This window comes from Streptomyces sp. NPDC030165, assembly GCF_055573595.1.
Genome location: NZ_JBVIBD010000011.1, coordinates 175,073 through 286,363, shown reverse-complemented (window position 1 = coordinate 286,363; position 111,291 = coordinate 175,073). Strand labels below are relative to the sequence as shown.

Below are 111,291 nucleotides of genomic sequence, written 5' to 3'. Positions count from 1 at the left end.
CGCCCTGCTTCACCGTCCACTCGCAGTCGAAGCCGGGCACCGCGGCGCGGAACCGGGAGAAGTCCACCCGGTACGACCGCGGATCGGCCCCCGTCTCCCCGGTGATCACCACTTTGGAGCCGGACACCGCCTCGGCGACCTGCCCGGCGATCTCGGCGACCGTGACGTTGTTGATCTCGCTGCCGATGTTGAACGCCCGGTCGTGCACCGCTTCCCGCGGCGCGGTCAGCGCGGCTGTGAAGGCCCGTGCGATGTCGGCGGCGTGCACCAGCGGCCGCCAGGGGGTGCCGTCGGAGAGCACCAGCACCTCACCGGACAGCAGCGCGTGGCCCACCAGGTTGTTCAGCACGATGTCGGCGCGCAGCCGGGGTGAGAAGCCGAAGGCGGTGGCGTTGCGCATGTACACCGGGCTGAAGTCGCCGTCGGCCAGCGCGTGCAGGTCGTCCTCCACCCGCACTTTGGACTCCGCGTACGGCGTCACCGGGCGCAGCGGGGCGTCCTCGCCCACCAGGTCACCACCGCCGGCGGCGCCGTAGACCGAGCAGGTCGACGCGTACAGGAAGCGCCGCACTCCGGCGTCGCGGGCCAGCCGGGCCAGCCGTACGGAGGCGTGGTGGTTGATGTCGTAGGTGAGTTCCGGCGCCAGCGATCCCAGCGGGTCGTTGGACAGCGCGGCCAAGTGGATCACGGCGTCCACCCCGGCCACGTGTTCCGGTGTGACGTCACGCAGGTCCACCCGGTGCCCCGTGGGGGCACCGCCCACCGGCGCGCCGGCGCCGACTGGGGGAGGGTCCACGGGCGGAGGGCCCAGCACGCAGTCGGCGAACAGGCCGGAGTCGAGCCCGACGACCTCGTGCCCGGCGGCCGTGAGGACCGGGGCCATCACGGTGCCCAGGTAGCCCTGGTGTCCGGTGAGCAGTACGCGCAAGGTTCAATCCCCCAGCTCGAGAGTGAGTTTGGTGACGGCGAACGCCTCCGCGTAACGCGAGTGGCATTCGATGCCGCGGATCCGGGCGAGGCCGAGGAAGGCCTCCCGGTCGTACCAGGGCCGGTGCCGCTGTGAGGGGTAGTGCTCCTGGAGGAGCCGCACCTTCTGTTCGGCGGTCTCCGGGGACAGCGGCTGGTACGCCGCCATACGGCCGAGGTCGCCGTCCCACTTGACGATCTCGTAGCCGAGCACGAGGTGATCGCGGAACGCGGTGGGTATCAGCCGCGCCAGGCCGCGGTGATCCTGGTGCGCGTCATCGGTGCGCGGGGCCAGCACGAGATCCGGCTCGGTCTGCCCGCGCAGCTCCTCGATGGCGGCCTTGGCCTCGTCCCACTGCGCCGGCAGCCGGCCGTCCGCCAGCTTCAGCACGGTCAGCCGCAGATCGGCGCCAGGGCAGAAGGCGGCCAGCGCGGCCTGCTCCTCCTGCTCCCGCTCGCTGCCACCACCGGAGAGCACCAGCGCGTCGACGCGGATGCCCGGGTGTGCGAGGCACAGCGTCAGCAGCGTGCCGCCGGCGCCGATGGCGATGTCGTCACAGTGCGCGCCCACCGCGACGATCCTCTCCAGGCGCCCGGCCCCGAGCCGGATCACGCCCTCGCTCCGGCGCTCGCCCCCGCGCCGTCCCGTTCCCATACGGCCCACGGGCGGTCCCCCCGGGCGTAGGCGTCGTCCAACGCGGCCCGCTCCTTGACGGTGTCGGTCGGCTTCCAGAAGCCGCGGTGCCGGTGCGCCACCAGCCGGCCGCGCTTGGCCAGTTGTGCGCATCCGTCGGCGACCAGGTCCCCGTTCTCCGGGATGTGGTCGAAGACCTCCTGGCGGAGCACGAAGTAGCCGCCGTTCTCCCACAGCGGCAGTTCGCTCACCGCGGTGATGCCCCCCACCAGACCGTCCTCGCCCAGGTCCACGCAGTGGAACGAGGACTGCGGCGGCACCACCATCATCGACGCACCGGCGTCGCGCCGGGCGAACTTCTCGATCATCTCCGGCAGCGGGGCGTCGGTGAGCACGTCGGCGTAGTTGGCGAGGAACATCTCGTCGCCGTCCAGGTGGTGCCGCACCCGGCGCAGCCGTTCCCCGATCGGTGACTCGATGCCGGTCTGCACGAACGTGATCGTCCAGTCGGCGATGTCGGTGGTCAGCAGCTCGGTCCGCCCGCCCCGCAGCACGAAGTCGTTGGACGCCGTCTCCTCGTAGGTGAGAAAGAAGTTCTTGATGTGGTGAGCCCCGTAGCCGAGGCACAGGATGAACTCCGTGTGCCCGAAGTACGCGTAATAGCGCATGACGTGCCAGATCAGCGGCCGCGGACCGACCATCGCCATCGGCTTGGGTATGTCGTCCGCCGCTCCGCTGCGCATACGCAGCCCGTAACCGCCGCAGAACAGTACGACCTTCATGGCTTGACCTCGACAATGCTCAGTTCCGGGATGGGGAAGACCAGCCGGCCGCCCCAGGCGTGCACGAAGGACAGCTGCTCCGTCAGCTCGGCCCGCAGGTTCCACGGGAGGACGAGGACGTAGTCCGGCCGGTCGGCGGCCATCTGCTCGGGCGGCAGGACCGGGATGCGGGTGCCCGGGGTGAACCTGCCGTGTTTGTAGGGGTTGCGGTCGACGGTGTACGGGAGCAGGTCGGGCCGGATGCCGCAGTGGTTGAGCAGGGTGTTGCCCTTGCCCGGGGCGCCGTAGCCGACGACCGTCGCGCCGCGCTCGGCCGCCTCGATGAGGAACCGCAGGAGATCCCGGCGCACCTTGGCCACCCGGGCGGAGAACTCGGTGTAGCCGGACAGTTCCTGGAGCCCGATGGCCTTCTCCTTCTCCAGGACGTCGGCCACCGCCCGGGACGGCTCGCCGGCCACCTCGGCCGGCCGGGCCCACAGCCGGACGGAGCCGCCGTGCGTGGGCAGCAGCTCGACGTCCACGAGCGCGAGTCCGCCGCTCGCCAAAGCCCGGATCGCGGACGCGACCGTGTAGTACTGGAAGTGCTCGTGGTAGATCGTGTCGTACTGGTTCTCCTCGATCAGGGTCAGCAGGTGCTGCACCTCGATGGAGACCCAGCCGTCGTCGGCGACCAGGGCGCGCAGCCCCCGGGTGAACCCGACCACGTCGGGGATGTGCGCGTACACGTTGTTGGCCACGACCAGGTCCGCCGGACCGTGCTCGGCGCGGACGGCCGAGCCGGTGGCCGGGTCCAGGAACTCCGTGAGCGTAGGAACACCCGCGTCCCGCGCCGCGGCGCCGACGTTCACCGACGGCTCGATGCCGAGGCAGCGGATCCCGCGGTCCACCATGTGCTTGAGCAGGTAGCCGTCGTTGCTCGCGGCCTCCACCACGAAGGCATCGGGGCCGAGACCGAGGCGCTCCACGGCGTCGGCGACGAACGTGCGCGCGTGCTTCACCCAGGAGGTCGAGTACGAGGAGAAGTACGCGTACTCCTTGAACGTCTCCTCCGGGGTGATCAGCGGCGGGAGCTGCGCGAGCCAGCAGCCGGTGCAGACCCGCAGGTGCAGCGGGTACGTCGGTTCCGGCTGGTCCAGTTGGTCAGCGGCGAGGAAGCTCTCACATGGTGGCGTCGCCCCGAGGTCGACGACGCTCGCCATCGCTTCCGAGCCGCAGAGTCGGCATCGTGTCATCTGCTGTCCCCATCCCCCCTGCTCGCGCGGGTGTCCCCGCTGCGATCCGGTGCTGACCGACCCGCGATCGCGGTGCGGTACCCCTCCACCAGGCGCTCCAGGCCGACCGCCGGGCTGAACCCCTGTTCGTAACGGCGCCGGGCCGCCTGGCCCATCTCCCGGTTGCGGGCCGGACCGGCCGTGATCCGGCGCAGGCAGGACGCGAGCGAGGCGGGCTCGCCCGGCTGGTGCAGCAGCCCCGTCACCCCGTCCTCGACGAGTTCCACGAAGGCGCCGTGACCGGCGGCGACGGCCGGGACCCCGGCCGCCATCGCCTCCACGACCACCAGGCCGAACGCCTCCAGCCACGTCGAGGGAGCCACCACGGCGACCGACCGCGCGACGGCCTGCCGGCACTGCGCCGGGTCGTACAGGCCGACGTAGTGCACGTCGTCCCGGCCCGCGGCCCAGGCCGTCACCTCGCGCTCCAGCGGCCCGGTGCCGGCGATCACGAGCGGCACGCCCACACCGCCGGTCGCGGCGATCTCGTCCCACGCGGCCATGAGCAGCCGCACGCCCTTGGCCTCCGCGAGCCGGCCGAGGTAGAGCAGATGCTCGCCGGCACCCGATCGGCGGGCGTCCGGGTCGGGCACGAAGTTGTGCTTCACCGTCAGCCGCTCGGCCGGCATGCCGGCCCGCACCAGGACGTCGCGCTGCGCCGCGGAGATGCAGAAGAACCGCGTGACGCCCGACCACCACCGCCGCCGGTTGACCGAGAGGCTGACCGCGAGCGGCACCGTCGCCAGCCGGGAACTGCGGTAGCAGCCGTGCCGGACGGCGGGCAGCGGCGCCTTCCCGACGCACTCGGTGCACGGCCGGCCGTCCCGCCGGAGCGTGCCGGGCGGGCAGACCTGGGTGTAGTTGTGCAGCGTGGCGACGGCGGGCACGGCCGCGTCGGCGCAGGCGGCGAGGACCGCGGGCGACAGGAGCGGGAAGACGTTGTGGACGTGGACCACGTCCGGCCGTCCGGCGCGGAGCCGGGTGGCGAGCTCCGAGCGGACCGCAGGGTTCCACGGCACCAGCAGTGGCACCGCGGCCTTTCCCGGCAGGGACCGGGTGGCGATGTCGTCGCTGCGCCGCTCGAACACCTCGACCCGGTGGCCGGCCCCGCGCAGCAGCGCCACCTCCTGGTCGACGACCTTGTTCTCCCCGCTCGGCTGCGCCGAGGAGTAGCGGTTGTGCACCACGAGGACGTGCATGCTCAGGTCACCTCCCGGTCCCGGGCCCAGCGCGGGACGTGTCGTCGGGGAATCGCGGGCGCCGGGAGGGACGCGGCCGCGGTCGGCGCCGCCAGCAGTGCGGCGGCCACGGCCAGGTGCAGCAGATACGGCGAGGCGTCGCCCAGCCCGGACTCGGTGTACGACGCGATCGCGCAGTAGCTGATCAGGAAGATCGCGCAGGCCCTCGGCAGCGACGGTGGTCGCAGCAACGCGACGCCGCCCAGCACGACGATGACCGCCGCCACCAGGGCGACACCGGTCAGTCCCTGCTCGTGGTAGACGGCCAGCCAGCTGTTGTCGATCGGCAGCCCGCCGAACGACTTGTCGCCCAGGCCCACGCCGAACCACTCCTTCGCGGCCGTCCGGGGCGCTGCCAGCAGGGCGTCCCAGACCTTGGCCCGGCCGGTGAGGCTGGACAGGTACTCCTGGCTCTGTCCGCGCAGGAACCACGCCCGTAGCGCGGAGGCGAACCCCACCGCGGCCACCGCGGCGCACAGCACCGCCCAGGCGAAGAACCGGCGGGCGGCCGCGCTGGTCAGGACGAGCGAGCCGATCGCCAGCGCCAGCCCGAGGAGCAGGCCGAGCGTGGCCGTACGGGTATGGGTCAACGCGAGCAGGACGAGTGAGGGCACGATGACGACCGCCGCGCTCGCCCTGTCGGTCCGGCAGCCCAGTACGAGCAGCACGGTGAGCCCGGTGATCACCGCGGCGTACTGTCCGATCTGCGGCGGGGTGAGCGGCCACAACGCGCCGACCAGCCGCCCCCCGTAGAGCTCGGGCATGGCCGCGCCCGGTGAGACGACCGCGCCGGCGGCGACCGACCCGAGCACCGCGAAGTACATCCGGATGTGATGCCGCACGAACGTCAGGCTGCCGTCCCACCAGCGGCTGAGCAGCCACAGCGTGCTGACGAAGAGAGCCAGCCGGGCGCAGCGGAACAGCGCGCCGACCCCGGACTCCAGTTGCACGCTGGCGATCACGCTCGGCACCAGCAGCAGGGTGAGCAGGAGCAGGAAGGCGCCGGCCCGGATCCGCAGCCGGGAATTGAGCGCGAGCGCCAGCGTGAACGCGGCGACCAGCGCGCCCATGGTGACCAGCTGGATGAGGGAGCGGGGCAGCGGGATGACGGTCTTCGCCCCGGCGGAGCCGAGCGTGTTGAGGATCAGCAGCCCCCAGACGGTCCCGACGAGCTTCGGTGTGCCGGCGGGGCGCGGTCCGGCGCCGGGCCGCGTGTCCGCCGTGTCGGGTCCGCGCGGCAGTCCACCGCGCCACAGGTCCTGGCTCATTTCAACCACCGGCCCGTGGGTCGAGGGTGCTGCCCGTGTCCTGCTGGTACGGCGTGCTCTGCCACTGTCCGAAGTCGAGCACCCGGCTCGGGTCGTGGGCGACGAATTTCCACGGCCCGATATAGACGTTGTCGTGCCAGCGGTTGTGCTGCTTGTGGGTGATCGCCTCGGCCACCCGCTCGCCCTGGTACGGCGACCAGTCCGGATAGGTGCCGTAATTGGCCAGCACCGCCATCCGGTCGCACTTCACCGTGCACTCGACGACGGACGGGTCCAGCACGAAGCGGTTGCCGTGGATGTCCACCCGCTGGGTCTTCCACCGGCAGTCGCCGTAGAGCGGTGCGGTGGCGATCGCCGGCCGCGCGCAGCGGTCGGCGTCCCGCACCAGCAACGTGCAGTCACCGGAGGAGGTGTTGGCCGGGCTGTTGCAGAACCGGTCGGCGTTTTCCCACAAGGTGATCCCGGACCAGTTGTTCTCCAGCACGTTCCGATCTATCTCGATCTCGTCCGTGCGGGCTTTGACCCGTGGTTCGCCGCCGGACTCGGACAGGTAGACGGTCGCGAACGGGAAGTTGTCTCCGCGGTCGGCGTACCTGCGGCCCTCGACCCAGTTGTTCCGCCGGATCGTGTTCTTCCGGATGACCGCGTTGTAACTGGTCTCGTAGATCAGCGCGGCACCGTCGTTGGCCTCCAGCACGTTGTCCTCGATGCGGAAGTCGTTGTTGTTGGTGTCCGCCCACAACCCGGCCCCACGGTTGTCGTGCACCCAGTTGCCGCGTACGTCGGCCCCGTCGACGGCCCAGAACTTGACGCCTCCGGTGCAGCCGCAGCCCTTCCGCCGCCGCTCCCAGTCGCCGGTGTTGTTGCCCACGATCTCGTTGCCCTCGACCACCAGGCCGCGGATACGGCCCTTGGCCTTGTAGGCGTTCATGCCGTACTGACCGTTGCCGTGCAGGCAACTGGCGCGGACCTGCTGGCGGGCCCCGGCCATCAGCCCGGCCGCGGAGTTGTACTGGATCGTCGCGTGCTCGATCACCCACCCGTCGGCCGAGTCGTGGTTGACCACGCCCTCGTCGTGCGGCGCGACGAAACCCTGCACGGTCAGGTGGCGGATGGAGACGTCGCGGGCACTGCCGCCGAACGCGTACTGGTTGGTCTTCCGGCCGTCGAGCACCGCGCCCGGCGCGCCGAGATAGCGGTTCCCCTCCTTGGGGATGACCTGGGAGTAGCGGTCCGGGGCGAGCCGGTGCCGGCCCGGTCGAAGCCAGAACGTGGTGCCCGGGGGACTGCTCCGGGTCTTCGCGGCCAGGTCACCGACGGCCGCGGGGTCGACCGTCACCGCGCCCGCCGGCGCCTTCACCGGCCCGGCCGCCGGCTCGGCGCACACCCGGGCCGCGGACCGGGCCCCGGACGCGGACGGCGCAGCGGTCGGCTCCGCCGGGGCGTCCGGCGTGCTCACACAGCCGGTCGCCAGCAGGGCCGGCACCGCCACCGGCAACGCCCAGTTCCGCCACTTGATCCCCACGCGTCCTCCTAGCCACGGAACCTGAGTACGGTGGTGAACCCCTGCGCGCCGTCGGCGAACCCGGTGCCGAGCAGCGTGGTGGCGGGTTCCTTGCGTCCGAAGCCGGGGGAGTACCAGCCCAGCACGGGGTGTCCCGTGCTCGAAGAGCTCGGGGAAGGGCCGGTCTCGCCGCGATGCGCCCGCCAGCTCAGCTGTCCGGGCAGGTCGAGCACCGCGGAGCGGTCCTCGCCGTCCCGGGTCCAGGTGAGCACTGCCCGGCTGCCCACCAGGTCCGCGGTGATCGCCGGGCCGAGGTGGAACGCCAGGTGCACAGCCCGGCGCGGGCTGTGCCGGCCCCGGACCTCGTCAACCACCTTCAGCTCCTGGCTCGCGGCCGTCAGCTCCACCCGGCGGCGGTGCACGGAGGGCCGGTAACCGTCGTGCTCGGCACACCAGCGGACCGTCCCCGTGCCGGAAGCGCCGGACGTGTCCGCGATCAGGACGCGGCTGCGGGCATGCCGGGTCCACAGGAACGGGCCGCCGGAGACGGACTGGTCACCGCCGTCCATTCGCAGGGTGTTGTGGCCGAGGGTCGACCGGAAGTACTGCCGCCACTCGGACTGCCCGTGATAGCAGAACGTTCCCGGGTCGGCGAGCACGTCGACCCCGTCGTGCCGGACCTCCACGGACAGCGCGTCCGCGTGGGCGTGCGCGGCGATGGACAGGAAGCCGTGCGGACCACCGTCGCAGCGGCACCAGATCTCCGCCGGACCGCGCAGGATGGTCATGCCCGCGTCGGCGAAGTGGCCTGGTCGGCTTGCCGGACGGGTCACGGCCGGTGCCGTTCCACGGTCCGGATACGGCCGGATGAGCGCGGCCAGCAGCGGGGTGCGCACATCGGTGCCGGTCACCGCCGGCCACCAGGCGAGCCGGCCGAACACCGCGTCACCGGTGGCCAGCAGGGAGGCCCAGCGGTCGGTGCCCGCGCCGTCCAGGACCAGACCGTGCCCGTCGTCCGCGTCCCCCTGGCGGGGCGGCCGTAACCGGTTGTCCACGATGGCCGCGAGCGCGTCGGTCATCCGCAGCAGTACCAGCCGGATCGACGCGGGGACCGGCACGCCGGCGGCATCCGCCTCGGCCACCGCGGCCAGGCCCAGTTCCAGCACCAGTCCGTGATATTCGGTGGCCAGCTCGCGGTTGAGGCCGGAGGGAAAGGTGTTGCTGCGCAGGTGCCGCTCCAGCGACCGCAGCGCACCGGCTCGCCACCGCGCCGAGGAGGGGAACCACCCGAACGCGCAGGCCGCCGCGAACTGCCCGGCGGCCTCGGCGATGACGTGGTTGTTCGCCGAAGACCCCCGGCTGGGGAAGGCGGCCAGCCAGCGCTGGTGGTGCCAGATCTGGTTCAGCGCCACCGGGTTGTTCTCGAACAGTCCGGCCGCACCGGGCCAGCCGTCGAGCAGTCGGCGGATCCACACCCAGGACAGCAGCCGGATGCCCAGCTCGATGCCGCTGATCCAGTGCACGCCGCGCAGCGGTGGGTCGGCCGCCCACCACGACCGCAGGTGTTCGGCCACGCGCTCGGCGTACCGCTCGTGCCCGGTGACCGCGTAGGCGGCGGCGAGCACGGTGAGGTACTGGTGCCGGGACGGCTCCCAGATCTGCTTGATGTCCCCGACCGCGTCCTCGTCGCGGTACGGCACGTCGAAGGCGTAACCCGACGGGGCCCGGCGCCCGGTCTTCGGGTCGTACCACCAGTCCGGGTCGGCCAGGTCGTCGCGGGCCACCCCGAAGTACTCGGCATGCCCGTCCATCAGCCGGTCCGCCTCGGCGATGAAACGTTTCGCGGCGTCCGGAGGCAGCGCGGCGACCGTCCCGGCGGGCAGTACCGCGGTGAACCGGGCGCCGGGCACGCTGGGGCAGTCCGGCCGCGCCGACCGCCACAGCCGCCTGCGCACCGCGTCGCCCACCCGGCCGCCGACCTCCCGCGGCCCCATCCGGGACAGCCGCCGCAGGTACCAGCCCGCACTCCCCGAACTCACGGTCATCGCGCCCTCGCCAGCGTCACCGGCGCGCCGCCCGCCAGGCCGGCCTGTACGGCGAGGGTGGCCGCCGTGGTGGCGACCAGCGACTCCAGCGGCACCGGCATCGGCCCGCCGGTCCGCACGGCCTTGACGAACGCGGCCAGTTCGGCGTTCTGGCCCTTGTCCCTGGCCTTGGGCAGCCGCGAACTGACCCACCGCTTGCGGCTGTACACCGAGGCACGGACGAAGTCGTCGAGCCGCAGCGCCTTGCCGTCCGCGACCAGGTCCAGCGTCTCCTTGGGGAAGCCGGCCGGGCCGGTGGTGACGTAGCTGATGGTGGCGGTGGATCCGTCCGGGTAACGCAGTACGGCCTGCAGGTCCTCGTTGCCGGGCGTGGCGGCCGCGTACACCGAGACCGGGTCGGCTCCGAGCAGCCAGCTCGCCGTGTCGATGAAGTGCCCGCCCTCGCCCGCGAACCGCGAACCTTCGGTGCTCTGCCGGAGATACCAGCTGCCGTGCTGCAACCGGCCCGCGTTGACCAGGTAGCGCAGGCTCGCCGGGCCGCTCCGGGCGCCGAACCGCTGCCGGGCCTCCCGCAGCAGCGGCGCGAACCGGCGGTTGAAGCCCACCTGGAGCCGGTCGTTGCCGGACTCCTCCACCGCGGCGAGCACGGAGGCCAGCTCGTCCTCGGTGAGGGCCAGCGGCTTCTCCACGAACACCGTCTTGCCGGCCAGCAGCGCCCTTCGGGTCAGCTCGGCGTGCGAGCTGTGCCGGGTGACCACGAACACCGCGTCGATGGACGGGTCACCGAGCACGGCGTCGAGGTCGGTGGTCGCCTCGGCGAAGCCGAACGTCCGCTGCGCGTTGGCCGCGGACAGCGCCGTCGTGGTGACGACCGCCGACAACTGGACGCCGTCGCGCCGGGCCAGGTGCGGCAGCAGCATCGACGTCGCGTAGTTCCCCGCGCCGACGAACGCGAGGCGCACCGGCGTCGTGGCGGCCCGGGCCGGACCCCGCTGCACGGTCACCGCGGGCACGGCCACCGCCGGAGCCTCGGCTTCCACCGCCTGGTCCGGGTACCGGAACAGCACCGCCACGGCCTTCAGAGCGCCGTCCTTCAGGCGCTGGTACGTCTCGACGGCGTCGTCGAAGTCGGCGATGCGGGAGACCAGGGGCTCCACGTCGACGCGGCCGCGGGCCAGGAGATCGAGGAAGCACGCCAGGTTGCGGCGCTCGGTCCAGCGTACGTAGCCGATCGGGTAATCGCGCCCCTGGAGCTCGTACTCCGGGTCGTAGCGCCCGGGTCCGTACGAGCGGGAGAACCGGACGTCGAGCTCCTTCTCGTAGTACGCGTTCCACGGCAGGTCCAGGCGGCACTTGCCGATGTCGACGACCCGGCCGCGGTCCCGGCTCAACCGGGCGGCCAGCTCGACGGGCTGGTTGCTGCCGCCGCCGGCGGCCAGGTACACCTGGTCGGCCCCGTGGCCGCCGGTGAGTTCGGCGACGGCCGCTTCCACGGCAGCGGACGCGGGATCGCCGCAGGCCGCGGCGCCCAGGCGCTCGGCGAGCCGGCAGCGCACCGGGTCGGGGTCCGCCCCGACGACGCGGGCTCCCGAGGCGGCCAGCAGCTGCACGACCAGCTGCCCGATCAGCCCGAGGCCGATGACCAGCGCCACGTCGCCGAGCTGCGGCTCGCCTTGGCGGACGCCCTGCATCGCGATCGACCCGACGGTGCCGAAGGCCGCGTGCCGCGGCGCGAGGCCGTCCGGCACCGGGGCGTAGAGGTTCTTCGGCACCCAGTTCAGCTCGGCGTGCAACGCGTGCTCATTGCCGGCGCAGGCCACGAGGTCACCGACCGCCACGTCCTCGATCCCGGCGCCGACCTGCTCGACCACCCCGCACAGCGAGTAGCCCAGCGGCGTGTAGGAGTCCAGCTTGCCCATCACCTTGCGATAGGTGGCGGGCAGCCCGTTGGTGGCCACACTCTGCATGACCTTGGCCACCTGATCCGGCCGGGAGCGGGCCTTGCCCACCATCGACATAGCGGCCTCGGACACCTTCATGAGCTCGGTCCCCGTGGAGATCAGCGAGTAGGCGCTCCTGACCAGCACACCGCCCGGCTTGCACCCCGGCACCGGCACGTCGAGCAACGCCAGCTCGCCACTCTTGTAGTTCTGCACAACCTGTTTCAACCCGAGCTCCTCTTGTTTCCACTCCGTCAAGCCGCCTGGCTCTGGCCGGAGCCAGAGGTCGCGCCGCGGTACCAGTACTCCAGGGTCAGCACGTGCCACAGATGTTTGGAGAAGTCCCGCTGCCCGGCGGCGTCCTCGGCGACCAGCCGCGCCAGCGCGTCGCGGCGCAGGATCCCGGAATTGACGAGCACGCCGTCATGAATCACCTCGCGCACCAGCGGCGCCAGATCCCGGCTCATCCAGGCCCGCAGCGGGGCGCTGAACAGGCCCTTGGGCCGGTACACGATCTCCCGGGGCAGGACCGAGCCGGCCGCCTCCTTCAGGACGGCCTTGCCCTGCCGCCCGACGATCTTGCGATCGCCGGGCACCGCGAACGCCGCCTTGACCACCTCGATGTCCACGTACGGCACCCGCACCTCGGTCGACGCGGCCATGCTGGAGCGGTCCGTGTAGGCGAGGTTCAGGCCCGGGAGGAACATCCGGGCGTCGCCCAGGCACATGCGGTTGACGAAGTCGTCGAGGCTGTTGTCCTGGTAGATGTCCGCATGCTCGGTCAGCACGTCCTCGACCGTCCCGCCCAGGTCCGGGTCGATCAGGGCGAGCAGTTCGTCCCGGTCGTACATGGTGTAGCTGCGCCGGAACGCGGTCTCCTCCGGCAGCTCGGCGAAAGAGAGGAACCGCTTGGCGAAGCGCACCGACCGGTACCCCCGGCGGGACGTGGCGACCGGCAGCCGGTCCACGGCCCTGGACAGGCCGCGCCGCAGGGGCCGCGGGACGCGCTGATAGCGCAGCGCGAGCAGGTTGGCCAGATGCTTGCGGTACCCGGCGAACAGCTCGTCGGCACCCATCCCCGAGAGCATCACCTTGACCCCGGCCTCCCGCGCGGCCGAGCAGATCAGGAAGGTGTTGATCGCGGCGGGGTCGCCGATCGGCTCGTCCAGGTGGTACGTCATCCGCGGCAGCAGGTCGAGCACGTCCGGAGCGATCTCGATCTCCCGCAGGTCGACGCCGAACCGCTCGGCCACCTGCCGGGCATGGCGCAGGTCGTCCGGCATCGCCTCGAACTTGGCGTCCTCGGCGCGGAATCCGATCGTGTACGCGGAGATCCCGGGCTGGTGGCGGGCCGCCAGCGCGGTCAGGTAGCTGGAGTCGAGTCCGCCGGAGAGGAAGGTCGCCACCGGTACGTCGGAGAGCATGTGTTGCCGGGTCGACTCCTCGACGATGGCGGCCAGGTCCGGCTGCTCGCCGCTGAGGGCCCGCTCCGCGGCCTCGGCGGCGACGTCCCTGAGGTTCCAGTACCGGCCGCGCTCCACCCGGCCGTCAGGCCGGCACCGCAGCCAGCTGCCCGGCGGCAGCTTCTCCGCTTCGCGGAACGCACAGCGCGAATCCGGTACCCAGTAGTACAGCAGCGAGGCCACCAGCGCCGCGTGATCCACCTCCAGCGACCCGCCGGTCACGGCGGCGAGCGCCTTGAGCTCGGAGGCGAACAGCAGGCCCCCGCCGCGCCGGAGCAGGAACAGCGGCTTGATGCCGAGCTGGTCGCGGGCGAGCACCAGGTCACCGGTCCGCTCGTCGAAGACCGCGAACGCGAACATGCCGCGCAGCCGGGGCAGGCAGTCCGTGCCCCAGCGCCGCCAGGCCTCCAGCAGCACCTCGGTGTCGGAGGTACCGCGGAAGCGCACTCCGGCGGCTGCCAGCTCGGTGCGCAGTGCGGGCGCGTTGTACAGCTCGCCGTTGTACGTGAGGGCGAGGCCGCCCGAGACCATCGGCTGGGCGCCGGTCCCGGACAGGTCGATGACGGCGAGGCGGCGGTGCCCGAGCTGCACTTCGCCGTCGCCGACGGAGTGGCCGTACCGGCCCGCCCCGTCCGGACCGCGGTGGGCGAGGACGTCGGTGAGCCGGTCGGTCACGGCCTTCCCGTCCGGCCACCGGTAACTGCCTGCGATGCCACACATGTTCTACCGCGCCTCCTGGTCGCTGTACGGGGCCCGTGCGGTCGGCATCGACGGCCGCTCCGTCCGCGGCCGGCCCTCCCCCACTGGCTCAACGGCGGGGGAGGTACCCCCACCGTTCTGCCGGGCCGGCCGCTCAAAAGGGCCGCGCAGCGCGGTGTGCGGCCCGTCCCACAGCGTGCCGTCGGTCCGGTCCCGCGGATCGGGGTCGATCAGCACCACACCGATCACCGGAACGCGCTGGTCCGCGAGCTGCCGCGCCACGGTGTGCAGCCATGCGGCGCTGCCGTGCCCGGCCCGCACGACGAGCACGGTCCGGCGCCCGAGGTACTGGAGGTCGGTCCACGCCGTGCCGGGCGCGACCGAGCCGACGCCGAGCCGGCGCGCCTGATGCGGTACGGACGCGGCACGCTCGCCGCCGACCACGCTCGGGTCTCCGGGCTTGCGGGGGCTGTCGGCGAGCTGCGGGCCGGGCAGGCCGTCGATGACGACCACGGGGCCTTCCGCCGCCAGTGCCCTGGCCACGTTCAGGGCGATCACGCTCGTGCTGCGCGCACAGCCCAGTTCCAGCAGCGACACCGGTTCCGCGGAGCGGCGCACGGTGCGGGCCAGGGTCTCGGTGAGCCGGTCGTGAGCCGCCCGGGTCCGTCGGCGCCGCCACAGCCAGGACGGCCGGCGGGGCAGCTCCGCGACGACCGAGGCGCCCAGGTTCGCCGCGATCTCCCGGCGCAGCACGGGGCGGTCCGCCACCACCGCGCCGACCGCGGCCAGCGCGAGTCCGAGGGCGAGTCCGAGGGCGAGTCCGATTCCTGCGTTGGTGGCTGTGGCCCTGGGCAGGGAGTGCCGCACCGCGCGCGGGGCGTCCACGATCTGCGTGCCGGCGATGAGCCGGGGCGTGCCGATGCGCGCCTCCTCGGCGCGCTGGTCGAAATCGGCGATCCGCGAGTTGAGCTCGGCCCGGCGGGCGAAGAGCGACTCGATGCTCGCCGAGGCTCTCGGGTCGCTGTCCGCCGGCCGGTCTCCGATTGCCTTGTTGACCTGGGCGAGTTCCTTCCGCATGCGGTCACGCTGGTCGAGCAGGGCCTTGGTCTCGGCCTTCGCGGTTTCCCGCATCCGCCGCACGTGGTCCGCGACGAACGCGTCGGCCAGCGCCTCGGCCCGGGCCACCGCTTCGGCGTCACTGTCACCTGTGACGTCGATCTGCAGCAGGTTGTTGGTCAAGCCGGTGCCCCGGTAGTCCCGCAGGAAGTCTTCCGGTTTCTCCGCAGAGTTGAGGGCTTGCAGGGCCTGGCCGGCGATCCGCGTGGTCCCCAGCAGCTCGACGTCGGTGCGGATCAGTGTTCCGGTGTCGTTGGGCTGGTCCTCCTTGTGCGCGACCAGCACCTTGGTCACCGCGGCCGGCGGGGGCGGCATCAGGACCGCCACCGCCGCGCCGACCAGCAGCCCCAGCAGCGCCAGGGAGCTCCAGAGGCGACGGCGCCTGCGCACCGCCACCACCAGCCCCTGCAGGTCCAGCAGGGGGGCGGCTGCCGACGGCTCCGGAGCCGTACTCGTCGTCACCTTGCACCTCCCGTCGCATGGCCGCGGACCGCGAGCGCCGGGGCGGCGTTCTCCGGAGAACGGCCGGCGGACCGCGTAGGACGGGACCGGACGGTGCCGGCGACGACGATGCCGACGACCTCGTGCCCGGCGTCCGCACACGCCTGGGCGATGCCGGCGAGCTCCTCCGCGGTCCGGCTGGCCGCGCTGAGCACGACCAGGGCACCGGACTCGGTGTCGCGGTCCGGCACCATCGGCCGGGACACCGAGACTTCCAGCACCCGCGGCATGGGGCTCCCCCTGCTCGAAGAGCCTGGGGACGGACCGCTCTCCAGCTCGGCGACGAGCTGTCCGGCGGCCCGGCGGGCGATCTCGTCGCCGTCCGGTACGACGACCAGCAGCCGCCGGGGGGACGGCAGCCGGTTCCGCAGACGGGCGCACACCCGCCGGTAGCGGATCAGCCTGCCGGCCTCGTCGCCGGACCGCTGCGGTGCCGGTAGGTCCCACGGGGTGTCCACACCCAGCAGCCAGCGGGCCCAGGCCCACGGGCCCTGGCCTGCCGGCCGGTGCGCGCGCCGTTCACCAGGCACGTCGACGGAGCCCAGCAGCGCCGCGCCCAGCGCCGCGGCGATCTCCGGTTCGGAGCGCAGCCGGCGATTCATCCGCGCGGCGGCGAGCTGGCCGATGACCGCGAGCAGGAAGAACAGCAGCGCTCCGGCGACGATGAGCTGCATTCTCGTCGGCGCTGCCTCGCCGGCCGGCCGGGCCGCCGGCCCCATGACGACCATGTTGGCCTTGTCGGTCACGGGGTCGGCTTCGTCCAGCTTCTTCATGGCCTCCTGCAGTGCGGTACGCAGCTTCTCCAGCGAGGTGCGGGCCTGCACGCTCTCCACGGTCCGCCCCGGATCGGCGGACTCGGCCAGCTCGGTGATGCGGCGGTTGGTCTCCGCCACCTTCTTCCGCAGTTCCTCGGGCCCCGTGACCGCTTCGGCGTCCGTGCTGCCGCCGGCGATCCGCGCGGCGAAGGCGACGAATTGCTGGGCCACCCGGTCGGCGAGCTGCTGCGCGTGCTCCGGGGTGCCGGCCGTACCCGAAATCTTGATGATGTTCCCGTCGGTTGCCTTGGCGCTCACCCGGTCCCGCAGTTCGCCGCCGCTGACGCCCGGCCGGCCGAGCGCGGCGGCCGCGCGGTCGACCACCGCCGAACTGGCCGCGATCTCCGCCTGGGTCAGCAGCTCGCGCTCCTCCCACTGCCCCGGCAGCAGTACCGATGCCGACGCCGTGTACCGCGGCGGAAACAGCACCGAGGTGCCGTAGCCGACGAGCGCGCCCACCACGACGAGGACGGCGAGCAGCCGCCGGCGTCGGCGGAGCATCCGTCCGATCGTGGCCAGACGAATCGTGTCATCGCTCAACGGCGCGGCCTCCTCCCCCGCCGGGCCGGGGCGCCCGCCGGCACCGGAGTGTGGTCACGGCAGGCAGCGGCGTAGGCGGCGAGCAGCGACGCTTGCGAGTTCCGCCAGGAGAGCTGCCCGCCGACCCGCTCCTGGCCGGTCCTGCCCATCCGGGCCCGCTTCTCCGGGTCGTCCAGCAGCAACGCGATGAGTCCGGCGAATGCGGCCTCGTCGTTGGCGGGCGCGTAGACGGCGGCGTCGCCGGCGGAGACCCGCGCCTCCCGGAGGTCGAACGAGACGATCGGCCGGCCCATCGCCATGTACTCCAGGACCTTGTTCATGGTCGACACGTCGTTGAGCGGATTGCGGGGGTCGGGGGAGAGGCACACGTCCGCGGTGGACAGGTAGCGCACCAGGTCGGCGTCCGGAACGCGCCCGGTGAACTGCACCTGTTCGGTGAGTCCGAGCCGCCGGGACAGCTCCACCATCGCGTCGAAGGCGTCGCCGGCGCCGACGAACACCGCGTGCCAGTCGGTACGCCCGAGCTCGTCGCGCATCTTCGCCAGGGCCCGCAAGGCGTAGTCGACGCCGTCCTGAGGGCCCATGACGCCGAGGTAACACAGCAGATGCGGCTTGCCGCGCTTCAACTCCGGCTCAGGCGGCACCGGTTGGAACCGGTCGATCGCGGGCGCGCTGCGCACCACGAAGACGTCCTCAGGACGCTGACCGCCACGGCGCACCGCGACGTCCCGGTAGCTCTCGTTCGTGGCGAGTACGACGTCCGCGGCCCGGTAGGTCAGCCGTTCCAGCGCGCACACACCGCGGTAGAGCAGGTCCTCGCCGCGGTCGAACCGGGAGAGATACAACTCGGGGACCAGGTCGTGCTGGTCGAAGACGAACCGCGCACCGCGCCGCTTCAGCCACAGTGCGGGCAGGAACAGCAGGTCGGGCGGGTTGCAGGCGTGGACCACGTCGATCGGGCCGACCTTGCGGGCCAGCCGCGCCGTATGCCACAACGCCGTTCCGTATTCCCGCAGGTAGCCGGCCGGCCCTCCGGTGGCCGCGCGCAACGGGTAGCGGTGGATCCGCACCCCGTCGATCTCCGCCTCCGGCTCCGTGTCCCGCGTACTGCCCCGGGGACAGATGACGTGCACCTCCCAGCCCGCGTCGCGCAGCGTCGTGCACTCCTGCCACACCCGCCGGTCGAACGGGACCGAGAGGTTCTCCACGAGGATCAGCGCGCTCCCGCCCGGCCGGTCGCCGCCGGCTGTGTCATCGAAGGACGTGTCACCGAACGTTGTGTCACCAAGCAAGGCCTATGTACCCCGGTTCGGTCCGGCGCGCAGCGGCGTCGGGAAGGTGGATGAGGTCGATGAGCACCGGGCCGTCGTCGCCATGGGGCAGCGCCGAGAGCACGGCCGGATCGCTGGTACCGACCAGGCACACCTCGGCGTGCTCCAGCACCTCGCCGACGGAGCCCGCGAGCAGCTGCGCGAGGTGCGGCAGCCGGGTCTCGATGTACTCGCGGTTCGCGCCGAGCAGCCGGGACAGGCTCACGTTGGCGTCGTAGATCTTCAGGTCGTAACCCTTGCCGAAGAGCCGCTCCGCCAGCTCGACGAGCGGGCTCTCGCGGAGGTCGTCGGTGCCGGGTTTGAAGGACAGCCCCAGCAGGCCGGCCCGGCGCTTGCCGGTGCGCTCGACCAGCTCCACCGCGCGCTCCAGATGTGCGGCGTTGGAGGGCAGCACGTGGGAGAGGATGGGCACCGACACGTCGGCCCGCTGCGCCGCGTGGACCAGGCTGCGCAGATCCTTGGGCAGGCAGGATCCGCCGAAGGCGAAGCCGGGCCGCAGGTAGGCGGGGCTGATGTTCAGCTTGCGGTCGGCCAGGAACACGTCCATCACCTGGTGCGAGTCCACCCCGAGTGCCTGGCACACAGCGCCCAGCTCGTTCGCGAAGCCGATCTTGAGGCCGTGGAACGCGTTGTCCGCGTACTTGATCGCTTCGGCCGTCGGGACCGGTACCCGGAACACCTCGCCGGGCAAGCCGTCGTACAGCGCCGTCACCGCGTCGCCGCTTGCCGGGTCGAGTTCGCCGACGACGGTCTTGGGCGGGTCGAAGAAGTCCCGCACACTCGTGCCCTCGCGCAGGAACTCCGGGTTGACCGCGACCCCGAAGTCCACCCCGGCCGTGCCGCCGACGTTCTTCTCCAGGATCGGTACCAGCAGGTTCAGGCAGGTGCCCGGGAGCATGGTGCTGCGGAAGACGACGGTCTGCCGCCCGCCGTGCCCCCCGCGATCCGCCAGTACGGCGCCGATCTGCTCGGTGACCCGCTCCAGGTACGTGGTGCACAGGCTGCCGTTGGGCTCCGACGGCGTGCCCACGCAGACCAGCGACACCTCGCTGCCCATAATCGCCTCGTGGACGTCACGGGTGGCGCGTAACGCTCCGCTCCGCACGACCTCGGTGATCAGCTCGCCGATCCGCTCCTCGACCACCGGGGCCTTGCCCTCGTTGACCAGGTCGACCTTCACCTGGTTCACGTCCACCCCGATGACCTCGTGGCCCATACGCGCCAGGCACGCGGCCGACACGCAGCCCACGTAGCCGAGTCCGAAAACGCTGACCTTCATGATCCGTTCCTCCCCCCAGGCAGGCCCTCTCGGCCTGCGGTCCGCGCCCCGGCCGGACGACGACTGCCGCGCATCAGTAGGCCCCCTGCCCGTAGAGCACCGCACGCAGCGTCTTCCACAAGATCACTGCGTCCAGGGCGAGCGACCAGTCCTCCACGTACCGCAGGTCGAGGCGGACCGCCTCCTCCCACGGCAGGTCACTGCGTCCGCTGATCTGCCACAGGCCGGTGAGCCCGGGCTTGACCAGCAGCCGCCGCCGGATGTCCGGGCCGTACGCGGCGGACTCCTCGGGCAGCGGAGGCCGCGGGCCGACCAGTGACATCGATCCGGTGAGCACGTTGAAGAGCTGCGGGAGCTCGTCGATCGAGTACCGGCGCAGCACTGCTCCCACTCGTGTCACCCGCGGGTCCCGGCGGAGCTTGAACAGCAGCCCCGCACCCTCGTTGCGGTGGGCCAGCCCGGCACGTGCCGCGTCCGCCCCGGCGATCATGGTGCGGAACTTGAAGATGGTGAACTCACGGCCGTCCTTGCCGACCCTGCGCTGACGGTAGAACGCCCCACCCCGGCTGTCGGCAAGGACGAGCAGCCCGACGAGCACCATCAGCGGCGCGAACAGCATCAGCAGGACCGCCGCGCCCAACCGGTCGACGACCTCTTTGACCGCCCGGCGGGCCCCGGTGAAGGCCGGCATGCTGACCCGCAGCAGCGGGATCCCGAGCACCGCGTCGACGTGCAGCCGCGGGCCGGCCACCTCCATCAGCACGGGGGCCACGACCATCTCGGTATCGCTGCCTTCGAGGTTCCAGGCCAGCCGCTGCAACCGGTCCGGCGACCAGTGCGGGTCCGGCGTGACCGCGACGACACGGTAGCCGTCACGGTGGATGTGGCCCGCGACGTCCGCCAGCCGGCCGACGACCGGCACTCCGTCCAGGTGGTCACCGTCGAGCCCGAGACCGTCCGTCGTGCACACCGCGTCCACCCGCCAGCCGAGGTGCGGGAGCTTGCGGGTCCGGGCGATCAGGTCGCGCACGGTGGCCGGGCTCCCGGCAGCGAGCACCGGTCTCAGGCACCGCCCTTCCTTGCGCTGTCTGTGCAGCCACAGGCGCAGCAGGTACCGGGCGGTCATGGTGATGAGCGCGATCGCGGGGACCGCGACGAAGATCCAGAGCTTGATGTTGCGCGAGGTGAGGGCGATCCCGCCGAGTGCCAGTACGACGGCCGCCGTGAAGAGTGAGCGTCCGAGCCGGCGGAATTCCTCGGCACCCTGGCCGAGCACGGCCGGAGCCCATGCCCGGCTCACCGCAAGGGCTCCCAGCACCAGCAGCTCGGTGCCGAATGCGAGAATTCCCCATTTCTCGTGCCAGTTGGCCGCGTCCCGGGCCCCGAAGAAAATGCCGATCGCCGCCACCACGAAGGCGGTGGCCACGGTATCGGTGGTGATCACGGTACGCCGGTACCGCTGCTCCCAGTCGGTCGCGGGCCGGCTGATTGCCCCGTTCGCCAGACGCCCCCGCGCCGACGGAAACGGGTTGACCAATTCCCCCTGCTGCACAGAATCCCCCAGGTCGCCAGTGGTTCGACGTGGTTCGCCCAACACTGTTCCTCGGAAAGGCCCCCGCCCCCTGCGCCGTGCTGTTCCTCCCCTCGGGAGGCCCCCGCCTCCCGCGCATGGAATTCCGCCTGTCGCGGCGCTACGTGAACAGCCCGCCCTGGCGGCAGCAGACTCGCATGTCCTGTCAGACGCCCGACGTGCTCGGAAACCCGTCGAAACCCCGGGTGCTCCCCGCACCCGAGACCGCTTTCGGGCCCCGAAAATTGATCATCCCCACGTCTGGCGCCGGGGACGCGACCGCTGGCTGTTTTGCAGCGCCGGACCTAAAGATCATTATCGGTCGCTTCGTGTTCGAACAGCTGAAGCACCGTCAATCTAGACCATCGGGGCCGGTATGAAGAGGGGGATGTGTGCAATTAGTGCCCAAGCTGCGAAACCGCATCACCGACCGGTGACCGCCCACGGGCGCCTCGACGGCGAAGACGTGCCGCGTGACCTGTGACAACGGGAGTTCTCCGGGGCGCCGGCACCGGCAGTCCGAGGCGTCCCTGGGCCGACGGCTGGGCCGCGGGGTCGGCAGCTGTAGGGCGGCTCAATCGCTGAGGAGGGCTGGCAGGCCGGCGTGGCGCGCCGCGCATGGTGCACACGCCTCCGGTACGACGCCCGTACCCGGCCCTACTGCGAACGGCGCACCGCGCAGGGCGGGACCCGCCGCACGCGGAAGCCCCGCCGGAGCACTCGGTGGCCGTGAGGATGCCGCGGGCCCGGCCGATGGTCGGGCCGCCCGGCTGAACCAACCTCTCTGCGGGTGCCCTCAGGAAGGGCGCGTAGCCTGCGCCGCCTGCTTGAAGATCTCGAACACGGCCAGGTAGTTCTTGCCGCCGTACCCTGCGCCGATCGCCTGCTCGACGATCGTCTTCATGAGCTGCGGCTGGTCGGAGCGGATGCCCTGCTCCACGCAGGTGCGGGTGATGTGCTCGATCGCGTTCAGGTTCATCTCCATGGTGCCCATGTCGCCCGGGTAGCTGCCCTGGTCGAGGGCGGGTGCCTGCTCGGCGAGGGTTGAGCCCACCACCGAGGGCAGGAACCAGTTGAGCGCGAGGTCGGCGAACGTGACCGCCGAGACGTCCGCCGAGCCCACCAGGGCGGCGGCGTGCAGGAAGCCGTTCATGGTCGCGTACATCATGTCGAGCAGCGCCGTGTTGTACAGCACCGCCAGGCCGGGGTCGCGACCGAGGTAACGGGGGTCACCCATGCTCGTCAGCGTGGCCCGGTGCTCGTCGAAGACGTCTTGCGAGCCGCTGTAGAGGAAGACGGAATCGGGCTGTCCGACGAGCGGTGGCGGCACCATGATCACGCCGTCGAGGTAGGTGAGACCGCGACCGGCCGCCCAGCCGGCCGCCGCGTGAGCCTCACGCGGCGTACCGGAGCTGAGGTTCACCACGACCCGCCCCTCCAAGGCGTCCCTGGCGGATTCGAGGACCGCACGCATGGTCTCGTAGTCCTTGAGGCACAGGATCGTGACGGGGCTCGCGGACACCGCCTCGGCGACGTCGCCCGCGCGGTGGGCGCCTTTGGCGACGAGGCTGTCGGCCCTTTCCGGGGAGCGGTTCCAGACGGTCGTGGGGTGGTCGTGGTCGTGGAGCGTTTCGGCCAGGGCGAGGCCCATGGGGCCGAGGCCGATGACCGTGGCGGGTGCCTGCCGCGGAGTTGCCGGCTGATGGTTCGTCATGCGGAATAGACTGCTGTCTCACATCGATGTGAGAGTCAACGGAACGTGGTGGTCGTCACATGCGTATGGGGGAGTTCTCCCGACGGACCGGGGTCAGTCAACGGCTGCTGCGTTATTACGAGGAGCAAGGGCTGCTCAAGCCGTCGCGGCGGCCGAGCGGATACCGCGAGTTCACGGAAGAGGACATATCCACTGTCCGAGGTATCCGCATGCTGCTGGGTGCCGGTCTCAACACCGCCACCATCGCCGAACTGCTGCCTTGCATGATCGACGACGGGCAGAATCTGGCGCCCGCCTGTTCCGGCATGCTGCCCGGCCTGAACCGGGAACGCGAACGCATCGGCGAGGCAGTGGCGGGCCTGCTGGCCGCCCGTGACGCGCTGGATGCCCTCATCGCCGCCACGGTGCCGGCCGGTGGCGACGATCCGGAAGCGTGCTGGGCGGCCGGTGTCGCGAAGAGCCCGACCGGCGAAGCCGCGCCGCTGAACGGGGCGTCGGCCTGACGCGACGTCAGTCATGGTTCCGAAGCCGTCACCGCAGCCTCGCCCGCTACGCAGCCCAACTCATGAGAGAGGGGCGCGGGTTCGCGGTGCGGCGCCCTATCTGAGGTCAAAGGGGGTCGGGGCCTGATCCTTCCAGATGTCGCGGGACACCTGTCCGGGGTAGGGGGTGGTCTTCGATTCGGTGTCCAGGACGCGAGTGAGCTGCTGGTCGGCGCGGTACGCGGCCCACCCAGGCGCGCCGGTGAGAGCGAAGCGGACCCACGCTTGCCGGAGCTCTCCCGACACCGCGATGGCCTCGGGGGTGGGGCTGTCGCCCAGGAGACCCCTGCCCGCGGGGCTGTCCAGCGTGCCGAACGCCAGGGGGACATCGAGGCTGTGGCAGGCGCCCAGCGCTCCTCCGAAGCCCGAGGCGGCCAGTCGCAGCTCGAACAGGAACGAGGTTCCTCCGGCTGCGGCGTTCGCCCGGGCCAAGTGCAGTGAAGGCATCCGGAAGAGGGCATCGGAGTACACCGTCTCCACCAGTTCCTCCGGGGTGGCCCGTGCGTGAGCGGCCCGGTAGGCGTCCGCGCCGTAAGGTGCCGGGGCGAACAGGTCCAGGGCGTCACGGGCGTCCTGGTCGGTGAACGTGCCCCGCCGTCCGCTCATGACGCTGAACAGCCGGAACTCATCACGCGTATGGCCCACGAGGAGCTCGGTACCGTCCGCGCGGCCACCGGACAGTGCGCTCCAGGGCGTTTCGGGGAGGACGTCGCCGTCGATGACCGGGCAGAGGGCGACACCTGTCAGGGAGAGCCCGCCCCACCTCTCGCGGTAGTGGGGAAGATCGGCGCCGAGTGAAGTGAGCGCTTCGGCCAGGCGCCAAGGGCCGGTTGTGCGGAGGGCGGTGGCGGTGGCCGCGGTACCCAGACGGTCCGCGAGTTCGGCGGTGACCTGTCGCGCCAGAGCGCGGGTGCAGTAACCGCCCGGCACGGAGTGGGCGATGGCCCGCCGGAACAGGCCGCGTGCCGGCTTCATCGTCAGCAGGGCAGCGATCGATCCGGCCCCGGCGGACTGTCCGGCAACGGTGACCTGGCCGGGGTCTCCTCCGAAGGAGGCGATGTTCCGGCGTACCCAGTGCAACGCCGCCATCTGGTCGAGGAACCCGCGGTTGGGCGTGGCGCCTTCGAGGAAGGCGAAGCCCTCCGCGCCCAGCCGGTAATTGATGCTCACCACCACAAGCCCCGCCCTGGCCAGTGCCGACGGGTCGTACATCGGGTCACTCGAGGCTCCCGCGATGTAAGCGCCTCCGTGGATCCACACCAGTACCGGCAGTCCTGCCGCACCCGGGTCCGGGGTGCAGACGTTGAGCGTCAACCAGTCCGTACCTCCCGGCGTGCTCGCGAGGGCCGGGCCGGACTGCGGTGCCGCGGGGCCGAACTCCGCCGCCCGCCTTGTCCCTTCCCAGGGCCGGGGTGGAGCGGGGGCGGTGAAGCGTAGTGCTCCCACCGGCGGTTGCGCGTAGGGGATGCCGCGGAACACCGCACAGCCCTGCCTCCACCGCCCCTCCACCGCGCCTTCGGCAGTGTGCACCCTCGGCTGCTCACGCATGCGCTTCCCTTCCAGAGGCCGTCCAGGTTGTCGGCCAACTGTATTATGTCAGCTGTACGGGAAAGAGATGGGGAGCAGTCGAAGATGCCGAAACAGGTGGATCACCGCGAACGCCGCGAAACGATCGCCAGGGCGCTGTGGCGGGTGGTCGAGCAGCGCGGTGTCGCCCACCTGACCCTGCGCGAGGTCGCGCAAGAGGCGGGCATCTCCCACGGAGCGCTACAGCATTACTTCGCCTCCCGGGAGGAGATGCTCTCCTTCGCCATGGACTTCGCGTCCGAGCAGAACTCCCGGCGCGTCGGCCGGCACCTTGAGGAGCTCGGTGACCGGCCGCCCCCCCGCGACGTGCTGCGCGTGATGCTGACCGAGATGCTCCCGTTGCACGCCGACGCCCGCGCGACCAGCCGGATGAGCGCCGCCTACGTCCTGGAGGCGCTGCACGACGAGAACGTCCACGCACGGGCGCGCGGCGGGCTGGTCGCAGGGCGCGCCCTCGTCGAGAAGCTGGTCCGCCAGGCGATCGCAGACGGACACATCCACCCCGACCGCGACCCGGTGTCCGAGACCAACCTGCTCCTCGCCCTGACGGGCCTGACCCCCTTCATCGAGCTGGACGTCATCACGCCCCGGGAAGCGCTCGCCGCTGTGGACCAGTACCTGGACAGACTGTTCACCGGCGACGAGGAGAGCGCCGAGCGCGAGAACACGGCCGGCGCGAACACCTCCCGTACATGCGGCACGCCGGACAGCACACCCAGGAGGCCATGAGACAGGGCCCTGCTTGGCGGTGGCGTCCGCCGCCGTCCTGCCCCGGGACTTCGGGAGGACGACGTCCGGCTGATCGCCTATGTCGTCCCGGCCGAGGAGGCCGCCACCGGCACGTACGAAGAACTCGCCGGCGAACTGCGCGACTTCACCGGCACCACGGTGCCGGCCCACCTGCGCCCGTCCGCCTACGAACGGCTGGACGCCCTGCCGCTCCCCCCCCACGGCAAGGTCGACCGTGCCGCACTGCTGGCCCTCGCCCGCAACGGCCACCGCCCCGCCGTCCGGGCGGACTCCCCGGCCCGGGCCCGGCCGCCCCCCGTACTCGACGCCGGTCTGCGGGCAACGGGAGCCGCGGGCACCACGGCGGCCGGAGCCACGGCGGGCACGGTGGCCGATGCGGAGCCCACCGGCCGGCCCGGGGCGCCGTGACCACCTCCGGCGGGCCCCCGCCCACCCGGAGCGGTACAGAGGCAGAGGCCCGCACGCCCTCGCCGAGCCCGCTCTTCCAGCGGCCCCGGCCACGCCCGCAGGCTGCCCTGCGGCTCGTCTGCGTCCCCCACGCGGGCGCGGGTGCCCTCGGTGTTCAGAGGCTGGGCGGACCACCTGCCGCCGGATGCCGAACTCGTCGCCGTACAGCTGCCCGGCCGCGAGAACCGCGTACGGGAGCGCCCGTTCACCTCGGGGGAAGGCCTGGTGGACGCGGTGAGCGGCGCTCTGGCCCTCGAAGTGCGCCCGCCTTACGCCCTGTTCGGGCACAGCCTGGGCGGCATGCTCGCATACGAACTGGCAACGGCATCGCGGCACAACGCCCACTCCACCGGCCGGCCCGTACCGCACCCGCCCGAGCGGCTGGTCCTCGCGGGCTGCCGTGCCCCCGACGTACCACCGCCGCGCCCCGGCTCCCGCGGCTCCTCCGCCGACGAGGTGGCCACCGAACTCGCCGCGCTGGCCGGGACACCACCCGAGGTGCTGCGCAACCGTGATCTCCTCAGGATGCTGGGGCCGATGCTGCGAGCCGACCTGGAACTGGCCCGGACCTGGCCATGGCGCCGACCGCTCCCGCTCGCCGTACCGCTCACCACCTTCGACGCTTCCGACGACCCCATGGCACCGCCCGAAGCCTTCCGCCTGCACGTGCGCGCCGTGTCGGCGGCTGAGACGGAGGGTGCCGCCGGAACCTGGGAACGGGAGCGCCGCCTGCCCCGCCGGCTCTGGAAGAACCTCGCCGCCCACGATCTTCTCGGGCTCCGGTACGCACGTGACGACGGCGGTGGGTCAGCAACGGCACCACCGCCGACTTCCATGTCACCGCCGTCCGGACCACCCCCGCGGCCCAGGGCGGACACCGAGGCCGTACCGGGCTCTCGCTCCTCGCCGTCGACGCGCACGCTCCCGGCGTCAGCGCGCGGCCCCGGCCCACCCTGGGCTGGCGTGCGGCCGACACGGCGGAAGTGACGTACGACCAGGTACGCGTTCCCGCCGACAACCTCATCGGACGGCAGGACAGCGGCTTCTACTACCTGATGCGCGGGCTCCCGCTCGAACGGCTCGCAGCTGCCGCCCTCGCACTGGGGGGCATGGACCGCTGCCTCGAACAGACTCTCCGCTTCCTGCGCGGACGGCGGGTCCTCGACGGCCCGCTCGCCGGCCTGTAGCGCTGCGACACCGGCTCGCCGATCTCTCCACGGAACTGGAGGCGGCCCGCACCCTGGTCCACCACACCGCCTGGGGTCTCCAGCAAGGGGAACTCGCGCTCGCCGCCTGCGCGATGGCCCAGCTCCACACCACCGAACTGGCCTGCCGCCTGGCCGACACGAGCCTCCAGCTGCACGGCTCCGCCGGCTACGAGGAGGATTCCGAGGGCGCACGCACCTATCGCGACGCACGGGCCGCGGCCATCGCCGTCGGCCCCAGCGAAGTCATGCGGGACATCATCGCCGGGGAACTGGCGGGTCCCCAGGGGTGACCGGACCCTGCCGTGCGGGGCGGGGGAGAGGCAGCTGTCGCTGACCCATGTGCTCCGGGGCACAAGGAGCGGTGGGCGGTGCGGCACGGGCTTGTGCCGCACCGCCCGTCGGCGCTGACGGACCGCTGTCAGACGCAGGCTCTAGCGGTGGGAGAGGGCGGGTTCAAGGGGTTGGTGTGACCAGTTGGTCGGCGAGCTTGCACAGACGACGGACCGTGCGGTCTTCCAGGGCGACCGGCGCGGCCGGGGAGGGAACGGTGCGGTCGTAGTAGGCGCCGGGGACGAGCTCGGTGGCCGGGTCGCACAGGCGTGCCACGCGTGCGGCGCCTTCGGTGGCGGAGTCGCCTTCGTGAGCGTAGAGGGGGAGCAGAGCGGTGTCGCATACGCCGGGGTGGACGCTGACGGACGTCCAGGGGGCCTCGGCCCGGGCGAAGATGGTCAGGGCGAGCTGGGACTGGGCGTAGGCGGCGAGCCGGGAGTAGCGCTTGGCGCGGTGGGGATCGCTCCAGGCGATGGATGCGGTGCGGTGCATGGAGGAGGACACGTTGATCACGCGGCTGCCCGGGGTGGTGCTGAGCGGGCCGCGGAGTTCGTGGGTGAGCAGGTAGGCCGCGAGGAAGTTGACCTGGAGGGCGACTTCGTTGCCGTCGGCGGTCAGGGTGCGCCGCTCGGGTGCGGCGACGGCGGCGTTGTTGACGAGGACGTCGAGGGTGGGATGCTCGTCGGCGATGCGGGCGGCCATGGCCCGTACCTCGTCGAGGCGGCCGAAGTCGGCGACGGCCAGGCGCAGCCGCAGGGTGTCGGCACCGTCGGCCACCAGGCGGGCGATGGCGTCGTCGCCGGATGCCTGGTCCGGGGCGTGGACGATGACCGTATCGCCCTGCTCGGCGAGCAGCCGGGCGGTCTGCCGGCCGATGCCGGAGGTGGCGCCGGTGACGAGCACGGTCTGCCGACTGGACGGAACGGCAGGAGACATGGTGATTCACTCCGGGGAAGGGGCGGGCGGCACGGCCTCGCCGGATGGCGGGCTGCCGGGCGCGGGAACGTTTCACCTCACCGAGCGCGCCACAGGAGCGCCGGGGAAGCGATGGACACGGCCGGATACGGGACGACGGCCGCGGGGAAGGGGGCTGGTGCGGTTACCGCACCGGATGTGAGCAGCGCGCAGGACTCGGCGACGCCGTATGCGGCGGCCGGTCGTCATGGCGCAGATGGCTGTTCACACACACCATCCAAGGAGCGCACGCGGCCCGGGGCAAGCGCCTCGCCCCATCCCTGACGCCGCCCTGACACCGCCGGCCGTTCGCCGTCGGGGCCACCATTCCCCCGCCCTCCACGGAGACCCACCGGATACCCCTAGCGGGGGAGAAGAGCGCTTATGGTCTTTCCGCCGGCTGCCTGGCGGGTCACGGTGGTGGTGCGGGCGAGGCGGTTGACCATGGGCCAGCCGAAGCCTCCGGTGTTGCCGTTCAGGTCGGGGGTGCGCATGCGCGGGGCCCGCGGGCTGCGGTCGTGCACGGCCACCTCGATGGAGTCCTGGAGCGCGGTCAGCTCCAGGTTGCAGATGCCGCCACCGTGGCGCAGGGCGTTGGTGACGAGCTCCGAAACCACCAGGACCACCGCGTCGGCAGCCTTGGCTGCCATCGCCGGTACGAGACCTGCGAGGAAGTCCCGGACGCTCTCGCGAGCACGGGCGGCGGACGGTACGGCGTCGAGGGTCGCGACGGTGCTCAGCGTGTCCACCACGTCACCTTGGGTTCTGGGGTCGATTCCGGGTGCTGCGTATCTGGTGCGTGTGCCCCCACTGGAGACTTCCAACCCGGTAGTCACGCCCTCGCGTCTGCTCCGCCACCACCTGAGGGTGATTACCTCGGCGCCGCGCCCTCGAAAATCTGTGATGGCTGGAGTAGACATTGGGCTGTGGTGTGGCTATGGTTTCTCTCGTAGCCAAGAGGGACAGCAGGCCCGGCAGAGACGAACTGCCGGGAAGCAGTACACGCAGTGCGCATGACGGTACGGCGGTGGAGTCTCGAAGCCATAGCGGTTGCAGGACGGCGACGGGGCTGACGGCCGGACCGGGCGGCCCGCAGTGTCAGGGGCCGCCGTGAGCGGGACCGCGGTCAACGCGAGCGGTCCCCGGTAGGTGCAGTTCGCAGTACCCAGCAGCGCAGAAGCAGGACCTCGGTAAAGGCGTCGGCTGCGGGCGCGCGTACCGGGAGTCCGGCAGTGGTGTTCCTGGCCGGAGCAGATGCAGGACGGGCGACGGGACCGGCTGCCGGAGAGTGGCGCTGTCACAGGCCGCTGAGCAGGTCGCAGTACAGCAGTTTGCAGTACCCGTTTGGTAAGTGGTTCATCACTGAGGGAAGAACGGAGGAATGCGCGCCATCAGGATCGCCCGGGCGGAAGCCTTGAGCCCGGGTACCGCAGGACATCGTCAGTGAGGTGGTCTGAGGTCAAGCAACCGCGATCCCCGCACCCCCGACAGCATGCAGGTCGGGTCAGCGGAAACAGGAAGCCGACGCAGTTCCCAGGTCGGCAGATGGTCTAGCAGTTCCTTCGGGGCCCTGGTGCCGTACGGCACCAGGGCCCCTCGACGCGTTTCACAGAGAGGTGCACATGACAGCAGACGACTCCTACGGCCGTCTCGATGACGACGACTACCCCGCCTACACGATGGGCCGGGCCGCCGCGATACTCGGCACCACCCAGGGTTTTCTCCGCGCCGTCGGAGAAGCCCGCCTCATCACCCCGCTCCGGTCCGAGGGCGGGCACCGCCGCTACTCCCGCTACCAGTTGAAGATCGCTGCCCGCGCCCGGGAACTCGTCGACCAGGGCACCTCCATCGAGGCGGCCTGCCGCATCGTCATCCTCGAAGACCAGCTCGAAGAAGCCCAGCGCATCAATGAAGAGCTGCGGCGCTCCGCCGCCGAGCACCGCCGCGACACCGGCGACTGACCTGTTCCCCGCCGTCCCTTGCGCAGGCCCCGGTCACGGGACGACCCACATGGACGAACCCGGCCGGACCGCAGGCGACGGGCGGCGGCGCTCCGCTTCCGCGTCCCGCGCCCGGAGGCCCCTCTGTCTTTGAGCGCCTGAGGCATGCCTCGCAGCCATCAGCGTCTCTCCCAAAAGCGGCCCGGTCGTCACCTCGGAAGAGAACGGTTCGCTGACAGAGGCGAAGCTCCCGGCGACGAGCCCTACAGCCCCGGTGGGGCCTGCCAGGAAACGCACGGCAAGCGGCGAGCGGCTTTCCACGGCAGCTCCGCCCCTGTCTGTGGCGATCGGTCAGGCGGTGACGGGCCGGGCCCGGGGTACGGCCCGCGTCAGGTGCCCATGACGGCGCAGGCCGTAGAGGGCGGCTGCACACGCCAGGCCCAGGGCGCTCAGCGCGATCCACGGCAGGGCCGGCACGCCCGCGTTCCGGGCCGCGTCAAGTGCCGCGCCGGTGAGCAGGTTCCCCAGCGTGATGCCGGTGCCGCAGATGGTGTTGTAGAGGCCGTAGTGCGTGGCGACGAGCCGGTCACCGGACAGCCGCACGATGGTGTCCATCTCGAAGGGATAGGCGATCATCGTGCCGAGCGCCAGGAAGAAGGCGGCCAGCGCCGGCGGTACGGCAGCCGACAGCCACAGCGCGGGGCCGCGGTCCGGCACGGGCAGTGCCGTGGCGATCAGCAGCGGCACGAAGGCCATGCTCATGCACAACAGGCCCAGGGCGAGGGCCCGGCCCGGGTCCATGCGGCGCTTGCACCAGGCCGTGACCCGGGTCTGGCCCAGGATCGTGCTGAGCCCGGAGACGGCGAAGAGCAGTGCCACGGCCACCGTGCCGGACTCCCCTTCGCCGGCCACCCGGCGGACCTCCAGGGGCAGCGCCAGGTAGATCTGGAAGGACAGCACGTACGAGCCGATCATGGCTGCGGAGAACAGCAGGAACGGCCGGTTCATGAGTACGCCCCGCCACTGGGCCAGCACCCCCTGACGTTGCTCGGTCCGCTCCTTCCCCGTGCCCCGGCGTGCCGGGAGCGAACGGATCTGCACGACGCTCAGCAGCGCGAAGACAGCGGCCGCGACGAGACAGGTGACCCGGAAGTCCACGCCGGTCAGCACCATGCCCACCAGCGGACCGAGCAGAATGCCCGCCTGGTAGAAGACGTTGAACAGCGCGAACGCCTCGACCCTGCGCTCGCCCGCGTCCACGGCCAGGTAGGCCCGTACGGCGGGGTTGAACAGGGCCCCCGCGAAGCCCGTCGCCGCGGAGGCGGCGAGCAGCGCGGGGAGCGAGTCCACCAGGGCCAGGGTCGCGAAGCCGAGCGTGCGCAGGACGCACCCGGCAACGATCATCGGCTTGTACCCGAGGCGGTCGGCCAGCGTGCCGCCGATCAGGAACATGCCCTGCTGGCTGAAGTTGCGTACGCCCAGGACGAGCCCGACGACCCAGCCTGCCAGGCCGAGCGTGCCCGACAGGTGCGCGGCCAGGTACGGCATCAGCATGTAGAAGCCGAGGTTGATGGTGAACTGGTTCACCATGAGCAGCTGCACGCTGCGCTCGTAGGAGCGTACTTGCGTCAGGGCGCCTTTCACCGGGCCCCCTCCGCGGCTGCCGCTGCCCCGGTCGCCAGGTCGCGGGGGGCGACCACCTCGGTGCACCGGGTCCAGTGGGTCGCCTCTTTCTCGTCGGGGCGGCCCACCACGTCCGGTTCGGGCGCCGGTGAGGGCCCCAGCAGGCCGTGGTCCCGGCAGTATTCGTCGTTGTAGACGGTCTCCAGGTAGCGCTGCGGGCCGTCGGGGAAGATCGCCGCGATACGGGCCTGGCGCGGGAAGGTACGCGCCACCCAGCCGGCGACCAGGGCGACGGCGCCGACGCTCCAGCCGCCGGTGGCGTAGTGCGAGGCGGCCAGCCGGCGGCAGGCCCACACCGCCTCGGCCGGAGCCACCCAGTGCACCTCGTCGAAGTTCTCGTAGGCGACGTTGCGCGGATAGATGCTGGAGCCCAGGCCCCGCATCAGCCGGCTGCGGGCGGGCTGGCCGAAGATGGTCGAACCGACCGTGTCCACGCCTACGAGCCGCAGCTCGGGGCAGAGCTGGCGCAGCACCCGGGAGACGCCGGCCGAGTGTCCTCCGGTGCCGACGCTGCACACCAGGACGTCGATGTGGCCGAGCTGGGCGGCCAGTTCGAGGGCGAGCGGGGTGTAGGCGGCGACGTTGTCGGGGTTGCCGTACTGGTCGGGGCACCAGGAGCCGGGGTGCTCCGTCAGCAGTTGGCGCACCCGGTCGCGGCGGGCCTGCTGCCACGCGCCGGTCGGGTGCGGCTCGGTGACGATGTCGACCCGGGCGCCGTAGGCGGTGAGCAGCCGGGTCATGGACGGTTCCAGGCCTGGGTCGGTGACGAGGGTGACGGGGTGGCCGTACGCCATCCCGGCCAGGGCGAGCCCCAGGCCCAGCGTTCCGCTGGTCGACTCGATGATGGTGCCGCCCGGCCGCAGGTCGCCGCGGGTCCGGGCCCGTTCGACCATGTGCAGGCCGGGCCGGTCCTTGATGCCGCCGGGGTTGAAGCCCTCCAGCTTGGCCCAGAAACCCCGCCCGTCCGGGGCGAAGGGCTCGGAGATGTGCAGGACGGGGGTGTTGCCGACGAGCTGGAGGAGAGGGGAACGCAGGGGTGTGTGGTCACTCGTGCTCACAGAGTGCATCTTTTCGCTCTCGATCGAAGTGGCGAGGGGATGCTCATCTCGCGTGACGCCCCGCCCACCGGCCGAGCGGAGGCTTCTCCAGTGGGCATCGGCACGCGGCAGCCGGCCTTCCCGGCTGCACGGGCTGCTTCTAGATGCGCCACCGGCAGAGGGAGGCGAGAGTGGCCCGGCCCCGGCAAGGAGGTTCTTGTGGAGGCTCGGCCGCCGGGACGAAGGAGGTCGCCCTCGATGCGCGGGCCGCGTCCGTGGCCGGAGCCGGAACGGCACGCGTCGGAGGTTCAGGCATCCGCTGAGGAACGCGGGTGCTGCCGGCCGCCGAACAGGTGTCGGGACCGCTGATCACATGGGTCGTTGCGGCGGAAACGGCAGTCTCGGCCTCCTGGCGGGCCTGGGCGGACGTGACCGGGGGATGCGCACCGGACTGTTCTCCTGAGTGGAGCAAGGCACCACAGTCGACAGTGGCCAGCAGCACGATGCCGAGCAGCAACGCGGCCAGAAGACGCGACCAGGAAAACGCGGAAACCGGGAAGGGCGTATTGAGGGACGACGGCACAAAGCCTCCACGCGATACCGCGCTGCTCCGAGAGGAAGACGAGCGACGGCAGGGAAAAAGGACAGACCTACGTCGGTGGATTCCCTGATCCACTCCAGTGAAGGGAGGGCGGGGAAAGCGGATACCGACAACTGGGCACAACGAGCCCGAGGTCGAGCAGCTTCAGAGGCATCGGCGTCTCGAATACGCCGTCCAGTTGAAGGCGGTCTGGCCTAAACGCGCAGGACCGATGATCCGGCGGGGCCTCCCAGTGAGGGCACAGCCGCCTCAGGGGCAGCCGACATGGGCCGCCCGGTCCCCGGGGACAATACGGCCTGTTCGGCCCATTCGAGCGGCGTCAGACAGGGCGCTGCGACATCGGGCCCCTGCTGCGGCAGTCCTGACACGCACTCCTCGGCCGGGTGTGCGAGGTGGTGATCGTCGTGGTGCCCGCCCAGAGGAGCGGGGTGAACAGGCAAACCTGCGGCGGACACCAGTCGGTTGTTCTGCTCCGGAGAGGCGGGAGCGACGGCCGAAGTCGACGCCAGGCTTGCCGATCCGTGGCCTGCGGCGCCCTCCCCGCTCAGGACGTGCGTATACGCCAGTCCGAGCAGGAGCATGGCCAGCCACAGCACGCGAAACGGACCCGCTGATGAACGGGGCCGCTGCATCCCGAAGGGCGACCGGGCCGTGACCATGTCGTGATCCTAGCTGCTCTCTGCCGCCGCGCCAGACCTTCTTCCAAAACAATGCGTCAACAAGCCACTGGCCTCCCTGATATGACGCGCGTTGCCGACGCGCGTGAACTCCCGCCACGGTTGCGAATAACAGTGGCGCGCCAAACCCCGCTTATCGACTGGCAGTCGCAGGGCCTCGGCTGCCGTCCGGCGCGCTCGGCCCACTGTCGGCCGGGGTGGGGTCGGAGGTTGACCGGCCCGGGCTTCCGGCGGGGCTCGTCCGTCGCTGGGCCATGTCTGCCTCGCCTTGCGTACCGGTGCGGGACGGGCAGGCCGCCCCGGTGGGGGCGGGAAGAGGCGGGACGGTCTTCGGGCGGGTGGCGCGGGGGCAGTGGGCTCATTTGTCGTAACGCCTGTTGTGTAAATTCGTGGGACTCGATACGGTGCCGTCATCTTTCGTACTCAGGACGGGAATCCGAGGCCGACATGTACGACGTTGCAGCGAGCGGGGCCGGCTTCGCCGGCGTGACGTACTCGGCGTTCAGCGGCTGGGCCGACCGGCCCACCGACTTCGCGCCGATGCCGGAAGGGGAGCTCACGTGCGACATCGCCGTGGTCGGGGGCGGATACGCCGGCATGGCGGCGGCGCTGCGGCTGGCCGAGCGCGGTGCCGACGTCGTCCTGCTGGAATCCGGGTTCTGCGGATGGGGCGGCAGCTCGCGCAATGCCGGGTACCTGTCGAACGCGCTGGCAGGCGACCCGCAGCTGTTGAAGACGCTGTACGCCCGCCGCCTGCCGCAGCTCATCCGTTACGCGGACAGGGCGGCCCTCTTCACCGAGGACCTGATCCGACGGCTCGCCATCGACTGCGACTACGAGCCCACGGGCAACGTCATCGCCGCCGTCTCCCCGGGACAGCTCCGGCGCACCCGGCGGAACGCCGAGATCCTCCGGAACGCGGGGGCGGACGCCGAGTTCGTCGAGGGCGGCGGCTTCGGCCTGCCGAAGACGTTCCTCGGCGGCGTCTTCGAGCGGGCCGGTGGGCTGCTGAATCCCGGGAAGTTCGCGCTCGGCCTGCGCGAGGTGCTTCTTGCATCGGGCGTGCGGGTGTACGAGCGGACCGCCGTGCGCGCGGTCGAGCCCCATGCCTCGGGAGCCGTCGTCAGCGTGCCCGGCGGCCGCGTCCGCGCCGAGCGGGTGGTTCTGGCCACCAATGCCTACTCCCGCGACCTCGCGATCGCCCCGAAGCGGATGGTCACACCGATCTGGACCAGCTTGGTCGAGACCGAGCCGGTGGCCCCCGAACGCCTGGCGGCGACCGGCTGGACGAGGCGCGTCGGCATCATCACTGCGCACGCGATCCTGGAGAACTACCGGCCCACGCCACACGGCACGATCATGTTCGGAACCCGCCGGCTGCGGACGGCGCCGGGAGCGCTGGGCGCCCGTGAGCCGGACGACACGGTCGTGGCGGACCTCGTCCGCGGCTTCCACGAGCGGTTTCCCTCCCTCGGCGATGTCGCACCGCGACGCGCCTGGGGCGGGTGGATCGCGATGACACCGTCCCTGCTGCCGGTCGCAGGCGAGGCGACGAACAACGTTCTCTACGCCATCGGCTGCAACGGCCACGGCCTCGCCCAGTCCCCTTACCTCGGAACACTGCTCGCCGACCGGCTCGCCGGCGACCGGATGTACGAGGACCTCGCCGCCGTATGGCGTGCGCGGCCGCGGTTCGCTCCTTCCGTCCTCAGCGCGCCGACGCTGCACGCCGCCTGGACGGCCGACCGCGTCTCGGACCGCTTGCGTCGCCGCAGGGCGTTAAGCCGGCTCGCCGCCGCCGTTGACCGAGGGCCACCCGGCCATTGACCGCCCGCGCCGTGACAGCGGCTGGGTCCTGACTGCTGACCAGAGGGAACAGGCGCGGGCGTGCTGTGGTGTGCCGCATCGATTTCGCTGGTCGGTCAGCGGCCGCCCAGTGCGGAGACCAGGCTTGCGACCGTGACGGTGTTGAAGACGAAGGCGATGACGGTGTTCGCCGCCACGGTCCGTCGCATGTCCCGTGAGGTCACGTCGACGTCGGTGGTGCCGAACGTCGTCATCGCGGCCAGGGCGAAATAGACGTAGTCGGCCCAGGCCGGAGCCTGCTCCCCGGGGAAGTCGAGTGCCCGCTCGTTCTCCACGAGGTTGTCGGCCTGGAAGGTGACGGCGAAGGCGACGACGACGCAGATCCAGGCGACGACGACCAGAGCGAGCGCCACCAGTGTGCGCGGGAGGGCCGAGAAGGTGGTGCTGAGGTGGCCGGGAAGCCACAACACTGCCACCACCAGCGCGGCAGCCGCGATGAAGAGCGATCCCCCGGGCCCGGGCGCGGTGCCCAGGATGTAGCGCTGTATGAATGTGCCGCGGGCTTCGCGATGCGCCCAGGAGCGGACCTGCTCCGGAACCACACGCAAGAAGGCGGTCAAGGTGATGGCGAGGTAGGGGAGCAGGTAGGCGAAGAGTACGAGTACGCCGACATCCGCTGCCGAGATCCGCGCCACGCTGTCGATGGGAAGGACCACTGCCGCGCACACCGCGACGGCCAGGCTCACCGCCGATCGGCGCCGTTCGGAAAGCCAGCGGTGCACGGACGAGCCTCTCTGGCCGGGCGTCGTGTGACGGGGTGCTGAAGAGAAAGGTCGCGGCTGATCTTATGGGGTGGCTCCGGCTTCTGGGCGCCTGCGTCGAGGGCGTGTCCCGGTTGGGATCCAAGTTGGTTCGGGGCCGGTCGGGATGCCGGCTGGTAGAGCTTTGAAGTGGTTCGTGAGCTGCCGCCGTCCGAGTGGTCGAGTGCCCGGCAGACGGCCCACTGCCCGCGCCGCGCGGTGGCGTGGAGCGGGCACCGTCGAGCGCCTGCCGAGGCCCGAATGGGTCAGCGGCGAAGCCGCTCACAGGGGTATGACCGTCATGTCCCTGCACTCGTCCGCGTGTCAGTCGGCCGGTGACCGGTCGAGGCGGTGGCTGTCGGTACCGGTGTCGGTACTGATTTCGGTGCGGTTGCCGCTGCCGGCCACGGCGCGGATTCCGACCAGCAGTTCGGGCAGGGCCAGCTGGGTCACTCCGATCGCGGTCCACGAGGGGTAGGGGGCGGGTCGACCGATCGGCGCTTCATTCCGTGGGGCCTCATCGTGGGTCTGGTCAGACGAGCTGACGGAAGACGGGGGAGCGGAACGGGGCGCCCGCGTTCAGCTTCGCCATCTCCTCGACGAAGAGAACGCCGTTGCGGGCGAAGTGCTTGTTCTCCTCCGGGAGGGGGCGGAATGTCGCGTCGTCGCCGAAGAAGCGCAGGACCAGCGTGTGGCGCTCCGGGCACGCGGCGTCGACGTGCGCGCCGCCGTGCAGCGCGCGGGGGTGGAGTACGACGACATCGCCGGGCTCGGTGGCCCAGGAGAGCACGTCGTAGGCGTCGGGATCGTGCGCGAGTTCGGCGTCGATGTCCGGCAGACGCGGCAGGGAGCCGCCGCCATGGAGGGGTTCGGTGGGATCGTCGGGGTTGGCGAAGGTGGTCCCGTCGTACTGGGTGCCGTGGCGGGAACCGCGGATGATCTCCAGCGAGTTCGCTTTCGGGAGTGCCTGGAAGCTGATCCAGGCGTTGGCCCAGTGTTCTCCGGCCCAGGGCAGGTACGCGGTGTCCTGGTGCCAGGCGGTGCGGGCGCCTCGTCCGCCGGCCTTGAGGAATATCTCCTCGGCGAAGTACCAGACATGCTGCGAGTCCCACAGGTCGGCGAACGGCCGGCCGAACGGCAGCGACGAGACCATCGCGTCCAGCCGCGACTTGGCGAGCGGGTTGGCGTTGTCGACGTGTGACTGCTGCACGGTTCCGTTGAACACCCGGGTCGCGTTGGGTCCGGGGTGCTCGACGGCCCGGTGGTACGCCTCCTGGCACCGCGCCAACTGCGCCGCGTCGAGGCAGTTTTTCATGAGGACGGCGCCGTCGTCGCGGAATGTTTCCCGCACTGACTCCTGCATGGGCGTTCGTCCCGTAGGTCAGGTGGTGGCAGCACCGTAACGAGCCCTCCGCACTTTGCATAACAGTCGTTACGTTAATTGTGTGGCAGAATCACAGGGTGGCCGACAACGCGACCCGACAAGCGGACAACGACGGCAGAACCGGGCCGGTGGGGCGGCGTGGCCGCCCGACGGGCGATCGCGCGGCGAAGCGGGCCGAGCTGCTGAAGGCAGCGGCCTCGGTGATCGCGCAGGAGGGTTACGCCAGCACCTCGTTGCGCAAGGTGGCCCACCGTGCGGGGTGTACGACCGGGGCGGTGACGTACTACTTCGCGAACAAGGAGGAACTGGTCACCGCGTTGGCCGAGAGCCGGTTCGACGGCTTCGACGCCATGCTCGCGGCCGGCCGGGACCAGCCCGACATCAGGGCGCTCCTGGAGCGGTGGCTGCTCCGGACCACCGACGACCCCGAATTCTGGCCCGTGATGTCCCAGCTGCTCGTCCACGCACGGTACGAACCGGCCTTCGCCGCCGTCATCGAGCGGCGTTACGCCCGTCACCGCAGTGGGCTGGCCTCGCTCCTCGCGGCCGGACAGGCGCAGGGAACCATCCGCGACGACATCCCCGCCGACCTGCTCGCCGACCAGCTCGGCGCCATCGGTGACGGCTGGATGATGATGTTCCCCATCGAGCCCAAGAGGTTCACGGCGAGCCGGGTCCGGGCTCTCCTCGATGCCGCCGTCACCTTGATCGCTCCCCATCCGGGCGCCCGCCGTACGTCCGGTTCGTAAGTGACGAGCCCGCCGTCCGTCATCCGCCGCACGGGTGGCGGACGACGGACGGCGGGTGGCTGCGGCCCGTCGGCGGCCTGTCCCACCTCGCGCATCCGGGGCGCGGCCTGGGTCAGGTTCCCCGGCCGGTGATGCGCCCAGGCGCCGCGGGAGAACGGATCGGTCGCCCAGTCGTGGCAGGCGGTGTCGACCATTTCGATGCCGGGGACGAAGGTCCGCAGGGCGCGTTGCACCGCCGCTCGGTCATGGCCGTCGATCGCCGAGGCGTCGGAGCAGAGGCACATGACCAGGGTGGCGCCGTCATGGCGGTACTCCGTCCTGGCGGCGTTGACGGGGTGCTTGCCGACCGGGGCGACGGCGGTGAAGGGCGCTGTCCCGCCCCGGACCCGCGCCCAGAGCTTGAGCGCCTTCACCGGGTGCTTCTGCTCGATCATGGTGCGCACCGGCTGGGCGAGGGCGGGGGCGATGGTCACGTCGTCCAGGGTGTTGAGCGGGAGTGCGACGACGGCGTGACGTGCTCGGACGCGGTCGCCGTCCCGGGCGGTCACGGTGACCCCGGCCCCGTCGTCCTCGACTGCCGACACCGGTGTGGACAGCCGCAGTTCGGCCTTCGACTCGCCGGTGATCGCGTCGAGCAGCCGCTTGGTTCCGCCTTCGATGGGCCAGGCGTGGGCGGTTTCGAAGAACGCGCCCCAGTCGCCGAAGGTGGTCGCGGCCCACAGGAGGAATTGGGCGATGCCCTGCTCGCTGTGGGAATGGACCAGCGACGCCGGCATCCCGTCGAGCGCGTTCCGGTCGTACGCCGGACAGGTCCAGTGCGTCGAGCCGGTCCCCGGGCGTCTCCTTCTCGATCGCGCTGGTGTCGGCGGCGCCAAGGTCGAACGGCTGCGGGAACCGCGCCCGCGCGTCGTGCAGGCAACGGGCGGCCAGCGGGCCGCAGGGGCTCGCGTACTCGGCCGCCGTACCCGAGTGCACGGCGCCGTCGGCGAGCCAGTCGTTCTTCTCGGTCTCCATCGGTGCCGCCAGGCCGGTGCCGTAACGCGTCAGTTCGCGCCAGACGTGCGGCTGGGTCCAGTGCGCGTACGCGCCACCGAACTCCACCGAGCGGCCGAACGCCTCACCCGTACAGGTCCGGCCGCCCACTCTGTCGCGCGCTTCGCACAGCACCACCGAGTAGCCCTCGGTGCTGAGATCCCGGGCTGCGACCACACCGGCGAGGCCGGCCCCGACCACTGCGACGTCATGCAAGTCGGCCACGGCTTCCTGTCCTGAGTACGGAGGATGGCGGCACCGTACCGAGCGGCACGCATTTGCGCAACGAGTGTTACGAGAAATGCGGCCGCGCCTCTGCCCTCGCGCTCTCCCCAGAGTCCGAACTCTTTCCGCCGGCCGGCTCCCGCCGGAACCGGCCGGCGTCACCGGGGTCACGTACTGCGAGCGATTCCGGTCACCAGGCGAGGGGGCGGCCTGTCCCGCAGGTGCCCGCCCTGTCCATCTGCGCACTCTTTCCGGGCCTGCCGAGGCGGGAACCCGGGTGTACCGTCGATGTCAGGGCGACTCGCCGTAACGGCGCAGGAACCAACGGTACGGCGGCGGGTGGCTCCAACGGGGGAAGGAGCCGGGATGAGCGAACGGGCACTGATCGGCGGACGGTACCGGTTGGTGCGTCGCATCGGTCGGGGGCCTTCGGGCGGGGAGCGATGGGTCGCGCAGGACGATGACCTGCGGACCGAAGTCCTGCTCACCGAAATGCCATTGTCGCCCGGCGTGGTCGAGGGCGAAGTGGTCCGGCTGCGCCAGGCGCGCGAACGCGCCGACCGAGTGGGGCAGTTGCGCCGGCACGCGCATGTGGTCGCGCTGTACGACGTCGTGGAGCACGAGGGTGATCCCTGGGTGGTGTCCGCGTACCACCCGGGCGCGGTCGACCTGGCAACGCGCCTACGGCAGGACGGCCCGGTACCGGCCGGGGAACTTGCCGGTATCGCCCTGGCGCTCGCCGACGCGCTCGGAGCGGGACACGCCCTAGGGGTACTGCACGGGCAGGTCTCGCCGTCCGCAGTCCTGCTGAAACCGGAGGGGGCGGACGGACAAGTGCCTGAGCAGGTACTGCTGACCGGATACCGATTCAGCGGCACGGTGCCGGCGGTGGGCACGGAGGCCGGGTTCCTCGCCCCCGAGCGGTCGCGGGAACCCGGCCGGGCCGCGACTCCGGCCTCGGATGTCTACGCGCTGGGCGCGACGCTCTACGCGGCCGCCGAAGGCCACCCGCCGCCTACACCCCCCGAATCGCCCGTTCACGCGCAGGAGTTGGCGGGCCTCATCGGCGAGATGCTGGCCGAGGAGCCGGCGCAGCGGCCGTCGGCCGACCAGGTGCGGGCGGCACTGGAACGGCTGATCGGCGCGAACGCGGACGGCCCCGAGGCCGAACAGGCTGGAGAACGACCCGGCGAGCGGGAAGACGAGGAGGGCACAGGTCCCGTCGGTGAGCGCCGGCGGTTCGCGCTGCGGGCGGCTGGCGTGTGGCGGCCCGTGGCCGTGTCCGCGGTGGTGGTGCTGATCGCGGCCACCGGAACCTTCCTGGCGCTGACCGCCGGCGGAAGCGACCCGGAAAAAGGCCGGGACAAAGGCCAGGGCAGGGGAACGCCGAGCGCGGCGCCGTCCACCTCGCACAGTGCGGCCGTCTTCCCGTACGGGCAGTCGGTCGGGCTCACCGAGCCGCTCACCACCGGCGACTGCGTCAGCGCCGTGTGGGCAGGGCGCCCGCTGGAATCCGTACCCAACCTCGGCGTCGTCGACTGCGGCGCCGGGAACAACGCCCAGGTGGTCGCCATGCTGGACTTCCCCAGCGTTGAGACGGCGCGTTCCGGGGCCACCCGGCAATGCGCACGGCAGGCCGACGAGGTGGCGGGGCAGCTGCCCGACGCCGGTGCCTACGCCGTGGTGCCGACAGCCCAGGGCTTCGAGGCAGCGGGCGGGCGGGCTGCCTGTCTGGTCGCCTCCCGCCACGTCCCCTTCAGCGGGGAGGTGGGCCGCTTCCGCGATCACGGTATCGACCTCAACCTGCAGCAGATGTCGGTCGGTGACTGCTGGACCTACAAGGAGAAGAAGGACACCTACCAGGCGTTGCTGGCGTCTTCGTGCAGCGAATCGCACACCGACCAGGTGGTGGGGTTCGTCGAGGCACCACAGGGCATGAGCGTCGACCGGGCGTCCAAGAGCGCGGCCGATCTGTGCCGCAACCGCTTCGGTGCGACCTGGGCACCCGGCGACGACACCGCCCTGTTCGGCTACGTCATCGACGCCACCGGATGGAACAACGGGTTCCGGCAGGTGGTCTGCACCGTGAGCCGGGCCGACGGCAAGCCCGTGACGGGGGCGTACGAACCGTCGGACGCATAGCGGCCGGGGCGGAAGGGGGACCCGCATGAGCAGGGATTCGAAGGGCCCCGCGGGGCAGGAGGCCACCCGGCTGCTGTGCGTGGGGGCCTATACGGACCGGCGGTACCGGCGGCAGGTCATCGAGGAACTGGTGGAACACGAGGAACGGCCGGTCGCCGCTTCCCTCGGCTGTGACGTGCTGCCCGTCCTCGCGCATGCGCTGCGTGCCCGGCGCTGGGAAGCGCTCACCGGACTGGCGGTGCTCCTGATATGGGCGGCCTTCGCCGTGGTGAACGCCCAGGAAGCGGCAGTGTTCGCGACGGCGTGGGTCCTGCTGTGGGGGCTCACCCTGGCGGGGCGCCAGGTCGCCGAGGCGTTCATTCGAGGGCGGGGCGGGGAGGGGCCGAAAGCGCTGTCGCCGGCTGCCCTGTTCAGTGGCGTCGTGCTCCTGGCCGCGCTCGTGGGCGGAATCCCGGTTCTCGTGCCCTGGGCGTTGACCGGCGTAGCGCCCGGCCACGCCCTGCTCTTCCTCCTGCTGCTGGTGGTACCGGTGTGGGCACACCGGGTACGGACGGTGCTGCTGATGCGGCGGGAGCTGAGCCGGGAGTCGTTCGACGCCCACCCCACGCTCCGGCTGCCGGACACCCGGCGCTACCGGCGCATCGGCGCGGCCATCGGCCGTGAACAGTTCTCACCGCTCTGCGCCTACCGCCCGGACCGCCCGCTGATCGGCTTCGGGATCACCTACGACGCCTGGTCGTTCGTCCTGGAGCTCCGGCCGAAGAACCGGGCCGCCGAGGACGGCGCCGACCGGCCGCCACCACCCGGCGGGCTGAGCAACCGCGACGTACTCGACCTCATCCGGCCACAAGTGGCGTCGCTGCGGCTGGCAGGCCCGGCCACCGCCCGCGACCGGCTCAGCCAGTTGAAGGTCGACGAATGCGTCTGTCTGCCGGTGTACGGGCCGCGCCAGGACATGCCGTACGAGACCGAGCAGCTGCGCGAGTGCCTGCGGGAGGCGGTGAACGACGACGGTGAGGCGCGCCGGCACTTCCTGCGGGTGCGGATCACGGCCTGGGGCGGGCAGTTGGTGGTGACCGTACTGGTCCGGGTGCACACCCAGGGCGCGATACTGGTGCTCGAAGTGGCCCCGCACGTCCTGGCGCCGGCCCGGGCCGAGTTCGAGTCGGCCGCCCGCGCGGCCTCCGACCAGGACCGGCTGCTGCTGGGCAACACGGTGCTGGCGCTGCTGACCAGCCCGGTGACCTCCACCGCCGCCGCCTTCGGGCTGCTGCGTACGGCCCTCACGTCGTCCCGGACATGGCTGCGCCGTCCGCCCCGGTCGAGGCCGGACGGCCCCCGGGTGTCGGTACGCGAACTGGGCAGTACGAACCAGGTGACCCTCTTCCAGGAGATGGACGCCAGCCGGTATGTGAAGACCGTGCAGGACCGCATCACGAACGGTGTGCTCCAGGCGCTGCGGTCGAAGGGCTACGACACCCGCGAGTTCGAGCGGCAGACCGTCACCGTCGGCCAAGGAGCGATCTACATCGGCGCGATGAGCGGTGGAGTCGCCTCCACCGGCGCACGCACGGACATCCAATACACCCGAGGAGACCGCCATGGGACCGCCCCCGGCCGACGACCCACACCCCCCTGACGTCCACGGCGGCGCACCGAACCGCGACCGTGCCCCCGCCGCCCCGCCGGGTTCGATCAGCGTGGGCGGCTCCGTCTCGGGCGGGGTGCTCAGTACCGGTCCGGACGCCCGTATCACCTACGCCATGCCGGAACCGACCGACCCGGCCCCTCTCCTTTCGGCGATGACTGCGCTGCGCGCCGCCCTCCTTGCCGCCACAGGCCCCGGCCCTACGGAAAACGACACTGACTACCCGGAACTCGACGCCGAACTCGCCCTCACCCAGGAAGAGATCGAACGTCGCGGAACCCTCGCGGCCAACCGCCGGCAAGCGCTGCGGGAGCGCCTGGAGCTCATCACCGCCGCGACCGCCGGCGGCACGTCACTGGCCACACTGGCCCAGACGGTCGCCGGCCTGCTGACCTGACCTCACCTTCTCCCGGCGCACGGTCAAGCCCCGGCACATCGCGCCGGGACCGCCGTCCGTACGGGAGAACGCCCCGTCCCGGGCCCGTACCACCGGCCACCGCCCGCCCTTCCACTCGGCGCCCCCCCGCCTCGCCCCGTTCGGTGACCCAGCGGGCGGGCGCCTGCGCGCTCCAGCCGATCCGGTGCGACAGCAGATGCAGCTGCGGGCCCTGTGCCGGCGGAACCGGCACGTGGCCCGACCCGGCAGGACCGCCGCACCCCCGTGGCGGCGGCCCGGTCCCGGCTCAGCGCAGCCGAGTTGCGGCGTACGCCTCGATGGCGGCCCGCTGGTACGCGGCCAGGCCCGGCGCGATCGACTCGTACACCGCGCGCCAGTGCTCGTTCTCCACACAGCAACGCCCGATCGCGCGGTATTCCTCGGCGGTGGCTGCCCGGCTCTGGGCCAACGTCCGGTACTGGGTGTCGATCTCGGCCTGCACCGCGTCGGCGTCAGCGGGCAGGCCGGTGGCCATCAGCTCCGCCAGCCGGATCATCTGCGCCGTGCGCTCGCGCTCGTCGGCCTCGATCTCGGCCTCGCTCAACGCCGCGGTATGCCGCTCGACGGCCCCGACCAGCTCCGGGAAACCGCGCAGGACCTTCATGCACTGGACAGGCCGGAGGCCCTCGAACAGGTTCTCCGGCCGGCTGATGCTGATCATGTCTGTGCCGTCCTTCCTGGACTGCTCCAGTTCGGTGATCGTGCGGGCGACGGTGCCGGCCAGGCCATCCAGCCGGTCGCGCTCGGCGAGCAGCCGACGGTAATGGCCCCGCAGGGCCTCCAGCTCGTCGACCTGCGCGGCCAGGATCCGGCCGATCTCAGGCAGCCCCAGGCCCAGCGCCCGCAGGACGAGAACCTGCTGCAACCGCAGCAGTTGCCGCTCCTCGTAGTACCGGTGGCCGTTGGCCCCGACCCGGGCCGGCGGCAGCAGGCCGATGTCGTCGTAGTGCCGTAGTGTCCGGGCCGTCACACCCGACATCCGGGCGACCTCCGCGATCGGCCAGGCCATCGCCGCCTCCCTCACACGTGCTTCACCGGGCCGGAACGTCCGGCCCTGCTCAGGACGGTAGAGGCTTCCGCTGCGGCAGCTTCAAGCCCAGCTCCCAGGTTCCCAGGTCGCGCACCGATCGGCGGCCGGTCGGTGATCACGGTGGGCCTGCTCGCGAAACCCAGCGCTGTCGAAACTCGCAAATACTCTCGCACCGCACCGATGAGCCGGTGCCTCCCGGACCAATGCAGAAGTGCCGACCCTTTCTCGCGAACGCCGACTCTTTCCCGTGAACGCCGACCTTTGCTCGTGAACGGAGGCGGCGGACCCACCGTCAGTCGTCAACCAGCCGAGAATCTCCACCATTGATGATCCCTGGCTCTTGGCGGAGAAGAACGTGTCCCGGCCCTCGCGTCCGACGGCGGGCCGCCGGCCCCGGATCTCGGTGCCGCCGACCGTACCGGGTCTTCCCGCTGTCACCGAGATGGCCGACGACTCGGCCAAAGCGCGCGGCCGAAGAACAGGGCTCACAGTGCACCCTCGCTCGGCGAGCAGCGGTCGCACCGCGCCGAATGCGCAGGCGATGATGGTCGCACCATCGGGGATACGGAACTCACTGCCGTCCCCCAGAGGGGGGTTGCGGCGCACGGCACTGACAACGCCCGGATGAGGCGCTGTCGCCGGCTTTCTCAAGATGTGGTCAGCCCGGGGCGTAAGAACGGTCGGGCGCCCGTCAAGGCCGTGCTGCAGGCAGGTGTGCGCATCCGGTCATTTCTTCGACGGGCGTTGTGCCGAGCATGTCAGTAATGCAAACCTTCTCCCGGCAACGGGGAGCCACAGCTGCACCATGCCCATCACGCCATCACTGATGGGCCAGCGGGCCCCGGCGCTCTCTCGGGTGACCACAGGAGATCCACGGGAACATGGGGGAAAACACATGACGAGGCGTCATCGCCGTTGGGGAAGAGCAGCAATGGCCGGCTCGGCGACAGCCGTCCTGGCGCTGGCAGTGACACAACCGGCCGCTACGGCCGCGGGCCACGCCCAGAGGCCGGCCGAGCGTCAGAGCCCGGGCGTGGCGCGGGCAGCGGAAGCCAGTGGCGGCGCTCATGCCGCCGGGAAGACTCGTGGCTCCGCGTACTGGACGAAGGAGCGGATGGCCAAGTCCAAGGCCACGCCGCTGCCGACAGTCACATCCAAGAACCGGCAGCAGCCGACAGGTACCGCTCCCTCTTCGACGCTCGGCCCGGAGTCCGCCCCTCCGACGGGGCCCAAGGACCAGGGCGGGCACGAGAGAGCGTCTGGCGGCACGATCGCCGACATCAACAAGGCCCAACGATGGGGCCGGCCCGGATCACAGCCCGCGATCACTACGGGACGTCTCTTCTACCGCGCTCCCGACGGCAGCGGATTCAACTGCTCGGCAAGTGTCATCACCGCCAAGAACAAGAGCACCCTTTGGACCGCCGGACACTGCGTGCACCCCGGTGGCGGCGGCGACAGCAAGTTCTACGACCCGGACTACATGGCCTTCGCCCCGGACGACGACGATGGCAAGGCGCCGCACGGCACGTGGGACGTCACCTACATCAACACCACCAAGGGGTGGTCCGAGGACGGCGACTTCGACTACGACGTCGCCGCGATCAAGCTCGCTCCGCAGGCCCAGCACGGCCACATCGAGGACTTCACCGGGTCCCAGGGCTACCGCTTCAACTACGGCCAGGAATTCAGTGACGTGACCTTCCTCGGCTACCCCGCCGCCGGCAACGGCCGCACCTTCCCGGGAGATCAGCTCTTCTACTGCCTCGCCGACACCGAGGACGCGAGCATCTTCCCCTGGGACGAACGGCTCCAGATGGAATGCGACATGGGACAGGGCTCCAGTGGCGGCCCCTGGATCGACGACCTCGGCGGCAACGGCCGTGGCTACATCGTCGGAGCCATGTCGCACATCGACGAAGACGACCCCGACGACCCCGACAATCCCTGGAACGAGCCCTATGGCTACTCCGCCAACCATGGGGACGGCGCGATCAACGTCTACCACGACGTCGCGGACGACTGAGGGCCACTGCTTCACACCCGCACGACCGGGCGGCACCATCACGCGGTGCCGCCCCACCGCATGAACGGCGCGTCACTTCCGGGGATCGGGCATCTGCGCCGGTGACGCCTCGCGCCTGCGTTCTTCCGTCCAGTACGACGACCCGGTGCCCGGTTTCCGGCTGGCCGAGGCGCCGCCGCCGGCCTTCTCGGGGTCGGACGAGCGGTGCGTCGGGGAGGATTCGCTCGGTGCCGGTTCGCCCGGGCCGCCGGTCTCACCGCCCGGGACACCACTCACTGAAACACCGACGACCACAGCCGCCAGTACGGCGGCCACCGCCCCGGCGACGGCCCACAAGCCTCTCGACACTCGCGCCACAGTGGCTCCTCGAATACGGCAGGTGTCCTTCGCCCTGTGGGACGTGGGCCCCGGCCACCTGGTTCCCCAGGGCGGGCCCCTCAGCCGGCGAAACCACCCGCTGGAACAACACCTACAGGCCATTCGATACCTGGGGCAGCCCACGGGCGGCTTCACGCCTCCTCGAATGCCGGTGCAGCATCCTCGGACGTCGACACTGATCACTTCCGACAAGTGGGCTGCTGCCTCCGCCACACCGGGGTGGCCACACCGTGGGAACCGGCGACCATGCGCCGAGGGCAGCTGATGCGGCGGTACGGACGGAACGCGGCGATGTTCTGCGCGATCTGCTACGACAGGTTCCGGAGTCGGCCCTCGCGGACCGGTCCGCGTCGTCGCGCCGCAGTGCGGCGATCAGCTTGCCGGCCTGACGAGGCTCAGCCCGGTGAACGGGGCAGTCCTGGACGGTTTGCTTTCCCGACCTCCGGCTGCGCCGCCCGGCTTGCGTGCGGAGTTCTCAGGCAAGACCGGCGTATGTCACCGTCCGCCCTGGTTTCAATGCACCGGCGACCCGATAAGCCAACTCTGCGCCTCTGCGGCGCAATTCGACACGCCGAGCGTCATTCCCCTCTTCGTCGCGCGTCGCCAGGTACCGGTTCATCTCGGCGTCGAAGTCGCCGGCCCAGGAGTACAGGTCGTCCACCAGATCGTCGGGCAGGTCGAGGGCAGCGGCAGGGTCATCCGGCATGAAGTCACCGAATCCCTCCGCACGGAAAGGCCCCCACTGGTACTCGGCCATGATGGTCATGTGAAGGGGGTGCGGTGGAGTGCCATGTGCCTCCAGAGTCCAGTGCAGGCGTGAGCACCCCCAGCACACGAACTTCGCCGAGCCGTGCCGAGCGTCCCAATAGCGCACAACCCACTCCGGCCCCAGATGCCGCGCCACGGATTGGGCAAGCCCGAGGCCGGTCTTGAGGTGTTTACGCAGTGCGCCCTTGGCGGTGGAGCCTTCCGGCGGAAGAGCGGTGTCCCAAGAGGCGAGGTCGTGTGCCAAACGTTCAGAGAGTCCCAGAGCGGGATCGCCCACCGGCACGCCGACCGTGAAGTCGTCCGGGGCAACCGCATGGAACCCCGAGGTCGAGGTGAACAGGGGAGAGCCATCTCCTCGTGCCAGCACCAGAAGATGACGAAGTACCTCTTGCTCGTTCATGCAGGATTTGCCCCTGGGGTGAAACCGTTGTCGCCCACCGAGATGGCAACGCCTCGGCTCAACCCAGCGTGTCCATCAGGGCGGTGACATAGGCGTCCAGCCGCTCCTCCACAGCTCGCGTCGTCAGCTCTGCCCTCCCTGCCTCCCGCCATGGCTGCGCCACCTGCCGCACTTCTTCCGAGGCGGCCAGCCCGTCCCGCACCTGCCAGTACAGCCGCTCACTCGCGGCCGCTGCCAGCACCCCGCCGGCCTCCTCATATGCCTCGGCGAAGCGCAACCCCCACGCCGGGCCGTGCAACAGCGCGAGATTGACGGAGCAGTGCGCGACATCGAGGTCCGCCGGGCCCCAGGAGGCCGCCGCCCAGTCGACGACGCCGGTGATCCGGGGATCAGCCGGCCCTGGGGACGGCACGTCGAACAGCACGTTGCCGGGCTGGAAATCCCGGTGCAGAAAGCGGCCCTTATAGGGCGGCGCGGGCCGGCGGATCACGTCGATCGCCGCGGCCCATACCGTCGCGTCGGCGCCCTTCGGAACCACGACGGTGTCGGCGGTCGTCAACGCCACGTACTCCCGGGGCCGTTCGGCGGGCCGCAACGCGTGGATCGCCACGAGTTGACGGGCCAGCAGAGGAACGCGCGTCTCCAGCCCCTCATCGTCGAGGACCGTCCGGCCCGCCACATGCGTCATAAGGAGCGACGGATACTCGCAATGCGCGGCGGTCGGATCAACCGCGACTAGTCCAGGAGCCGGCACGCCGGTCCCCGTGAGCAGGGACAGGGCGTCGGCTTCCCTGTGCAGCCAGTCCCCGGCACGCTCCACGTAGTACGGGTCGACGAAGCTCCGCAGCACCAGGTCACGAGTGCCGCCGTCCCGCGTGCCGATGGTCAGCCGCCGCATTTCGGCAGTGATGCCGCCGTGCAGCGCCTCGGCCCTGACGACCCGTTCACCGGGCCCCAGGTGCTGGCTCACCCAAGCCAGTGTCAACGGCCGGACCGCTGCCACCTCATCATGGTTGGTCACCGTGCCACCTCATCATCCGGACGGCGGCACGCGCAAAGGCATTCATGGGAGGAGGTGGCAACACTGCTCTGCTCCTCTCGCAGCTGCCGCAGGCACCGTTCAGGCCTCGCACCGAGCCGTGGCCGCAGCCTGGAGAGTCTCCGTTCAGCGGGCTCCGGCTTCGAACGCGGGGAGTTGTCGCGGTCGGTCACTGAAGCAGGAGCACCTTGCGACGCCGTCCGAATCCGGTGCGCCCGTGGAGCTGCTTTCTGACCTTCTCGATGCGATTCACGGTTCACTGACCACATCGCCGCTACCCCGCTCCCACGCCCACTCCCGCTCCAGGCGTCCTTGCCGAAGCCGACGGTGGAGCCGTCCATCCGGGTCTGCTCGAACTTCTCCGAGATGACCATCTGGCCGTTGTACGTCGGGTTCTTCGCGCTGCCGCCCGAGATCGGCACGGACTTGATCGTCTTGCCGTCGCGGACCACCGTCATGGTCTGGGTGTCCATGTCGACGGTGGAGACCTGGGAATGGCCGATGGTGAAGGTCACCGTCTTGGGGGAATCCCGCGGCAGGCGGGGCCTTGGCGGCAGGGGCTATGCCTTGAGGTGGCCGCCCATCCACTCCAGGGCGGCGGGTATCTCACGGCGCCAGGTGTTGAAGCTGTGGCCGCCGCTGTCCAGGATGATCGACGCGATGCGGCCAGGGGACTTGGTCTGCTGGATGAACTTCAGCGTGTCCGGGTAGTTCGGTTCGCCCTGCTTGCTGGAGGTGACCAGGAGGTTCACCGGCGGTGCGGGAAGGTTTTTCTGCCGCCACAGCAGATCGTTCTCCCGCTCCAGCTGCTTGTCGCCGCCGAACAGGTCGCCGGTCTTGGCGTCCCGGGGAGCCTTGTAATCGGCGGAGAGGGCCACACCGGTGGAGAACGCCTTCGGGTAGCGCATCGGCATCTTCAGGGCGCAGTAGCCGCCCGTGGAGTCCCCTATGACGCCCCAATTCCTGGCGTCGGTGCCCACCCGGTAGTGGCTGGATATGTCATGGCGTACGTCATCGGTGAAGAACGTCTCGGTCTGCGGGCCGTTCGGGACGTCCACGCACTCCGTGTCGCGCCCCGGCACGACGGCCGGGCTCATCATCACCAGTATCGTCGGCTGCGTCTTGTTCTTGCGGACCAGGCCGTGCTGGGTCTGCGGGAAGTCCAGCTTCTTGTAGAGGTTCTGCGCGATGCCCGGGTAGCCGGTCAGTACCACGGAGGCCGGGAAGCGCTTCTTTGCGTACTCCGACTGGAAGTACTCCGGCGGCAGATACACGAACGCCTGGCTGTTGACCTTGGATTTCTCGCCCTTGAGCACGACCTTCTCGATCCGGCCGGCGGCCTGGGGCTTGGAACCGCCGGGCAGACCTGCGTGCTCGGTGCCGAGCACCTTCACCTTGCCGCCGTTCGGGCCGGTGCTCACGGAATCCTGCTTCTGGCCGAGCAGTTCCCCCCAGGAGCCGAAGAAAAGGTGCGCGTCGTTCGCGAGAAGGCCGACCAACGCGAAGATGGACAGCTGGGTCGCCAGCAGCAGGCCCACACGGCCGAGGACCGCGCGCCAGTTGCGTTTGGACAGGCGAGGCCATAGCCAGATGGTGAGGGCGAAGAGTGCTACCGCGAAAAGGACGGCCAAGAGCAGCACTGTTTTGCTGGTGAGACCCATGTGGCGCTTTCTTACGGGCGGCCGGTCAGCCGGGCCGCAGGTGCTGCCCCGGGCCCTGATACACCGTCGTACAGGGCGCAGCCGTCCAGAGATCGCGACGCACACTCGCATGTTCTCTCGACCGGGGCGACGGGCAAATAATGTCTGCCAGGCTAGATGGCGAAAAGTCCGGGACGGTTGCATGGCATCCGGGACGGTTGCGTGGCCCCCGCCACGTCGGCTGCGCGGCCCCGCCCGGGAAGGTGCCGCCGTTGGTGGCACAGCCGGCTGCATACGCCGCCCTGGCTCACGCCGCGTGGACACCGGAGTGACACGCGGCTGTTCGCCGGCTCGCTGCCCGGCGTCATGTAACAGGACGTAGTCCTTGGCGGACTGGCGCAGGGCCTTGCGGGCCATCCCCGCGGCGTCGGCGAGGAGGCGGCGGCTCTTGCGGCCTGCGACGCGGCCCGTTCCCATGGCTACCGCGCCGGACCGGCGGGAGAGGTGGGCGAACCCGTGTGTGAGCAAGGTGATGCACGCCGCTCAGGCCGCTCGTTCGCCGCACGGAGTAAACTGGGTATCACCGAGAGCATTTCGTACACCGGCTCAGATGTCGGCGTCGTTCTCGGAGAGCGATGACCTTTGGCAGACGACGCAGGCGAACTGCCCGTCGCGGTGCCTCTCAGGTGGACCGAGCCATGACTGTGCTCGCCGAACCGACGACCTTCTCCCCCGACCAGCGAACGGCCAGGCTTTCCCTGACGCCGGCGGACCGGTCCGGTGGCCCGCTGGACGGCGCCTGGTGGCCCTGTTCCCGCGACCTGGCGCGTGAACTACCGGCTCTCGCCGCGACACTCGACCCGCTGTGGGGCCGGATCACCCACATCACGGTGAACCCGACCCACTGGCCGGCGATTCCGCGCAAGGTGCCCGTCAACGGCCATGTGGTGGGGGTCGGAGTGTTCGCGGCCGAACAGGACCCGCACGAGCTGTACCTCGTCTCCTACACCGTGGGACGCTGGGACCTGCTGATCGTACCGCCCGAAACCGCCCCCGACCGGGCGGCGGAGCTGATGCGGGCGGCGGCCGACCCGCACAACACACGTACGGCGAGCGGTCTTATCGAGACAGTCGGTCCGTCAGCGGTTGCGGCCGCCCGCCGGGCGGGTACGCGGAACACGCTGTCCGACGCGGCCGACGACGCGGCCGGGTGGGAGAGCGAGGGCGGAGCCGTCCGCACAACTCCGGCCCGCACCGGGTACGGCCGGTGAGCACCGGGAGTTCCCGTCACGATGGCGGTGCCGCGTACCGTCATCGCTCCGGTCTCTCCGTGTGCTCCTCGGCCCGTCGCCCGGCACCTCGAATACACCGCGGGCTCCCGCTCCGGCGATCCCGCGCCCGGTTCCGACGGCGAAGACCGCCGGGCCCGGAACGGGGGAGTGCTGGACGCACCCGGGGGCATCCACTCCGCGGGGACCGCCATGACCGCCCATGGCGGTGGTCGTGACCGACCGCGCCCCCTACGCCGCCCCGCGCGGCCCGGAAGGAACACTTATGACATATCGACGCCCACTGTCCGACCGCCCCGAGCGCACCACCCCACGGCCGGGGGCCGCCACGGCGGCCGAGGAATCGCCGCCGGCCCCCGGTCACGCCGACGTCCGCATCGTGGCGGCGTCTCCCGAAGCGGCCCGTCTGGTCGCCCAGACGCTGCGCGACCACTACGCCGCCACCGAGCAGCGTAGCTACCCCACCGACGCACCCGACGGCGGCACCAGGCTCCACCTCACGGTCGACACCACCCGCACCCCCGGTGCCGTGGAGCCGCCCCGGCCGTGGCCGGTCGCCGGCCGGCCCCACCACGACGAACTCGCGAACGCCGTCCCGCAGCGGTCCGCACCCACCACCCCGGACGAACCGTCCGGAGACAGGCTGACCCCATGACCACCACCAGCGTGCCCCCGACCGCCCCTCAACGGTCCCTCCCCGCCCGGTTCGCCCTCCTCCCCCAGGGCACCGGCTTGCACCGCATCGACGGCGCGTGGTGGCCGCGCACCCGCCACCTCGCCACCGAACTGCCGCCCCTGCTGGACGCGTTGGCCCCCCGCTGGGGCCGTATCACCCGGGTCACCGTCGACACCTCGATGTGGAACACCGGCCCCCACCGCCTGGTGCTCGGCCGCCGGGTGATCCACATCAGCCAGTCCGCCGGCATGGGACACCGGAACACCGTATGCCTGCTCTCCCTGGGCACCGGCCGGTGCGACCTGCTCGTCATACCGCCCGACACCCCAGCGGACCGGGCCGGCCGCCTCCTGGCCAACGCCTCCCACGCCGACGGCGGGGCCGGGCGGCGGCTCGGCGCAGCGGGCCACAGCCCGCACACCACGGCCGGCTGACGGCCCCGCGGCGGCACAGGCCGCAGCCTCCCGCCGTACCGGCACCCCTCTATCTTGCAGGCCCGAGCCCCCGGCCGCACCCAACCCCTCTGACCAGGCCGAGGAGTCAGGTATGACCACGACCACCGCACCCCAGGCACCACCCGAACGGCCCGGGAGGGCACCCGCCTATGACGGGACCTCCCCCTTCCCGTCTCCGGACAAAGGCAACGGCCCCCGTACCGGCGCCCAACGCCTCCAGATGGTCCTGACGGGGACCATCGTGGCGTTTCCCCTGCTGGCCGTGGCCCTGGCCGGATGGGTGCTGTGGGGGCGGCTGCTCGGCCCGGCCGACCTCCTCATCGCCGTCGCCTTCTACCTCGTCACCGGCCTGGGCGTCACCGCCGGATTCCACCGGGGCCTGACGCACCGCAGCTTCACCGCCGCCCGGCCGCTGCGCCTAACCCTGGCGGTGGCCGGCTCGATGAGCTTCCAGGGGGATGTGATCGGCTGGGTCGCCACCCACCGGCGCCACCACGCCTTCACCGACCGTCCCGGCGACCCCCACTCACCGTTCCGCTACGGCACCAGCCTGCGCGGCCAGCTCCGCGGCCTGGCCCACGCCCACATCGGATGGCTCTTCCACCGCGAGACCAGCGTCTCGGCGCCCGCCGAACGCTACGCTCCCGACCTGCTCGCCGACCGCGGGCTGCGCACCGTCTCCCGCGCCTTTCCCGCCCTGTGCGTCCTCAGCCTCGCCCTGCCGTTCGCCGTCGGCTGGGCCGTCGGCGGCACCCTGCACGGCGCCCTGACGGCACTGCTGTGGGCCGGGCTGGTACGCGTCGCCCTGCTCCAGCACGTGACGTGGAGCGTGAACTCGCTGTGCCACATGGTCGGCAGCCGCCCGTTCCGCACCCGCCGCCACGACCGCGCCACCAACCTGTGGCCACTGGCCCTGCTCTCCTTCGGCGAGAGCTGGCACAACCTCCACCACGCCGACCCCACCTGCGCCCGCCACGGCGTCGACCGCGGCCAGCTCGACCCCACCGCCGCCGCCATCCGCCTCTTCGAACGCCTCGGCTGGGCCACCGACGTCCGCTGGCCCACCCCCGCCCGCCTCGACCACTGCCGCAAGTGACCCACGCGGCGCGCGGTGACCGGGCACCGACGTCATCGACCGCTCCGGCCGGATGCGGGTCGGCGCGGGGCGCGACGTCCGGTCCGTCCGTGAAGCAATCTCCGCACAGGGCGCGTCGGCAGTGGTGCCGGAGCGAGGCCCGGCATGCCCGTGGAGAGTCGACCACCGGCACCGCGGGCTCCTCCGCTCTGTCCGGTGCCCGACCGGTGCCCGCCCCGCCGGGCAGCCACCGTAGACGCCGGAGAGGGATGGACGGTTGAACAGCAGGTATCTCTGCACCAGGCATGTACAAGGGTTCCTCGCCGTGGGCGCGGGCCCGGTCGAGCATGTCCTGGCCCCGTTCGGCGCGGGCGGCGATGCACCGGTAGCGCGCGGCCTCGCCGTCGGGACCGGCGGCCAGCGCTGTAACGACACCTGTCCGCCCTCCCGGCCCCAGCCGAGGCGAACGTGGGCTGAGTCGTGCTGGGAACGATGGTTCGAACCGGTCGTATACCGGAGTACGGTGGCAGTACCGGGCGTATCTCGTATGCCGTCATCCCTTTCGGTGTCGCTCTCGGCGAACGGCAAGCCTGGGGGCCCGTCGGCTCCCGAGGACGTGGGACCGATGTATTCGCAATCCTCCATCTACAGCCGCTGCAACAGCCGCTCGGCACCGACCGAAGAGATGCTCTTCGGTCTGACCTGCGTCATCTGCGGCATCGACTACCGGAGCGCACCGACCGCGGACGCCCTGGTGGTCTCCCACAGCGCAGATGGGCCCACGCTGGCCTGCCGGGGCGTGTGTGCCCGGCTGGCCAGCGGGTCCGCCACCGGCCTGGACGAGGCCCCGCTTCCTCTGGCCGAGCGCGTACGCCGGTACGAGGCGCGCGCCCGGAAGCAGGCCGGTCAGCCGCAGGGCGATCAGCGGGGAAGCGCCGCATGAGCCTGATGACTCTGGGCGTACTCTCCTCCCGCCACAAGGAGAACGAGTTCCGCCTTCCGCTGCACCCCCGCCATCTCGACCGCATCGACTCCGATATACGCGAGCGCATCTTCCTGGAGCACGGCTATGGCCTCCGCTTCGGCCTCGACGACGAGGCGCTGCGCCCCTTCGTGGCCGGCCTGCGCTCCCGCGGGCGGCTGATGGCCGACAGCGACGTGCTGCTGCTGCCCAAGCCGATGCACGAAGACGTTTCCGCGATGCGCACAGGCCAGGTGCTGTGGGGATGGCCGCACTGCGTGCAGGACGAGGTGCTGACCCAGCTCGGCATCGACCAGCGGCTGACCGTGATCGCCTGGGAGGCCATGAACCGTTGGACCGCCTCGGGCGACTTCAGCGTGCACGTCTTCCACAAGAACAACGAGCTGGCCGGCTACTGCTCCGTCCTGCACGCGCTGCAGCTCGGCGGTGCGACCGGCAGTTACGGCCGGCGTCTGCGCGCGGTGGTCATCAGCTTCGGTGCGACGGCGCGTGGGGCGGTGACGGGCCTGGGCGCCATGGGCGTGTCCGACGTCACGGTGCTCACCCAGCGCGATGCGGTGGCGGTCGCCTCGCCGATGCCGTCCGTGGTGATGGGCCATTTCCAGGAGCAGCCGGACGATCCGTCCCGCCTCCAGGCCCTGACCCCTGCCGGGCCGGTACCGCTCGCCGAGTACCTGTCCGGGTTCGACATCGTCGTCAACTGCATAAGGCAGGACACCGACGCGCCGCTGACATTCGTCACGGACAAGGAGCTGGACCTGTTCCGGCCGGGGACCTACTTCGTGGACGTGTCGTGCGACGAAGGCATGGGCTTCGAGTGGGCGCACCCGGCCACCTTCGGCGAGCCGATGCCCACCATCGGTGCCGGCTGCCACTACTACGCCGTCGACCACAGCCCGTCGCATCTGTGGGATTCGGCTACGTGGGAGATCAGCGAGGCCGTCCTCCCGTATCTGCGCAGAGTCCTCGAAGGCCCCGGGGCGTGGGAGGCCGACGCCACGATCCGTAAGGCGATCGAGATCCGCGACGGCGTCGTCCAGAACCCGAAGATCCTCTCCTTCCAGCACCGGGCCACCGCCTACCCGCACGACCGGACGCCGTAGGTCCCCGGCTCACGGACCGGGCCGTAGGGCCTGTCGCGGTCACTGGCGTCGTATCAGCCTCGGCGTGACAGGGCCTTGCGGCTGCCCCGGAGCGGGCGGAGCACGAACGCCAAGCCGTGGTCGCCGCCGATGCGGTCCGGCAGGCTCCGGCGTCCCAGGGCTGCGGGCAGCAGCGGACGGCTCGGCATCCGCCCGACGGAAGGTGACGCGGCCATGGGCACCGTCCTCACCGTCGCCGTCATCCTCGTAATGACCGCCCGGGGACGTTCGTGATTTACCGTCTCAGCGCCCAGCGGCCGCAGGAGGGCCGGGCGCGGGGCAGGCCGGCCCACCCAGGAACTGCGCAACACCGCGCGCCGGGCCATCGCGGAGCTGACCCGCCCATGCCGGGGATCGCCGAAGGTGGCGCAGATCGCCGAGCACGCCCGCCTGTCGCGGAAGGACGTGCTGCGCACTCGGGAGGTCATGGAGTGCTACCGCTCCTTGTCGCTGGACGGGGCCAGGGACAGCAGCGGAGCCGGCGATTACACCCTGGGGCAGACCCTGGGCACGGCGCTGGAGCGGTTTTCCCGGGGCGTCTCCGCACCGATCAGCGCTTGAATGCCTTCCTGGCCTTGGCGGCGGCTTGCTTGAGGTTTCCCATCGAGCGGTCCGTCCTGCCTTCTCGTTGCGTTTGCCGGTCGCGGGTGGTCCGGCCGAAGGCCTCCTTGATCCTGCCTTTGGCAGTCTGCGCTGTGTTCCTGATGGCTCGTCCCATGTTCATGGCGGTCCTCATCTTGTGTGGTGGGGTGACTGAAGCCTCGGGGGCCGTGCGTGTGCGCGTTACGGGAGGTGGTCCGCGGCCCCGTCCGGTGGTGAGGTCATGAGCGATCCTGTGGGCGGGGGCCGTTGGTGCAGGCGGTGCCCGCCGTGCCGACGGGGAAGGTCGCCAACAGGGCGGTGAGGTCGTCGATGATGGCGGCTGCATGGGGTGCCGTACTGGTGGCTGCGTGGTGGGTGAGGTGTGCGGCCAGGCTTTCCTCGTCGAACCGGGCGCCGTGGGAGGTGCGCGAGGCGGTGAGGCCGTCGCTGTGGAGCAGAAGTGTTTCGCCCGGGGCCAGGCGCATCGTCCGGGAGACGACCGGGGCCGGTCGAGCGCGCCGAGAAGCATGCCGCCGGGCAACTCCACCGGTTCGGCACGGGGACGCAGCCCCCGGCGGGCCGGACGCAGGTGGTACGCGGGAGAGCGGCCGCCTCCGGCCAGGGTGAGGGTGAACCCGCCGCCGGGGTGGGGGGACCAAGGTGCCGAAGATCAGGGTACACAGGCGGACGTCGGCGGCCGCGTCTGCCAGCAGGGCCGTGTTCAGCGTCTCCAGCACGGTGCGCGGGCCGGGCTCCAGCTGTGTCGTGGAGCGAAGGGTGTGGCGGATCACGGAGGTGAGGGCGGCCGCTTCCGTGCCTCTGCCGCTCACGTCACCGAGGCAGAAGGCCCATCGTCCGGCGCCGAGCCGGTGGCCGTCGGGGGTGATGATCGGTGCGGCGGCGTAGAAGCGGATGCCGCCCGGGCCGGCCACCATCGGGTGTGCGCGGTTCAGAGCATCGTGATGCCTGCCGGGGATGACCAGGGGAGCGTCGGAAAGGATCGCCGAGGCGCTCAGGCCGGCGTCCCGGCCGGTCTGGGTGGCACCCTCCAGTCCGTACGCGGCCTTGAACCAGACCCGGTCGGTGTCCACGATCGTCACCGTCGCCATCGGGACGTCGAAGAGACGTCCGGCCAGCGCGGCGATCCGGTCGAACGCCCCGTCCGGCGGGGTGTCCAGGATGTCGTAACGGCGCACCGCCGCGATACGCCGCGCTTCGCGTTCCCGGCAGTCCTCGGAGGAGGTTCCGGGCTTCCCGTCCTGTTCGGCGTCCGGCATGCGCCCACCTCGCTTCGGGTTACTCGGGACGTTGCGTACGGGCGTCGTGCGCGAGGCCGTGGCGCTCCCCCAGGGGCAGTACCAGTGCCCGCAGGTCCGCGGGGCCGGACGGCCTGCGGACCTGTCCGATGTCCTGCCATCCCCACGCCCGGAAGGCGCTGTGGGCGGCGTGGTCGGCCTGATCCACCAAAGTCGCGCCGAGCGAGGCGTGGTTGTTCGCAAGCAACCGTGTTTGCAGCCGCCGGGCGAGGCCGGGGGCGTGCTCGTGCGGATGGACCACGATCTCCGTGACGGCGAAGGTGTGCCCGGAGGAGGGCAGCTGCTCGACGGACCGCGGGAGACCGTCCTCGAAGCCGATCCACCAAGCCCCGTCGCGTGCGACGGGGAAGCCGAAGGCGCAGCCTGCCAGGGTGGGTGGCTCGGCGACCAGTAGGGGAAAGCCCGGGTGCCGGACAGAGTCTGCGAGGCGGCGAAGAAATTCCTTCGTACGGCGGTACGTCTCGCCGGCCGTCGCGTCCGCAGATTCGGCGTACAGGTCCGCCAGGTCCTCCCGGAGCGCGGCCTGCCGGCGGTTCAGGTGGCGTAGGCGCACCGCCTCCGGGGCGGACCGCCGCTCCTGGCCTGGTCGGCGTCTGGTGCCCGTCACGGTGCGCCTGCCGAAAAGGGAGCGGGCCATGGTGAGGGCGTGCTCCCGCGATGACTCGCCGGAACGCCGCCCAGCAGCAGAGCGGAGTCACTGTGCGAGAGGATGCGTAGCAGAGCGAGCGGCGGATGATGCAGTCGCAGGGTTCCGCCGCTCCGCGTGGTCTGCGCGGCAGCGTGCAGGAAGGCGTTGAGGCCGCTCACGTCGCAGAAGGTGACGGCCGTCAGGTCGACGTCGATGGTGCGCATCCCGCCGTACAGGCACTCCCGCAGGGACGCGCTGACCAAAGGCGCCGTCGCCAGGTCGATCTCACCGGCGAAAGTGATCAGCGCACGGCTTCGCTTGTCGTGCCGGTAGACGTTCAGATCGGGCAGGGACATGGCGCCTCCGGTTCCGGGCGACCGGGCCGGGACGGGAGGCGGCGGTGCGGGCCGAAGTCCCGGCAGGTATGTGCGCTCAGCAGCAACGCGCCGTCGGGGTCTGGAACGTCGACGTCCTGATGCGAGGGTAGCCCCGGGCCCAGCGGTCCGGGAGCGGGGAGAGGCATCAAAACCCGCACGGCCGGGAGGAGTTCGGGTACGACGGTAACGGGGCGGTCGAGGCCGGGAAAGCGGTCGAGGGTACGACAGCGCACAAGCCGCGGGTCCGGCCGGGCCGCGCGCGGAGCCCGACTCGCACCCGCGTGACCCGCCGGGACGTGTGAGGGTTCGCCTCGACGACGCGGACGTCGGCGCGGCTCTTCGGCCCTCGGACACGTTCTGGCACCGAGTGCCCGCTCACGGGTCGTGGCAGGCCCGTAGTTGCTGCCGTGAGAACGGCACGGCAGGCCCGGTCACGGGTCCGCCGCGTCGTGCTGTTCTCCCTGTCAGGACTACCGGCCCTTGAAGGAGCCGGTGGTCCTGCGCCGCGGGCGCAGGCGTCCTCGGCCTCCGTCCCTGTGGTCCCGGCGGGTGTGCACGGCGGGAGGGGCGGCGGTGACCGGCTGCGGCCGGGTGGGGCTGTGGGAGGCGCGGCGGTCGGCAAGGCGGCGGCTGTATCGGTGCAGCGCGATCCGGTCGTTGTGCTGGGCGTTCAGAAGGTGGATCACGAATGCTCCCAGAGCGATCATGGCGAGTATGCCGGTGACGGTGAGGCCGGTGCCCATGGCCGCTCACCTCCCGCCGGCGGTGGAGGCGGGTGCGGCCGTGGCGCCGCCCTCCGCTTCCCCTGTCGCGGTGCGGCCCGGCGGGTCCGCCTCGGCAGGGGCCGCGGGATGACTGGCCGCCTCGGCCGCCATGAGGTCGCTGCCCGTTCGGGCGGTGTGCGGGTCCGCGGCGGTGTCCATGAGCCGTGCGGCGGCGGCCGCGCCGGTCTCCGGAGGGACGATCAGCAGGTCCCAGCGTCCGATGCGGGAGGAGAGCAGCAGGAGCTGATGGGGGTCCTGCTCGTCGGTGAACCAGCCCACCTTGATCACACGGCCGTTGGCGGGGATCGTGCGGGGCACGACGGGCCAGTGCGTCGGGTTGACCGTGACGCGTGTGATGCGGCCCCACCGCGGTTCCAGCTGTTCGGTCAGGGCGGGAAGCTCACGTGCGAGGTCACGCGAGCGTGGCCACCAGGCGCCGTCGAGCAGCCCGGTCTGCGGGCCCGAGGGCTTGAGGGAGAGCCGGACCGGCGGGTGGCCGGAGGGGCTCACGGCCGGCGCGGCCGGCGGGGGGCGTTCGGTGATCACCTTCATGGTGTCGACCCGTCCCCGGACCTGGCGTGCCCGGCCCGGTGCTTGGAACCGAAAGAGATACCGGCAAGGAAGCCGGTCAGGAAATGCTCTCGGTAGCACCAGCCTACTCCTCGGCCGGTGCCGACCACGACTGCCGATGGCGAAAGCCCTGGGCAGAGGGCCTGATCAGGGAAGCGGTGGACGAGAGTAGGCCGGTTGCACCGAGGGCTCTCGTAGGCGGGCGCCGTTGCCCGTGTCGTTCTCGGTGAATGACCACACCGGTGCTCTTCCCGGGCGAAGTGGCGTGATGAGCACGGACACACTCGGTCGTCCGGTGACCGGCAAACGGGCCTTCCGGCCCTGGACGCCGGCGCCGCGGCCGGGGCGGTCACAAGCTGAGTGGGGTTCATGAGGCCGATGTTGTAGACCGTCACGATGTTCTCGGCCAGCGGCTGGGAACGGGACTCCCAAAAGGCGCGAGCGGCCCCCGAAAGGCCACTCGTCGTCGGCCCCACGAAGCCCTCGTGTGCGTCCGGCTCCCTCTCCCGGCGCTCAGAACGAGTCGTCCGCAGGCGCGGGCAGCGTACGCAGGGCCCGGGGCGGCAGATCGCGCATGTGGTGGCCACCCCCGGGTCGTGGGCGATGTCCACCCGGCCGGGCAGCGTGAGCTGGTAGACGTACCAACGTGCCCGTGCGGTCATGGCGGCGTCGGGCGACCACCGTCCGCGCCATCTGCCCATCCGGTCGCCGGATTCGCGAAGGGTGTAGGGCAGGACGCACGGAGGAGCTCGCCCCGGCACTCAACCCGACCTTCGCCGTGGGGACATGCTGTGGGCGAAGCCCTCGCATCCGGTCTGCCGGTCGGCCACGTGCCAGAGTGATCCGGTGCCGTGATCCGGTGCCGTGATCCGGTGCCTTTTCCCCGCTGGAAGGATTTCCCATGCATCAGGAACACCATCGAGGGACTCCGCGCCGGGACGGCCGGCCGACTTTCGTCCTTGTCCACGGCCTGCACAGCAACTCCTACTCCTGGTCGCCGGTCCTTCAGCAACTCGCTCTGCTCGGCCACCGGGCACTGGCCGTCGACCTGCCGGGCCATGGCATGGGCGCTCCCTTCCCGCTCTCCTACCAGGCGCCTCAGGACCTGGAGGCGTTCTCGGCCCAGCCTTCGCCGCTGGCCGATGTGACCTTGGAGGACAACGTCGCCCACGTCGTCGAGGCAGTCCGCCGGGTCGCGCAGTACGGGCCGGTGATCCTGGTGGGGACAAGCGGGGGCGGGGCGACCATCACCGGCGTGGGCAATGCGGTGCCCGACCTGGTCAGCCGGCTCGTGTACGCCTCGGCGTGGTGCTGCGTCGAACTGCCGAGCGTCGCCGGATACCTGCACACCCTGGGGATCAGAGATGTTGCCTCGTCCCTGGTCAACTGGCGCTCGGCCGACCTGGAGTTCCTGCGCGCCGCCAAGGAGAGCCTGATGGCCGACGCGACCGACGAGCAGTTCCGGGCCGTTCTGAATCTTCTCGAACCCGCCGACTCCGTACAGGTCCTCACCGCCGACGCCCGCGGCCGGGCGGACACCTGGGGACGCATCCCCCGCACCTACATCCGCTTCTCCCGGGACCAGGCGATCCCGCTCGCCATGCAGGACCGGATGATCGCCGAGGCCAACGCGCTGACCCCGCACAACCCCTTCCAGGTCCACACCGTGAGCACCTGCCACATGGGCATCCAGCTACGCCCCCGTGAGGTGGCCTGCCTCCTCGACACTCTCGTGTGAGACAGCCATGGGCCGTGCTCGGCCTGCTGTGCGGCCTGTTCTTTACGACCTGCACCCGCTACCTCCAGCGTGGCCTGGGCATGAGCCCGTTTTACACGGCCTGGCCTTCGTGCTGCTTGACGAGTAGTTCCGATTGCGGGGTTCATGGATGCAGGGAGGGTGTCCAACATCGGGTTGTGACGACCGGGTTGGCGCGGGGCGGTGCTGCCGACGTGGGGGCTCGTTGCCGCAAAGTCTGAGCGGATGAAGGACTGGTGCATCGAACTCGCCGGTGCTTCACCAAGGACGAAGCGATCCGTTGGTTCTGCCGACCGGGACTGGGCAAGGGCTTGGAATTGCCGGTTGACGCGTAGGCGACGAGGCCGACGAGCGGCTGCCGATCCCGGGCGTCCCTGCCGGATGCTCCCTGTACCGACGATCCGGGTTGCCGGCATGGCAGTTCGGTCAGGTCCGGGGTTTCTTCAAGGTGACGTTTCCCCCTTTGACCAAGAGCCACACCATCAACAGGAACTCGCCGACGAAGGCGAACATGGCGACCTCGGCCGCATAGCCGGCAGACAGCAGGGTGCCGAAGCTGTCCACCAAGTAGCCGAGTCCTGCGATCACGAGCAGAGCTCCCAGAACCTTCGGGACATAGCCTGACTTGTAAGCAAGGTATCCGAGTGTCAGCAGGTGGAAGGCGAAGAGAATGAGGCCGGCGTCCCAGATGTCGTGGAAGGCGTCAATCTTCATCAGCGCTTCTTCATGCAACCGGCTCACGCTTGACGCCCCAGGGCGCACGCCGCCCCCGACGAGCGAAGGCACTCCGGCCAGTTGGCTCACGGCGACCATGAGCACCGCTGCGTACGCGAGCCTGAACCACGCCGCAAGTGTGGAGAGCCCTTTGTGTGCTTGCGCGAAGAGGGTGAGCAGCGCCCAGGCCACTACGACATCGAGAGCGGCCACCAGCGCCCAAGCGGCGACGCCGTAACGGAACATCGCCTCGGAAGCGTGTATGTCGCGTGCTGTCCTTTCAGCATCGCCTTCAGTGACTAGGTTCTCCACGACGGTGAAATTCGCGAAGGCAGCGAGTGCGGCCATCGCCAGAATTCCGATGCCCGCGACCAGGGCCGCCCCGCGTAGGTCTCGGTTCGTCGGCTCCGAATCTTCCATTTTCCCCTCCCGGTGAATGCCTGGACAGAGTCCGGCTGCGGGCAACAGAAGTCACCCGCGGGGCCCGCCGTGCACCGCTCCCGGACGACTGGCCTTCGTGCGGGAGACCGGGTCGGCGGAACGCCAGCCCCTGAAGATCAACAACAGCGGAAACGCTATTTCGAACAGGCCGCCAGGAACGAGGAACACGATTCCGGTGCCGGCATCGAGATCGACTGCTCCCAGCACATCGGTCAGAACCCCTGCCAGCAGAGCGGCGTAGCCAGCGATCCCGAGCAGCGACAGCCACCGGGCGATCAGCCCGGATTCCACAGCAGGTAGGACAGGACGAGACCGCCGGCACCGGACAGGGCGTAGATGAGCAGGACGTAGTCCTCGAATGGGTGTCGGCTCACCAAAAAATAGGCCCCTACCGCGATGATCGCCGTGCTTTCCATGGCCCGGAAAATGAGGTAGCCCGCCGACAGGTTCTTCCCGTGTGGCTTGAGGACGGGGAACAGAGCGATACCGATCATGGAGACCGCTAAAGCTGTGTACCACTCCAGAAAAACGCCGCCGAACAGCATCCCGCTGCTTGGGTCGGCATCGGAGAAGTAGGCGTGTACGAGGGAACTACCCGCGGCAAAGGTGACCGTAGAAGAGAGGAAGAGTAATCCCACGAAGATGGCGGTTTTCCTGTATGGCATGTGGGTTCTCCTCTGCGGCGCACACGGAAGCCGGGACGACGGATGCCGGTGACCGGCGTCGGCGTACCGGTTTTGATGGGGTTCGCCGCGAAGTACCGGCCCGGTGTCTTCTCCGATGCAGCCTCAGGCCCCGTATGCATCCCGCTGAACCGCTGCCGCGACACCGAGAGTGAGACCCTGCGGAATTTCCGACGGGTGCCGTCGAACGGCGCGTCCTTGTCCCGGTGCCGTTGCCACTCAGCGGGCGGTGGTTCCCGGGCAGGGAGTACGGGCATCGTCGCGACTCCCTGCGGAGGCCGTTGCGGCGCCGGCCCGGCGGGCCGGATTCTTGAGAGCTTCCTCCCACCCATGCCCACCCACCAGGGTCTGTGCGCACCTCTTCCGGACAGCGGAGAACCCAAAGACCTCACCCCGGTGCTGTCGCCCTGCCCGCACAGCCATGGCGGGCCCCGCCCCCCCCGCGTCTCGTGGGCAGGAGGAGTACGCCGATCAGCGGACCCGGCTCCGTCGGGGTGCGGTGCCTGACGCGCCGTCCGGCATGGCGCCTGGGGCCGGAGAGTGCTCTGAGCCGGAACGTGCCAACGGCGACGAGTTGCGGAGCGCGGGATGCAACTGGCCGGGGCTTCGGCCGTGTCGTTGCAGACGTAAGTGCCGCCACGGGGGCCAGCCAAGTCGGCGGGGCACCAGGTGGTACACCGGGCACGACTTCGAGGAGGGCACACGATGCAACGCTGGGGACACATCCGGATGGCGGGGGCCGCGGTGGCACTGGCGGCTGGGGGCCTCATGGCCACAGCCACCGGGGCGGCAGCAGCTCCGGCCCAAGCCAAGGCCGCCTACAACAAGGCATGCGGCGCCGGCTACAAGGTCGTGAACCAGGCCAACATAGGGAAGGTCGGCACGTCCTACCTGACCTACAACGCCGCGACGGGGAAGAACTGCGCTGTGACCATCCGGAACACCGCCGGTCCTGCTGTCTACATGTACGTCTGGGTCCAGCGGGATGACACCAGAGACTACGCTGACGACGGAGGCTATTACCGTTCGTACGCGGGTCCGGTCTACCTCGACGCCAAAGGCTACTGCGTCTCCTGGGGTGGAGTGATCGCGGGTGAGTCGGCCGGCAAGAGCGGCACCAACTGTGGCCGTATCGCTCGGTGAGATGCACCCCAACCGGACTTCCCCACCGGCTCGGCAGCACCGGCGGGATTGCCCAGATTCTCCCAAGCGGTGCCCCTGCGGTGGGGGACAAGGGGGAGAGGTCGTCACGGCATCAGGTGTGACCGATACCCCGTCCGGAGCAGGTTCAGTAACAGTTCGCACGAAGTCTCCCGGGAGCGGTCAGGTCAAGCAGTCGCGCCGGGGCAGTGGGACGCGGTTGCATAGCACCGTTTCGGGCGGGGTCTGACTCATGACACCTCTGACCGAAGTGTCATGTCGCGGACGTGTCAGCTGCCGTTGCGAGATGGCGTCTGCTGTCACCGGACCACAGGGCGTGTCCCCATAGGGGCCTTGCCGTCTTCCAGGCGCCATCACGGTTCGAACCGCCCGGCCGGGCGGGTGCCGGCCACCCAGCACATCACCACGCGGGAGGCGGACCAGCATGACGACCGGACCGCGCGGCACCTCTTCTACCAGCACTGGCCCGCCCGCTCGGGGCGAGGTCGCCCTGGGGGCGGACACGCACGGCGCGGGCTTGTCCCGCTACCTGCTGGCGCAGCATGACGCGGTGTTCGAGGTGAACCGGCCCGACCGCTCGGCCCCGCCGTCTGCTCGGAAAGTCGGATCCGAACGATGCACAGGCTGCTGCGCGGGCCGCAGCCCCATCGAGTACTTCTCGGGCAGCCGAAGATCGCGGCGACTCCACCGCGGCGGCGACCGGCAGGCGAACGCCGCGCTGCACCGCATCGTGTTCACCCGGCTGCGCCACGACCCGCGCACCCAGACGTACTACGAACGCCGTACCCGGGAGGGCGAGATCCGTCGTGAAATCATCCGGATGCCTCAAGCGATATGCCGCCCGCGAGGTCCCAACCTGGTCAGGGCGGTCTCTACCGACCCCCTGTCATAGGGGCGTGTGATCACTCGTGACATGTGAGGGCCCTGCCGGCTTGCTCCGACGGGGGCCTGCGTAGACGGGGCCGGTTACGACGACACCCCGTCGGCTTGCTCCGGCGGGGTGTCGTCGTGCGGTTGGTCACGACGGTTCGGGGCTTGCACCGGAGGCTCTGCTGTACTCCGGCTCGCCGCTCTCGAGTACCCGGAGGAGCGAGGCGGTGGCGACGCGGGCGGTGCGGCCTATCGACAGCACGCGGCAGGGGAATTCCCCGCTGCGAACGGGGTCGTAGCTCTTCGACCTCGACAAGCCGAACGCCTGGGCAGCGTCCTCAACGCTCGCGGTTCCGCTCCAGGTGGCTCGGATGTGCTCGGGACTGAACGGGCCCATTCGCTAGTGTGCGTCATGTGCATTGTGGGCGTTTCGGGCGATATCTTGACGCTCTCCGATGCGCCTTGGCGCCTATCATGATGGGGCGTCAGGCGCCTTGTCGGGCAGGTCAGACTCTGTCAAGGCGACGAGCATCGAGTGGGGCGCCGAGGGCAGGCGACGCTGAGCGCAGACCTACTGAGTCCTGCTGGTCAGATGTCCGGGAAGAGACCAGGCGGCGCCCATGAACCGGCCCCGTTGCGGGCGAAGGTCCTGGAACCTGGACGGCGAGTGGCTGGCGCTGGCCGATGCCTTGCGGGATCGTGGGTTCCTGATGAACGATGACGACTCTGCGTACGCTGGTGCCGGTGAGTCGATGGTGCCCGCCAAGCCTCGGACGCCCTACAGTGACCGGCCCGTCGCACGGGCCCGGCGGGCGAAGGCACAGGAGCTGATCGAGCGGCTCGTCGCCGAGGGGCGCGTCCGGATTGCAGATCTCGATGACGGCGAGGTCGTGGAGTGGCGGCGCGTCGTCAACTACGCGAAGCGGCATGGCCTCGAACCGGTGGGCAAACGTATCGAAAGGGTTCCGTACGGCGGGCCGGGACTGGAGCTCTTCCTCGCGGAGGGCCCGCATCCCAACGCGCGGAGTCAGCGGCCGAAGGAGGGCGGGGGTCTGATTCCTGTCCCCGCGCGACTGGGCACCTGCATCCGATGGTGGCCGCCCTCAAGGACGACGAGAGTCGGCTGGTGATGCCGTCTGCGCTGCGCCGCAGATCGCTCCTGTTGCTGCAGGGACTGGCGGCTGAGGCGGTACGGCGAGGGTACGAGGTGCGGAAGGCCGGGCCGTCTCTCTTCCCGCGCGAGGGCGGAGTGGACGTCGCTCTCGACGGCTTCGCCTATACCGTCACCGCCAGGCAGGAGTTCCCAGAGTCCACAGACCCGGGGCGCTCTGCTCGTCTCGTCGTAGAGCTGGCCCATGGCCGGGCCGGTCGGCCCGGTCGCTGACGGGATCGGAAGAGCCGGATGCTCGAAGAAGCCCTGGGCGTGATCCTCGGAGAGATCGAGGCACGGGCGGTGGAGGACACTCAGCGCAGGCAGGGTGAGCAGCAGGCCAGGGCAGAACGGGAAGTTCGGTGGCAAGCGGCCATGGACGTGGCGAAGGAACGAGCTGTTGGTAGTCAACTGGCTGAGGTGCTTCGCGAAGAGGCCGGGCGCTGGCAAGAGGCCGCTGTCCTCAGCGCGTATTGCACGGCATTGGAACGTCGTATCGGCGAGCAGGACGGTGCTATGGGTGAGTCGGCGCTGGACTCGGCCCGACGGTGGTTGAAGTGGGCAAGGGAGTACATGGGGTCGATCGACCCCTTGACCCGGCTTCCAGGAATGCCGCACACACGTGAACCCACGCCGGAGGAGCTCAAGCCGTACCTCGAGGGATGGAGCCCCTCCGGATCGGAACGGCGCCACGGACGATGACGTGAGCGGCCGGCCAGAGCTGCGGCTGGGACAACTGGTGGCGGGCGGTGCCCGACAGCCGTCCTCGGCGATCAGGAAGCCGCGCAGGTCGGAGAGCTTCCGGAGCGTGCCGTCCCCCGTCAACGACCAGAAGGTCCACCCGTCCACCTGATCATCGCCGGTCGCCATCCGCGCCGCGGACGTGGGCGTGGTCAAGGGCCGCTGGAAGCAGACTATGCTGCCGTCGGCCAGCAGGGTCGCCCTGGCCAGGCCCCGCTTCCCCCGGCCTGTCGGCGCGGTCCCGCCTGCGAAGAACGCCTCGGGGAGCAAGGCGGCCACCAAGGTCCGCAGGCCGACGTGATGGCCCGTCGCCGTGGACGCTGGGGGCTCGGTTCCGTCGCTGGCGTGATCGGCGACGTCGCCCCCGTCCCTCCCTCAAGCGGTGCATCGCCTTCAGAGCGGTCGTGAGCGAGGAGGGCCAAGCGTTCGGCCGCAGCGGCCGCCGCGCTCCACTCGGCGGTCGTCTGGGTCAGGTGGTCGAGCTCGGTGCGGGCGTACAGAGCCGCGCCGGTGTGGCCTCCGCTGGCAAGGTAAAGCTGGACGAGTCCGTTCACCCTGCCGATCAAGGTAGATCTGCTCTCGATGAGTAGGTCGGAGTCGAGCGCGAGCATGCGTATGGTCTCGTCCACCCGGCAGTAGTCCCGTGCCATTTCGTCTTTGGAGTACGGTCGCTCGGGATGTCCGGGCTCCCTTGCCGGGTCCGGCGCTCTGATTGCCTAGCGGGCACCGCCGTTGTTGCAGTGGTGGCAGGAGAGACGGTGGTTGCCAGGGTCGTAAGCGAGCCACCAGTACCCGCGGCGCTCCGCCTCACCGACGACGACGGACTTCGGCCGGTAGCGGTCCACGTGGTAGGGCGAGCGGACGAACCTGGTCTTGCACTACCAGCATTTCTCCCCGATGAGAGCGATCAGCCGGTCGCGGATCGCGTCCTCCCGCCACATTTCGCGGAAGGAAAGCTCCTTGTCTGCGTCCTCCGCGTCGTTTTGTAGCTTTTCGAGCTCCTTAGCGGCCCGGTCTGCCCACTTCTGCGGTGCGGTGAGTCCGCTGTTGTCCATGTGGCGCACCGGGATCAGGCCCCCCCGGGGAGAAGCGCTCTTGATGCCGACGTGGACCAGTTCGCCGGACCAGGCGCGTTCGTAGCGGCGGATAGGCCGGCCGGTGAGCCGGTCCAGCCAGGCCAGACGGTTCAGGCCGTGGCGGGCCAGGATGCGGTGCACGGTCGAGGCGGGCAGACCGAGCACCGGCCCGATGCGGGCCGGACCCAGCTTGCGGGCCTGCCGCAGTGCACAGGCTCGGATTTCGGTTCGCGGGCCGGTGCGGTGCGGTGCAGGGAGGGCTGGCTGGGGCGGTCGTGCAGGACCCGCGTCGCCTTCCGCCTGCCACCGGCGCATCCACGTGTGGGCCGTCGGCCGCGAGATGCCCATCTCCGCGGCGACATGGACCACTGACCGCCCGGAGGGGACCCGGTCGACCAAGCGGCTTTCCGGAAGTTCTGTCGGTAACTGGTCGGGAACCAGGGGCTGGTCCAGGGTGCGGCGGTGGCGAGGAGCTGGCCGGGTGCGCGGGTGCGGAAGAAGGCGTGGACCTGGCGTCTGCGGGCCGGCCAGGAGACGACCGTGTTGGCCAGGTAGTGCTTCAGGCCAGCCCAGACGCGTTCGATGGGGTTGTCGTGCGGGCTGTAGCGGGCGCCGTACCACAGGTGCATCCCGGGGTGGGCGGCGATGAACGCGCGGACCGTGCGGGCGTGGTGGATCTGGTCGTTGCCGCAGATGATCACGGTCGCCGGGGCGTTGGGGAAGGCCGTGACCACTTGCTGGAGCAGGTCGAGGAAGTCGACGGCGCGCCGCCGGCCGAGCTGGTAAACGAAGGCGCCGGTGGTGACCTCCAGCGCGCCGAGCACGGTGAGCTGCCGGTTCTTGCCCGGGGTGGGGAGGTTCGGCCGGTGGCCGGGAAGTGTCCAGCTGGAGCGGACGTGGGGCAGCAGGTGCAGATGTGTCTCGTCGGCGGCCCACACCACCGTCCCGGACGGCAGCAGCCGCAGCCGTTTGGCGATCGCTGCACCACCGCCTCCCGGGCCGGATCGCCGCGGGCGATCAGCTTGGCCGCCGCCAGAGGGCGACCTGCCGCACCCGGCGGTACAGCGTGCGGCGACTGATCTGCGGTCGACCCAGGTATCTGTGCAGCCTGGCCACGGTCCATGGCCCGGGCCGCTGAAGCAGCGCCGTGATCCGTACGGTCAGCCGGGTGCCGCCCAGCTTCGGCCGTCCGCTGCGGGGCCGGTCGTCAAGGCCGGACACTCCGCAGGTGTCGAAACGGGTGATCCAGCGGCGCACCGTGGCTGGATCACACTCCACCAGCGCGGCGATCTGCGCTGGTGGCAGGCCCTGCAGCGACAGCAGCACCATCACCGCCCGTAACGCTGCCCGCCATGGGCCCCGCAGCAGGCCGCGTAGCCTTTCGGACTCGGTGACGGACGCGTTGGCGAACACGGTGGGCGGGCGCACACTGACCACAACCTCGCCGGGCGGGCGGACGATGCTGACACTTCGATCGAAGCCCGGCGAGGGCCGTGTCAATGCCTCCCGCGTCGGAGGACCCAAATGCCTTTACGCGCGGCACTTCTGGATACGCGCTTAGTTCGGAGAACGGGTCCTGTACGAGATCAGTGATCAGCAGGTTCGCATCAGCGTGAGCCAGCTCGGCCGCCTGCGCTGACGGGGGCCCGCCCCCGATACGGACAGCCGCGGCGAGCTCTGGGGGCGGACCACGAGAGGGCCAACGTCGGCGCCGTTACGGCAACGGCCATGGAGTGTCCAGAATGTGCGGCAGGCCGAGCCGGTAACGGGTCGCGTCCAGCAGTTTGGCCGCCTCGAACTCCGGCGGCCGGTACCCGGCGAACAGCCGGACGCGGCCGGCGTTCGAGCCGGCGGCGCCCAGCAGCGCGTTCGCGGCACGCCGGCCGGCCTCGTTCGCGGTCTCCATCGACGTGAAGTCGACATTGCTGTACGTCCGCACGTAGTCGGCGGCCAGGAACAGATTCGGGATCGCGGTCGCCGCATCGGGGCGGTGCTCCCAGGACCCCGCGTCGTTGAGCAGGTACGGCTCGTCGTTGGCCGGTTCGGGCCCGCCGGTCCCGGAGACGGCCGGGTCAAGGAACCACGAGTGCAGGACGTCGTCCGGCAGGTAGGTGCGCCCGGTGTCCTCCAGGGCCGCCTTCATCTGCGCCCACACCTCGGCCGCGATCTCCTGGCGGGTGCACCGCTTGGCGGGCTTGCCGTACAGGGCGCCCGGGGCGTCCCAGTCGGAGACCACGACGGAGAACGAGTCCCGCGCCTGCCCGTCGCCCCAGGTGCGCGGGAAGTCGCTCCGCCAGAACTGTGACTGGCTGATCGATACCAGCGACCAGGGCGAGTCGATGTACGCCACGTGTCCCTGCACCACCGGGACGGGACGGCGCAGGAAGTACTGGATGCCGTGCGACCACGTGGTACGCAGGCGGTCCATGCCGGCGAGCCGCCGGTCCGCCGCGCGGATCGGCGCGCTCCACAGCGCCCGCGCGCGTTCGGCCGGTACGGCCGCCACGAACCAGTCCGCCTCGATACGGACCGGACCGGCGGGCGTGGCGGCGCGGGCCGCCGTGATACGCCCGCCGCTCAGCTCAAGGGCGTCCACGGTGTGGTCCATCGCGAAGCGCACCCCGAGGCTGCGCAGATGCCGCGCCCACGGGTCGATCCACGCCTCGCTGGTCGGACCGTTGAAGATCCTGTTGGAGGGGCCGTCCGTACCGCGCTGGAGCAGGGAGAAGAGGATCGCCTCCACGCCCTGCCCGCAGGTGCGGCTGCTGGCGTCCTCGGGTTTGAGCGCCTGGATGACTTGGGCGCCGCCGCCGAACAGCTTCTCGTACTCCGTGGACTTGCCTTCGACAGCGAGGAAATCCAGCCACTTGACGTGTTCCCACTGCCCGAGCGCGCGCTCCCTGCTGCTGGTCATCAGGATGGCCAGTTGGCGGGCGAAGAAGGCGGCCTCGTGCAACGGCAGATGGAAGAGCTGCTGCACGGCACCGACCAGCATGCGCCGCAGGGCGTCCACGTCGAGCGTCCGCCCTTCGAACGGGGTGGTGGGGATCGGCAGGTCGGCCCGTCCGTCGTCGCGGGCGAAGGCGATCCAGGGAACGGAGGTGAGGTTGTCGTGGACGCCGTGGGCGTTGCCCGGGTACGGGATGCGCCGCAGGGTGTCCGGGAGGTTGTGGTAGAAGCCGAACACCCCGCGGTGCCCGTGTTCGCCCGGCAGGTCACGCCGCCCGCTGGTGCCGGTGCCGGGTACGGGGATGCTGCGCGCCTTGCCGCCCAGCGCCTTGCGCTCGTACACCGTCACCTGGAAGCCGCGCTCGGCCAGTTCGTGTGCGGCGGTCAGCCCGCCGACGCCGGCGCCCAGTACGGCCACCGACCAGCCCTGGCGGCGCCCGGCCGCGACCGCCGGCACGGCGTCGGGGAGCGCCGCAACGCCCAGGGCACCCGCCGTGGCCGCTCCGTACCGCAACACCTGCCTGCGGCCGGGGCCCCGGGCCGCTCTCCCGGCCGGGTCCCGGTGTCCGTGCTGTCCGTCCGTCATGGGTCACTCCTGCCATTCCGGTAGCTCCCGATGAGGCAGGCGACAGTAGCCACGGGCGCGGAGGAACAGAACAGCCGGCACCGAGGCACCGACCGCAACGCGCCATGGTCACCGCCCTCTTGTGGTGCGGCGAGGAGTGAGTGGTCCGTCCCGTGGACCGCCAGCACTCGGTATACGGAGTGGGTCGGGCTGTATGGATCCGACCTGCGCGTGGTGATCCGGTTGATCAAGGAGGCAGGCGGACGCGAGCACGTGCACAAGACCTGGACCGAGGGGCGCGAGGTTCAGGGGCCGACCGGCTGACGGCCCAGGCCCTTCCGTGGTACGTGAGCAGATGGCCTCCGGCCCGGCCTTCCGTGTGACCCCTGTCGGTGGCCGCTGCCCCGCCGTGGTGACCGCCCTCGCCACCGCTCGGATCATCTCGCCCGCCACCGCAGTCCAGCCCGGCGCCGGCGTTGCCCGCGGTGATGCCGTGGCAGAGTCCTTCTCATGTACAGATCCCGATCCCGTTCCCTTGCCGCGGGCGTCCTCCTGGGCGCCGTCCTGGCCCTGTCCGCCTGCGGCCAGCAGCGCACCGGCTCCGGCCCGAGCCCTTCGCCCACGCCGTCCGCCCTCGGCCCCGCACGCGGCAACGTGGAGCCCGACTCCCACGACGGCGCCCCGCACTACCGGGAGAACAACGGCTTCAAGGTCCCCCGCGAGATGACTCCCGCCAGCGAAGAAGCCGCCCGCAAGGAAGCCGCCCGCATCGACCCTGTCCTCAAGCGTCTCTGGAAGGACCACGCGTGGAATCCGGACCGCGTGCGCGCGGCGCTGCTTAGCCTCGGCTACCGAACCGGCGACGGCCTGCAGCCCGGGACGCTCATCGTGAGCGGCATGGGGGAGCGGCACATCCTCACCCAGACCGCCCCGGTCACCCCCGAGGGCGCCCTGTTCGGCCTGCGGGTGCGCAAGGACGCCTGCGTGCACGGCGCCGTGAAGCCCTCCGGCAGCCAGCTGGAGGTCAGCGGCCCGTTCCTGGAGACCGGCTGCTTCGAACCACGCGGCGGCCACTGAAGAGCCACCGGCGAACGGCATGCGCCCGGCAGCCAGACCCATCTGACCGCCGTGCCGTGTCACCTAATGGCGCTTCCGGCGGACCTGAGTGGAACAGTCGATAAGCCGAGGAGCTGCTGGCTTCAGGTAGCGTGAGCGGCTACCGCCCATGCTCGGACCGGCCTTACGGGTACCGGGCGGCTCTTTGAGGGGTGCTCTCTATGACCGCCATGCCCGCCGGCATTGCCCTCGTTCCGGGCCGCCTGCTGATCACCGCCTCCGCTTCCGAGGAGAGCGCGGTCAGCGCCGGTCTGCTGTGGCGCTGCCCTGCCCCTTGTGTGGGATAAGCAACGCCGACGACGCAGGCGAGCGCGACTTGGGCGCGGCCGATCGGCTGTGGACCACCGACGTGATGCCGTCCCGGGCCGGATTACGGGAAGCTACTGGACGCTCTCCGCGAAGGGCTGAAGCAATAGTTTGGTGCCCGGGCTCCCGACCGTCGCCTGGTCGCCGTCGACTTCCGTATTACCGGATACGACGGCGTCCAGGCGGGGCCACTTGGGGCGCCACCGTCTCCTTCACCGACTCCCTGGGCGGGATCGCGTACCCCGACGACTTCGAGGGCTCGGGGGCATCTGACCGGGCGCCCCGCGTTCGCCTGGAGGAAGCGGATGGCTTTGTGAGCGCCCCGTGGCGGCACTCATGGCCGTCTACCGGAACCGGCTGGAGGGCCTGTCGTCGTCAGCTCAGTGATGACCCGCCAGTAGGCCGCTACTTTGGGTACGGCGCCCTCCGGCGGCAAGCCACGGCCCCTTCCGACAGGAGCACGGTATGCCGGGTACCAATGGTGACAAGGACAATCCGCAGACCGACGGCACGGAGATCAGGGACACCGGGCAGCCGGACACCGGCAACGGCCAGGGCTCGGGGGCGGACGAGGACAAGATGGGCGGCGGCGCGCCCGGCAAGTAGGGCACAGGGGGGAGCGATGGACGCTGTCGAGCTGCGCGCGCGGTGCGCCCAGCATATCGACGAGTACGCAGGCGGCTACTTCCACGGCCGGCCGTGGCTGCGGGCTGCGTACCTGGCGGTGCCGCGGGAGCACTTCGTGCCGGGCCGGATATGGCGCCCGCGCCCCCGGGGGGAGACGGGCCCGCACCCGCTGCTGGACCGAGCCGCCGACCCGGAGCGGTGGCTAGAGGCCGTGTACGAGCCGACGACGCCCCTGATCACACAGGTCGATGACGGCGCCGTACCGCCCAACGGGCCAACAGAGTCGAGCAACTTCACCAGCTCGATCTCCTGCTCGTCGGTCGTCGTCAGCATGCTCCACCACCTCGACCCGCAGGAGGGCGACACGGTGCTGGAGATCGGCACCGGCACCGGCTACAACGCCGCGGTACTCGCCGAACGCGTCGGCGCGCACCGCGTCGTCAGCGTGGAGATCCAGCCGGACATCGCCGAGCGGGCCGTCCGGACGCTGCGCCAGTACGGGGGCAGCCGTGACGTGCCGCTCGTCGTCGCCGCAGACGGCGAGTCCGGGTACCCGGAGCGGGCGCCGTACGACCGGATCATCTCCACCGCGTGCGTGCGCGAGATCCCGTCGGCGTGGCTGAAACAGGCCGCGCCCGGCGCCGTCATCATCACCCCCATGCGGACGCCGTTCGGCATCGATGCCCTGCTGCGCCTGGTCGCCGACGGTGAGGGCAGTGCGGAAGGCGGCTTCGTCACCTCCGTGTCCTTCATGCCTACCCGGGGCCAGCGGTCGTACAGGCCGTGGAGTGAGATCGGCTGGTTCACCCTCCGCGACCTGGACGTGCGCGCGGACGCCGGAGGGCAGCGTATTCGTCTGCGCTGACCACCGGGCCATCACCCCGACATGAGCGCGAGGTCGTGCGTGCGGGAGCCTCGTCTCTGACGGGGAACGGGCATGCCCGCTGAGCGTGAGGCGCCCGACTCACCGTGCAGTTCCTCGGGCGTGCGCTGGCTGAGGTTGCGGATCCCGCGCAAGGTCTCCGGCGCGTCGGGGCCGAGGGAGCTGACGCGGCGAAGGAGGTAGTAGAAGCTGGTGGTGTCGGAGGACACCTTCTGGTGCGTCGCCGCCTCGGTGTCCAGCGATTCCACGATGCCGCCGACGGTGATGCCGGAGACGGTGCCGCCCTTGGCGACGTTGACCACCAGGTCGTCCGGGTACGGCGGTATCTGCCTGCTCTGCGCACTTGATCAGCGGGTTCAGACGCAGGTGATGGGCCCGCCAGGGGCGGGCTGGTACAAGGTCCACACGACGAACGCTTCGCCCAGCAGGAGGAAGATGCCGAGCAGCATGGACACCAACGCCACTGTGCCGCGCCAGCCGCTGAAAACCGTCGGCGTGCGGTGGGCGCGCCTCGCCAGTTGGACATAGGCGACGACCGCCCCCAGTCCGCACAGCAGCGCTCCATAGGCGAATACGTACATCTGCCAGGTCAGGGGCAGATCGCCGCAGTGCGCCCATTCGGCCTTCTCGTGGGCTTTTCTGGCGGAGTACTGGGCGAAGCTCGCGAGCACGCCGAGAACTACCAAGGCCGGCACCCACAGAGCAGCGAGCCCCGGCCTGGTCGGTGTTTCCTGGTCCGTGGCCATCAGTACCAGTCCGGGTGGGGTCGCACGATCCGCGCGTTCTGCTTGCCTTCGGCCTTTTCCGTGTTGGGCAGGCGCCCGTCGAGGCTGACATTGCGATACGGGTCGCTGTGCTGGGTGTACTTGATCTCGCCGTCCGGCATGACACCGGTGACAACGGCGGCGTGGTGGGTGTTGCCCTTCTCGATCTGGCTGTTGTCGCCGGACTGCTCGTAGTAAATGATGTCGCCGGGACGGACCTGGTCACGCGGCACTTCCTCGCCGCCGTGGTCCAGCATGAAGTTCTGCTGGTTTTCCGCACCAGCCCACGTCTTGGAGAACGCGGCCCGGTCCAGGTCGCTGATCAAGGGAAGATCGAGGCCGGTCGGGTGGCCCCTCATCCAGGTGTCGTCGGCCCGGGTGCCCCAGATGGACTCCTTCTCCTTCATTCCTGCGTGCGCCAGGGATTCGGAGACGAAGTTGGTGCAGTTGTTGCCGAAGTCGATCTCGTCGTCCTGGTCCCAGTTCTGCAGCGCGTACTCGACCATCTTGACCCGGTCGAACTTGCCGTCCGTGCCGCGCATCTCCTGCTTGACGCTCTCCGGCAGCCCCTCCAGCTTCGACAGGGCGACCGGGTCGGCCAGCATCAGATCGTGCCGCTGCTTCTCGCTCAGGCCGTTCCACCACATGCGCTGGGTCATCGCCCCCGCATCCCGGGGAATCTCGGCGCCAAGGATCTCCATCTCCGCCTGGGATGCCTTGTTCTGCACCTTGAGCGCTTCACCGGGATCGGCGACGTTCACCTTGTCCGTCAGCATGGCGAACTTCGCGGCGGCCGTGTTGTCGGCCTCGCCGACCTGCCGCAGCACATGATCGCGCAGCGCGACGATGTACTCGCGCGCATGCAGCTTGTCCGGGTCCTCACCGGGCATCGGCGCGCCCTCGGGCAGGCCGTCCGGTCCGATGCGCAGATTGTGGCGCTGGGCGAGTTCGTTGATCTCGCGCGCCGAGCTCAGTGCGGTCTCCATACTGTCGGCCACGGCCTCGCAGAGCATCTTGCCGCCGAGCAGGATGTCGTAGGCGGACTCCAGCTGGTCGGCCAGCTTTTCGAATTCCTTTGCGGCCTTCTGGCCCACCTCGTCGGTCCAGTTGTCGGCCAGCGGCTTGGTGCCGTTGTCCCGGATGTCCTGGGCGGCACGCAGGGCGTGCTTGGCCAGCGTCGCCCATTCGTCGGCGGCTTTGTGCCACTTCTCGGGCCGGGCGTTGATCACGGCCTCGTAGTTCACCACCGGCCGCTCACGCCTTTCCCAGGTCGTTCAGACCGTGCCGCAGCCGTGAGGCCGCTTCCTCGTCCTGCGCGGTGTAGCTGCCGGCGCTTTCCTGCAGCCCTCGCCCAGCTCCCCCATCTTCTTCGCCAGGCCCACCATGTGCTCCTCCCACATCAGCGCGCAGGAGTAGAGGTGCCCGGCACACTCCCAGCCCAGACGGAGTCCGCCAAACCCGTCGCCTGGCACTCCTCCAGGGAATTGTTCAGCTTGCGGGCCCCCCCGCGACAGCGCGCTCACATCACCGCCCGCCGCCTGCACAGCATGACCGTTGATGTTGATGTCGCCCATGGCCCCGTCCCCGTCGATCCACTTTCCAGCTCATCGTAAATGGCCCCGAGCGGACAAACCGGCTCCTTGAGCCGTGGTCGCGGAGCACGCCGACAGCCCGTCGGCGCCGAACGGCACGGCACTGTACACAGGGGAAGCGAGGGACTTGCCTGGCCGGGAAGAGGCCGTGCAATTGTGAAGCCGAAGCCTGCTGGCCGGCGCGAGCATCAGTCCGTCCTCCTCGGCCGTCGGCTTTCAGCGTCTCACCCTGGCTGCAGGGCACCGCCGCGAAACGTATCCTCACTTCGGGAAGTCGGCATCGCCGCCGTTGCACAGCCATCACGGAGCGGAGCGGACAGGCACATGGATCACTGGTCGACTACGACTTCAGCTCGGCTCCACCTGCACCGCACAGCGCGTTCTCGCCTTTTCCTCCGTGGCCGTCGACAGCCTCGACACGATGGCCGCCGTCAGCGTCGGCACCCTGATCCGCGACGGCTACGGCGGCCCGGACACCTGCCAGGCCCTGTACTGCGCCCTGCCGCGCCCCGAGTTCACCGGCATGTCGATCCTGCTTACCGGCACCGAGGATGCCTACCCGCCCGGCATGGTCACCGTCGACATCGACTCACCTGGCATGCTCGGCTTCCACTGACGGGCAGGCGACCCGTCGGTCCTGCTCGGCGCCGGTGCCGAGCAGCCCCATGGAGGGGGATGCAGTCTGCGCTGCCCGCCCTTGGAGCCAGCCGCCCAGCCGGGCGGGGGTTCGGCCCTGTGGCGGACAGCCGTGTTCGTCGCCCCTCCGGCCCCACGGCCAGCGCACCGGCCGGACAGGCCGCGGCCGCGCTCACGGCCCTGCGCGATACACCCGTCCAGGCCGGAGTGCTCCAGGCCGCGGCGGTGCCCCTGGAGGCCCCCACCCGTACGGCTGCCGACCCCGAGACCGTGGCGGCCGCGGCCGCCACGGTCAAGCTGCTGCGTGCCGCCCTGCAGCAGGGCCTGGAGGACGGTTAACCGCCGTACCGAGGTCCCCCGGCAGTACGCCACTCCCGGCCACCGAGCCACTGCACCCATCCCGGGTCGTCGAGGAGCGCGCCACCTTCCGGCAGCCCGGCGCGCCGCAGGAACTCTTCGACGTCCGTGTCCGAGAACGCGATGCCCAGGTCGCGGTCGATCCCGGCCGTACGGACGGAGACGCGGCGGCCGCCGGAGGCCGCCGGCCGGTGCACGGCGATGGGCGCGGACATGGCTCCACCCTGGGCGCGGGGGCCTGCGGCCGCACGCCGGCGCACGCGTCCGCAGGCTGCCACGGCCGCCTTCACAGCTCCGGGACCAGCTGCCGTCCCAGGGACAGAAGTAAGTCCATCGTCCAGTCGTCCACGGCCTTCTCTCCTTGTCGTCGGGTGCGTAAGCGTTCGGCACCCCGGTCGGGGCCTGTTGTGAGGGAGGGAGTCGGCGAGGGGGCTTTTCCCACGCGGCTTTCGATGTGCTGTAGGGCACGCCGGGGTCCGTTTGGCTGTAGCCCTGCCGCGTCCGGGAGCCCAGGGCGGTTGCGGCCAGGCCGCCGTGACCGAGTACTCGCCCGAAGCGGTTCTCCTGTGCGCGCTTACGGGGAGGAACTGTCAGTGCCCGTTGAGACGTGCTGCGCGCACGCTTGGGGAGTGGGGGAGGTCCAGCGCTGGACGATCTGCTGGTGGCGGGGTTCGCCCTTCAGACGCAGACCGAGGTCCACATCGGCGAGAGGCCGCTGGAGCAGTGGCGGGCGCTCAGCTACGGGCGGGGAGAGACGGTGGTGTGCGGCCTGCTGCTCACCTGCCAGCCGACCTGTCGGGCCAGCGCGTCCTGAAGGCGATCGCGGACCGGGTCGTGAGCGCAAAGTCCCTTTTCTGCCGACGCGTTGGGCCCTGTCACTGCCCGCCCATGGGCCCGTTAGGGTGGCCCGGTGACCGACGAGATCGTGGACGGACTGAACCGCTTCCGAGCCGAGGCGATATCCCGGGGCCTGGCGTCGGAGGAGGTGGAGGAATGGATACGGGTCGCCGTGCCGGCGGTGTACCTGGCCGAGGGCGGTGACGGCCCCCTCGTGGCCCGGGTCGGCGGCAACCCCCTGCTGCCGCACGGCGTGCCGAAGCCGCCCGACCCCTTCGTGGCCTCCGTCGACCTCGCGGCCCTCCCGCCGGGCGCGACCAACCTTCCACTGCCCGCCGACGGCCACCTGCTCTTCTTCTCCGGCACCGATGTGCAAGGCATCGAGGGACAGGTGCCCGACGCGGTGCTGTACGTCCCCGCCGGGACCCCTACAACCCCGACCTTCCTCGAACACCGCTGGCGCGAGCCGTACCGGCCGCGTGAACTGCGCACGGTCTGGCACCAGCCGAGCGCGCAGATGCCGGAGAGCTTCGCCCTCGACAGATGGGGCGACTTCCCCGAGGAAGAGCAGTTCGAACTCGCCGACGAACTCAGCGACGCCTGGGCACACGTGGGCGGCTACCGCCCTTCCTGGGTTTTGCAGATCGGCGGCCATCCGGTCTCGCCGCAGAACGACCCCGTCCACTACGCCCGCACGCCCGAGGAGGCCGGCCCCTGCGAGCACGGCGGTACGGCTCACGAAGAGGACGCCGGCGACTGGGCTCTGCTGGCCACCTGGAGGTGCGGCGATGACGTCACGGAACTGGACTCCGGCGTGGCCCACTGGGTGATCCGCCACCGGGACCTGGCGGCCCGGCGCTTCGACCGGGTTCACCGCTACGTCGAAATGGCCTGACCGCGCGGGGCGGGGACAGTCTGCTCCCTGACGCTCATCAGCCGCCCTCCCTGCCCCGCCCACGCCACCCGGTCCGTGCCGTCACCGTGACGATCGGCCTGTCAGAACGAGTGCAAGCAACCGGCGGCCGCAGCCCGGCAGCCGTCCCCCGGGCCGTGCGGCCAGGCTGAGATCGGCCGTGCAGGAGCTCGCGGCTATGGAGCCGCCCTGCCGAACACATGGCGATCTCCGGGCTGCTGGCCAGAGACGAGTGTTTTCTGATTTCAACCAAAGTGGCCGCCTCACCAAGGAGGGCATCGTGCAGGACCGGGCAGTGGCCACGCGGCGTACCATCCTGACCGCGGCCGCCGAGGTGATCATCGAGCGCGGGTACGGCGGCGCGTCCATCTCGCAGATCACCGCCCGGGCCGGCGTGGCGGCGGGAGCGGCGTACTTCCACTTCCACGGCAAGGAAGGCATCGCGCACAGCCTGCTCGGCCTCGACCTCCTTGAGGGGCTGCCCCCGCGCCGCGGCCCGGTCCTGCAGCAGTGGGGCGACCTGGCGCTGCTGCTGGCTCGCCGCCTCGACACCGATGCGAAAGTTCGGGCCGCGCCGTACCTGGCCGCGCTCGCCGAGAGCCAGGACGGCTGGAGGTCTCCCTGGGCCGCCTGGCGGGCCACCGTAGCCCGCCGCTGCACGTCGCCGGGCAGGAGGGCGAGCTGCAGGCGCACGTGCAGCCCGACGCGGTGACCGAACTGCTGATCAGCGCGTGGGCCGGGGTGGCCGACCACCGCACCCCCGGCACCGCGGAGCAGCAGATGCGTACGTTCCTGGCCTGCTGCCTGCCCGGCATCGCCGCCCCGGCGGCCGCGGCCCGGGCTGGAGCCGGCGTCACGGCCCGCACCGCGCTCTGGCCCCAGCCCGGCCGAGACCGCGGCCTGACCCGGCGCCTGTGCTGGAACCGGCTACCGGGGGCTGGCGGGACTCTGGAACAATCGGTACGGCACACCACGGCCGCGCCGCAGTTCGGGTGAGCAATAGTCTCCGAGTTCCTCGTTCGTCCCCCAGCTCCCTGGCGCCGCTGAGAGTGCCTGGACCTGGGCCTGTTACCTCGTCCGGGTGAGCGCAGGCCGTTCTGACCCAACCTCGCCCATAGTGCGCAACCCTCATCCCGGTCGGGATTCCTTCAGTCTGGGTGAAGTCGTGGAGGCGTGGGTCGGCTCCGGCCGTAGTGCGCGATCTGCGCGAGTACCGCGCACCGGTGAGCGAGGAGGAGCTCGCCGAGTTCGAGACCGATGTGCTGGCGGGGTTCGTGCTCGCGCGGGCCTCGGCCGGTCTGGTCGACAGCACAATCCGCAACGACACCAACCACCTGGACCTGATCCGGGACTGGTTCGGCCGTCTGCTGTGGGAGATGGAACCGGCCGACGCCGACGTCTACTTCGGCAAGGTGCTCCGCAACGCCAAGCCCTCGACCCGGACCGGGTGGGCCGGCGCGCTGGTGCAGATAGCGCAGGGCGGAGACCAGGGTGTGGCCGGTGCGGCCTCTGCCGCGGCGGGCCCGGGCGTCTTCCCAGATCTTGTGCAGGACCGCGGGGTCGGAGCCGCAGGCGCGGGCGAGACGGGCGGTGACGTCCCAGGAGGGAAAACGTTCGCCGCTCATGACGCGGGAGAGGTAGCTGGAGGACAGGCGGGTGGCTTCGCCCAGGCAGGATCCGAGACCGTGGCGAGGTACTGGGCTTCGGAGCGGCGGTCGTCCTGTTTCTGCCCGGAGTCGCCTACCTCGGGATCACCAACGGCCACCAGTTCATCGCCAACGACTTCTTCGCCTTCATGTACTGCCGGGCCAGCGTCGGCTTCGCGGCGGTCCCGCTGCTGGCATGACGCCGGGGCGGCGGCCGGGGAGCCCGGCCGTGGATCTCCTTGACGACCCGGGGCGGATGCAGTGTCTCGGCGGCCGGGAGTGGCGTACTGCCGGGGGACCTCGGTACGGCGTTCGCCGAGCCCTCGGGAAAGCACTGGTCACGGCAGGCCCGGCGGGAGCAGCAGAGCCGCACCGCACCAGCCGAGGGGGCTGCGATTGTCGCTCATGGCCGTACGCGATGCTGAGGCGGTGGAACTTCGTTACTTCAATCAGACCGGCTGGACTGCCGTCTTCACTGGCACCGAAACCGAGATCGGCCGCATGGTGCGGGTGGAGGCGTGGGAGCCGGGAACCGGAACGGCTCTTGTCGTCGATCCCGAACGAGGCGCCATGCGCCCCGTCACGGACTATGAGGACTTCTCCCACCTCGAGAAGGCCGATCAGGTCGTGGCCGCAGTACCCGGTGGTGGGTGGCGGGCCTACTGGAAGGACGAGGGGCCGGGGAAGACCCCGCTGACGGAACAGGTCCTGGCATGGCTGATCACCTCGCAGGGACGGGCAACGGCCATCACAATGGACGCACATGGGCATGTTGACGATGCCGACAGCGCCGACGCTTTCATCCCTCCGGGCGAGGGCCTGGGACAGGTCTGAGGATCCCATCAGAGCCCCGGCCGACAGCCGCAGGCCGGGGCGGGAGCGTACTTACACCGGCTGGTACTCGACGTGGGTGCGGCCGCAGCCCGCGGCCAGGCGGCGCAGTGTGTCCCGCTCGGCGCGGTCCACGGTGAGCCCCCAACGGAGCTTGGTGCTGACCCAGTCGGCGGCGTAGGTACAGCGGGCGTCGGCCAGCGGCGGCAGCCAGGTCGACGGGTCCTGGTCGGCCTTGGACCGGTTGGACTTCGCGGTGACCGCCACGAGGCTGCGGTTGGCGCCGAGGTCGTTGGCGTACGCTTCGCGGCGCGCCGTGCGGCCTGGTGGCGGTCAGCTCCGGGCCGAACCGCGCCAAGGGCGACAAGGACCCCGCCGAGTGGCTCCCGCCCGCCAAGGACGCCTACTGCACCTATGCCGCCGACTGGGTCAGCACCAAACTGCGCTGGAACCTGACCGCCGACACCGCCGAGCGCGCCGCCCTGCGCAAGCTCGCCGCCGGCTGCCCGACGACGAAGGTGGCCTCCACCCCGGCACTGTAGCCAGAGCCACCCGCCGGGTACGTACCCCTGCCCGCGGCGGCGGGGGCCGGGCCGTGCGCACCAGAGGGCGGCGTTGCCGCTCAGTGGGACCGTTGGTGAGCTCGTGGGGCTGCGCGGCAGCCGGACAGGGCGGTGCGCCGCAGCCCTGGGCCGCGGCGCACCTGGAGTCCGGGCCGCTGGGGCGGCCCCGCGGGCTCAGCGACGGCCCCAGTGCTTGGTGCCGACCACGCGGTGGTGGTCGTTGCGCAGGGTGGTGGTGTCGCGCCGGTTGTCCCACACGTAGGTGCGGCGGTCCTGGTAGACGTCCCGCCAGGTGTCACGCCTGTGGCCGGTGTGCACGCGCACCTCCTGGCGGCCGTTCAGGCGCAGGGTGTTGAAGCGGTAGGTCTTGTGGGTGCTGCGACTGGTCAGCGTCCAGCCCTTGAGGTTGACCGCGCGGTGGCCGGTGTTCTTGACGGTGACCCACTCCGCGTTGAGGCTGCGGTTGGAGCCGTCGTCGCGGCCGGGGCTGTCGGCCTGCACCACGCCGATCACGACGGGGGAGTGGTGCGGGGCGGGCAGGGTGTGCGCGCCGGTGGCGGCGGCGGGCAGGGCCGCGGTGACGGCCAGGGCGGCCGAGCCGAGTGCGACGGCCGCGAGACGGGCAGAACGAGACATGACAAACCTCCTGCGGACAGCCCCGCCCGAGGCGGAGCCGGTAGGACGAGATGCCCGGAGCTGCTGGGCGGACCTCACTGCGGGCCCGTCCGGCGGGCAGTGGTTGAAGATGCGACGGCCCATTACAGAACCCGGACATTGCACACCCGCACTACGCCCGTCGTGCACGCCTCCGCGCACACCGGACGATCACACGGCCCCGGCACACCGCCTCAGGCGCGCCACCGACCTGCGCATTCGACGAGCCCGAATCTCCCGGGATGGCGGCTCGCACGGGCGTGCCCGGATGCCGGCCAGCGGCGTCGCGCTGGCGCTTCCTGCCCCCCAGGCCGCGTCCCCCCATGGGTACCGAGGCGCCGCAACGGCCGGACACGCACCGCTGCGATCGCTTCACCTGATGGTCACAGGCGAACCGGTTCCCCGAGAGATCAGATGGTTGGAAACATCCCCGGGCCGGCGCACAGTTCAGCACCGGCGGTCGAACGGCCACCAGCCCCAGCCCTGAGCGTGCGGCGGCGGGGCGGGACAGTCGGTCGTGGCGGTGTCGCCGGAGGTATGCGGCCGGTGGCAATACAGGGGAGCGCCGATTACCGGTGAGGTGCCGGACTTCGGCAGGATGCTGCCATGATCGAGATCCGCACCCCCCGCCTTCTGCTCCGTCGGTGGCACGACGACGACCTCGCGCCCATGGCGGACATCAACGCGGACCCGCAGGTCATGCGCTGGATCGACGACGGCTCGGCGCGCGGCCTGGACGACACGGCTGAGGCCATCGAGCGCTGGGAGGAGGAGTGGGACGAGGAGGGCTTCGGGCTCTTCGCCGTCGAGCTGCTGGCCTCGGGGGAACTGGCCGGCTGTACGGGCCTGTCCGTGCCCGAGTTCCTGCCGCAGGTGCTGCCCGCCGTGGCGATCAGCTGGCGGCTCGGGCCGCAGTTCTGGGGCCAGGGGTATGCCTCCGAAGCCGCCCACGCCACACTCGAGTTCGCACTCCAGGACCGTGGCCTCGACCGTGTCAACAGTATCAACCAGGTGGGCGACGACGCCTCCGAGAACATCGCGCGGAAGCTCGGCATGGAGCTGGAACACGAAACGGCACACCCGGTCTACGGCCGTCCGCTGCGCGTTCACACCATCGATCTGACCGAGTTCGAGGCATGAATCGGTTCAGGCCCTCGGCCGCGGCCACCGATGTCGACCGGATCCGGAACTTGTGGCAGCACATGACATCTCAAGAGAGCCTATGAGCAGCCGGCGTCACTCCTGCCGGAGATCACATACGGCACTGGCCTCGGTCGCTCGTCAGGAGCGCCCGAGGCCAGTGTTGTGACCGGGTCAGCCTTTTCGCCGCCGATACTCAGTTGGCAGAGGAGGATAGCTGCACCTGGGTTTCACGGCTGCATCAGGAAACCCTCTTGAAGCGGAACTGCTGCGCGGTTTCCGCGGACACCGGGAGGTAGAGGCCGTCCTCGGCTTCTTGGCCGTTGACGCTCAAATAGAAAACGGTCCGGATATCAGGGCCGCCTGTGTTGAGCACGACTCTGATCTCCTGGTCCGCGGTGGACACCGTTCGCTTCTTCATGGACCACGTTCCGCTCCCGCCGGCTGTGGTGATCGGGGTTCCGTCCGGCCTGAAGCCTACGGGCACCTTCACTCCGGTCGCCGTTCCGTCCTCGCGCAGGGTCAACTGGGATCCGCGGGAGCCGGTCCAGGACCCGATGACGTCACTGCGCTCCGCCGTGCCCGGCTTCATCGCGTCGATCGCGGCGAAGACCAGGAACCCCCCGGCGGCGAGTACCAGTACGGACGCCGCGATGACCAGCGGCACTACCCTTTTCATCGGATTACCATTTCCTCTTCCCAGACAACTACCTGGAGCTTTGTTCGGAGTGGCCCGCCAATTCCGTCTGCGAGGCCCGTCAGCGGTTTCCCGAACCACTTCTCGACGAAGGGCCTGGCCGACCCGGGCGGATGCAGGAGGGAGTTGATATCAGTTTTATTCTCGATCTGAATCCGCAACTTCGTTTTACCCGTTTTTGCGTCTCGCGAGAGAACGTCGAAATGATATTCATACGAACCCACGAAGGTCGCGGACGAAGTGCCGTACTTCCCTCCCGTACGCGCAACTCTCTCAAACCCGGTGAACCCGTACGTCAGCAGGTCGGTTGCATCGTCGAGCAGCCGGCCCCAGCCCCCGTGTCTCATCAGGTTGTATCCGCCGTCGCGGTCATCCGGGTTGCCCGCGAGAATTTTCTCACGGATGTCATCGCGAACAGTGTCCATCGAGTGGTCATTTCGGAGCTGCTCCGTGAACTCGTCTCCGGCGAGGAAGACGTCCACCCGGTTGCCCGTTCCGGCCAGCCATTGGATGCCGAGCTGGATCGCGCTCGGCGCCGTGGATCCTCCTGCGTTGTTCGCGCCGAAGGTCAGCAGCTCCCGCCATGACTGAAGCTGCATACGCATGACGTCTGTCATGCCCGACTCGGCCTGCCGGGTCACCTCCTCTTGTTGCCGTCGGCGCTCTTCCTCCTCGCGGACCTTGAAGTAGTAGCTCGCAAGAGTGTCGCCGTAGGCTTTCTCCGCCGCGACGGCGTCCTGCCCGGCGGCTTCGGCCGAGGCACGGGCCTGGCGTGCTGCGGCGTAGGCGGAGTCGGCATCGGCGTTGGCCCGCAGCGCGAAGGTGGAGGCCCGGGACGCTTCGTACCCGGCCTTGGTGGCATCGTGCTCGGCCTGGGTGGCCGCGGCGTCGGCCAGGTGGGCCGACTTGTACGCGGCGGCCGCCGATTCCTCGGCCGCCTTGGCGAATGTGTCAGCTTCCGCGGCGTATTCCTGGGCCTTTTTCTGCGAGGCGTTGGCGTCGTCCGCCGCCTCCTTGGCCTCAGTCGCCCGCTTATTGGCCTGTGCCGCGATGACGGCGGCCTCGGCCGCGTTCTTCTGCGCGTTGGCGGCAGCGACGGCGGCTTCGGCGAGCAACTGCGTGATCACGGCATTGTGCGCAGCGGTGAGCTGGTCCCGCCGGGCCGTGGAGTACTGCCCGTTTTGGACGAATGCGTGCAGGGCTTCGGAGGTGCCCTCCAAAGCGACCCTGGCAGCGGCCTTCGTCTCGGCACCGCCGCTGCCCGCCAGCCTGGTGGCGGTGATGCCGTCATCGATCTGCTGGGCTGTGTACTGGCCTTCGCTCAGGAATGCGCGCAGCTTGCCGATCGAGCCGTCCCTCAGTGCTTTGTAAGCCGCGGCCTTGAGCTGTGGCCCGCCGCCGGACGCGAGCTGGGTGGCGCGAATGCTGTAGCCGGTCCGGGCCGCCTCGTCCGCGCCGGTGCGCAGGAACTCGCTGATCTGCTTCGCGTCCCCCTTGAGCGCTTCGCCCGCCGCCTTCCGGACATCTTCGTAGTTGCTGTTGACCGCGAGACTCTGCACGCGCGCGCGTTCGTCCTGCTCGGCGGCCCGCTGCCAGCCGGTGCGCAGGTATTCGGCCACGGCGTCGTCCGAGCCGGTCAGCGCCGCCTTGGCGGCCGCCTGGCTCCACGGGCCGCGGGTCTTCAGCGTGAGGACGGCGACCTTACGGCCCTTGGCCGCGAGCTCCGCGGTCTTGGCCTGAGGATCCTTGGCCTCGGCGAGCAGACGCTTGGCCTCTTCCTCGACGTCGCGCGCGGCCGCGGCCCGCTGGGCCTCTTCCTTCTGCGCCGCCGCCTCGCTCTGCTTCTCGGCCCTGGCCGCCTGGATCGAGGTGTCCGTCCGGGCCTTCAGCTCCTCGGCTTCGAGCTTGGCCGCGACCTCGTGCACCTTCTTGGCCTGGGCCACGGCCTCGGTCGCGGTGTCTGCGGCTTCCTTGGCCGCCTTGGCATGAGCGTCTGCTTCCTTGGCTGCCGTGGCGGCCTCACCGGCGTGCTCTGCCGCCTTCCTGGCGGCGGCTGCGGCGTTCCTGGCGTGTTTGGCCGCGGAGTTGGCCAGCTGGCGCGCCTGTCCGGCGGCGTTGGCGGCTTCGTAGGCGAGGTCGCGTGCCGCGATGGCGGCACGGCGCGACGCCGCGGCGTGGCCGCGTGCGGTCGCCGCCCACTGCTTCGCTCTGGCGGCCTGAACATTGGCCGTACCGGCGTAACTGCCGGCCTCGTCCGCCGCGCTGGCGGCAGCGGCGGCGTTGTCACTGGCCCGGAAGGCCGCGTCCGCGGCCTTTCCCACCGCCTTCGCGGCTATCTCCACCTGCCGGGCCGCTTCTTCGGAGTTCTCCGCGGCAGCTGCGGCGGTGTCGGCGTCCTCGGCGGCCCGTCGCGCCACCGCGGCCGAGCCGGCGTTGACCGCGGCGTTGCCGGCGGCGTCACGGGCCCGCGCTGCTGCCGTCGCGGCGGCAGCAGCAGCGGAAGCGGCCTTCGCGGCGGCGTCCGCGGCCATGCGGGCCGCGTAATTGGCGGCCTGCGCCGCGCTGATGGCCTCCTGCGCGGCGGATGCGGCCTGCTGTGCCGCGTCCGCCGCACGCCCTGCCCAGTCTGCAGCCTTTTGGGCATCCTGGCCGGCCGCCTGGGTCTCCTTGCGCGCCTCGTCAGCCTGCTCCTTGGCCAGCTGAGCCGCCTTCTCCGCCTGCTCGCCGGCCGTCTTGGCCGCGGCGGTCTGCTGTTCGGCGACCTTGCCGGCTTCCTTGGCCTGCTCGGCCAGCTGCGCCACGGTCGCCCGTTCGTGGTCGCGGTTGCGCGCGATGTTCTGGCCCACGGCCAGGAATTCGCGCACGTCCTTGATCGAGCCTCGCAGGGCGGCCGCGGCGGCTTCCTTGGTCGCCGGCCCGCCCGCCGTCATGATCTGCGTGACACGCAGCCGGTCATCCGTCTCCCTGGCCGGATACTGCGTCTGCTCCAAAAACTTGCGGACGTCCTCGATCGAACCCCGCAGCGCGGCCTGTCCGGCTTTAGCGACCGCAGGGCCGCCGTTGGTGGTGACTTGCGTCGCACGGATGCGCAGGTCGGTCTCGGCCGGCTGCTTCCACCCGCTCTTGAGGAAGGTGACGAGGTCTTCCTTGCTGGTTCCGGGTTTCAAGGCCGTGTAGGCGGCTGCACGGACCGTCACCCCTCCCTGCTGGTAGAGACGTGTCGCAGTGACCTTGAGGTCGGTCAGTTCGGCGAAGGCGAACTCGTCGTCGAGGAATTTCCGGACGTCATCGTCCGTCCCCAGCAGCGCCTTCTCCGCTGCCTTCTTGACGTTTGGACCGCTGGTCGACCACAGCTCCACCACGCGCGCCCGAGCAACATTCGACGCCTCGGCGGCAGCGGCAGGGCTCGTTCCGAGCATTCCCGCGATGAGCGTTGAGGGTAACAGCGACAGGCACAACAGGCGCGTCCCGCGTCTGCATCTTTGTCTGGACCGCGCCGACCGGCGCAGAAATTTCTTCACTTGTCGATTCCTTGTGTCGCATTTCACGAGCAACTGCACTTCAGAGCAGTGATCATATCCACGCCTCCGGGGACGACAATGCGAACGGTGATGCCGGCGCCACCGAAACAGGTAACGGAAGTATCACGCGGCCCCCAGGGTTGCACCGGAAAAGGTTGCGAAATGATCACAGTGCCCTCTGGTGTCACCCTGTCGAGTCGGATGGGCGAAAGCGCGCACAGGAATACTTAGGCAAGTTCAAACGAGGGGCGAAATGAGGTGCTACTCTCGGCGATCTCCCTTATCTCGCCATTTCGCCTGGCTGTCTGCCGGGATTTGTACGCTGGAAGGATTCCTCTGTGATACGTCACGCGCCCAGGAAGCTGCTGTCCGCCGGTGCAGCCGGGGCCGCCTTGCTCATCACGGGCTTTACCGCCATGTCGGCCGGCTCCGCGGTAGCTGCACCGACGGCGGGTGAGGATGGCGCTCTGCCCTACATTGTTGAGACATTCGACTACCCCAACGCCGCGAAAATCCTCAAGGAGCAGGGCATCGCCCTGCGAAAGGGTGACGGGCACATCGTTCTGGCCAACTGTCTGGACCCCGACGGCCAGGACATTCAGGTGACCACTTCGATCAGTTACCCGGGACAGCCCGTTCCCGGCCAGTACTGCTTCAAGGTGACCGGGACCGGGAAGACCGGCTACCTCACGCTGGAGATCCCCGAGGTCTACAACATCATGACCGGTGATGTTTCCATTCAGGCCAGCCTCACCGCCGACAAGAAAACCGAGTCGGTGAAGGTGGACAAGAACACCGTCCACGGCTTCGGTGCGGGCGCCACCCCGCCCGGCACTCCGCCCGTCCTGGTGGAGCTTCGCGTCACCGGCTGACCGGCCCGCCCGCGCCCATCCGGGCCATGCGCTTCACCGTATCTCGCACCAGAACCAGACAGGAATTCCCCATGCCTGCCAGACGTCCGCGCGCAGCCCTTGCTGCAGGGCTTCTCACCCTCGCCGCTGCCGGTGGCCTGCTGACCGCCGCCCCGGCCGGTGCCGTGGTCGGCACCGCCACCAAGGACGGCTCCTACCCCTTCACCGCCAAGCTCGACATCGGCGGCACCCGCCACTGCTCAGCCGCTCTCGTCGACGAGCAGTGGCTGCTCACCACCGCCAGCTGCTTCGCCGACAACCCCGCCCAGAGCCTGGAGGTTCCCGCCGGGGCGCCGAAGACGAAGACCACCGCCACGGTGGGCCGCACGGACCTGACCCGTACGGACGGTTTCGTCACAGAGATTGAGCGGCTGGTGCCGCGCAGCGACCGTGACCTGGTCCTGGCCAAGCTCGCCAAGCCCGTCACCGGCATCACCCCCGCCGAGATCACCGCCAAGGCTCCGCTGCCGGGTGAGGACGTCTTCGTCAGCGGCTACGGCCGCACCAGGGACGAATGGGTCCCCGACCGCCTGCACTACGGGCGCTTCTCCGTGGAGGCGGTGAAGGAGACCACGGTCGGTATCAAGGGCAAGGACAACGGCGCCGCCGTCTGCGAAGGCGACACCGGCGCCCCCGTATGGCGTGCCATCTCCGGCCGCTACGAACTGGTCGGCGTCAGCAGCCAGTCGGGGCAGGGGGGCTGCTTCGGCCACGACGACGAGGCCCGCACCGACGCCGTCGTCTCCCGCACCGACGACATCGCCGGCTGGATCCAGCAGGCCCGCCTGTCGACCCTGGTCCCGAACGTCACCCCGGTGATGACGACGGCCGACTTCAACGGCGACGGCCGCACCGATGTCGCCGCGGTGACCAAGGACGGCAACCTCCACGCCTTCTACGGACGCACCGACGGCACCTTCGAATACGGCCGCCCGCTGTGGACGCAGGACGGCGGCTGGAAGGGCATCACCAAGATCATCGGCGGTGACTTCAACGGCGACGGGCACGCCGACATCGCCGCCGTATGGGGCAACGGCTCCCTGCGCCTGTACACGGGCGACTCCCAGGGCACCCTGGCGCAGAACAAGCCGATGTGGGCGGACGAGAAGTTCAACTGGAACGAGATGGTCCAGCTGGCCCGCTTCAAGTCCGGCACCTCCAACCGTGACGGCCTGCTCGCCGTGTGGGGCGGCGGCCCCAAGGGCGCCCTGTACGCCTACGACGCCGGCCCCAGCGGCGCCCTGAACGGCACCAAGCGCAACATGTGGCGCGACGCCACCTGGCAGAACATGAAAAAGATCGCCACCGGCGACTTCAACGGCGACGGCCGTGACGACATCGTCGCCGTCACCAACGTCGGCGGCCTCAACCGCTACACCCGCTACGACAGCAAGGCCGGCGGCGGACTGAGCGAGGGCGTGTCGATGTGGCACGACAACGGCTGGGGCGGCACCCAGATCCTGCTGGCCGGTGACTTCGACGGCGACGGCAAGACCGATGTCGGCTCGCTGTGGAGCGACCAGCAGCGCTTCAACTTCTACAAGGGCGACGGCAAGGGCAACATCACCACGGGCACCCACGCCTGGCCCCGCACCCCCTGAACCGGCCGGAATCGCCGGTGGCATACGGCTCACCCCGTGTGCCACCGACGCTGACCCAACCCACGCTCCGCGGCACAACGAGCCCTGTGACGCCATACCGCACCCGGCCACGGACCGGCGCCGACGAGCAGGCGGCGCTGCGCAAGCTCGCCGCCGGCTGCCCGAAGACCACAGTGACCTTCACCCCGGCACCGTGGCCAGCCCCGCCCGCCGAACCCCCGTGTCGGGGCCTGTCTGCCCCCGCGCCGCGGCCCGACCGCCCAGGGCAGTCGCCCCGGCCGACGTCGGCGGTCACCTACCCGGTGCACTTCGAGGGCTGGGACGACCCGAAGCCCGCACCGAAGCCGACGGTCAGGTACCCGATCCGGTTAGAGACCGATGACCACGGCGGCCCCGGGGCGGTCCAGGCCCTCTTGCCGGGGCCGAGGAGCCTGCCCTGGCCGGCCCGGACGGGCCACGGGAACTGGCGTGCGCTGACGCTAAGCGTCCGGGCCGTCGGTCAGGTGCGTGAGGATGTCGCGGGCGAGAGCGGGCAGAGGGCGTCCGGTGGTGAAGGCACGGGCGCGCAGGCGGGCCGGGGCTTCGTGAACAGTGATCTCCAGGACGCTGGCGAAGGCGCCGACCGCACGGCAGGTGGAAATCCAGTGCTCGTCGATCAGCGCGGCCGGGTGCCAGGGCAACTCGGCGGTGGCGCCCAGGTGGGGCAGGCACCGGTCGGCGACGGCTTCGGCTGTCGCGGCGAACCGGTCGTTGACCGACCCGGGCTTCAGTCGGCCGCCGCGCTCGGTAAACCACAGCGCCGGGTGGTCAGGGAATCCGAAACGAGGACGAACATTCTCGACGTAGTCGGCCACCGCATCGACGGCCCAGTCCATCACCGACAGCACGTTTCGCCGACGCGGCGGCTGCACCTTCTTCACCTTGCCACAGCGGATGTTGAGCGTCCCGTACCGGCCGAACTGCGGCGCCTTCGGATTCCTGCCGAAGTCGACCAGGCGCAGCCTCGACGACTCGGTCCGGTGCAACACCCACCCGTAGATGACCTTGAACAAGGTGGCGTCCCGATGCGCGGCCAGCGCGTCCTTGCGTCTGCTGTGGACCGCCCGTTCCACCTGGTCGTCCGCGTAGTCGAGGAAGCGTTGGAGCTCCTCCCGCGTGAACGGCCGGGCCTCCGGGTCACTTTCGTAATCCTGGAGGTGCGGGATGGTGTTCTACTCGTGGGTGATCGCCACGGGGTACGTCCCGAAGTCCCTCTCGCACACAGGCGCCCAGCCGTAACGAGGGTCGATGATGTACTCGGAGAAGAGCCGCAAGGTCCCCTGATAGCCACGCACCGTCGAGGGTGCCAAGTGTTTCTCCGTGGTCAGCGAAGCCGACCACTCGTCCATGTTCGCCGGCGTCCACAGTCACAGGTACTCGTTCGTGTACGAGTGGAAGGCGCAAACCCGCTTCTCCCGCGGCTCGAACGTTCCCCTCTTGAGGTTGCGGGCCTGCTGCGACTTCCAGCCCCGCAGCATGGCCTTCCACGTGGCGTCTTCGGGGCGGAGGTGGGTGACGCCAGAGACGAGCTCCAGTTTGGCCGATCCGGCCAACTCCACACCTGGCTGACGCATCACGAGCGATCCCTTCTGAAGCTGAGACATGTATCAGAAGGGATCGACGTGCAAGACATGCAGGTGGAGAGCATGTGTCGTGACATCTACGGTAGCGTCGGGGAGTTCTCCGATCAGGCGACCAGGGCAAACGCGACCATCTGATGCAACTCCCGAGACTTTCCGTAGGCGATCGGCAGATGGGGCCAGTACGACCAGCCGGTCTCTTCCTCCAGCCGCTCGAACCGCTCCTGGAGTTCGTCCGCAAGCTCGTCCGGCAGGTCCCAGTCCGGGTACTCCACCACCCGCTCCGGATGCAGTACGCACGGAGCCGGCAGGTAGTCGTCCTCGGCTCCGTGCGGCCGCGGCGGCGCCGGCGCGGACTGTGCGGCAGTCACGGTGCGCCGGTCGCGCCAGAAGATCTGCGGACGCGGCATGTAGTCCGGTTCATGCGCGAAAGGACACCACAGAACCTGCAGGACATCCGATCCTTCGGGAAAAGGCGACCGGGAAGCGGGCTCGGGCAAATCGGCGGCGTAGAGCTGGAGCACCGGCACCATAGGCTGGGCCCAGGACAGCCAGGATGAACCCCTCACCTCGGGGTGGGCATGGTCGTAGTACGGCCACGGCTGCACCTGCGGCCACAGCAGTGGGCCGCCGACCGAACTGTCCTCCACCGTGGGACAACCGGCTCGCGGATGCAGCCGGACGGCCTCGCGGCGGTGGGGGACGAGCTCGGGGAAGAGCGCCTCCACGTCAACGGGGCGTGGCGGGGTGGTACGGAAGGTGTCCCGCGGTGCCATGGGTGATTCCTCGGAAGTTGCGGCGACAGCAGGCCACCGCGAACCTGCCGGCGCCGCGGCGGTCACCATCACGAACCTATACCCGGCGTTCCCCTGGACCTTGTCAGCTGGCGGCGATGACTTTGAGGGGCAGGGCGCGCAGGGATGTGATGTGACTGCGGGCAGCGTTGTGACAACCGACAGCAGGCAACAAGGTGCCCACACGGATGCAACAAACACGAAGGAGCTGGGCTCACGTGTCGATCGTCGACAGGGCAATGCTGGAAAACCAGTTCAGTGCAGACGAGGTGGTCATCTTCACGGAGGAGGAACTGGACGGCATCGAACACGAACCCAGTTGGCGTTTCCTGCGCGAGGTAGGGCTCCCGGTCCGCGCCAACCCATGGTTCGACCTGATCGACAGGTTTGACCCGAAGCTCAAGAAGGCCGGCGCGTGCTACGAGAACCTGAATGCCCGCTGGACGAACCTACCCGACAACGCGGCGGACTGGATCCTGCTCGGCATGGTCCCGTACGACGACATCGCCCTCGACATCGCCACTGGTACCGTCCTGTGCCTTCCCCAGGACGAAGACGAGGTCTACCCGCTCAACAAGGACCTTCGCTCCTTCGCCCACTTCCTCTACCTGCTTGAGGTCGAGCGTCCGAACTACGACGAGGAACTGAACGAAGACCTCAATCATGAGAAGGCCGAGCAAGCCGGGCAGCGTCTGGCCGAGCAGATGCGAGCCATCGACCCGGCAGCCTTGGACGTCCCACACTCTCGGTGGCACAACATCCTGGAATGGGTCTCTGACCCGGACGCCAGGTAATCCACCGCACCAGCGGAACGTCGGTTGCGAAGAGTTTCGTGCCGGGGGCTTTCGCCCCCACTCGCTCTACAAGCGCCTCACGGTACAGGGGTAAGACGGCTTCAGTTGCGGCAGGGCATGGGCGCTACCGGCCCCTTGCCCGCGAAGCGTTCTGCAGGATGCCCGGCCCGCTTGGCAGGTCTTCCGCGCGGCGCCGTTCCAGCGCCCGCGGGGTCGCGGCGCTGGGTTCCGGCAGTCTGACCTGCCTTGCCGCCACGGCCCGCCCCCCGGCCCTGGCGTCGTGTCCCAGCATCGTCCGCCTTGGTCTGCCGCCGGCATTGCCCCGCCGGGCTCCGGCTGTCCGGGAGCCGACGCGGCCGCCAACGCCCAGGTCGATGTGCAGGTGGGCCCAGGTCATCGCGTCACCGTAGCCCTCCTGGTGCAGGGCGAAGGGCCGTTTCATCGGTGGGACCCCGGGGGCCTCGGCACCCGGGGTCCCCGTTGGCGGAGCCCAGTGCCTCAGTGACACTGCCCGCTACCGCTGTAGCAGTGGGAGTAGCCCACGCTGGAAGCGGACGCAGGGTGCTCGGCTCCTTACGCCTGGGGTCCGGTCCTGCGGCGACGTGCGATGACGACGGCCCCGGCACCGGCGAGGACGGCGGCGCCACCGATGGCGGCAAGGGTCGGCAGCCTGTCCGAGGAGCCGGTTTCCGCGAGCGTGCCGCTGACCGGGAGCTCGTCATGGCCGCCGTGCGACGCCGGCTGATTCCCGGCGGTGCCCGGCTTTTCCGGCCTGCCCTTGCCGTCCACGGGCTTGCCCCTGGCGTCGTCGACCGGGCCGGGCTTGCTGTGGGGGGAGAGGACGGTGAAGTCGAACTGGCTGATGTTGTCGAAGCCGCACCGGTCGTCCTCGCCGTAGGAGTACCCGATGGTGAAGAAGTATCCCGTGCCGGCCTTGGCCTTGCCGCCGGCCTTGATGCGCAGCTTGGCGTCCGCGTATTCGCCCGGCTTCAGCTGCTTGACGGTGGCGAAGTCGTCGTTGTCCTGGAACTTGGCGCCCTCGCCTTCGATGGGCTTCCAGGTGTGTGTCTTCGGGTTGAACCACTGCACCGTGACGTCCAGTTCGGCGATGTCGCTGAGTTTCGGGTCGGCGGTGCCGAGGGAGAGGGAGATGTCGGTCGCCCTCACCGCAATCTTGGAGACGTTGGTGACGCGGTAGGTGAAGTCATGCCAGCCGGAATCGGCGACGATCTTGCTCGGGAGACCGGTCAGCCCCGTCTTGCCGCGGTCTACGTCGAAGATCGGGAAGCAGGAGGTGGAGCGGGTTTCGGTGGGGGACGGCGTGGTGCTCGGCTTCGCCGCGCCCGAGGCAGTGGGTGTCGGCTCAGCGGTCGGCCGCTCGGCGGTGGACTCCCCACTGCCCATGTCACCGGCAGCGCTGTCACTGCCGTGGGTGCCGGCGGCGCCGGCGTCGGCGCCGGTCGATGCGGCGGTGGCCGGGTTCGACGCGGAGGGGGTGGTACTGGGCGCCGGCGCCTGGTCCGTCGCAGACGCGGCGGGGGCCGCGAGCAGGGTCAGGGGACTGATGACGGCCGTGACAACTGCGGTCGCCAGGGCACGGTGGAGCTTCATTGAAACCTTTCTTGGGGAGCCGGACTGACGGCCGACGGTGAGGCAAGCGCGGTACGGCCCCGTAGGCGAACAGGTATGTGACCGGCGACGCCATCGAATGGTTGTGCACCGAGCGGACGCGCCCGGCGTGACGATGCTCACCGGGCGCCCGCAGGTCGGCCCGTCCTCGGAGCGTGGCCTGCCAGCGCCCCGCCTGATCTGGCGCCTAGGCCGTTTCTGATGGCTCTTGTCGGGCGGGGTGGGTCAGGTCCGGGGCCGGGCAGGCGTCGGGCATGGTGCGACGACACGAACTGACCGATGCGCAGTGGCGGGCGATTGAGCTGTTGCTGTCGGCCAACGGCAGGCCCGGCGGGCAGTGGTCCGATCACCGGACAGTGGTGAACGGGGTGCTGTTCCGGGCCCGTACCGGAGTGCCCTGGCCGGATCTGCCGGAGCGGTACGGGCCCTGGCAGACCGTTTACGAACGGCATCGCCGCTGGTCGGCGGACGGAACCTGGCAGCGGATCCTGGCCGGGCTACAGATCGAGGCCGACGCCGGAGATCCCGACGGTGTCCTGGCCCGCGAGCTGGAGCGGGAGTGGGCGGTGAACATCGACTCCACCACGTGCCGGGCTCATCAGCATGCGGCCGGGGCCCGTCATCGGCCGCCGCGGGACTTCCCGCAAAAGGGGACGGGGCGCGTGTGGAGGCCGATGGGCGGGGGCGATGGGGCGCTCACGGGGCGGGGTGACCACCAAGGTGCATCTGCTGGCTGACGACCGGGCCCGCCCGCTGGCCTGGCTCACGTCACCGGGCCAGCGGGGCGACAGCCCCATGCTCTGGCCGGTGCTTCAGACGCTGCGCATTCACCGCCGCGGGCCCGGCCGGCCACGCCGTCGCCCGGGCCGGGTGCGCGGCGACAAGGCGTACTCCGGCCGTGACAACCGCGTCTACCTGCGTCGTCGGGGCATCAAGGCGACCATCGCCGAGCCGGACGACCAGCGGGCCAACCGCCACAACCGTGGCCGGGCCGGCAGCCGTCCACCCGCTTTCGACAAAGTCCAGTACCGGCGGCGCAGCGCGGTCGAGCGCTGCGTCAGCAAGTGGAAACAGTTCCGGGCGGTGGCCAGCCGCTACGACAAACGCGACTACGTCTTCAACGGCACCCTCACCGTCACCGCGATCGTCATCTGGCACCGCGACACCGTCCAAGAGCCATCAGAAACGACCTAGGTTCACCCTGGCGATGTGACACCTTGTGACAGATGAGAGGGTCAGGCGGGTGAGTGAGACGACGGTGAAGACCCTGCAATACCGCTCTGACGGGCCGGAAGACGCACCTTGCCTGGTTTTGGGTGCGGCGCTTGGTACCACATGGCACATGTGGGACCGGCAGATACCCGAGCTGACCCGGCACTGGCGTGTCATCCGGTTCGACCTGCCCGGGCACGGTGGGTCGCCCGCCTATCCGGCGTCCTCCGTCGCGGAGCTGGCGGACCGGCTGGTGGCCACACTTGATGTGCTGGGTGTGGAGCGGTTCGGTTATGCGGGGTGTTCCATCGGTGGGGCGATCGGTGCGCAGCTGGCTCTCACCCGGCCGCAGCGGGTCACCTCGCTCGCGCTGATCTCCTCGTCGCCGCGGTACGGTACCGCCGACTCCTGGCGGCAGCGGGGTGTGGTGATCCGTACGAACGGGCTGGACCCGATCGCCCGTACCTCGCCCGAGCGCTGGTTCACCCCCGGCTTCGCGGGGGCCCAGCCCGCCATCGTCGAGTGGGCCGTGCAGATGGTACGTACCACGGATCCCGGCTGCTACATCGCCGCCTGTGAGGCGATGGCCTCCTTCGATGTCCGCTCCTCGCTCCAGCGGATCGGGGTGCCCACCCTCGTCGTCGTCGGTTCCGAGGACCAGGTCACCCCGACCACCGACGCCCGCACCCTGGTGGCCGGCATCCCGGACGCGAGCCTCGCGCTCGTACCCGGGACGTCCCACCTGGCGCCCGTCGAGCAGCCCGCCGCCGTCACCGAGCTGCTGATCCGGCACTTCACCGCCGCTTGGCACGACAAGCCGGGCGCCGCCACGCAGGCCGCGATCGGCGCCGCGGCGCCGAAGCCGGTGCTCGGGCCCGCGCCGCCGCCCCCGCCCGTGGCGCCCGCGGCCATCGAGTCCGGTCTCGCCCAGCCGGAGGCGGTCCGGGGCGGCGCGTACGAGCAGGGCATCAAGGTCCGGCGCGAGGTGCTCGGGGACGCGCACGTGGACCGGGTGGAGGCCGACACGGATGCCTTCACCGGGGACTTCCAGGAGTTCATCACCCGCTACGCGTGGGGCGAGATGTGGACCCGCTCGGGGCTGGACCGGCGTACCCGCAGCATCATCACGCTCACCGCGCTGGTCGCCCGCGGCCACCAGGACGAGCTGGCGCTGCATACCCGTGCCGCGCTGCGCAACGGGCTCACCCCCACGGAGATCAAGGAAGTTCTGCTGCATACCGCGGTGTATTGCGGCGTGCCGGCGGCCAATGCGGCGTTCGCCGTGGCGCAGCGGGTGATTCGTGAGGAGACCACTCCGGAAGGGTGAAGTCAGGGTGGGTAAGAGTAAGTAAGTGTGAGTAAGGGGGTTTGAGGGGGGCTGTGCTGCGGTGCGGGGAAGCCTGGTCCCCTGCCTGTTCCGTGCGTTCCATCAGCCCCGTCTCGCCCGTCCGGCAAGATCGCGCGGCAAGATGGGGGTATGGAACTCACGAAGAAGACCCACGCCTGCGTCCGGCTGGAGAAGGACGGGCAGGTGCTCGTCATCGATCCCGGTGTCTTCAGCGAGCGGGACGCGGCGGTCGGTGCCGACGCCATTCTGATCACTCACGAGCACATGGACCACTTCGACGAGGAGCGGCTGCGTGCGGGGATGGAGACCGACCGCGGTGCCGGGATCTGGGCGCCGGCCAGTGTCGCCGAGCAGATTTCCGCGGCCTTCCCCGGGCGGGTGCACACGGTCGGTGAGGGGGACGCGTTCACGGCCGCCGGGTTCGACGTCGAGGTGCACGGGCAGCTGCATGCCGTGATTCATCCGGACATTCCGCGTGTCACGAACGTCGGCTACCTGATCACCACGGAGGACGACGGCGCGACCGTCTTTCACCCGGGTGACGCGCTCACCGTCCCGCAGGGCCGTACGGTCGACACGCTGCTGCTGCCCGTGCACGCGCCGTGGAACAAGATCGCCGAGGTCATCGACTACGTCCGCGAGGTCCGGCCGCGCCGGGCCATTGACGTGCACGACAGCTTGTTGCAGGACCATGCGCGTCCCGTGTACGACGGCATGATCGACAAGCTCGGCGGTGCCGACCACGCCCGCCTCACCCCCGGTGACCGCACCGGTTTGAACTGACTGTCAGACCCCCGCTGTAGGTTTACGGACATGCGCATCGCGACCTGGAACGTCAATTCGATCACCGCCCGCCTCCCGAGGCTGCTGGCCTGGCTGGAGAACACCGGCACGGACGTGCTGTGCGTCCAGGAGACCAAGTGCTCGGCCGAGCAGTTCCCGTACGACCAGCTGCGCGAGCTGGGCTACGAGGCCGCCGTCAACGCCACCGGCCGGTGGAACGGCGTCGCGCTGCTGTCGAAGGTGGGGCTGGAGGACGTGACCCCCGGCCTGGCGGGCGGCCCGGATTACGAAGGGGTGCAGGAGCCCCGCGCCGTCTCCGCGACCTGCGGGCCGGCCCGCATCTGGTCGGTGTACGTGCCCAACGGCCGCGAGATCGACCACGCGCACTTCGCGTACAAGCTCCAGTGGTTCGAGGCGCTGAAGGCGGCCGTCGCCGAGGACGCGGCGGGTCCGCGCCCGTTCGCGATCCTCGGCGACTTCAACGTCGCGCCGACCGACGACGACGTGTGGGACACCTCCGTCTTCGAGGGCATGACGCATGTGACGCCCGCCGAGCGTGCCGCCCTGGCCTCCCTGCGCGAGGCCGGCCTGTCGGACGTGGTGCCGCGCCCCCTGAAGTACGACAAGCCGTTCACCTACTGGGACTACCGCCAGCTCTGCTTCCCGAAGAACAAGGGCATGCGCATCGACCTGGTGTACGGCAATGAGCCGTTCGCCAAGGCCGTCTCGGACGCGTACGTCGACCGCGAGGAGCGCAAGGGCAAGGGCGCGTCGGACCATGCTCCGGTGGTGGTGGATCTGGAGGTCTGAGCCGGGTGAGGGGATGGGACGAGGGGGCCTGAGCCGGGACGGGGAGCTGAACTGGGTCAGGGAGCTGAGCTGGATCAGGAGGCTGCGCTGGGTGAGCGCCGGACCTTCCGGCGTGGAGGGGCCGTCTCAGGGCCTGCCGGGTACGAGTGCCCGCAGGTCCACCGATTCCCCGAGCGCCCGCAGGCCCGCGTCGCCGGGGTGCAGGTGGTCGCCGCTGTCGTACGCGGGCAGCAGCCGCTGCGGGCGCGCCGGGTCCCTGAGTACCGCGTCGAAGTCCAGTACGGCGTCGAAGCCCGCGCCGCGCGTCCGGATCGCGGTGTTCACGGCGGTACGCCGCGCGTCGACCGCCGCCGTGCAGTCCGCGAAGCCCTCGCACGGCGCGACGGTCGCGGCCACCACCCGCAGCCCGCGCTCGTGCGCGCGCCGGGCGATGGCCCGCAGGCCTGCCACGACCGCGTGCGCCGGGGTCCCGGCCCGTACGTCGTTGATGCCCTCGAAGACCACCACCGTACGGACCGAGGGCTGCGCCAGGACGTCCCGCTCCAGCCGGTGCTCCGCGCTGACTCCGCTGGTGGTGGCGCTCACGCCGTCACCCGGATAGCGGTCGGTGACGACCCGGTTTCCCGCGATGCCGCTGTTGAGCACGCCGTAGCGCGGCAGCCGGTCCTGTGCCTGGAGGCGGCGGGCCAGTACGTCCGGCCAGCGCCGGTCGGCGCCCGCCGTCGAGCCCGAGCCGTCGGTGATGGAGTCGCCGAGCGTCACGACCGTGCCGGGACCGCCCGCGACCTCCACCCCGGTCAGGAACGGCCAGCCGGTCAGCGTGCCCGGGTACGCCGTGCCGCCGGTGTCACCCGTACGGTCGCCGCTGCCCGGCGCGCTGACGTAGGAGACCTGCCGGGATTCCCGGTGCACCGGCGCCGCTGTCACCGTGCCCGGCAGATGCAGGCTGACCAGCAGTTTGCGGTCCGCGCGCACGGTGAAGGGCAAGGGATCGCTGTACGCTTGGGCGCCGGCCGGGACCTGTACCCCGCGGCGCCCGCCGAAGGTCAGCGGTACCGGCGCGCGGGCGGCTCCGGCGCCGCCGTCCGTGCCCTGTACGGCCACGCTCGCCGCCCCGAAGTCCACCGGCGCCGAAGCGAAGGTGTTCGCCAGCCGGACCCGGACCCGCGGCCCGCCCGCGCCGGTGTGCACGACCAGCCGCAGCGTCTGGTCGCGCCACGGCCCGGCCTTCGCGTACCCGGCGGTACTCGCGCCCCAACCGCCCGTCCAGCCCGCACCGTTGTCGCGCACCGCCGCGGCGAAGACATGCAGGTCGGCGTCCGGGCCCGGGTCCTTCGGCAGCACGACGGCGGACACCTCGCGCCCACGCGCCACCGGCACGCCCACCGCGTAGAGCCGCGTCCGCTCCGCCCGTTGGCCGCCGGGCGTGTTGATGTGCGGCAGCGCCACCGCCTTGGTGCTGAGCGGGCCCGTACGCCAGTCCGGCGCGGTCAGCCGGTACGTGCTGCGCGACCCGTCCCGGTAGTGGACCGTGCCGCTCCCGGTCGCCGCGCCGCCCGTCGCGGCCACCAGCAGCGACAGCGCGTCACCGCGCCCGCGCAGCCGTACCGTCTGGCCGTCGGCCCGTACGTTGTCCGGGCGGCCCGCGGTGGCACGCGGCCACCGCAGCCGGGCCGCGTCGACGGTCAGCACCCGCCCCGGCGTCCAGCCCGCGGCGGCGAGGTCCCGTGCGGACAGCGAGTTGCCGTCGCCGTCGAAGTCCGCCGACGCCGGGTCGGACGGCTCGCTGACCGCCGTGTTGTCGAAGAGTCTCTCCAACGGCACCGGGGCCGTGGCCCGTTGTGCCGGCGCCGCCATCGCCATCGCCATCGCCGCCGTCGCCGGTGCGGCCGCGGGGGCGAGGGAGAAGCAGAGAGCCGGGGCGAGCAGCGTGCCCCACAGTCGTACGCGCATGCGGTCTTCCTTCCGCCGTACAGCAAAGGAGTACGAGGATGAGTACGAGGCCGAGCACGGGCCCGGCCGGATCCGGTGGCCCGGGCGGTGATCCGGCCATCGGCCTGCCGCGCGCCTGTGGCCACCGCCCCGGCCCGGGTGGGACGCTACGCCCATGAACATGTCTTTCCTGGACAAGTGGCGCAAGCGCCCGGAAGTGGTCCCTGCTGTGGAAGACGACCCCGAAGGCGCGGCGATGCTCCTGGCGGAGTGCGAGCTGCTGCGTGCCCAGGCCCAGACCGAAGGCGTGGAACTGGACGACTCGGTGGCCTCTTTGGAGGCACTGGACCAGTTGCGCCCCGCCTGGCGTGACGACCCCGAGGTGGTCACCTGGCTCGGCAACGACGCGGGCTGCTACCTGGGTACGGTGCTGGTACGGACGGTGCCCGGCGCGGCCTGGAAGGTGTGGCCCGGCGGCGAGCCGTTGGTCCGGCTGGCCTCCGGCCGGGAGGTGGACGTGGTGACGGCGGGCCGGGACTGGGCGGCCAACGGGGCGCCCGAACTGTCCCAGCTCTACGCGGAGGCCGCGGAGAGCTGACCGCCGGGCACACGGGTAGCCGCGGAGAGCCTTCCGCCGGTCACACGGGAAGCCGCCGAGAGCTGATCCCCGATCGCTCGGAAGGCCGCCGCGAGCTGGCCACCGGGCACACGACGAACCACCGAGAGCTGACCGCCGGTCACCCGGAAGGCCGCCGCGAGCTGGCCACCGGGCCTGAGGGAAGACGCCGTGAGCCCAGAGGGTGCGCCTCGCCGAGTGCCGGTCACACGAATCCGATGTCGTACGCCAGCCGCCACCGGTCGGCCCGTACGACGATGTCCGAGGTCTCCACGGCGCGCCCGTCCGCGTCGAAGTGGGTGCGTTCCACGGCCGTCACGCACTGGCCGGGGGAGCAGCCCAGCGCCTCCGCCTCGGCGCTGGAAGCGGGCCGGGACCCCACGCGCTCCTCGGCGCGCACCACCCGGATTCCGATGGCGGCCATGCGCCCCCGCACTCCGCGCCGGGCATAGGGCCCGCACTCCGGGAAGACGACGTCCGTGCCCTCGGTGATGGCGAGCGGCTCCCAGCTCGTGGCGAGTTGGACGGGCTGGCGGTTGGCCAGGTACTCGTACACCGAGCGGACGACGCCGGTGCCCGGCACGATGCACAGCCGCCGGGCCACCCGGTCCGACGCCGCGTCCGTCGTCGAGGACACCTCCCAGGTCAACGGCGCGCCGTCGGGTGAACCCTCCAGGGTGATGCGGGCGGCGAACGGGGAGTCCACGGCGCCCGTGGAGCGCAGCAGGGTCCCGATCGGTGCCCGGTCGGCGACGAACACCCCCCGCCCGAACTGCCCTTCCGCGTAGCCGGCGGCCTTCAGGACGCGGACCGCGCGGTCCACGGTCTGGTCGCTGGCTTCGTACGCCCGCTTCAGCTCGGACCGGGAGGGGATCCGCGCGCCGACGGGCAGCGCCCCGTCGTCGATCTGGCGGCGCAGATCGTCGGCGATGCGCTGGAAGACTGGCCGGTTGTCACGCATGCCCCACAGGCTAGGTACGCAGGCAGGCACTGTGTACCTAGGGGAGTGGCGCGGAGCAGGGGGCGCGGGCCGGAGAGCGCGTACCGGGCAGGCGTGGGCACTTTTCCCGGTAACCGGGGATTATCGGGGCATTCGTGCGTGTCAGGGGAAAAGTACTGCTCTGGGGCAGGTAGTTTGCGGGGTCTTGCGGTGTCCTGGCTGTACGGATGAGAGTGAGCAGGCTGCACATGGCCGGTGATGCGCTGATCGAGCTGCGCGGGGTCAACAAGCACTACGGGAAGCTCCATGTCCTCCAGGACATCGACCTCACCGTCGGCCGCGGCGAGGTGGTGGTCGTCATCGGGCCCTCCGGGTCCGGCAAGTCCACCCTGTGCCGCACCATCAACCGCCTGGAACCGATCGAGTCCGGCACCATCACCCTGGACGGCCACCCGCTCCCCGAAGAGGGCCGCGAACTGGCCAGACTCCGTACCGAAGTGGGCATGGTCTTCCAGTCCTTCAACCTCTTCGCGCACAAGAGCGTGCTGGCCAACGTGATGCTCGCGCCGGTCAAGGTCCGTAAGCGCAAGAAGGAGGAGGCCGAGCAGCGGGCCCGCCAACTCCTGGAGCGGGTGGGGCTGGCCGCGCACGCCGACAAGTACCCGGCGCAGCTCTCCGGCGGGCAGCAGCAGCGCGTGGCGATCGCCCGCGCGCTGGCCATGGAGCCGCAGGCGCTGCTCTTCGACGAGCCGACCTCCGCCCTCGACCCCGAGATGATCAACGAGGTGCTGGAGGTCATGCAGCAGCTCGCGCAGGAGGGCATGACGATGGTCGTCGTCACCCATGAGATGGGGTTCGCGCGCTCCGCCGCCAACCGCGTCGTCTTCATGGCCGACGGCCGGATCGTCGAGGACCGTACGCCGGAGGAGTTCTTCACCGCGCCCGAGAGCGACCGCGCCAAGGACTTCCTCTCCAAGATCCTCAAGCACTGACCGGGGGCGCCGCCATGCACCAGACCCGAACCGCCTTCGTGGCGCTCGCGCTGACCGCCGCCGCTCTGCTGGCCGCCGGCTGCGGCAAGTCCGGCAGCCCGCCGGTCAAGGGTCCCAAGGGCAGCGAACTGCCCCGCTACACGACCGCCGGGGATTTCCGGCTGCCCGCCTCCGCGACCTGGCGCAAGGCCGAGAGCCGTGGCCGGCTGGTCGTCGGCGCCAAGGAGGACCAGCCGTACATGGGCGAGCGGGACCCGGCCTCCGGGACGTACACCGGCTTCGACATCGAGATCGCCAAGATGCTGTCGGCCTCGCTCGGCTTCGACCCGAAGGGCATCCAGTTCAAGACCATCGCCTCCGCCAACCGGGAGACGGCCCTGCAGAACGGCCAGATCGATTTCTACGTCGGCACCTACACCATCAACGCCAAGCGCAAGCAGCAGGTGGGCTTCGCGGGCCCGTACTACATGGCGGGGCAGGGCCTGCTGGTGCGCAAGGACCAGAAGGGCATCGACGGGCCGGGGGACCTGGCGGGCCGGAAGGTCTGCTCGGCGGCCGGTTCCACGCCGTACCAGCGCATCAAGGCCGATTACCCGAAGGCCGACCTGGTCGCCTACGACACGTACTCGGTGTGCGTGGACAACCTGCTCACCTATCAGGTCGACGCCGTCACGACCGACGACGCGATCCTCATGGGCTACGCCGCCAAGGTGCCCGACGAGCTGAAGCTGGCGGGCAAGCCGTTCTCCGAGGAGCCGTACGGCATCGGCGTGCCGCGCGGGGACACCGCGCTGCGCTTCGCGCTGGACGACGCGCTCGCCGCCCACGAGAAGAACGGCGACTGGAAGAAGGCGTACGACGCGACACTGGGCCTGTCCGGCGTCCCCGCTCCGCGGCCGCCCGCCATCGACCGCTACCCGGCGAGCTGAGGACGAGGACCGACCGGATGAACGTACTGCTGGACAACTTCTCGCTCTACGGGGAGGGCCTGCTCGGCACCGTCGAGCTGACCGTCTTCGCCTCGCTGCTCGCGCTCGTCGTCGGGGTGCTGATGGCCGCCTTCCGGGTGGCGCCGGTCGGCGCGCTGCGGGCGTTCGGCACCGTGTGGGTGATGGTGCTGCGCAACACGCCGCTGACGCTGCTGTTCTTCGCGGTGCTGCTGGGCCTGCCGCGCTTCGGCGTCGTACTGCCCTTCAAGATCTTCGCCATCCTGGCGCTGGGCTGCTACACCTCCGCCTTCATCTGCGAGGCGGTGCGCTCCGGCATCAACACCGTGCCGGTGGGCCAGGGCGAGGCGGCCCGGAGCCTCGGCATGACCTTCTCGCAGACGCTGGGCGACGTGGTGCTGCCGCAGGCGTTCCGTACCGTCATCCCGCCCGTCGGCTCCACACTCATCGCGCTCGCCAAGAACTCCGCGATCGCCGGCTCCTTCAGCGTCGTCGAACTCCTCGGTACCTACAAGACACTCAACGAGCTGGGCTACAGCATCATCTGGACCTTCGTCTGGATCGCCGTCGGCTACCTGATCGTGACCCTGACCATCAGCGCGCTGTTCAACGTGCTGGAAAAGCGCTGGGGGGTTCCCCGATGACCGCCACCACCGCCCTCTACGACGTTCCCGGACCGCACACCAGGCGCCGGCACCGGTTCTACGGCGCGGCGGCGACGGTGGTGATCCTCGCCCTCGTGGCCTGGGTCGTGTACCTGCTGATCGACACCGGCCAGTTCAGTGCCCGCAAGTGGACGCCGTTCGCGTACCAGGGCATCCAGGAACTGCTGCTCGAAGGGCTGGGCAACACGCTCAAGGCGTTCGCGATCGCCGCCGTGCTCTCGCTCGCGCTGGGCGCGCTGCTGGCCGCCGGGCGGCTCTCGGAGCACGCGCCGGTCCGCTGGGTGAGCACGCTGCTGGTGGAGTTCTTCCGGGCGATGCCCGTACTGGTCATGATCTTCTTCGTCTACGTGGCGCTGAAGGCGGAGCCGCTGTACGCGCTGATCGCGGGGCTGACGCTGTACAACGGCTCGGTGCTGGCCGAGGTGTTCCGGGCCGGCGTGCACTCCGTCGACCGGGGGCAGCGGGAGGCCGCGTACGCGCTGGGGATGCGCAAGACGCAGGTCATGACGCACGTCCTGGTGCCGCAGGCGGTCCGCGCCATGCTGCCCACCATCATCAGCCAGCTGGTGGTCGCGCTGAAGGACACCTCGCTCGGCTTCCTGATCACCTACGAGGAGTTCCTGCACGCCGGCAAGCTGATCGCCTCCAACCTCGATTACGACCTGCCGTTCATCCCGGTCGTCCTGATCGTCTCGCCCATCTACATCGGTCTGTGCATGCTGCTGTCGTGGTGCGCGTACCGCGTGGCCGAGCGGCAGCGGAAGAGTCCGAAGACGGACGCGGTGGACGTGAACGCGCCGGAGCCCGGGACACTGCTGCCGGGGGCACAACAGCAGCACTGAGCCCCCGGCCCCGTACTCAGTCGCGCACCGGCACCGACACCCACGACGGGTCGTGCGCGGGCGAGGAGAAGGTGAGCTCGGCGCCGGACGGGTTGTGCTCGATGTAGAGCGGGTCCACGGAGTCCACGACCACCGCCAGCCGGTGGCCCGCCGGGACGTCGTACGCCGTCGAGAACAGCTCCAGGTCCACGCCGAACGGCCGGCCCGGCGCCTTGTCGTGGAAGGTGAACGGCGCGTGCGAGACCAGCTTGCCGACGCCGAGCGGCCCCACGTCGTACAGGTAGGCGATGCCGGTGCCGCTCTCCGCGGTGCTGGTGACGGTGGTGTGCAGCTTCGCCGTTCCGCGTACGTGCTGCGCGGAGGTGTACCGCTCGGACTGCCATACGGCGGCGGCCGAGCGCGGCAGCAGCGGGATCGAGGCCACCGGCGGCAGTCGGAAGAACTGGTCCAGGAGGCTGGAGAGGAAGACCGTGCCGCCGTTGGCGCCGGAGTCGCGGTCGGTACGGATCTGCCGGGTGCCGTTCAGCTCGATACGGCGGTTCCCGGAAGGGACGTCCTTCCAGCTCTTGTACCCCTCGTAGGCGCCGGTGGAGCGGGACTTCAGCTGGACGGGCGCCTCGCGGTCGACGCCGTTGTCGGCGCCCTTGAGGTAGTGGTCGAACCAGCGCCTGGTGTGGTCCCAGGTGTCGTTGGGCAGGCCGAGCAGGCCCAGGCCCTCGGCGGTGGCGTGGTCGCCGGGCCGGAACTCCAGCCGCTTGGGGCCCTTGAGCTTCTCGTAGAAGTCGGCGTACTGGTTGGGCGGGAAGAGCGAGTCGCCCCAGGCGTTGCCCAGCATGATCGCCGCGCCGTTGGCGTTGATCCGGTCCAGGTAGGTGACCGGGGACCGCTTCGCGCCCCACTTGATCATGTCGCCTTCCTTGGCCAGGTTGGAGCCGAGGAAGTCCTTGAGGATGGTCTTCAGCTCCGGGCTGGGGCGCCCGGTGAGCGCACCGGCGCCGCCCAGCAACGCGGCCGCCTGCTGATGCTGGGTGCGCCCGCTGTAGATCGAGTCGATCAGATCGGCCCAGCCGCTCAGCGCCGCGACCGCCTTGACACGCTTGTCGAAGGCCGAGGTCAGCAGGCTGATTCCGGCGCCGTACGAGACGCCGCCCATGCCCACCTTCGCGGGGTCGGCCGGGGTGTGGGCCAGTGCCCAGTCGATGACCTTGGAGGCGTCGGCGATGTCCGGAGGGCCGGCCGTCTCGATCTGTCCGCCGGACTGCCAGAAGCCGCGCGAGTTGTAGCCCACCACCACGTACCCGGCGTCGGCGAGCTTCTTGGCCTGCGCGACGTATTCGATCTGCGGCATGGCCCAGCTGGTGGGGAGCACGATCAGCGGGTAGCGGCGGCCGGGGACGGCGTCGCCCGGGGTGAAGACGTTGGCCTTCAGGGTGATGCCGCCGTCGCCCTCGATGTCCACGAACTTCACGTCGGGGAACTTCGCCGCGAGTTCCTGCTGCGTGGCGGCGCCGGCGGTGGGCGCACTCGTGGCGGGGGCGTGCGGTGCGGTGGTGGCGGAGTTCGCCGCGGGGGCACCGGTGAGGGTGGTGGTGGCGAGCACGGCCGCGGAGACGGTGCCGACGGTGGTGCGCAGCGTGGTGCGGGAGGGCGACATCTACTGCTCCTAGTGCTTCAAGACTGAAGTGACTGGAGAGTAAGGTGCGCTTCTTACCGCTGGTAACCCGTCGGTAGGTTACGGATGGGTAACACCGGGGCGTCCGGGACGGGCGGTGGGGGGGGGGGGGGGGGGGGGGGGGGGGGGGGGGGGGGGGGGGGGGGGGGGGGGGTGGGGAGAGGGGGGGGGGGGGGGAGTAGCGCGAAGACGGCGGGCGTCAGT

105 protein-coding genes and 8 pseudogenes (1 of these 113 running past the window's edge) are annotated in these 111,291 nt (G+C 70.5%); 51 read left to right on the top strand and 62 right to left on the bottom strand.

The annotated features are described in order from the left end of the window. The 16 genes from ACZ4Z1_RS22750 to ACZ4Z1_RS22675 form a co-directional block, all read right to left on the bottom strand. A protein-coding gene (locus ACZ4Z1_RS22750; protein WP_468488421.1) for an NAD-dependent epimerase/dehydratase family protein crosses the window boundary here: on the bottom strand, positions 1-928 show its 5' portion. Its footprint begins 137 nt before the window's first position; 928 of the gene's 1,065 nt are visible here — the first part of the coding sequence; its start codon is at positions 926-928; its stop codon lies beyond the left edge, outside the window. A 3-nt stretch (positions 929-931) separates the two neighbouring features. Further along, the gene (locus tag ACZ4Z1_RS22745; RefSeq protein ID WP_468488420.1) at positions 932-1,579 is read right to left on the bottom strand and encodes a PIG-L deacetylase family protein; all 648 of its coding nucleotides are present in this window, start codon (positions 1,577-1,579) and stop codon (positions 932-934) included. After that, the gene (locus tag ACZ4Z1_RS22740; protein WP_468488419.1) at positions 1,576-2,382 is read right to left on the bottom strand and encodes a glycosyltransferase family protein; all 807 of its coding nucleotides are present in this window, start codon (positions 2,380-2,382) and stop codon (positions 1,576-1,578) included. Before ACZ4Z1_RS22740 ends, ACZ4Z1_RS22745 begins: the two co-directional genes overlap by 4 nt. After that, on the bottom strand, positions 2,379-3,614 hold the full coding sequence (locus ACZ4Z1_RS22735) for a class I SAM-dependent methyltransferase (protein WP_468488418.1): 1,236 nt from the start codon (positions 3,612-3,614) through the stop codon (positions 2,379-2,381). The genes ACZ4Z1_RS22740 and ACZ4Z1_RS22735 overlap by 4 nt, the downstream gene beginning before the upstream one ends. Beyond that, positions 3,611-4,852 (bottom strand): glycosyltransferase, encoded by a 1,242-nt coding sequence (locus tag ACZ4Z1_RS22730; RefSeq protein ID WP_468488417.1) that lies wholly within the window; start codon positions 4,850-4,852, stop codon positions 3,611-3,613. Before ACZ4Z1_RS22730 ends, ACZ4Z1_RS22735 begins: the two co-directional genes overlap by 4 nt. A gap of 2 nt (positions 4,853-4,854) precedes the next feature. Then, positions 4,855-6,159, bottom strand: a complete 1,305-nt coding sequence (locus ACZ4Z1_RS22725; protein WP_468488416.1) for an O-antigen ligase domain-containing protein — start codon at positions 6,157-6,159, stop codon at positions 4,855-4,857. Between the two features lies 1 nt (position 6,160). Next, complete coding sequence (locus ACZ4Z1_RS22720; RefSeq protein WP_468488415.1) at positions 6,161-7,684, bottom strand: right-handed parallel beta-helix repeat-containing protein; 1,524 nt, start codon at positions 7,682-7,684, stop codon at positions 6,161-6,163. Positions 7,685-7,692: 8 nt separating this feature from the next. After that, positions 7,693-9,708, bottom strand: a complete 2,016-nt coding sequence (locus ACZ4Z1_RS22715) for an alginate lyase family protein (RefSeq protein WP_468488414.1) — start codon at positions 9,706-9,708, stop codon at positions 7,693-7,695. Further along, positions 9,705-11,876 carry a bi-domain-containing oxidoreductase gene (locus ACZ4Z1_RS22710; RefSeq protein ID WP_468488413.1) on the bottom strand — a complete coding sequence of 724 codons (2,172 nt, stop codon included), beginning with the start codon at positions 11,874-11,876 and terminating at the stop codon, positions 9,705-9,707. Before ACZ4Z1_RS22710 ends, ACZ4Z1_RS22715 begins: the two co-directional genes overlap by 4 nt. Before the next feature lie 26 nt (positions 11,877-11,902). Further along, a complete protein-coding gene (gene asnB, locus ACZ4Z1_RS22705) occupies positions 11,903-13,831 on the bottom strand; it encodes an asparagine synthase (glutamine-hydrolyzing) (RefSeq protein WP_468488412.1) in 1,929 nt (642 codons plus the stop codon). A gap of 3 nt (positions 13,832-13,834) precedes the next feature. Beyond that, positions 13,835-15,388, bottom strand: coding sequence for a Wzz/FepE/Etk N-terminal domain-containing protein (locus ACZ4Z1_RS22700; protein WP_468488411.1), 1,554 nt, complete (start codon positions 15,386-15,388; stop codon positions 13,835-13,837). Continuing rightward, positions 15,385-16,782 (bottom strand): Wzz/FepE/Etk N-terminal domain-containing protein, encoded by a 1,398-nt coding sequence (locus tag ACZ4Z1_RS22695; RefSeq protein ID WP_468488410.1) that lies wholly within the window; start codon positions 16,780-16,782, stop codon positions 15,385-15,387. Before ACZ4Z1_RS22695 ends, ACZ4Z1_RS22700 begins: the two co-directional genes overlap by 4 nt. Beyond that, on the bottom strand, positions 16,779-18,074 hold the full coding sequence (locus ACZ4Z1_RS22690; RefSeq protein WP_468488409.1) for a glycosyltransferase family 4 protein: 1,296 nt from the start codon (positions 18,072-18,074) through the stop codon (positions 16,779-16,781). Before ACZ4Z1_RS22690 ends, ACZ4Z1_RS22695 begins: the two co-directional genes overlap by 4 nt. Beyond that, positions 18,064-19,392, bottom strand: coding sequence for a nucleotide sugar dehydrogenase (locus tag ACZ4Z1_RS22685; RefSeq protein ID WP_468488408.1), 1,329 nt, complete (start codon positions 19,390-19,392; stop codon positions 18,064-18,066). The genes ACZ4Z1_RS22690 and ACZ4Z1_RS22685 overlap by 11 nt, the downstream gene beginning before the upstream one ends. Before the next feature lie 73 nt (positions 19,393-19,465). After that, the gene (locus ACZ4Z1_RS22680; protein WP_468488407.1) at positions 19,466-20,944 is read right to left on the bottom strand and encodes a sugar transferase; all 1,479 of its coding nucleotides are present in this window, start codon (positions 20,942-20,944) and stop codon (positions 19,466-19,468) included. A gap of 814 nt (positions 20,945-21,758) precedes the next feature. Beyond that, positions 21,759-22,676, bottom strand: coding sequence for an NAD(P)-dependent oxidoreductase (locus ACZ4Z1_RS22675; RefSeq protein ID WP_468488406.1), 918 nt, complete (start codon positions 22,674-22,676; stop codon positions 21,759-21,761). A 59-nt stretch (positions 22,677-22,735) separates the two neighbouring features. On the opposite strand from ACZ4Z1_RS22675, the gene ACZ4Z1_RS22670 reads away from it, so the two are divergent. Continuing rightward, complete coding sequence (locus ACZ4Z1_RS22670) at positions 22,736-23,179, top strand: MerR family transcriptional regulator (protein WP_468488405.1); 444 nt, start codon at positions 22,736-22,738, stop codon at positions 23,177-23,179. Positions 23,180-23,275: 96 nt separating this feature from the next. On the opposite strand, the gene ACZ4Z1_RS22665 is transcribed toward ACZ4Z1_RS22670, so the two are convergent. Then, positions 23,276-24,766 (bottom strand): carboxylesterase/lipase family protein, encoded by a 1,491-nt coding sequence (locus tag ACZ4Z1_RS22665; RefSeq protein ID WP_468488404.1) that lies wholly within the window; start codon positions 24,764-24,766, stop codon positions 23,276-23,278. A gap of 84 nt (positions 24,767-24,850) precedes the next feature. Here ACZ4Z1_RS22665 and ACZ4Z1_RS22660 point away from each other — a divergent pair, with 84 nt between their 5' ends. The 6 genes and pseudogenes from ACZ4Z1_RS22660 (at position 24,851) to ACZ4Z1_RS22635 (ending at position 27,500) form a co-directional block, all read left to right on the top strand. Further along, entirely contained in the window at positions 24,851-25,534 is a 684-nt protein-coding gene (locus ACZ4Z1_RS22660) for a TetR/AcrR family transcriptional regulator (protein WP_468488403.1), read from the top strand. 159 nt (positions 25,535-25,693) lie between these two features. After that, positions 25,694-25,963, top strand: a complete 270-nt coding sequence (locus tag ACZ4Z1_RS22655) for a hypothetical protein (RefSeq protein ID WP_468488402.1) — start codon at positions 25,694-25,696, stop codon at positions 25,961-25,963. Between the two features lie 141 nt (positions 25,964-26,104). Continuing rightward, positions 26,105-26,752 (top strand): annotated as a pseudogene (locus ACZ4Z1_RS22650) (thioesterase II family protein); the annotation flags it as partial. A gap of 110 nt (positions 26,753-26,862) precedes the next feature. Next, a pseudogene (locus ACZ4Z1_RS22645) lies at positions 26,863-26,943 on the top strand (hypothetical protein); the annotation flags it as partial. A 42-nt stretch (positions 26,944-26,985) separates the two neighbouring features. Beyond that, a complete protein-coding gene (locus tag ACZ4Z1_RS22640; RefSeq protein ID WP_468488401.1) occupies positions 26,986-27,189 on the top strand; it encodes an acyl-CoA dehydrogenase family protein in 204 nt (67 codons plus the stop codon). Then, positions 27,120-27,500, top strand: coding sequence for an acyl-CoA dehydrogenase family protein (locus ACZ4Z1_RS22635; RefSeq protein WP_468488450.1), 381 nt, complete (start codon positions 27,120-27,122; stop codon positions 27,498-27,500). The genes ACZ4Z1_RS22640 and ACZ4Z1_RS22635 overlap by 70 nt, the downstream gene beginning before the upstream one ends. A gap of 163 nt (positions 27,501-27,663) precedes the next feature. On the opposite strand, the gene ACZ4Z1_RS22630 is transcribed toward ACZ4Z1_RS22635, so the two are convergent. Next, positions 27,664-28,476, bottom strand: coding sequence for an SDR family NAD(P)-dependent oxidoreductase (locus tag ACZ4Z1_RS22630; RefSeq protein WP_468488400.1), 813 nt, complete (start codon positions 28,474-28,476; stop codon positions 27,664-27,666). 380 nt (positions 28,477-28,856) lie between these two features. Beyond that, positions 28,857-29,243 (bottom strand): ATP-binding protein, encoded by a 387-nt coding sequence (locus ACZ4Z1_RS22625; RefSeq protein WP_468488399.1) that lies wholly within the window; start codon positions 29,241-29,243, stop codon positions 28,857-28,859. Between the two features lie 873 nt (positions 29,244-30,116). On the opposite strand from ACZ4Z1_RS22625, the gene ACZ4Z1_RS22620 reads away from it, so the two are divergent. Then, on the top strand, positions 30,117-30,455 hold the full coding sequence (locus ACZ4Z1_RS22620) for a MerR family transcriptional regulator (protein WP_468488398.1): 339 nt from the start codon (positions 30,117-30,119) through the stop codon (positions 30,453-30,455). A 330-nt stretch (positions 30,456-30,785) separates the two neighbouring features. On the opposite strand, the gene ACZ4Z1_RS22615 is transcribed toward ACZ4Z1_RS22620, so the two are convergent. Next, positions 30,786-32,078 carry an MDR family MFS transporter gene (locus tag ACZ4Z1_RS22615; protein WP_468488397.1) on the bottom strand — a complete coding sequence of 431 codons (1,293 nt, stop codon included), beginning with the start codon at positions 32,076-32,078 and terminating at the stop codon, positions 30,786-30,788. After that, positions 32,075-33,184 (bottom strand): PLP-dependent cysteine synthase family protein, encoded by a 1,110-nt coding sequence (locus tag ACZ4Z1_RS22610; protein WP_468488396.1) that lies wholly within the window; start codon positions 33,182-33,184, stop codon positions 32,075-32,077. Before ACZ4Z1_RS22610 ends, ACZ4Z1_RS22615 begins: the two co-directional genes overlap by 4 nt. 1,695 nt (positions 33,185-34,879) lie before the next feature. Here ACZ4Z1_RS22610 and ACZ4Z1_RS22605 point away from each other — a divergent pair. Then, the gene (locus ACZ4Z1_RS22605; RefSeq protein ID WP_468488395.1) at positions 34,880-36,259 is read left to right on the top strand and encodes an NAD(P)/FAD-dependent oxidoreductase; all 1,380 of its coding nucleotides are present in this window, start codon (positions 34,880-34,882) and stop codon (positions 36,257-36,259) included. Between the two features lie 95 nt (positions 36,260-36,354). Here ACZ4Z1_RS22605 and ACZ4Z1_RS22600 read toward each other — a convergent pair whose 3' ends face one another. The 3 genes from ACZ4Z1_RS22600 to ACZ4Z1_RS22590 form a co-directional block, all read right to left on the bottom strand. Continuing rightward, positions 36,355-37,020 (bottom strand): DUF1345 domain-containing protein, encoded by a 666-nt coding sequence (locus ACZ4Z1_RS22600; protein WP_468488394.1) that lies wholly within the window; start codon positions 37,018-37,020, stop codon positions 36,355-36,357. A 342-nt stretch (positions 37,021-37,362) separates the two neighbouring features. Then, positions 37,363-37,491 carry a hypothetical protein gene (locus ACZ4Z1_RS22595; RefSeq protein ID WP_468488393.1) on the bottom strand — a complete coding sequence of 43 codons (129 nt, stop codon included), beginning with the start codon at positions 37,489-37,491 and terminating at the stop codon, positions 37,363-37,365. Positions 37,492-37,570: 79 nt separating this feature from the next. Further along, the gene (locus tag ACZ4Z1_RS22590) at positions 37,571-38,401 is read right to left on the bottom strand and encodes a phytanoyl-CoA dioxygenase family protein (RefSeq protein ID WP_468488392.1); all 831 of its coding nucleotides are present in this window, start codon (positions 38,399-38,401) and stop codon (positions 37,571-37,573) included. Between the two features lie 98 nt (positions 38,402-38,499). Between ACZ4Z1_RS22590 and ACZ4Z1_RS22585 the strand changes: the two genes are divergently transcribed. Then, positions 38,500-39,171, top strand: coding sequence for a TetR/AcrR family transcriptional regulator (locus ACZ4Z1_RS22585; protein WP_468488391.1), 672 nt, complete (start codon positions 38,500-38,502; stop codon positions 39,169-39,171). A gap of 164 nt (positions 39,172-39,335) precedes the next feature. On the opposite strand, the pseudogene ACZ4Z1_RS22580 reads toward ACZ4Z1_RS22585, so the two are convergent. Both ACZ4Z1_RS22580 and ACZ4Z1_RS22575 read right to left on the bottom strand, forming a co-directional pair. Further along, positions 39,336-39,947 (bottom strand): annotated as a pseudogene (locus ACZ4Z1_RS22580) (FAD-dependent oxidoreductase); the annotation flags it as partial. 304 nt (positions 39,948-40,251) lie between these two features. Then, positions 40,252-40,380: pseudogene (locus ACZ4Z1_RS22575) on the bottom strand (FAD-dependent oxidoreductase); the annotation flags it as partial. Between the two features lie 414 nt (positions 40,381-40,794). Between ACZ4Z1_RS22575 and ACZ4Z1_RS22570 the strand changes: the two are divergent. The 3 genes from ACZ4Z1_RS22570 to ACZ4Z1_RS22560 are packed head-to-tail and all read left to right on the top strand — an operon-like array spanning position 40,795 to position 44,615. Beyond that, a complete protein-coding gene (locus tag ACZ4Z1_RS22570) occupies positions 40,795-42,570 on the top strand; it encodes a protein kinase domain-containing protein (RefSeq protein ID WP_468488390.1) in 1,776 nt (591 codons plus the stop codon). Between the two features lie 25 nt (positions 42,571-42,595). Next, complete coding sequence (locus ACZ4Z1_RS22565; RefSeq protein WP_468488389.1) at positions 42,596-44,209, top strand: hypothetical protein; 1,614 nt, start codon at positions 42,596-42,598, stop codon at positions 44,207-44,209. Beyond that, positions 44,172-44,615, top strand: coding sequence for a hypothetical protein (locus ACZ4Z1_RS22560; RefSeq protein ID WP_468488388.1), 444 nt, complete (start codon positions 44,172-44,174; stop codon positions 44,613-44,615). The genes ACZ4Z1_RS22565 and ACZ4Z1_RS22560 overlap by 38 nt, the downstream gene beginning before the upstream one ends. Positions 44,616-44,901: 286 nt before the next feature. Here the strand turns inward: ACZ4Z1_RS22560 and ACZ4Z1_RS22555 are convergent, their stop codons facing one another. Continuing rightward, complete coding sequence (locus tag ACZ4Z1_RS22555) at positions 44,902-45,663, bottom strand: MerR family transcriptional regulator (RefSeq protein WP_468488387.1); 762 nt, start codon at positions 45,661-45,663, stop codon at positions 44,902-44,904. A 1,135-nt stretch (positions 45,664-46,798) separates the two neighbouring features. Between ACZ4Z1_RS22555 and ACZ4Z1_RS22550 the strand changes: the two genes are divergently transcribed. Beyond that, on the top strand, positions 46,799-47,710 hold the full coding sequence (locus ACZ4Z1_RS22550) for a trypsin-like serine peptidase (protein ID WP_468488386.1): 912 nt from the start codon (positions 46,799-46,801) through the stop codon (positions 47,708-47,710). Positions 47,711-48,563: 853 nt separating this feature from the next. Here ACZ4Z1_RS22550 and ACZ4Z1_RS22545 read toward each other — a convergent pair. From ACZ4Z1_RS22545 to ACZ4Z1_RS22530, 4 genes and pseudogenes are all read right to left on the bottom strand, one after another. Continuing rightward, positions 48,564-49,256 (bottom strand): hypothetical protein, encoded by a 693-nt coding sequence (locus ACZ4Z1_RS22545; RefSeq protein WP_468488385.1) that lies wholly within the window; start codon positions 49,254-49,256, stop codon positions 48,564-48,566. 58 nt (positions 49,257-49,314) lie between these two features. After that, positions 49,315-50,277 (bottom strand): phosphotransferase family protein, encoded by a 963-nt coding sequence (locus ACZ4Z1_RS22540; protein ID WP_468488384.1) that lies wholly within the window; start codon positions 50,275-50,277, stop codon positions 49,315-49,317. Between the two features lie 314 nt (positions 50,278-50,591). Continuing rightward, positions 50,592-50,816, bottom strand: a pseudogene (locus ACZ4Z1_RS22535) (L,D-transpeptidase); the annotation flags it as partial. A 39-nt stretch (positions 50,817-50,855) separates the two neighbouring features. Continuing rightward, positions 50,856-51,956 carry an alpha/beta hydrolase gene (locus tag ACZ4Z1_RS22530; protein WP_468488383.1) on the bottom strand — a complete coding sequence of 367 codons (1,101 nt, stop codon included), beginning with the start codon at positions 51,954-51,956 and terminating at the stop codon, positions 50,856-50,858. 677 nt (positions 51,957-52,633) lie between these two features. Between ACZ4Z1_RS22530 and ACZ4Z1_RS22525 the strand changes: the two genes are divergently transcribed. The 6 genes from ACZ4Z1_RS22525 (at position 52,634) to ACZ4Z1_RS22500 (ending at position 57,515) form a co-directional block, all read left to right on the top strand. After that, the gene (locus ACZ4Z1_RS22525; protein WP_468488382.1) at positions 52,634-53,206 is read left to right on the top strand and encodes a DUF5994 family protein; all 573 of its coding nucleotides are present in this window, start codon (positions 52,634-52,636) and stop codon (positions 53,204-53,206) included. Positions 53,207-53,489: 283 nt separating this feature from the next. Further along, on the top strand, positions 53,490-53,879 hold the full coding sequence (locus ACZ4Z1_RS22520) for a hypothetical protein (protein WP_468488381.1): 390 nt from the start codon (positions 53,490-53,492) through the stop codon (positions 53,877-53,879). Beyond that, positions 53,876-54,334, top strand: a complete 459-nt coding sequence (locus ACZ4Z1_RS22515) for a DUF5994 family protein (protein ID WP_468488380.1) — start codon at positions 53,876-53,878, stop codon at positions 54,332-54,334. The genes ACZ4Z1_RS22520 and ACZ4Z1_RS22515 overlap by 4 nt, the downstream gene beginning before the upstream one ends. A gap of 112 nt (positions 54,335-54,446) precedes the next feature. Beyond that, positions 54,447-55,451, top strand: coding sequence for an acyl-CoA desaturase (locus ACZ4Z1_RS22510; protein WP_468488379.1), 1,005 nt, complete (start codon positions 54,447-54,449; stop codon positions 55,449-55,451). Positions 55,452-56,055: 604 nt separating this feature from the next. Then, on the top strand, positions 56,056-56,373 hold the full coding sequence (locus ACZ4Z1_RS22505) for a hypothetical protein (RefSeq protein WP_468488378.1): 318 nt from the start codon (positions 56,056-56,058) through the stop codon (positions 56,371-56,373). Further along, positions 56,370-57,515 (top strand): N(5)-(carboxyethyl)ornithine synthase, encoded by a 1,146-nt coding sequence (locus ACZ4Z1_RS22500; protein ID WP_468488377.1) that lies wholly within the window; start codon positions 56,370-56,372, stop codon positions 57,513-57,515. The genes ACZ4Z1_RS22505 and ACZ4Z1_RS22500 overlap by 4 nt, the downstream gene beginning before the upstream one ends. A 53-nt stretch (positions 57,516-57,568) precedes the next feature. Here the strand turns inward: ACZ4Z1_RS22500 and ACZ4Z1_RS22495 are convergent, their stop codons facing one another. Further along, positions 57,569-57,730 carry a hypothetical protein gene (locus ACZ4Z1_RS22495; protein ID WP_468488376.1) on the bottom strand — a complete coding sequence of 54 codons (162 nt, stop codon included), beginning with the start codon at positions 57,728-57,730 and terminating at the stop codon, positions 57,569-57,571. Positions 57,731-57,854: 124 nt separating this feature from the next. On the opposite strand from ACZ4Z1_RS22495, the gene ACZ4Z1_RS22490 reads away from it, so the two are divergent. Further along, complete coding sequence (locus ACZ4Z1_RS22490; RefSeq protein ID WP_468488449.1) at positions 57,855-58,115, top strand: sigma-70 domain-containing protein; 261 nt, start codon at positions 57,855-57,857, stop codon at positions 58,113-58,115. Here the strand turns inward: ACZ4Z1_RS22490 and ACZ4Z1_RS22485 are convergent. From ACZ4Z1_RS22485 to ACZ4Z1_RS22460, 6 genes are all read right to left on the bottom strand, one after another. Beyond that, positions 58,105-58,278, bottom strand: coding sequence for a CsbD family protein (locus ACZ4Z1_RS22485; RefSeq protein WP_468488375.1), 174 nt, complete (start codon positions 58,276-58,278; stop codon positions 58,105-58,107). The genes ACZ4Z1_RS22490 and ACZ4Z1_RS22485 overlap by 11 nt on opposite strands. Positions 58,279-58,375: 97 nt before the next feature. Next, on the bottom strand, positions 58,376-59,413 hold the full coding sequence (locus ACZ4Z1_RS22480) for a GAF domain-containing SpoIIE family protein phosphatase (RefSeq protein WP_468488374.1): 1,038 nt from the start codon (positions 59,411-59,413) through the stop codon (positions 58,376-58,378). A 19-nt stretch (positions 59,414-59,432) separates the two neighbouring features. After that, positions 59,433-60,059, bottom strand: a complete 627-nt coding sequence (locus ACZ4Z1_RS22475; RefSeq protein ID WP_468488373.1) for a hypothetical protein — start codon at positions 60,057-60,059, stop codon at positions 59,433-59,435. After that, a complete protein-coding gene (locus tag ACZ4Z1_RS22470) occupies positions 60,056-60,436 on the bottom strand; it encodes an STAS domain-containing protein (protein ID WP_468488372.1) in 381 nt (126 codons plus the stop codon). The genes ACZ4Z1_RS22475 and ACZ4Z1_RS22470 overlap by 4 nt, the downstream gene beginning before the upstream one ends. 491 nt (positions 60,437-60,927) lie before the next feature. Beyond that, complete coding sequence (locus tag ACZ4Z1_RS22465; protein WP_468488371.1) at positions 60,928-61,200, bottom strand: hypothetical protein; 273 nt, start codon at positions 61,198-61,200, stop codon at positions 60,928-60,930. A 6-nt stretch (positions 61,201-61,206) separates the two neighbouring features. After that, positions 61,207-61,773: a DUF5994 family protein gene (locus tag ACZ4Z1_RS22460; protein WP_468488370.1), complete on the bottom strand. Its 567-nt coding sequence runs from the start codon at positions 61,771-61,773 to the stop codon at positions 61,207-61,209. Between the two features lie 919 nt (positions 61,774-62,692). Here ACZ4Z1_RS22460 and ACZ4Z1_RS22455 point away from each other — a divergent pair. Further along, a complete protein-coding gene (locus ACZ4Z1_RS22455) occupies positions 62,693-63,529 on the top strand; it encodes an alpha/beta hydrolase (RefSeq protein ID WP_468488369.1) in 837 nt (278 codons plus the stop codon). Positions 63,530-63,973: 444 nt separating this feature from the next. Here the strand turns inward: ACZ4Z1_RS22455 and ACZ4Z1_RS22450 are convergent, their stop codons facing one another. Genes ACZ4Z1_RS22450 through ACZ4Z1_RS22440 form a run of 3 tightly spaced genes read right to left on the bottom strand, consistent with a single transcriptional unit; the run spans position 63,974 to position 65,367 of the window. Further along, the gene (locus tag ACZ4Z1_RS22450) at positions 63,974-64,681 is read right to left on the bottom strand and encodes a DUF4386 domain-containing protein (RefSeq protein ID WP_468488368.1); all 708 of its coding nucleotides are present in this window, start codon (positions 64,679-64,681) and stop codon (positions 63,974-63,976) included. Between the two features lie 51 nt (positions 64,682-64,732). Then, the gene (locus ACZ4Z1_RS22445; RefSeq protein WP_468488367.1) at positions 64,733-64,993 is read right to left on the bottom strand and encodes a hypothetical protein; all 261 of its coding nucleotides are present in this window, start codon (positions 64,991-64,993) and stop codon (positions 64,733-64,735) included. Next, the gene (locus ACZ4Z1_RS22440) at positions 64,978-65,367 is read right to left on the bottom strand and encodes a DUF4386 family protein (RefSeq protein ID WP_468488366.1); all 390 of its coding nucleotides are present in this window, start codon (positions 65,365-65,367) and stop codon (positions 64,978-64,980) included. Before ACZ4Z1_RS22440 ends, ACZ4Z1_RS22445 begins: the two co-directional genes overlap by 16 nt. Positions 65,368-66,108: 741 nt before the next feature. Here ACZ4Z1_RS22440 and ACZ4Z1_RS22435 point away from each other — a divergent pair. Together ACZ4Z1_RS22435 and ACZ4Z1_RS22430 are read left to right on the top strand one after the other, a co-directional pair. Beyond that, the gene (locus tag ACZ4Z1_RS22435; RefSeq protein ID WP_468488448.1) at positions 66,109-66,528 is read left to right on the top strand and encodes a spore-associated protein A; all 420 of its coding nucleotides are present in this window, start codon (positions 66,109-66,111) and stop codon (positions 66,526-66,528) included. 442 nt (positions 66,529-66,970) lie between these two features. Continuing rightward, a complete protein-coding gene (locus ACZ4Z1_RS22430; protein ID WP_468488365.1) occupies positions 66,971-67,438 on the top strand; it encodes a transposase in 468 nt (155 codons plus the stop codon). A gap of 126 nt (positions 67,439-67,564) precedes the next feature. Here the strand turns inward: ACZ4Z1_RS22430 and ACZ4Z1_RS22425 are convergent, their stop codons facing one another. Further along, on the bottom strand, positions 67,565-67,813 hold the full coding sequence (locus tag ACZ4Z1_RS22425) for a helix-turn-helix domain-containing protein (protein ID WP_468488364.1): 249 nt from the start codon (positions 67,811-67,813) through the stop codon (positions 67,565-67,567). Between the two features lie 223 nt (positions 67,814-68,036). On the opposite strand from ACZ4Z1_RS22425, the gene ACZ4Z1_RS22420 reads away from it, so the two are divergent. The 3 genes from ACZ4Z1_RS22420 to ACZ4Z1_RS22410 all read left to right on the top strand — a co-directional run bounded on the left by ACZ4Z1_RS22420 (position 68,037) and on the right by ACZ4Z1_RS22410 (position 69,419). Then, positions 68,037-68,546, top strand: a complete 510-nt coding sequence (locus ACZ4Z1_RS22420) for a hypothetical protein (RefSeq protein ID WP_468488363.1) — start codon at positions 68,037-68,039, stop codon at positions 68,544-68,546. 272 nt (positions 68,547-68,818) lie between these two features. Beyond that, positions 68,819-69,268, top strand: a complete 450-nt coding sequence (locus tag ACZ4Z1_RS22415; RefSeq protein WP_468488362.1) for a hypothetical protein — start codon at positions 68,819-68,821, stop codon at positions 69,266-69,268. A 1-nt stretch (position 69,269) separates the two neighbouring features. Continuing rightward, complete coding sequence (locus ACZ4Z1_RS22410; protein ID WP_468488361.1) at positions 69,270-69,419, top strand: hypothetical protein; 150 nt, start codon at positions 69,270-69,272, stop codon at positions 69,417-69,419. 604 nt (positions 69,420-70,023) lie between these two features. Here ACZ4Z1_RS22410 and ACZ4Z1_RS22405 read toward each other — a convergent pair. From ACZ4Z1_RS22405 to ACZ4Z1_RS22390, 4 genes and pseudogenes are all read right to left on the bottom strand, one after another. After that, positions 70,024-70,152: a hypothetical protein gene (locus ACZ4Z1_RS22405; RefSeq protein WP_468488360.1), complete on the bottom strand. Its 129-nt coding sequence runs from the start codon at positions 70,150-70,152 to the stop codon at positions 70,024-70,026. Positions 70,153-70,380: 228 nt separating this feature from the next. Then, a pseudogene (locus ACZ4Z1_RS22400) lies at positions 70,381-70,824 on the bottom strand (helix-turn-helix domain-containing protein); the annotation flags it as partial. Continuing rightward, positions 70,782-71,811: pseudogene (locus tag ACZ4Z1_RS22395) on the bottom strand (IS630 family transposase); the annotation flags it as partial. The pseudogenes ACZ4Z1_RS22395 and ACZ4Z1_RS22400, both read right to left, overlap by 43 nt. 286 nt (positions 71,812-72,097) lie before the next feature. Next, positions 72,098-73,918 carry a hydroxysqualene dehydroxylase gene (locus ACZ4Z1_RS22390; RefSeq protein ID WP_468488359.1) on the bottom strand — a complete coding sequence of 607 codons (1,821 nt, stop codon included), beginning with the start codon at positions 73,916-73,918 and terminating at the stop codon, positions 72,098-72,100. Positions 73,919-74,407: 489 nt separating this feature from the next. On the opposite strand from ACZ4Z1_RS22390, the gene ACZ4Z1_RS22385 reads away from it, so the two are divergent. From ACZ4Z1_RS22385 to ACZ4Z1_RS22370, 4 genes are all read left to right on the top strand, one after another. Then, the gene (locus ACZ4Z1_RS22385) at positions 74,408-74,974 is read left to right on the top strand and encodes a hypothetical protein (protein WP_468488358.1); all 567 of its coding nucleotides are present in this window, start codon (positions 74,408-74,410) and stop codon (positions 74,972-74,974) included. Positions 74,975-75,174: 200 nt separating this feature from the next. Continuing rightward, the gene (locus ACZ4Z1_RS22380) at positions 75,175-75,300 is read left to right on the top strand and encodes a hypothetical protein (RefSeq protein WP_468488357.1); all 126 of its coding nucleotides are present in this window, start codon (positions 75,175-75,177) and stop codon (positions 75,298-75,300) included. A 484-nt stretch (positions 75,301-75,784) separates the two neighbouring features. Further along, positions 75,785-75,925, top strand: coding sequence for a hypothetical protein (locus tag ACZ4Z1_RS22375; RefSeq protein ID WP_468488356.1), 141 nt, complete (start codon positions 75,785-75,787; stop codon positions 75,923-75,925). A 16-nt stretch (positions 75,926-75,941) separates the two neighbouring features. Next, positions 75,942-76,811 (top strand): methyltransferase domain-containing protein, encoded by an 870-nt coding sequence (locus ACZ4Z1_RS22370; RefSeq protein ID WP_468488355.1) that lies wholly within the window; start codon positions 75,942-75,944, stop codon positions 76,809-76,811. Positions 76,812-76,822: 11 nt separating this feature from the next. Here the strand turns inward: ACZ4Z1_RS22370 and ACZ4Z1_RS22365 are convergent, their stop codons facing one another. The 3 genes from ACZ4Z1_RS22365 to ACZ4Z1_RS22355 are packed head-to-tail and all read right to left on the bottom strand — an operon-like array spanning position 76,823 to position 78,840. Continuing rightward, on the bottom strand, positions 76,823-77,131 hold the full coding sequence (locus ACZ4Z1_RS22365; RefSeq protein ID WP_468488354.1) for a hypothetical protein: 309 nt from the start codon (positions 77,129-77,131) through the stop codon (positions 76,823-76,825). Between the two features lie 54 nt (positions 77,132-77,185). Further along, entirely contained in the window at positions 77,186-77,575 is a 390-nt protein-coding gene (locus tag ACZ4Z1_RS22360; RefSeq protein WP_468488353.1) for a hypothetical protein, read from the bottom strand. Further along, positions 77,575-78,840, bottom strand: coding sequence for an amidase domain-containing protein (locus tag ACZ4Z1_RS22355; protein ID WP_468488352.1), 1,266 nt, complete (start codon positions 78,838-78,840; stop codon positions 77,575-77,577). Before ACZ4Z1_RS22355 ends, ACZ4Z1_RS22360 begins: the two co-directional genes overlap by 1 nt. A 742-nt stretch (positions 78,841-79,582) precedes the next feature. On the opposite strand from ACZ4Z1_RS22355, the gene ACZ4Z1_RS22350 reads away from it, so the two are divergent. Beyond that, a complete protein-coding gene (locus tag ACZ4Z1_RS22350; protein WP_468488351.1) occupies positions 79,583-79,801 on the top strand; it encodes a hypothetical protein in 219 nt (72 codons plus the stop codon). A 119-nt stretch (positions 79,802-79,920) separates the two neighbouring features. Next, positions 79,921-80,160, top strand: coding sequence for a hypothetical protein (locus ACZ4Z1_RS22345; protein WP_468488350.1), 240 nt, complete (start codon positions 79,921-79,923; stop codon positions 80,158-80,160). On the opposite strand, the gene ACZ4Z1_RS22340 is transcribed toward ACZ4Z1_RS22345, so the two are convergent. Further along, entirely contained in the window at positions 80,157-80,393 is a 237-nt protein-coding gene (locus ACZ4Z1_RS22340; RefSeq protein ID WP_468488349.1) for a hypothetical protein, read from the bottom strand. The two genes, ACZ4Z1_RS22345 and ACZ4Z1_RS22340, sit on opposite strands and share 4 nt — an antisense overlap. Before the next feature lie 695 nt (positions 80,394-81,088). Here ACZ4Z1_RS22340 and ACZ4Z1_RS22335 point away from each other — a divergent pair. From ACZ4Z1_RS22335 to ACZ4Z1_RS22325, 3 genes are all read left to right on the top strand, one after another. Continuing rightward, the gene (locus ACZ4Z1_RS22335) at positions 81,089-81,910 is read left to right on the top strand and encodes a DUF1963 domain-containing protein (RefSeq protein ID WP_468488348.1); all 822 of its coding nucleotides are present in this window, start codon (positions 81,089-81,091) and stop codon (positions 81,908-81,910) included. Between the two features lie 298 nt (positions 81,911-82,208). Then, the gene (locus ACZ4Z1_RS22330) at positions 82,209-82,640 is read left to right on the top strand and encodes a TetR family transcriptional regulator (protein WP_468488347.1); all 432 of its coding nucleotides are present in this window, start codon (positions 82,209-82,211) and stop codon (positions 82,638-82,640) included. Then, a complete protein-coding gene (locus tag ACZ4Z1_RS22325; RefSeq protein WP_468488346.1) occupies positions 82,637-82,924 on the top strand; it encodes a hypothetical protein in 288 nt (95 codons plus the stop codon). The genes ACZ4Z1_RS22330 and ACZ4Z1_RS22325 overlap by 4 nt, the downstream gene beginning before the upstream one ends. A 152-nt stretch (positions 82,925-83,076) precedes the next feature. On the opposite strand, the gene ACZ4Z1_RS22320 is transcribed toward ACZ4Z1_RS22325, so the two are convergent. Continuing rightward, a complete protein-coding gene (locus ACZ4Z1_RS22320; protein ID WP_468488345.1) occupies positions 83,077-83,553 on the bottom strand; it encodes a hypothetical protein in 477 nt (158 codons plus the stop codon). A gap of 426 nt (positions 83,554-83,979) precedes the next feature. Between ACZ4Z1_RS22320 and ACZ4Z1_RS22315 the strand changes: the two genes are divergently transcribed. After that, the gene (locus tag ACZ4Z1_RS22315; RefSeq protein WP_468488344.1) at positions 83,980-84,408 is read left to right on the top strand and encodes a hypothetical protein; all 429 of its coding nucleotides are present in this window, start codon (positions 83,980-83,982) and stop codon (positions 84,406-84,408) included. 51 nt (positions 84,409-84,459) lie between these two features. Here ACZ4Z1_RS22315 and ACZ4Z1_RS22310 read toward each other — a convergent pair. After that, positions 84,460-84,717: pseudogene (locus ACZ4Z1_RS22310) on the bottom strand (HNH endonuclease); the annotation flags it as partial. Positions 84,718-84,731: 14 nt separating this feature from the next. Between ACZ4Z1_RS22310 and ACZ4Z1_RS22305 the strand changes: the two are divergent. After that, a complete protein-coding gene (locus tag ACZ4Z1_RS22305; protein WP_468488343.1) occupies positions 84,732-84,947 on the top strand; it encodes a hypothetical protein in 216 nt (71 codons plus the stop codon). A gap of 195 nt (positions 84,948-85,142) precedes the next feature. On the opposite strand, the gene ACZ4Z1_RS22300 is transcribed toward ACZ4Z1_RS22305, so the two are convergent. Further along, a complete protein-coding gene (locus ACZ4Z1_RS22300; protein WP_468488342.1) occupies positions 85,143-85,604 on the bottom strand; it encodes a lamin tail domain-containing protein in 462 nt (153 codons plus the stop codon). A gap of 624 nt (positions 85,605-86,228) precedes the next feature. Here ACZ4Z1_RS22300 and ACZ4Z1_RS22295 point away from each other — a divergent pair. Beyond that, positions 86,229-86,762 carry a GNAT family N-acetyltransferase gene (locus tag ACZ4Z1_RS22295; protein WP_468488341.1) on the top strand — a complete coding sequence of 178 codons (534 nt, stop codon included), beginning with the start codon at positions 86,229-86,231 and terminating at the stop codon, positions 86,760-86,762. Between the two features lie 241 nt (positions 86,763-87,003). On the opposite strand, the gene ACZ4Z1_RS22290 is transcribed toward ACZ4Z1_RS22295, so the two are convergent. Continuing rightward, positions 87,004-87,441 carry a hypothetical protein gene (locus ACZ4Z1_RS22290; RefSeq protein ID WP_468488340.1) on the bottom strand — a complete coding sequence of 146 codons (438 nt, stop codon included), beginning with the start codon at positions 87,439-87,441 and terminating at the stop codon, positions 87,004-87,006. Then, entirely contained in the window at positions 87,438-90,980 is a 3,543-nt protein-coding gene (locus ACZ4Z1_RS22285) for a hypothetical protein (protein WP_468488339.1), read from the bottom strand. The genes ACZ4Z1_RS22290 and ACZ4Z1_RS22285 overlap by 4 nt, the downstream gene beginning before the upstream one ends. 338 nt (positions 90,981-91,318) lie before the next feature. On the opposite strand from ACZ4Z1_RS22285, the gene ACZ4Z1_RS22280 reads away from it, so the two are divergent. Both ACZ4Z1_RS22280 and ACZ4Z1_RS22275 read left to right on the top strand, forming a co-directional pair. Continuing rightward, the gene (locus ACZ4Z1_RS22280) at positions 91,319-91,852 is read left to right on the top strand and encodes a hypothetical protein (RefSeq protein ID WP_468488338.1); all 534 of its coding nucleotides are present in this window, start codon (positions 91,319-91,321) and stop codon (positions 91,850-91,852) included. 71 nt (positions 91,853-91,923) lie between these two features. Beyond that, on the top strand, positions 91,924-93,492 hold the full coding sequence (locus tag ACZ4Z1_RS22275; protein WP_468488337.1) for a trypsin-like serine protease: 1,569 nt from the start codon (positions 91,924-91,926) through the stop codon (positions 93,490-93,492). 479 nt (positions 93,493-93,971) lie between these two features. Here ACZ4Z1_RS22275 and ACZ4Z1_RS22270 read toward each other — a convergent pair whose 3' ends face one another. The 3 genes from ACZ4Z1_RS22270 to ACZ4Z1_RS22260 form a co-directional block, all read right to left on the bottom strand. Next, positions 93,972-94,604: a hypothetical protein gene (locus ACZ4Z1_RS22270; RefSeq protein WP_468488336.1), complete on the bottom strand. Its 633-nt coding sequence runs from the start codon at positions 94,602-94,604 to the stop codon at positions 93,972-93,974. 294 nt (positions 94,605-94,898) lie between these two features. Beyond that, entirely contained in the window at positions 94,899-95,108 is a 210-nt protein-coding gene (locus tag ACZ4Z1_RS22265; RefSeq protein WP_468488335.1) for a hypothetical protein, read from the bottom strand. 110 nt (positions 95,109-95,218) lie between these two features. Continuing rightward, positions 95,219-95,839, bottom strand: a complete 621-nt coding sequence (locus ACZ4Z1_RS22260; protein WP_468488334.1) for a hypothetical protein — start codon at positions 95,837-95,839, stop codon at positions 95,219-95,221. A 284-nt stretch (positions 95,840-96,123) separates the two neighbouring features. Between ACZ4Z1_RS22260 and ACZ4Z1_RS22255 the strand changes: the two genes are divergently transcribed. Beyond that, the gene (locus ACZ4Z1_RS22255; protein ID WP_468488333.1) at positions 96,124-96,699 is read left to right on the top strand and encodes an SUKH-4 family immunity protein; all 576 of its coding nucleotides are present in this window, start codon (positions 96,124-96,126) and stop codon (positions 96,697-96,699) included. A gap of 573 nt (positions 96,700-97,272) precedes the next feature. On the opposite strand, the gene ACZ4Z1_RS22250 is transcribed toward ACZ4Z1_RS22255, so the two are convergent. After that, positions 97,273-98,310 carry an LAETG motif-containing sortase-dependent surface protein gene (locus ACZ4Z1_RS22250; protein WP_468488332.1) on the bottom strand — a complete coding sequence of 346 codons (1,038 nt, stop codon included), beginning with the start codon at positions 98,308-98,310 and terminating at the stop codon, positions 97,273-97,275. Positions 98,311-98,582: 272 nt separating this feature from the next. Here ACZ4Z1_RS22250 and ACZ4Z1_RS22245 point away from each other — a divergent pair. The 4 genes from ACZ4Z1_RS22245 to ACZ4Z1_RS22230 all read left to right on the top strand — a co-directional run bounded on the left by ACZ4Z1_RS22245 (position 98,583) and on the right by ACZ4Z1_RS22230 (position 102,481). Further along, positions 98,583-99,522 (top strand): IS5 family transposase gene (locus ACZ4Z1_RS22245; RefSeq protein WP_468488331.1). Its coding sequence is split into 2 segments (ribosomal slippage): positions 98,583-98,953 and positions 98,952-99,522, totalling 942 coding nucleotides; the frame shifts between segments, so codons are not numbered across the junction. A 49-nt stretch (positions 99,523-99,571) separates the two neighbouring features. Next, on the top strand, positions 99,572-100,867 hold the full coding sequence (gene pcaDC, locus ACZ4Z1_RS22240) for a bifunctional 3-oxoadipate enol-lactonase/4-carboxymuconolactone decarboxylase PcaDC (RefSeq protein WP_468488330.1): 1,296 nt from the start codon (positions 99,572-99,574) through the stop codon (positions 100,865-100,867). Between the two features lie 150 nt (positions 100,868-101,017). Beyond that, positions 101,018-101,671 carry an MBL fold metallo-hydrolase gene (locus ACZ4Z1_RS22235; protein WP_468488329.1) on the top strand — a complete coding sequence of 218 codons (654 nt, stop codon included), beginning with the start codon at positions 101,018-101,020 and terminating at the stop codon, positions 101,669-101,671. 30 nt (positions 101,672-101,701) lie between these two features. Beyond that, positions 101,702-102,481 carry an exodeoxyribonuclease III gene (locus tag ACZ4Z1_RS22230; protein WP_468488328.1) on the top strand — a complete coding sequence of 260 codons (780 nt, stop codon included), beginning with the start codon at positions 101,702-101,704 and terminating at the stop codon, positions 102,479-102,481. Between the two features lie 126 nt (positions 102,482-102,607). Here the strand turns inward: ACZ4Z1_RS22230 and ACZ4Z1_RS22225 are convergent, their stop codons facing one another. Further along, entirely contained in the window at positions 102,608-104,434 is a 1,827-nt protein-coding gene (locus ACZ4Z1_RS22225) for an SGNH/GDSL hydrolase family protein (protein ID WP_468488327.1), read from the bottom strand. Between the two features lie 154 nt (positions 104,435-104,588). Here ACZ4Z1_RS22225 and ACZ4Z1_RS22220 point away from each other — a divergent pair, with 154 nt between their 5' ends. Continuing rightward, positions 104,589-105,011 (top strand): DUF6278 family protein, encoded by a 423-nt coding sequence (locus ACZ4Z1_RS22220; RefSeq protein ID WP_468488326.1) that lies wholly within the window; start codon positions 104,589-104,591, stop codon positions 105,009-105,011. Between the two features lie 223 nt (positions 105,012-105,234). On the opposite strand, the gene ACZ4Z1_RS22215 is transcribed toward ACZ4Z1_RS22220, so the two are convergent. Continuing rightward, positions 105,235-105,990 (bottom strand): GntR family transcriptional regulator, encoded by a 756-nt coding sequence (locus ACZ4Z1_RS22215; RefSeq protein WP_468488325.1) that lies wholly within the window; start codon positions 105,988-105,990, stop codon positions 105,235-105,237. Positions 105,991-106,217: 227 nt separating this feature from the next. Here ACZ4Z1_RS22215 and ACZ4Z1_RS22210 point away from each other — a divergent pair, with 227 nt between their 5' ends. Genes ACZ4Z1_RS22210 through ACZ4Z1_RS22195 form a run of 4 tightly spaced genes read left to right on the top strand, consistent with a single transcriptional unit; the run spans position 106,218 to position 109,415 of the window. After that, on the top strand, positions 106,218-106,961 hold the full coding sequence (locus ACZ4Z1_RS22210) for an amino acid ABC transporter ATP-binding protein (protein WP_468488447.1): 744 nt from the start codon (positions 106,218-106,220) through the stop codon (positions 106,959-106,961). 14 nt (positions 106,962-106,975) lie between these two features. Further along, on the top strand, positions 106,976-107,890 hold the full coding sequence (locus ACZ4Z1_RS22205; RefSeq protein WP_468488324.1) for a glutamate ABC transporter substrate-binding protein: 915 nt from the start codon (positions 106,976-106,978) through the stop codon (positions 107,888-107,890). 17 nt (positions 107,891-107,907) lie between these two features. Next, positions 107,908-108,552, top strand: a complete 645-nt coding sequence (locus tag ACZ4Z1_RS22200; RefSeq protein WP_468488323.1) for an amino acid ABC transporter permease — start codon at positions 107,908-107,910, stop codon at positions 108,550-108,552. Then, a complete protein-coding gene (locus tag ACZ4Z1_RS22195; RefSeq protein ID WP_468488322.1) occupies positions 108,549-109,415 on the top strand; it encodes an amino acid ABC transporter permease in 867 nt (288 codons plus the stop codon). The genes ACZ4Z1_RS22200 and ACZ4Z1_RS22195 overlap by 4 nt, the downstream gene beginning before the upstream one ends. A 16-nt stretch (positions 109,416-109,431) precedes the next feature. On the opposite strand, the gene ACZ4Z1_RS22190 is transcribed toward ACZ4Z1_RS22195, so the two are convergent. Beyond that, entirely contained in the window at positions 109,432-111,069 is a 1,638-nt protein-coding gene (locus ACZ4Z1_RS22190) for an alpha/beta fold hydrolase (protein ID WP_468488321.1), read from the bottom strand. Between the last annotated feature and the right edge of the window lie 222 nt (positions 111,070-111,291).

Coding starts and splice junctions, on each gene's coding strand:
- ACZ4Z1_RS22740 (WP_468488419.1), bottom strand. CDS start 2,382: ATGAAGGTCGTACTGTTCTGCGGCGGTTACGGGCTGCGTATGCGCAGC.
- ACZ4Z1_RS22735 (WP_468488418.1), bottom strand. CDS start 3,614: ATGACACGATGCCGACTCTGCGGCTCGGAAGCGATGGCGAGCGTCGTC.
- ACZ4Z1_RS22730 (WP_468488417.1), bottom strand. CDS start 4,852: ATGCACGTCCTCGTGGTGCACAACCGCTACTCCTCGGCGCAGCCGAGC.
- ACZ4Z1_RS22725 (WP_468488416.1), bottom strand. CDS start 6,159: ATGAGCCAGGACCTGTGGCGCGGTGGACTGCCGCGCGGACCCGACACG.
- ACZ4Z1_RS22715 (WP_468488414.1), bottom strand. CDS start 9,708: ATGACCGTGAGTTCGGGGAGTGCGGGCTGGTACCTGCGGCGGCTGTCC.
- asnB (WP_468488412.1), bottom strand. CDS start 13,831: ATGTGTGGCATCGCAGGCAGTTACCGGTGGCCGGACGGGAAGGCCGTG.
- ACZ4Z1_RS22685 (WP_468488408.1), bottom strand. CDS start 19,392: ATGAAGGTCAGCGTTTTCGGACTCGGCTACGTGGGCTGCGTGTCGGCC.
- ACZ4Z1_RS22675 (WP_468488406.1), bottom strand. CDS start 22,676: ATGACGAACCATCAGCCGGCAACTCCGCGGCAGGCACCCGCCACGGTC.
- ACZ4Z1_RS22670 (WP_468488405.1), top strand. CDS start 22,736: ATGCGTATGGGGGAGTTCTCCCGACGGACCGGGGTCAGTCAACGGCTG.
- ACZ4Z1_RS22665 (WP_468488404.1), bottom strand. CDS start 24,766: ATGCGTGAGCAGCCGAGGGTGCACACTGCCGAAGGCGCGGTGGAGGGG.
- ACZ4Z1_RS22660 (WP_468488403.1), top strand. CDS start 24,851: ATGCCGAAACAGGTGGATCACCGCGAACGCCGCGAAACGATCGCCAGG.
- ACZ4Z1_RS22630 (WP_468488400.1), bottom strand. CDS start 28,476: ATGTCTCCTGCCGTTCCGTCCAGTCGGCAGACCGTGCTCGTCACCGGC.
- ACZ4Z1_RS22620 (WP_468488398.1), top strand. CDS start 30,117: ATGACAGCAGACGACTCCTACGGCCGTCTCGATGACGACGACTACCCC.
- ACZ4Z1_RS22610 (WP_468488396.1), bottom strand. CDS start 33,184: ATGCACTCTGTGAGCACGAGTGACCACACACCCCTGCGTTCCCCTCTC.
- ACZ4Z1_RS22605 (WP_468488395.1), top strand. CDS start 34,880: ATGTACGACGTTGCAGCGAGCGGGGCCGGCTTCGCCGGCGTGACGTAC.
- ACZ4Z1_RS22590 (WP_468488392.1), bottom strand. CDS start 38,401: ATGCAGGAGTCAGTGCGGGAAACATTCCGCGACGACGGCGCCGTCCTC.
- ACZ4Z1_RS22570 (WP_468488390.1), top strand. CDS start 40,795: ATGAGCGAACGGGCACTGATCGGCGGACGGTACCGGTTGGTGCGTCGC.
- ACZ4Z1_RS22565 (WP_468488389.1), top strand. CDS start 42,596: ATGAGCAGGGATTCGAAGGGCCCCGCGGGGCAGGAGGCCACCCGGCTG.
- ACZ4Z1_RS22560 (WP_468488388.1), top strand. CDS start 44,172: ATGGGACCGCCCCCGGCCGACGACCCACACCCCCCTGACGTCCACGGC.
- ACZ4Z1_RS22555 (WP_468488387.1), bottom strand. CDS start 45,663: ATGGCCTGGCCGATCGCGGAGGTCGCCCGGATGTCGGGTGTGACGGCC.
- ACZ4Z1_RS22550 (WP_468488386.1), top strand. CDS start 46,799: ATGGCCAAGTCCAAGGCCACGCCGCTGCCGACAGTCACATCCAAGAAC.
- ACZ4Z1_RS22545 (WP_468488385.1), bottom strand. CDS start 49,256: ATGAACGAGCAAGAGGTACTTCGTCATCTTCTGGTGCTGGCACGAGGA.
- ACZ4Z1_RS22530 (WP_468488383.1), bottom strand. CDS start 51,956: ATGGGTCTCACCAGCAAAACAGTGCTGCTCTTGGCCGTCCTTTTCGCG.
- ACZ4Z1_RS22525 (WP_468488382.1), top strand. CDS start 52,634: ATGACTGTGCTCGCCGAACCGACGACCTTCTCCCCCGACCAGCGAACG.
- ACZ4Z1_RS22520 (WP_468488381.1), top strand. CDS start 53,490: ATGACATATCGACGCCCACTGTCCGACCGCCCCGAGCGCACCACCCCA.
- ACZ4Z1_RS22515 (WP_468488380.1), top strand. CDS start 53,876: ATGACCACCACCAGCGTGCCCCCGACCGCCCCTCAACGGTCCCTCCCC.
- ACZ4Z1_RS22510 (WP_468488379.1), top strand. CDS start 54,447: ATGACCACGACCACCGCACCCCAGGCACCACCCGAACGGCCCGGGAGG.
- ACZ4Z1_RS22505 (WP_468488378.1), top strand. CDS start 56,056: ATGTATTCGCAATCCTCCATCTACAGCCGCTGCAACAGCCGCTCGGCA.
- ACZ4Z1_RS22500 (WP_468488377.1), top strand. CDS start 56,370: ATGAGCCTGATGACTCTGGGCGTACTCTCCTCCCGCCACAAGGAGAAC.
- ACZ4Z1_RS22495 (WP_468488376.1), bottom strand. CDS start 57,730: ATGGCCGCGTCACCTTCCGTCGGGCGGATGCCGAGCCGTCCGCTGCTG.
- ACZ4Z1_RS22485 (WP_468488375.1), bottom strand. CDS start 58,278: ATGAACATGGGACGAGCCATCAGGAACACAGCGCAGACTGCCAAAGGC.
- ACZ4Z1_RS22480 (WP_468488374.1), bottom strand. CDS start 59,413: ATGCCGGACGCCGAACAGGACGGGAAGCCCGGAACCTCCTCCGAGGAC.
- ACZ4Z1_RS22470 (WP_468488372.1), bottom strand. CDS start 60,436: ATGTCCCTGCCCGATCTGAACGTCTACCGGCACGACAAGCGAAGCCGT.
- ACZ4Z1_RS22465 (WP_468488371.1), bottom strand. CDS start 61,200: ATGGGCACCGGCCTCACCGTCACCGGCATACTCGCCATGATCGCTCTG.
- ACZ4Z1_RS22460 (WP_468488370.1), bottom strand. CDS start 61,773: ATGAAGGTGATCACCGAACGCCCCCCGCCGGCCGCGCCGGCCGTGAGC.
- ACZ4Z1_RS22455 (WP_468488369.1), top strand. CDS start 62,693: ATGCATCAGGAACACCATCGAGGGACTCCGCGCCGGGACGGCCGGCCG.
- ACZ4Z1_RS22450 (WP_468488368.1), bottom strand. CDS start 64,681: ATGGAAGATTCGGAGCCGACGAACCGAGACCTACGCGGGGCGGCCCTG.
- ACZ4Z1_RS22440 (WP_468488366.1), bottom strand. CDS start 65,367: ATGCCATACAGGAAAACCGCCATCTTCGTGGGATTACTCTTCCTCTCT.
- ACZ4Z1_RS22430 (WP_468488365.1), top strand. CDS start 66,971: ATGACGACCGGACCGCGCGGCACCTCTTCTACCAGCACTGGCCCGCCC.
- ACZ4Z1_RS22425 (WP_468488364.1), bottom strand. CDS start 67,813: ATGGGCCCGTTCAGTCCCGAGCACATCCGAGCCACCTGGAGCGGAACC.
- ACZ4Z1_RS22420 (WP_468488363.1), top strand. CDS start 68,037: ATGAACCGGCCCCGTTGCGGGCGAAGGTCCTGGAACCTGGACGGCGAG.
- ACZ4Z1_RS22415 (WP_468488362.1), top strand. CDS start 68,819: ATGCTCGAAGAAGCCCTGGGCGTGATCCTCGGAGAGATCGAGGCACGG.
- ACZ4Z1_RS22390 (WP_468488359.1), bottom strand. CDS start 73,918: ATGACGGACGGACAGCACGGACACCGGGACCCGGCCGGGAGAGCGGCC.
- ACZ4Z1_RS22385 (WP_468488358.1), top strand. CDS start 74,408: ATGTACAGATCCCGATCCCGTTCCCTTGCCGCGGGCGTCCTCCTGGGC.
- ACZ4Z1_RS22380 (WP_468488357.1), top strand. CDS start 75,175: ATGACCGCCATGCCCGCCGGCATTGCCCTCGTTCCGGGCCGCCTGCTG.
- ACZ4Z1_RS22375 (WP_468488356.1), top strand. CDS start 75,785: ATGCCGGGTACCAATGGTGACAAGGACAATCCGCAGACCGACGGCACG.
- ACZ4Z1_RS22370 (WP_468488355.1), top strand. CDS start 75,942: ATGGACGCTGTCGAGCTGCGCGCGCGGTGCGCCCAGCATATCGACGAG.
- ACZ4Z1_RS22360 (WP_468488353.1), bottom strand. CDS start 77,575: ATGGCCACGGACCAGGAAACACCGACCAGGCCGGGGCTCGCTGCTCTG.
- ACZ4Z1_RS22340 (WP_468488349.1), bottom strand. CDS start 80,393: ATGTCCGCGCCCATCGCCGTGCACCGGCCGGCGGCCTCCGGCGGCCGC.
- ACZ4Z1_RS22320 (WP_468488345.1), bottom strand. CDS start 83,553: ATGAGCGGCGAACGTTTTCCCTCCTGGGACGTCACCGCCCGTCTCGCC.
- ACZ4Z1_RS22315 (WP_468488344.1), top strand. CDS start 83,980: ATGGCCGTACGCGATGCTGAGGCGGTGGAACTTCGTTACTTCAATCAG.
- ACZ4Z1_RS22300 (WP_468488342.1), bottom strand. CDS start 85,604: ATGTCTCGTTCTGCCCGTCTCGCGGCCGTCGCACTCGGCTCGGCCGCC.
- ACZ4Z1_RS22295 (WP_468488341.1), top strand. CDS start 86,229: ATGATCGAGATCCGCACCCCCCGCCTTCTGCTCCGTCGGTGGCACGAC.
- ACZ4Z1_RS22290 (WP_468488340.1), bottom strand. CDS start 87,441: ATGAAAAGGGTAGTGCCGCTGGTCATCGCGGCGTCCGTACTGGTACTC.
- ACZ4Z1_RS22275 (WP_468488337.1), top strand. CDS start 91,924: ATGCCTGCCAGACGTCCGCGCGCAGCCCTTGCTGCAGGGCTTCTCACC.
- ACZ4Z1_RS22250 (WP_468488332.1), bottom strand. CDS start 98,310: ATGAAGCTCCACCGTGCCCTGGCGACCGCAGTTGTCACGGCCGTCATC.
- ACZ4Z1_RS22235 (WP_468488329.1), top strand. CDS start 101,018: ATGGAACTCACGAAGAAGACCCACGCCTGCGTCCGGCTGGAGAAGGAC.
- ACZ4Z1_RS22230 (WP_468488328.1), top strand. CDS start 101,702: ATGCGCATCGCGACCTGGAACGTCAATTCGATCACCGCCCGCCTCCCG.
- ACZ4Z1_RS22225 (WP_468488327.1), bottom strand. CDS start 104,434: ATGCGCGTACGACTGTGGGGCACGCTGCTCGCCCCGGCTCTCTGCTTC.
- ACZ4Z1_RS22220 (WP_468488326.1), top strand. CDS start 104,589: ATGAACATGTCTTTCCTGGACAAGTGGCGCAAGCGCCCGGAAGTGGTC.
- ACZ4Z1_RS22215 (WP_468488325.1), bottom strand. CDS start 105,990: ATGCGTGACAACCGGCCAGTCTTCCAGCGCATCGCCGACGATCTGCGC.
- ACZ4Z1_RS22210 (WP_468488447.1), top strand. CDS start 106,218: ATGGCCGGTGATGCGCTGATCGAGCTGCGCGGGGTCAACAAGCACTAC.
- ACZ4Z1_RS22205 (WP_468488324.1), top strand. CDS start 106,976: ATGCACCAGACCCGAACCGCCTTCGTGGCGCTCGCGCTGACCGCCGCC.
- ACZ4Z1_RS22200 (WP_468488323.1), top strand. CDS start 107,908: ATGAACGTACTGCTGGACAACTTCTCGCTCTACGGGGAGGGCCTGCTC.
- ACZ4Z1_RS22195 (WP_468488322.1), top strand. CDS start 108,549: ATGACCGCCACCACCGCCCTCTACGACGTTCCCGGACCGCACACCAGG.
- ACZ4Z1_RS22190 (WP_468488321.1), bottom strand. CDS start 111,069: ATGTCGCCCTCCCGCACCACGCTGCGCACCACCGTCGGCACCGTCTCC.